114 protein-coding genes, 2 tRNA genes and 1 riboswitch (1 of these 117 running past the window's edge) are annotated in these 109313 nt (G+C 68.2%); of the genes, 65 read left to right on the top strand and 51 right to left on the bottom strand.

Annotation, left to right across the window (positions count from 1 at the left end; genetic code table 11):
* Together FHR19_RS12070 and FHR19_RS17865 are read left to right on the top strand one after the other, a co-directional pair.
* Positions 1-409, top strand: partial view of a GGDEF domain-containing protein gene (locus FHR19_RS12070; RefSeq protein ID WP_184028671.1) — the final stretch only. 653 nt of this gene lie to the left of the window's left edge; 409 of the gene's 1062 nt are visible here — the last part of the coding sequence; its start codon lies beyond the left edge, outside the window; it ends in the stop codon at positions 407-409.
* 272 nt (positions 410-681) lie between these two features.
* The gene (locus FHR19_RS17865; protein ID WP_281375692.1) at positions 682-810 is read left to right on the top strand and encodes a hypothetical protein; all 129 of its coding nucleotides are present in this window, start codon (positions 682-684) and stop codon (positions 808-810) included.
* A gap of 12 nt (positions 811-822) precedes the next feature.
* Here the strand turns inward: FHR19_RS17865 and FHR19_RS12065 are convergent, their stop codons facing one another.
* A complete protein-coding gene (locus tag FHR19_RS12065) occupies positions 823-1254 on the bottom strand; it encodes a CoA-binding protein (protein ID WP_184028669.1) in 432 nt (143 codons plus the stop codon).
* Between the two features lie 4 nt (positions 1255-1258).
* Positions 1259-2203, bottom strand: coding sequence for an Mrp/NBP35 family ATP-binding protein (locus FHR19_RS12060; RefSeq protein ID WP_184028666.1), 945 nt, complete (start codon positions 2201-2203; stop codon positions 1259-1261).
* A gap of 71 nt (positions 2204-2274) precedes the next feature.
* Here FHR19_RS12060 and hflK point away from each other — a divergent pair, with 71 nt between their 5' ends.
* The 4 genes from hflK to FHR19_RS12040 all read left to right on the top strand — a co-directional run bounded on the left by hflK (position 2275) and on the right by FHR19_RS12040 (position 7681).
* Positions 2275-3426: a protease modulator HflK gene (gene hflK, locus FHR19_RS12055; protein WP_184028663.1), complete on the top strand. Its 1152-nt coding sequence runs from the start codon at positions 2275-2277 to the stop codon at positions 3424-3426.
* Positions 3426-4307 (top strand): protease modulator HflC, encoded by an 882-nt coding sequence (gene hflC, locus FHR19_RS12050; RefSeq protein WP_184028660.1) that lies wholly within the window; start codon positions 3426-3428, stop codon positions 4305-4307. Before hflK ends, hflC begins: the two co-directional genes overlap by 1 nt.
* Before the next feature lie 122 nt (positions 4308-4429).
* Complete coding sequence (locus FHR19_RS12045) at positions 4430-5956, top strand: trypsin-like peptidase domain-containing protein (protein WP_184028657.1); 1527 nt, start codon at positions 4430-4432, stop codon at positions 5954-5956.
* A gap of 60 nt (positions 5957-6016) precedes the next feature.
* Positions 6017-7681 carry a helicase HerA-like domain-containing protein gene (locus FHR19_RS12040; RefSeq protein WP_184028655.1) on the top strand — a complete coding sequence of 555 codons (1665 nt, stop codon included), beginning with the start codon at positions 6017-6019 and terminating at the stop codon, positions 7679-7681.
* Positions 7682-7918: 237 nt separating this feature from the next.
* Here the strand turns inward: FHR19_RS12040 and FHR19_RS12035 are convergent, their stop codons facing one another.
* The 8 genes from FHR19_RS12035 to FHR19_RS12000 all read right to left on the bottom strand — a co-directional run bounded on the left by FHR19_RS12035 (position 7919) and on the right by FHR19_RS12000 (position 15675).
* On the bottom strand, positions 7919-8470 hold the full coding sequence (locus FHR19_RS12035; RefSeq protein WP_184029003.1) for a hypothetical protein: 552 nt from the start codon (positions 8468-8470) through the stop codon (positions 7919-7921).
* A 65-nt stretch (positions 8471-8535) separates the two neighbouring features.
* Entirely contained in the window at positions 8536-9531 is a 996-nt protein-coding gene (locus FHR19_RS12030) for a type II secretion system F family protein (RefSeq protein WP_184028653.1), read from the bottom strand.
* Position 9532: 1 nt separating this feature from the next.
* Positions 9533-10498 carry a type II secretion system F family protein gene (locus FHR19_RS12025; protein ID WP_184028651.1) on the bottom strand — a complete coding sequence of 322 codons (966 nt, stop codon included), beginning with the start codon at positions 10496-10498 and terminating at the stop codon, positions 9533-9535.
* Between the two features lie 64 nt (positions 10499-10562).
* The gene (locus FHR19_RS12020) at positions 10563-11843 is read right to left on the bottom strand and encodes a CpaE/TadZ family protein (RefSeq protein WP_184028649.1); all 1281 of its coding nucleotides are present in this window, start codon (positions 11841-11843) and stop codon (positions 10563-10565) included.
* Between the two features lies 1 nt (position 11844).
* A complete protein-coding gene (locus FHR19_RS12015) occupies positions 11845-12480 on the bottom strand; it encodes a CpaD family pilus assembly lipoprotein (protein ID WP_246359478.1) in 636 nt (211 codons plus the stop codon).
* A gap of 11 nt (positions 12481-12491) precedes the next feature.
* A complete protein-coding gene (locus FHR19_RS12010) occupies positions 12492-14105 on the bottom strand; it encodes a type II and III secretion system protein family protein (RefSeq protein ID WP_184028981.1) in 1614 nt (537 codons plus the stop codon).
* 17 nt (positions 14106-14122) lie between these two features.
* Complete coding sequence (cpaB, locus tag FHR19_RS12005; protein WP_184028645.1) at positions 14123-15172, bottom strand: Flp pilus assembly protein CpaB; 1050 nt, start codon at positions 15170-15172, stop codon at positions 14123-14125.
* Positions 15173-15222: 50 nt separating this feature from the next.
* Complete coding sequence (locus FHR19_RS12000) at positions 15223-15675, bottom strand: A24 family peptidase (RefSeq protein ID WP_343053252.1); 453 nt, start codon at positions 15673-15675, stop codon at positions 15223-15225.
* Between the two features lie 66 nt (positions 15676-15741).
* Here FHR19_RS12000 and FHR19_RS11995 point away from each other — a divergent pair, with 66 nt between their 5' ends.
* Genes FHR19_RS11995 through FHR19_RS11975 form a run of 5 tightly spaced genes read left to right on the top strand, consistent with a single transcriptional unit; the run spans position 15742 to position 19672 of the window.
* Positions 15742-16683, top strand: a complete 942-nt coding sequence (locus FHR19_RS11995) for an alpha/beta fold hydrolase (protein ID WP_184028641.1) — start codon at positions 15742-15744, stop codon at positions 16681-16683.
* Positions 16683-17789, top strand: coding sequence for an FAD-dependent oxidoreductase (locus FHR19_RS11990; RefSeq protein ID WP_184028979.1), 1107 nt, complete (start codon positions 16683-16685; stop codon positions 17787-17789). Before FHR19_RS11995 ends, FHR19_RS11990 begins: the two co-directional genes overlap by 1 nt.
* A 50-nt stretch (positions 17790-17839) precedes the next feature.
* On the top strand, positions 17840-18016 hold the full coding sequence (locus FHR19_RS11985) for a YegP family protein (protein WP_184028638.1): 177 nt from the start codon (positions 17840-17842) through the stop codon (positions 18014-18016).
* A gap of 40 nt (positions 18017-18056) precedes the next feature.
* On the top strand, positions 18057-18305 hold the full coding sequence (locus FHR19_RS11980) for a DUF6356 family protein (RefSeq protein ID WP_184028635.1): 249 nt from the start codon (positions 18057-18059) through the stop codon (positions 18303-18305).
* Between the two features lie 8 nt (positions 18306-18313).
* Positions 18314-19672 carry an FAD/NAD(P)-binding protein gene (locus FHR19_RS11975; protein ID WP_184028633.1) on the top strand — a complete coding sequence of 453 codons (1359 nt, stop codon included), beginning with the start codon at positions 18314-18316 and terminating at the stop codon, positions 19670-19672.
* Here FHR19_RS11975 and rnhA read toward each other — a convergent pair.
* The 3 genes from rnhA to ispH are packed head-to-tail and all read right to left on the bottom strand — an operon-like array spanning position 19669 to position 22090.
* Complete coding sequence (gene rnhA / locus FHR19_RS11970) at positions 19669-20118, bottom strand: ribonuclease HI (RefSeq protein WP_184028631.1); 450 nt, start codon at positions 20116-20118, stop codon at positions 19669-19671. The two genes, FHR19_RS11975 and rnhA, sit on opposite strands and share 4 nt — an antisense overlap.
* A complete protein-coding gene (gene thrB / locus FHR19_RS11965) occupies positions 20115-21080 on the bottom strand; it encodes a homoserine kinase (RefSeq protein ID WP_184028629.1) in 966 nt (321 codons plus the stop codon). The genes rnhA and thrB overlap by 4 nt, the downstream gene beginning before the upstream one ends.
* A gap of 56 nt (positions 21081-21136) precedes the next feature.
* Complete coding sequence (gene ispH / locus FHR19_RS11960; protein WP_184028627.1) at positions 21137-22090, bottom strand: 4-hydroxy-3-methylbut-2-enyl diphosphate reductase; 954 nt, start codon at positions 22088-22090, stop codon at positions 21137-21139.
* 117 nt (positions 22091-22207) lie between these two features.
* Between ispH and FHR19_RS11955 the strand changes: the two genes are divergently transcribed.
* Positions 22208-22855, top strand: coding sequence for a hypothetical protein (locus FHR19_RS11955; protein WP_184028624.1), 648 nt, complete (start codon positions 22208-22210; stop codon positions 22853-22855).
* Positions 22856-22914: 59 nt separating this feature from the next.
* Here the strand turns inward: FHR19_RS11955 and FHR19_RS11950 are convergent, their stop codons facing one another.
* The 5 genes from FHR19_RS11950 to sdhC form a co-directional block, all read right to left on the bottom strand.
* Positions 22915-23565: an ATP-dependent Clp protease proteolytic subunit gene (locus FHR19_RS11950; RefSeq protein WP_184028622.1), complete on the bottom strand. Its 651-nt coding sequence runs from the start codon at positions 23563-23565 to the stop codon at positions 22915-22917.
* 347 nt (positions 23566-23912) lie between these two features.
* Positions 23913-26225, bottom strand: a complete 2313-nt coding sequence (locus tag FHR19_RS11945; RefSeq protein ID WP_425505967.1) for a TonB-dependent receptor — start codon at positions 26223-26225, stop codon at positions 23913-23915.
* A 215-nt stretch (positions 26226-26440) separates the two neighbouring features.
* Entirely contained in the window at positions 26441-28243 is a 1803-nt protein-coding gene (gene sdhA, locus FHR19_RS11940; protein WP_184028618.1) for a succinate dehydrogenase flavoprotein subunit, read from the bottom strand.
* The gene (gene sdhD / locus FHR19_RS11935) at positions 28243-28626 is read right to left on the bottom strand and encodes a succinate dehydrogenase, hydrophobic membrane anchor protein (protein WP_184028616.1); all 384 of its coding nucleotides are present in this window, start codon (positions 28624-28626) and stop codon (positions 28243-28245) included. Before sdhD ends, sdhA begins: the two co-directional genes overlap by 1 nt.
* Position 28627: 1 nt before the next feature.
* A complete protein-coding gene (gene sdhC, locus FHR19_RS11930; RefSeq protein ID WP_184028614.1) occupies positions 28628-29041 on the bottom strand; it encodes a succinate dehydrogenase, cytochrome b556 subunit in 414 nt (137 codons plus the stop codon).
* A gap of 186 nt (positions 29042-29227) precedes the next feature.
* Here sdhC and FHR19_RS11925 point away from each other — a divergent pair, with 186 nt between their 5' ends.
* Positions 29228-30586 (top strand): methyl-accepting chemotaxis protein, encoded by a 1359-nt coding sequence (locus FHR19_RS11925; RefSeq protein WP_184028611.1) that lies wholly within the window; start codon positions 29228-29230, stop codon positions 30584-30586.
* Here the strand turns inward: FHR19_RS11925 and FHR19_RS11920 are convergent, their stop codons facing one another.
* Positions 30587-31651: a DUF3667 domain-containing protein gene (locus FHR19_RS11920; RefSeq protein ID WP_184028609.1), complete on the bottom strand. Its 1065-nt coding sequence runs from the start codon at positions 31649-31651 to the stop codon at positions 30587-30589.
* Positions 31652-31762: 111 nt separating this feature from the next.
* Here FHR19_RS11920 and FHR19_RS11915 point away from each other — a divergent pair, with 111 nt between their 5' ends.
* From FHR19_RS11915 to FHR19_RS11875, 9 genes are all read left to right on the top strand, one after another.
* On the top strand, positions 31763-33022 hold the full coding sequence (locus FHR19_RS11915; RefSeq protein WP_184028607.1) for a glutamate-5-semialdehyde dehydrogenase: 1260 nt from the start codon (positions 31763-31765) through the stop codon (positions 33020-33022).
* Positions 33019-33651: a nicotinate-nucleotide adenylyltransferase gene (locus tag FHR19_RS11910; RefSeq protein WP_246359477.1), complete on the top strand. Its 633-nt coding sequence runs from the start codon at positions 33019-33021 to the stop codon at positions 33649-33651. Before FHR19_RS11915 ends, FHR19_RS11910 begins: the two co-directional genes overlap by 4 nt.
* A gap of 8 nt (positions 33652-33659) precedes the next feature.
* A complete protein-coding gene (gene rsfS, locus FHR19_RS11905; RefSeq protein ID WP_184028603.1) occupies positions 33660-34061 on the top strand; it encodes a ribosome silencing factor in 402 nt (133 codons plus the stop codon).
* Positions 34062-34070: 9 nt separating this feature from the next.
* Positions 34071-34493: a 23S rRNA (pseudouridine(1915)-N(3))-methyltransferase RlmH gene (locus FHR19_RS11900; protein WP_184028600.1), complete on the top strand. Its 423-nt coding sequence runs from the start codon at positions 34071-34073 to the stop codon at positions 34491-34493.
* Complete coding sequence (locus FHR19_RS11895; RefSeq protein WP_184028598.1) at positions 34490-35635, top strand: murein hydrolase activator EnvC family protein; 1146 nt, start codon at positions 34490-34492, stop codon at positions 35633-35635. The genes FHR19_RS11900 and FHR19_RS11895 overlap by 4 nt, the downstream gene beginning before the upstream one ends.
* Before the next feature lie 76 nt (positions 35636-35711).
* The gene (locus FHR19_RS11890) at positions 35712-37058 is read left to right on the top strand and encodes a S41 family peptidase (RefSeq protein WP_184028596.1); all 1347 of its coding nucleotides are present in this window, start codon (positions 35712-35714) and stop codon (positions 37056-37058) included.
* A gap of 4 nt (positions 37059-37062) precedes the next feature.
* Positions 37063-37539, top strand: a complete 477-nt coding sequence (locus tag FHR19_RS11885; protein ID WP_184028594.1) for a disulfide bond formation protein B — start codon at positions 37063-37065, stop codon at positions 37537-37539.
* 5 nt (positions 37540-37544) lie between these two features.
* A complete protein-coding gene (locus FHR19_RS11880; protein WP_184028977.1) occupies positions 37545-38078 on the top strand; it encodes a demethoxyubiquinone hydroxylase family protein in 534 nt (177 codons plus the stop codon).
* Between the two features lie 57 nt (positions 38079-38135).
* Positions 38136-38537, top strand: coding sequence for a hypothetical protein (locus FHR19_RS11875; protein WP_184028592.1), 402 nt, complete (start codon positions 38136-38138; stop codon positions 38535-38537).
* 3 nt (positions 38538-38540) lie between these two features.
* Here the strand turns inward: FHR19_RS11875 and FHR19_RS11870 are convergent, their stop codons facing one another.
* Positions 38541-38837, bottom strand: coding sequence for a hypothetical protein (locus FHR19_RS11870; RefSeq protein ID WP_184028590.1), 297 nt, complete (start codon positions 38835-38837; stop codon positions 38541-38543).
* A 98-nt stretch (positions 38838-38935) separates the two neighbouring features.
* On the opposite strand from FHR19_RS11870, the gene FHR19_RS11865 reads away from it, so the two are divergent.
* The 4 genes from FHR19_RS11865 to FHR19_RS11850 all read left to right on the top strand — a co-directional run bounded on the left by FHR19_RS11865 (position 38936) and on the right by FHR19_RS11850 (position 43574).
* Positions 38936-40381: a hypothetical protein gene (locus tag FHR19_RS11865; protein WP_184028588.1), complete on the top strand. Its 1446-nt coding sequence runs from the start codon at positions 38936-38938 to the stop codon at positions 40379-40381.
* On the top strand, positions 40359-41606 hold the full coding sequence (locus FHR19_RS11860; RefSeq protein WP_184028586.1) for a putative DNA modification/repair radical SAM protein: 1248 nt from the start codon (positions 40359-40361) through the stop codon (positions 41604-41606). Before FHR19_RS11865 ends, FHR19_RS11860 begins: the two co-directional genes overlap by 23 nt.
* 72 nt (positions 41607-41678) lie before the next feature.
* On the top strand, positions 41679-42155 hold the full coding sequence (locus FHR19_RS11855) for a hemerythrin domain-containing protein (protein ID WP_184028974.1): 477 nt from the start codon (positions 41679-41681) through the stop codon (positions 42153-42155).
* Positions 42156-42164: 9 nt separating this feature from the next.
* Positions 42165-43574 carry a UdgX family uracil-DNA binding protein gene (locus FHR19_RS11850; RefSeq protein ID WP_221228497.1) on the top strand — a complete coding sequence of 470 codons (1410 nt, stop codon included), beginning with the start codon at positions 42165-42167 and terminating at the stop codon, positions 43572-43574.
* Here FHR19_RS11850 and speD read toward each other — a convergent pair.
* The 10 genes from speD to FHR19_RS11800 all read right to left on the bottom strand — a co-directional run bounded on the left by speD (position 43571) and on the right by FHR19_RS11800 (position 53230).
* Positions 43571-43939, bottom strand: coding sequence for an adenosylmethionine decarboxylase (gene speD / locus FHR19_RS11845; RefSeq protein ID WP_184028584.1), 369 nt, complete (start codon positions 43937-43939; stop codon positions 43571-43573). The genes FHR19_RS11850 and speD overlap by 4 nt on opposite strands.
* Positions 43936-45540, bottom strand: a complete 1605-nt coding sequence (locus FHR19_RS11840) for an FAD-dependent oxidoreductase (protein ID WP_184028581.1) — start codon at positions 45538-45540, stop codon at positions 43936-43938. The genes speD and FHR19_RS11840 overlap by 4 nt, the downstream gene beginning before the upstream one ends.
* On the bottom strand, positions 45530-47059 hold the full coding sequence (locus FHR19_RS11835) for a polyamine aminopropyltransferase (protein WP_184028578.1): 1530 nt from the start codon (positions 47057-47059) through the stop codon (positions 45530-45532). Before FHR19_RS11835 ends, FHR19_RS11840 begins: the two co-directional genes overlap by 11 nt.
* Positions 47052-47264, bottom strand: coding sequence for a DUF350 domain-containing protein (locus tag FHR19_RS11830; RefSeq protein ID WP_184028576.1), 213 nt, complete (start codon positions 47262-47264; stop codon positions 47052-47054). Before FHR19_RS11830 ends, FHR19_RS11835 begins: the two co-directional genes overlap by 8 nt.
* A gap of 11 nt (positions 47265-47275) precedes the next feature.
* Entirely contained in the window at positions 47276-47437 is a 162-nt protein-coding gene (locus FHR19_RS11825) for a hypothetical protein (protein WP_184028574.1), read from the bottom strand.
* Entirely contained in the window at positions 47437-48777 is a 1341-nt protein-coding gene (locus FHR19_RS11820) for a DUF4178 domain-containing protein (protein ID WP_184028572.1), read from the bottom strand. Before FHR19_RS11820 ends, FHR19_RS11825 begins: the two co-directional genes overlap by 1 nt.
* Entirely contained in the window at positions 48770-49438 is a 669-nt protein-coding gene (locus FHR19_RS11815) for a DUF4178 domain-containing protein (RefSeq protein ID WP_184028570.1), read from the bottom strand. Before FHR19_RS11815 ends, FHR19_RS11820 begins: the two co-directional genes overlap by 8 nt.
* A gap of 145 nt (positions 49439-49583) precedes the next feature.
* Positions 49584-50579 carry an SPFH domain-containing protein gene (locus FHR19_RS11810; RefSeq protein ID WP_184028568.1) on the bottom strand — a complete coding sequence of 332 codons (996 nt, stop codon included), beginning with the start codon at positions 50577-50579 and terminating at the stop codon, positions 49584-49586.
* Between the two features lie 73 nt (positions 50580-50652).
* Positions 50653-52116, bottom strand: a complete 1464-nt coding sequence (locus tag FHR19_RS11805; RefSeq protein ID WP_184028566.1) for an MFS transporter — start codon at positions 52114-52116, stop codon at positions 50653-50655.
* Positions 52117-52183: 67 nt separating this feature from the next.
* Positions 52184-53230, bottom strand: coding sequence for a substrate-binding domain-containing protein (locus tag FHR19_RS11800; protein WP_184028564.1), 1047 nt, complete (start codon positions 53228-53230; stop codon positions 52184-52186).
* 280 nt (positions 53231-53510) lie between these two features.
* Here FHR19_RS11800 and FHR19_RS11795 point away from each other — a divergent pair, with 280 nt between their 5' ends.
* From FHR19_RS11795 to FHR19_RS11775, 5 genes are all read left to right on the top strand, one after another.
* A complete protein-coding gene (locus FHR19_RS11795) occupies positions 53511-56210 on the top strand; it encodes a TonB-dependent receptor (protein WP_246359476.1) in 2700 nt (899 codons plus the stop codon).
* A 122-nt stretch (positions 56211-56332) separates the two neighbouring features.
* Entirely contained in the window at positions 56333-58156 is a 1824-nt protein-coding gene (locus tag FHR19_RS11790) for an alpha-amylase family glycosyl hydrolase (protein WP_184028562.1), read from the top strand.
* Positions 58153-59769: an alpha-amylase family glycosyl hydrolase gene (locus FHR19_RS11785; protein ID WP_184028560.1), complete on the top strand. Its 1617-nt coding sequence runs from the start codon at positions 58153-58155 to the stop codon at positions 59767-59769. Before FHR19_RS11790 ends, FHR19_RS11785 begins: the two co-directional genes overlap by 4 nt.
* Positions 59766-60686, top strand: a complete 921-nt coding sequence (locus tag FHR19_RS11780) for an alpha/beta hydrolase (protein ID WP_184028558.1) — start codon at positions 59766-59768, stop codon at positions 60684-60686. Before FHR19_RS11785 ends, FHR19_RS11780 begins: the two co-directional genes overlap by 4 nt.
* A 39-nt stretch (positions 60687-60725) precedes the next feature.
* Complete coding sequence (locus FHR19_RS11775; RefSeq protein WP_184028555.1) at positions 60726-61523, top strand: aldo/keto reductase; 798 nt, start codon at positions 60726-60728, stop codon at positions 61521-61523.
* Positions 61524-61614: 91 nt separating this feature from the next.
* Here the strand turns inward: FHR19_RS11775 and FHR19_RS11770 are convergent, their stop codons facing one another.
* A complete protein-coding gene (locus FHR19_RS11770; RefSeq protein ID WP_184028553.1) occupies positions 61615-62241 on the bottom strand; it encodes a DNA-3-methyladenine glycosylase family protein in 627 nt (208 codons plus the stop codon).
* 64 nt (positions 62242-62305) lie between these two features.
* Here FHR19_RS11770 and FHR19_RS11765 point away from each other — a divergent pair, with 64 nt between their 5' ends.
* Positions 62306-62623, top strand: a complete 318-nt coding sequence (locus tag FHR19_RS11765) for a 2Fe-2S iron-sulfur cluster-binding protein (RefSeq protein ID WP_184028551.1) — start codon at positions 62306-62308, stop codon at positions 62621-62623.
* An 18-nt stretch (positions 62624-62641) separates the two neighbouring features.
* On the opposite strand, the gene FHR19_RS11760 is transcribed toward FHR19_RS11765, so the two are convergent.
* The 3 genes from FHR19_RS11760 to FHR19_RS11750 are packed head-to-tail and all read right to left on the bottom strand — an operon-like array spanning position 62642 to position 65689.
* Positions 62642-63322, bottom strand: a complete 681-nt coding sequence (locus FHR19_RS11760) for a hypothetical protein (RefSeq protein ID WP_184028549.1) — start codon at positions 63320-63322, stop codon at positions 62642-62644.
* Positions 63323-63327: 5 nt separating this feature from the next.
* A complete protein-coding gene (rlmB, locus tag FHR19_RS11755) occupies positions 63328-64080 on the bottom strand; it encodes a 23S rRNA (guanosine(2251)-2'-O)-methyltransferase RlmB (protein WP_184028546.1) in 753 nt (250 codons plus the stop codon).
* A 7-nt stretch (positions 64081-64087) separates the two neighbouring features.
* Positions 64088-65689, bottom strand: a complete 1602-nt coding sequence (locus FHR19_RS11750; RefSeq protein ID WP_184028544.1) for a M20/M25/M40 family metallo-hydrolase — start codon at positions 65687-65689, stop codon at positions 64088-64090.
* A 127-nt stretch (positions 65690-65816) separates the two neighbouring features.
* Here FHR19_RS11750 and FHR19_RS11745 point away from each other — a divergent pair.
* The 5 genes from FHR19_RS11745 to phbB all read left to right on the top strand — a co-directional run bounded on the left by FHR19_RS11745 (position 65817) and on the right by phbB (position 70524).
* Positions 65817-65902 (top strand) — tRNA-Tyr (locus tag FHR19_RS11745).
* A gap of 25 nt (positions 65903-65927) precedes the next feature.
* Positions 65928-66455 carry a GNAT family N-acetyltransferase gene (locus FHR19_RS11740; RefSeq protein WP_184028541.1) on the top strand — a complete coding sequence of 176 codons (528 nt, stop codon included), beginning with the start codon at positions 65928-65930 and terminating at the stop codon, positions 66453-66455.
* Between the two features lie 58 nt (positions 66456-66513).
* A complete protein-coding gene (locus FHR19_RS11735) occupies positions 66514-68733 on the top strand; it encodes a molybdopterin cofactor-binding domain-containing protein (RefSeq protein WP_184028539.1) in 2220 nt (739 codons plus the stop codon).
* Positions 68733-69740, top strand: a complete 1008-nt coding sequence (hemH, locus tag FHR19_RS11730; protein ID WP_184028537.1) for a ferrochelatase — start codon at positions 68733-68735, stop codon at positions 69738-69740. The genes FHR19_RS11735 and hemH overlap by 1 nt, the downstream gene beginning before the upstream one ends.
* A gap of 61 nt (positions 69741-69801) precedes the next feature.
* Positions 69802-70524: an acetoacetyl-CoA reductase gene (phbB, locus tag FHR19_RS11725; protein WP_184028535.1), complete on the top strand. Its 723-nt coding sequence runs from the start codon at positions 69802-69804 to the stop codon at positions 70522-70524.
* A gap of 234 nt (positions 70525-70758) precedes the next feature.
* Here phbB and FHR19_RS11720 read toward each other — a convergent pair whose 3' ends face one another.
* Positions 70759-71160, bottom strand: a complete 402-nt coding sequence (locus tag FHR19_RS11720) for a glycine zipper 2TM domain-containing protein (protein ID WP_184028533.1) — start codon at positions 71158-71160, stop codon at positions 70759-70761.
* A gap of 182 nt (positions 71161-71342) precedes the next feature.
* On the opposite strand from FHR19_RS11720, the gene FHR19_RS11715 reads away from it, so the two are divergent.
* The gene (locus FHR19_RS11715) at positions 71343-72326 is read left to right on the top strand and encodes an esterase-like activity of phytase family protein (RefSeq protein ID WP_184028531.1); all 984 of its coding nucleotides are present in this window, start codon (positions 71343-71345) and stop codon (positions 72324-72326) included.
* A gap of 75 nt (positions 72327-72401) precedes the next feature.
* Here FHR19_RS11715 and rpmB read toward each other — a convergent pair whose 3' ends face one another.
* Positions 72402-72695 carry a 50S ribosomal protein L28 gene (gene rpmB, locus FHR19_RS11710; protein WP_184028965.1) on the bottom strand — a complete coding sequence of 98 codons (294 nt, stop codon included), beginning with the start codon at positions 72693-72695 and terminating at the stop codon, positions 72402-72404.
* Positions 72696-72879: 184 nt separating this feature from the next.
* Between rpmB and FHR19_RS11705 the strand changes: the two genes are divergently transcribed.
* Entirely contained in the window at positions 72880-73095 is a 216-nt protein-coding gene (locus tag FHR19_RS11705; RefSeq protein WP_184028529.1) for a hypothetical protein, read from the top strand.
* A gap of 25 nt (positions 73096-73120) precedes the next feature.
* On the top strand, positions 73121-73549 hold the full coding sequence (locus FHR19_RS11700; RefSeq protein ID WP_184028962.1) for a nucleoside deaminase: 429 nt from the start codon (positions 73121-73123) through the stop codon (positions 73547-73549).
* A 138-nt stretch (positions 73550-73687) separates the two neighbouring features.
* Here the strand turns inward: FHR19_RS11700 and FHR19_RS11695 are convergent, their stop codons facing one another.
* Positions 73688-74368 (bottom strand): YiaD family glycine zipper/OmpA-like lipoprotein, encoded by a 681-nt coding sequence (locus tag FHR19_RS11695; RefSeq protein WP_184028527.1) that lies wholly within the window; start codon positions 74366-74368, stop codon positions 73688-73690.
* A gap of 148 nt (positions 74369-74516) precedes the next feature.
* Between FHR19_RS11695 and FHR19_RS11690 the strand changes: the two genes are divergently transcribed.
* On the top strand, positions 74517-75818 hold the full coding sequence (locus FHR19_RS11690) for a hemolysin family protein (protein ID WP_184028525.1): 1302 nt from the start codon (positions 74517-74519) through the stop codon (positions 75816-75818).
* A 47-nt stretch (positions 75819-75865) separates the two neighbouring features.
* Here the strand turns inward: FHR19_RS11690 and thpR are convergent, their stop codons facing one another.
* Entirely contained in the window at positions 75866-76402 is a 537-nt protein-coding gene (thpR, locus tag FHR19_RS11685; RefSeq protein WP_184028959.1) for an RNA 2',3'-cyclic phosphodiesterase, read from the bottom strand.
* A 161-nt stretch (positions 76403-76563) separates the two neighbouring features.
* Between thpR and FHR19_RS11680 the strand changes: the two genes are divergently transcribed.
* On the top strand, positions 76564-77295 hold the full coding sequence (locus FHR19_RS11680; RefSeq protein ID WP_184028523.1) for a Bax inhibitor-1/YccA family protein: 732 nt from the start codon (positions 76564-76566) through the stop codon (positions 77293-77295).
* 110 nt (positions 77296-77405) lie between these two features.
* Positions 77406-77654, top strand: coding sequence for a hypothetical protein (locus FHR19_RS11675; RefSeq protein WP_184028521.1), 249 nt, complete (start codon positions 77406-77408; stop codon positions 77652-77654).
* Between the two features lie 14 nt (positions 77655-77668).
* Here FHR19_RS11675 and FHR19_RS11670 read toward each other — a convergent pair whose 3' ends face one another.
* Entirely contained in the window at positions 77669-79717 is a 2049-nt protein-coding gene (locus tag FHR19_RS11670) for an EAL domain-containing protein (RefSeq protein WP_343053249.1), read from the bottom strand.
* Positions 79718-79804: 87 nt separating this feature from the next.
* Here FHR19_RS11670 and FHR19_RS11665 point away from each other — a divergent pair, with 87 nt between their 5' ends.
* The 5 genes from FHR19_RS11665 to rplT all read left to right on the top strand — a co-directional run bounded on the left by FHR19_RS11665 (position 79805) and on the right by rplT (position 83814).
* Entirely contained in the window at positions 79805-81328 is a 1524-nt protein-coding gene (locus tag FHR19_RS11665; RefSeq protein WP_184028517.1) for a fumarate hydratase, read from the top strand.
* Between the two features lie 67 nt (positions 81329-81395).
* Positions 81396-82247 carry an SDR family oxidoreductase gene (locus FHR19_RS11660; protein WP_184028515.1) on the top strand — a complete coding sequence of 284 codons (852 nt, stop codon included), beginning with the start codon at positions 81396-81398 and terminating at the stop codon, positions 82245-82247.
* A gap of 44 nt (positions 82248-82291) precedes the next feature.
* Entirely contained in the window at positions 82292-83110 is an 819-nt protein-coding gene (locus FHR19_RS11655; protein WP_184028512.1) for an inositol monophosphatase family protein, read from the top strand.
* Between the two features lie 120 nt (positions 83111-83230).
* The gene (rpmI, locus tag FHR19_RS11650) at positions 83231-83434 is read left to right on the top strand and encodes a 50S ribosomal protein L35 (RefSeq protein ID WP_184028509.1); all 204 of its coding nucleotides are present in this window, start codon (positions 83231-83233) and stop codon (positions 83432-83434) included.
* Positions 83435-83448: 14 nt separating this feature from the next.
* Complete coding sequence (gene rplT / locus FHR19_RS11645) at positions 83449-83814, top strand: 50S ribosomal protein L20 (RefSeq protein WP_184028506.1); 366 nt, start codon at positions 83449-83451, stop codon at positions 83812-83814.
* A 72-nt stretch (positions 83815-83886) separates the two neighbouring features.
* On the opposite strand, the gene FHR19_RS11640 is transcribed toward rplT, so the two are convergent.
* A complete protein-coding gene (locus tag FHR19_RS11640; RefSeq protein WP_184028502.1) occupies positions 83887-84312 on the bottom strand; it encodes a glycine zipper 2TM domain-containing protein in 426 nt (141 codons plus the stop codon).
* A 140-nt stretch (positions 84313-84452) separates the two neighbouring features.
* On the opposite strand from FHR19_RS11640, the gene FHR19_RS11635 reads away from it, so the two are divergent.
* The gene (locus FHR19_RS11635; RefSeq protein WP_246359475.1) at positions 84453-85160 is read left to right on the top strand and encodes a queuosine precursor transporter; all 708 of its coding nucleotides are present in this window, start codon (positions 84453-84455) and stop codon (positions 85158-85160) included.
* On the opposite strand, the gene purQ is transcribed toward FHR19_RS11635, so the two are convergent.
* The 4 genes from purQ to FHR19_RS11615 form a co-directional block, all read right to left on the bottom strand.
* Positions 85157-85822: a phosphoribosylformylglycinamidine synthase subunit PurQ gene (gene purQ / locus FHR19_RS11630; RefSeq protein ID WP_184028499.1), complete on the bottom strand. Its 666-nt coding sequence runs from the start codon at positions 85820-85822 to the stop codon at positions 85157-85159. The two genes, FHR19_RS11635 and purQ, sit on opposite strands and share 4 nt — an antisense overlap.
* Positions 85819-86052: a phosphoribosylformylglycinamidine synthase subunit PurS gene (gene purS, locus FHR19_RS11625; RefSeq protein ID WP_184028496.1), complete on the bottom strand. Its 234-nt coding sequence runs from the start codon at positions 86050-86052 to the stop codon at positions 85819-85821. The genes purQ and purS overlap by 4 nt, the downstream gene beginning before the upstream one ends.
* A gap of 69 nt (positions 86053-86121) precedes the next feature.
* On the bottom strand, positions 86122-87507 hold the full coding sequence (locus tag FHR19_RS11620; RefSeq protein WP_184028492.1) for a surface lipoprotein assembly modifier: 1386 nt from the start codon (positions 87505-87507) through the stop codon (positions 86122-86124).
* Between the two features lie 23 nt (positions 87508-87530).
* Complete coding sequence (locus FHR19_RS11615) at positions 87531-88766, bottom strand: transferrin-binding protein-like solute binding protein (RefSeq protein WP_184028489.1); 1236 nt, start codon at positions 88764-88766, stop codon at positions 87531-87533.
* 152 nt (positions 88767-88918) lie between these two features.
* On the opposite strand from FHR19_RS11615, the gene FHR19_RS11610 reads away from it, so the two are divergent.
* The 7 genes from FHR19_RS11610 to modA all read left to right on the top strand — a co-directional run bounded on the left by FHR19_RS11610 (position 88919) and on the right by modA (position 94337).
* Positions 88919-89794, top strand: coding sequence for a dienelactone hydrolase family protein (locus FHR19_RS11610; RefSeq protein WP_184028486.1), 876 nt, complete (start codon positions 88919-88921; stop codon positions 89792-89794).
* A gap of 45 nt (positions 89795-89839) precedes the next feature.
* Positions 89840-90478, top strand: coding sequence for a glutathione S-transferase family protein (locus FHR19_RS11605; protein WP_184028483.1), 639 nt, complete (start codon positions 89840-89842; stop codon positions 90476-90478).
* 85 nt (positions 90479-90563) lie between these two features.
* A tRNA-Pro gene (locus tag FHR19_RS11600) sits at positions 90564-90640 on the top strand.
* Between the two features lie 153 nt (positions 90641-90793).
* Complete coding sequence (locus tag FHR19_RS11595; protein ID WP_184028481.1) at positions 90794-91183, top strand: hypothetical protein; 390 nt, start codon at positions 90794-90796, stop codon at positions 91181-91183.
* A 64-nt stretch (positions 91184-91247) separates the two neighbouring features.
* Complete coding sequence (gene lepA / locus FHR19_RS11590; protein ID WP_184028478.1) at positions 91248-93059, top strand: translation elongation factor 4; 1812 nt, start codon at positions 91248-91250, stop codon at positions 93057-93059.
* A gap of 88 nt (positions 93060-93147) precedes the next feature.
* Positions 93148-93564 carry a phasin family protein gene (locus tag FHR19_RS11585; RefSeq protein ID WP_246359474.1) on the top strand — a complete coding sequence of 139 codons (417 nt, stop codon included), beginning with the start codon at positions 93148-93150 and terminating at the stop codon, positions 93562-93564.
* Positions 93561-94337, top strand: coding sequence for a molybdate ABC transporter substrate-binding protein (modA, locus tag FHR19_RS11580; RefSeq protein ID WP_184028475.1), 777 nt, complete (start codon positions 93561-93563; stop codon positions 94335-94337). Before FHR19_RS11585 ends, modA begins: the two co-directional genes overlap by 4 nt.
* On the opposite strand, the gene FHR19_RS11575 is transcribed toward modA, so the two are convergent.
* The 3 genes from FHR19_RS11575 to FHR19_RS11565 are packed head-to-tail and all read right to left on the bottom strand — an operon-like array spanning position 94334 to position 97808.
* Positions 94334-95803: a hypothetical protein gene (locus FHR19_RS11575; RefSeq protein ID WP_184028473.1), complete on the bottom strand. Its 1470-nt coding sequence runs from the start codon at positions 95801-95803 to the stop codon at positions 94334-94336. The two genes, modA and FHR19_RS11575, sit on opposite strands and share 4 nt — an antisense overlap.
* A 1-nt stretch (position 95804) precedes the next feature.
* Positions 95805-96995 carry an aspartyl protease family protein gene (locus tag FHR19_RS11570; protein WP_184028470.1) on the bottom strand — a complete coding sequence of 397 codons (1191 nt, stop codon included), beginning with the start codon at positions 96993-96995 and terminating at the stop codon, positions 95805-95807.
* 48 nt (positions 96996-97043) lie between these two features.
* A complete protein-coding gene (locus tag FHR19_RS11565; RefSeq protein ID WP_184028467.1) occupies positions 97044-97808 on the bottom strand; it encodes an IclR family transcriptional regulator in 765 nt (254 codons plus the stop codon).
* Positions 97809-97984: 176 nt separating this feature from the next.
* Positions 97985-98077, top strand: a riboswitch (glycine riboswitch).
* A gap of 172 nt (positions 98078-98249) precedes the next feature.
* Here FHR19_RS11565 and gcvT point away from each other — a divergent pair.
* From gcvT to gcvPB, 4 genes are read left to right on the top strand one after another with little or no spacing between them, the layout of a single operon-like run.
* On the top strand, positions 98250-99431 hold the full coding sequence (gcvT, locus tag FHR19_RS11560; RefSeq protein WP_184028464.1) for a glycine cleavage system aminomethyltransferase GcvT: 1182 nt from the start codon (positions 98250-98252) through the stop codon (positions 99429-99431).
* Complete coding sequence (gene gcvH / locus FHR19_RS11555) at positions 99428-99799, top strand: glycine cleavage system protein GcvH (protein WP_184028461.1); 372 nt, start codon at positions 99428-99430, stop codon at positions 99797-99799. The genes gcvT and gcvH overlap by 4 nt, the downstream gene beginning before the upstream one ends.
* A 41-nt stretch (positions 99800-99840) precedes the next feature.
* Positions 99841-101199 (top strand): aminomethyl-transferring glycine dehydrogenase subunit GcvPA, encoded by a 1359-nt coding sequence (gcvPA, locus tag FHR19_RS11550; protein WP_184028459.1) that lies wholly within the window; start codon positions 99841-99843, stop codon positions 101197-101199.
* On the top strand, positions 101196-102770 hold the full coding sequence (gene gcvPB, locus FHR19_RS11545) for an aminomethyl-transferring glycine dehydrogenase subunit GcvPB (protein WP_184028456.1): 1575 nt from the start codon (positions 101196-101198) through the stop codon (positions 102768-102770). The genes gcvPA and gcvPB overlap by 4 nt, the downstream gene beginning before the upstream one ends.
* Positions 102771-102812: 42 nt before the next feature.
* On the opposite strand, the gene wrbA is transcribed toward gcvPB, so the two are convergent.
* Both wrbA and FHR19_RS11535 read right to left on the bottom strand, forming a co-directional pair.
* Complete coding sequence (wrbA, locus tag FHR19_RS11540; protein WP_184028452.1) at positions 102813-103415, bottom strand: NAD(P)H:quinone oxidoreductase; 603 nt, start codon at positions 103413-103415, stop codon at positions 102813-102815.
* 99 nt (positions 103416-103514) lie between these two features.
* On the bottom strand, positions 103515-104213 hold the full coding sequence (locus FHR19_RS11535; RefSeq protein ID WP_184028450.1) for a pirin family protein: 699 nt from the start codon (positions 104211-104213) through the stop codon (positions 103515-103517).
* A 125-nt stretch (positions 104214-104338) separates the two neighbouring features.
* On the opposite strand from FHR19_RS11535, the gene arfB reads away from it, so the two are divergent.
* Entirely contained in the window at positions 104339-104764 is a 426-nt protein-coding gene (gene arfB / locus FHR19_RS11530; RefSeq protein WP_184028447.1) for an alternative ribosome rescue aminoacyl-tRNA hydrolase ArfB, read from the top strand.
* A 292-nt stretch (positions 104765-105056) separates the two neighbouring features.
* Here the strand turns inward: arfB and FHR19_RS11525 are convergent, their stop codons facing one another.
* Both FHR19_RS11525 and purF read right to left on the bottom strand, forming a co-directional pair.
* On the bottom strand, positions 105057-105767 hold the full coding sequence (locus FHR19_RS11525; protein ID WP_184028444.1) for an SDR family NAD(P)-dependent oxidoreductase: 711 nt from the start codon (positions 105765-105767) through the stop codon (positions 105057-105059).
* A 19-nt stretch (positions 105768-105786) separates the two neighbouring features.
* Positions 105787-107244 carry an amidophosphoribosyltransferase gene (purF, locus tag FHR19_RS11520; protein WP_184028441.1) on the bottom strand — a complete coding sequence of 486 codons (1458 nt, stop codon included), beginning with the start codon at positions 107242-107244 and terminating at the stop codon, positions 105787-105789.
* Positions 107245-107380: 136 nt separating this feature from the next.
* On the opposite strand from purF, the gene FHR19_RS11515 reads away from it, so the two are divergent.
* From FHR19_RS11515 to FHR19_RS11500, 4 genes are read left to right on the top strand one after another with little or no spacing between them, the layout of a single operon-like run.
* A complete protein-coding gene (locus FHR19_RS11515; RefSeq protein WP_184028438.1) occupies positions 107381-107641 on the top strand; it encodes a DUF7218 family protein in 261 nt (86 codons plus the stop codon).
* Between the two features lie 43 nt (positions 107642-107684).
* Positions 107685-108416: a hypothetical protein gene (locus FHR19_RS11510; protein WP_184028435.1), complete on the top strand. Its 732-nt coding sequence runs from the start codon at positions 107685-107687 to the stop codon at positions 108414-108416.
* Positions 108417-108457: 41 nt separating this feature from the next.
* The gene (gene hisI, locus FHR19_RS11505; protein ID WP_184028432.1) at positions 108458-108820 is read left to right on the top strand and encodes a phosphoribosyl-AMP cyclohydrolase; all 363 of its coding nucleotides are present in this window, start codon (positions 108458-108460) and stop codon (positions 108818-108820) included.
* Positions 108798-109298, top strand: coding sequence for a hypothetical protein (locus FHR19_RS11500; protein ID WP_184028429.1), 501 nt, complete (start codon positions 108798-108800; stop codon positions 109296-109298). Before hisI ends, FHR19_RS11500 begins: the two co-directional genes overlap by 23 nt.
* The last annotated feature ends 15 nt before the right edge of the window (positions 109299-109313 follow it).

Genomic DNA, 109313 nt, shown 5'->3' with positions numbered 1-109313 from the left:
TCCGTGCGTCGCGGTCTGCGACGTCGACCATTTCAAGGCGGTCAACGACCGCTTCGGCCATGCGGTGGGCGACCGGGTGCTGCGCGCAATCGCCGCGACGCTGGCGGAGGCATGCCAGGGCCATTTCGTCGCGCGCTATGGCGGCGAAGAGTTCGCCGTCCTGTTCGACGGCAGCATCGCACAGGCGGTGGCGACGATCGATGAGGCGCGGCAGGGCATCTCGCGCAAGCGGCTGCGCGTCCGGGAAAGCGACGAGATCATCGGCGTCGTGACCTTTTCGACCGGGATCAGCGCCGCGGCGAGCGCCGAACGGCTGGAGCAGGTGTTCGAGCGTGCCGATGCGCTGCTCTATGCCGCAAAGGCCGCTGGCCGCGACTGCATCTTTTCGGATGGCGATATCCACGACTGATTGGCGCCTTGCGCCAACTGGATCTGCGCAAACAACCAATTCGGCAAAACTGAAAATTGAAAAGCCCGGTTTTCCGTGCTTTTTGCGAGTTGGCACGCCCCCTGCAAACACCCTTGGCATCGGCGCCGGATCGTCCGGCAGACCGAAGATCAGGGAGTTTTCACCATGGCGCTTCGTCTTTCCTCGCTTCAGAACTCGGTCGTCTCGCTCGTCGGCGCGTTCTTCTTCACAGCGGTGCTGGTCGCGGCTTCCTCGCCCGCCGTCCATTTCGCGTGATCGCCGGCAGCCGCACCGGCAAGCGACCGGATGCGATGATCGAAAGCCTCAGGATCGGCGCCATGTCCTTTTTCGCGACGGCGCTGATCCTCTTCCTCGGTGCCGGGACCGGCCTGATCGGCTGACCCGGCGCCGCCTTATCCGGCGACCGGCGCGATGTTCAGCCGCCGGAGCTCGATCGCGGGACAGCGATCCATCACGACCTTGAGGCCCGCCGCCTCGGCCCGCGCCGCCGCGGCCTCGTTCACGACGCCGAGCTGCATCCAGACCGCCTTGGCGCCCGCCGCGATCGCCTGATCGACGACCTCGCCCGCGGCCTCGGACCGGCGGAAGATATCGACGATATCGATCGGATCGCCGAGCTGAGCCAGCTCGCGGAACACGAACTCGCCGTGCACATGCTCGCCGGTGATCGCCGGATTGACCGGGATTACGCGGTAGCCGTGCTTCTGAAGCGTCGCCATCACCCCGTAGCTCGGGCGGTCGGGCCGGTCGCTCGCTCCCACCATCGCGATCGTGCGCGCGTCCTCGAGCAGCGCGCGGATGTCGTCGTCGGCGGTGAGCGGCATGAGGCTATCCCTGGCTGTCGATCCAGTCGGCCACGCGGGCCGCGATCCCCTCGAACGCCGCGCGCTGGCCCACGTTCCCCGCGTCCGACGCCTCGCGGATCGCCATGGCGAGCGGCACGCGGCCGAGGAACGGGATGCCCATCGCCGCCGCCGCCGCCTCCGCCCCGCCCGTGCCGAATGGGTCGGACACCTCGCCGCAATGCGGACAGGCATAGCCGGCCATGTTCTCGACCAGGCCAATCACGGGGACGCCGGTCTGGCGGAACAGGTCGATTGCGCGGCGCGCGTCGATCAGCGCGAGGTCCTGCGGGGTCGAGACGATGACGACGCCGGCCGGCTTGTGCTTCTGGATCATCGTCAACTGCACGTCGCCGGTGCCCGGCGGCATGTCGACGACGATCGTGTCGGTGCCCGCCCAGTCGCCCTCGATCAACTGGTTGAGCGCATTGGTCGCCATCGGTCCGCGCCAGGCCAGCGCCTTATCCGGCCCGACGAGCTGGCCCACCGACAGCAGCGGCACGCCCGCCGCGGTGGGCACGGGCAGGAGCTTGTTGTCGCGCGCTTCGGGCTTCACGCCCTCGACCCCCAGCAGGCGGGGCTGCGATGGGCCGTAGATATCGGCATCGACCATGCCGACACGCCGCCCCGTCGCCGCGAGCGCAGCGGCGAGGTTGGTGGAGACCGTCGACTTGCCGACGCCGCCCTTGCCGCTGGCGACCGCGATCAGGCGGCGCGTGGTGCGCTGGCTGGTCTGCGCGACGCGGACCGCGTCGATCCCCGGCACGGTGCGGGCGGCGGTCTCGATCTCGGCGGACAGCGTCTCGCGCGCGGGCTCCGACAGGCCGCTGACGTCGAGGATGATGCTGGCGCGGGCGCCGTCTACGCGCACCACGGCGCGGCCGGCCGCGAGAGGGGCGAGCAGGGCGTCGAGTTGTTCCTTGGGGTCCATGCGCGCCCATCTAGGGAATACGCCCTTTCGCGCCACTGTTAATCGGCGCGCGGCCCCTTATAAAGATCAGCATGACAGGATGGATGGGCTGGATGGGCCGCGGCCGCGTACTTCGAAACGACAATCCCAAGGGCCCGTGGGGCAGTGGTGGCGGCGGCTCCGGCAGCGGGGGCGGAAATGGCGGCGGCGATGGCGGCCCGCGCAACCCCTGGGCGTTCCCGCCCGAAGGCCGCCGGCCCAAGCCCAATGCGACGTCGCTCGACGAATTCCTGAAGCGTGCGCGTGGCGGCGGCGGGGGCGGCGGCTTTCCCGGCGGCGGCAATTTCCGCATTCCCGGCGGCCAGAATGTCTGGCTGATCGCGGTCGGGCTGCTGGTGCTGCTCTGGATCGCCTTCACCTCGTTCCATTCGATCGCGCCCAACGAGAAGGGCGTGGTGTCAGTGTTCGGCCGCTATTCGACGACGCTCAATCCGGGTATCCAGGTGACGCTGCCTGCGCCGATCGCGACGGTGCAGAAGGTTGACGTGCAGGAGGCCCGGCCCGAGGACTTCCCGCAGGGCTCGACCGAGAATCTGATGCTGACCGAGGATCAGAACATCGTCGACCTCGCCTATTCGGTGCGCTGGAACATTCAGAACGCCGAGGATTACGCGTTTCAGCTCGCCAACCCGCGCGACACGGTGCGCGCGGTGGCCGAAAGCTCGATGCGCGCCGCGGTCGCCAGCGCGACGCTCAACCAGGCGATCGGCGCCGGCCGCACCAATATTGAGGCGGACGTGCAGCAGCGGATGCAGACGATCCTCGACGAATATAATTCGGGCGTCCGCGTGCTCGGCGTCGCGATCAAGCAGGCAGTCGCCCCGCAACAGGTGGACGAGGATTTCAAGGCGGTGAGCGCGTCGCAGCAGCAGGCGCAGGCCAACATCAACCAGGCACGCGCCTATGCCCAACAGATCGTCGCACGCGCGCAGGGTGAGGCCGCGTCCTTCGACAAGATCTACGAACAGTATCGCCAGGCGCCCGAAGTGACGCGCCGCCGACTCTATTATGAGACGATGGAGGCTGTCCTCGCCAAGTCCAACAAGACGATCGTGGAGGCACCGGGCGTGACCCCGTACCTGCCGCTGCCCGAAGCGTCCGGGCGCAAGCGCGAGCCGACGCCCCCCGCGGCGCAGGAACCCGCCCAGCCGCAGACGCCCGTCGCCACGCAGGGAGCCCAGTGATGAACGCCCGCCTGTTCCGTAATCCGATGGCGATCGGCATCTTCCTGCTGGCGCTCGTCGTCATTCTTGCCAACACCTTCGCGATCGTTCCGGAAACCAAGCAGGCGGTGATCCTGCGTTTCCAGAAGCCGATCTCGCTCATCAACCAGTACCAACCGCGCGAGCAGTTCGGGCGGACGGGCGCAGGCATCATCGCCAAGATCCCGTTCCTCGACCGCATGGTCTGGATCGACAAGCGCGTGCTCGACATCGAGCTCGACAACCAGCCGGTGCTGTCGACCGATCAGCTGCGGCTCGAGGTCGATGCCTTTGCGCGGTTCCGCGTCGTCAACCCGCTTCAGGCGGTGATCTCGACCGGCTCGACCGCGAATACCGAGGAACGGGTGGCGAGCCAGCTTCAGCCGCTGCTCTCGTCGGCGCTGCGCAACGAGCTTGGCAAGCGCCAGTTCGCGACGCTGCTCAGCCCCGAGCGCGGGCAGGTGATGGACAATATCCAGGTCGCGCTCGACCGCGTCGCGCGCCAGTACGGCGCCGAGATCGTCGATGTGCGCATTCGCAAGGCCGATCTGCCGACCGGCAGCCCGCTCGAATCGGCGCTGCGCCGGATGGCGACCGCCCGCCGTCAGGAAGCGCTGACGATCGAGGCGCAGGGCCTGAAAGAGGCGCAGATCATCCGCGCCAATGCCGATGCAGAGGCCGCGCGCGTCTATGCCGCCAGCTTCGGCAAGGACGCCGAGTTCTACGACTTCTACCGCGCGATGCAGTCCTATCGCTACAGCTTCGGCGCGGACGGGGATGGCGAGCGCGGCGGCACGTCGATCATCCTGTCGCCGCAGAACGACTATCTTCGCGCTTTCACGCGCGGCGGCCGGGGAAACTAAGGGCGGAACCAAAGCGGGTTGGGATGAGTCAGGCAAACTGACCGTCCGTTCATATTCAAATGCAGTTCAGCATCGGTTTGCGAAAACACTTGTAAACCACAGTCTGGAAGGAACCTGATTTCGTGCGTTACGCCTACGCGATCACCAGTGCGCTCCTCCTCGGCGGCGCCGCCGCCACCCTCGCCGTCCAGCCGTCGGCCATTTCCGCGCAGACCGCGCAGAACGAGCCGGGCGCGATCAACGCCGCCGCCCCGCGCGCCGGCGCGCCGATGAGCTTTGCCGACATGGTGGCGAAGCTTCAGCCCGCGGTCGTCAACATCTCCACGACGCAGCGCGTGACGGTGCCGTCGAACCCGTTCGCGGGCACGCCGTTCGAGCAGTTCTTCGGCCAGCAGGGCGGCGGTGGCCGTCCGCGCACGCAGGAGGGGCAGTCGCTCGGCTCGGGCTTCCTCATCTCGGCCGACGGCTATGTCGTCACCAACAACCACGTCATTTCGGCCGGCTCGCCGAACGCAACGGTCGAATCGGTCAAGGTGACGCTGGCCGACCGGCGCGAGTTCACGGCCAAGGTGGTGGGCCGCGATCCGACCTCGGACCTAGCCGTCCTCAAGATCGAGGGGGCGACCTTCCCCTATGTCCGTTTCGGCAATTCGGGCGCGGCTCGTGTCGGCGACTGGGTGGTCGCGATCGGCAATCCGTTCGGCCTTGGCGGGTCGGTGACGGCGGGCATCATCTCGTCGGTCAACCGCGTGACCGGGGGCGGCGCGTTCGACCGCTTCATCCAGACCGATGCCTCGATCAATCGGGGTAACTCGGGCGGCCCGCTGTTCGACATGCAGGGCAACGTCATCGGCATCAATTCGCAGATCCTGTCGCCCACCGGCGGCAATGTCGGCATCGGCTTCGCGATCCCGGCCGAGCAGGCCAAGCCGATCGTCGACACGCTGATGAAGGGCCGTGCGCCGCAGCGCGGCTATCTGGGCGTCCAAATCCAGCCGATCGACGACGATCTTGCCGCGGGCCTCGGTATCGATCGGAACAAGGGCGAGCTGATCGCCGGGGTCTCGCCCGGGCAGGCCGCCGAGAAGGCGGGCATCCGTCAAGGTGACGTCATCGTCAAGGTGAACAACCGCGACGTCGATCCCGACAACTCGCTCAGCTACCTCGTCGCGAACGCGGCGCCGGGCACGCGCATCCCGATCGAGCTGATCCGCGACGGTCGCCGTGTCAGCGTCACCGCGACCGTGGGCACTCGCCCGTCGGACGAGGAACTGGCCGGCTTCCAGATGGACGACCAGAACCAGACGCCGAGCGACAATCCGGGTCCGACAGTCCCCTCGGGCGCGGCGACGCTCGGCCTGACCGTCCAGCCGCTGACGCCGCAGATCGCCCGGTCGATCGGCGTCGACGCCACGGTTCGCGGCCTCGTCATCGCGGCGGTCGATCCGTCGAGCGATGCGGCGACCAAGGGCCTTCAGCGCGGCGATGTCATCACCGCGGTCGGGGGGCAGCCGGTGCTGACCGCAGCCGACTTCCAGCGTCAGGTAGCGGCCGCCCGGGCCGCCCGTCGCCCGTCGGTCGTGATCCAGATGCAGCGCCGCGGTGTCGCTCGCTATCTTGCGCTGTCGCTGACCGCGAACAACAACTGATCTGCTGACTAGTCCGCCATTTCCGCCTATCCCTGTGCCAAACGGTCAGGAGTGGCAGGAATGGCGGATGTCGGCGGTTCGATCTTCATCGGTTCGGGGCCGGGCGGCGCCGACCGCCAAGCGCTCGTCCTCAAGCGCGCCAACCGCCACGGCCTGATCGCCGGCGCGACCGGCACCGGCAAGACGGTGACGCTGCAAGGGCTGGTCGAGGGGTTCTCCGACGCCGGCGTCCCCGTCTTCGTCGCCGACGTGAAGGGCGATCTGTCCGGCCTCGCCATGGCTGGTTCTCCCCAGGCCAAGACCCATGCCGTCTTCGCCGAACGCGCGGCGGAGGTCGGCGATACGGGCTGGTCGTATCGCGAGTGTCCCGTGCAGTTCTGGGACCTGTTCAGCGAGCAGGGGCATCCGATCCGCACCACCGTCAGCGAGATGGGGCCGCTGCTGCTCGCCCGTCTGATGGGGCTGAACGACACGCAGGAGGGCGTGCTCTCGATCGCGTTCCATCTGGCGGACGAAGAGGGGCTGCTGCTCCTCGATCTCGACGACCTCCAGGCGATGCTCGCCGAATGCGCGAACCGGGCGGACGAGATTTCGACCACCTACGGCAATGTCAGCAAGGCCAGCGTTGGCGCTATCCAGCGCCAGCTGCTCCAGCTACGCGGGCAGGGGGGCGAGCATTTCTTCGGCGAACCGGCGCTCGACATCGCCGATTTCATGACCCTCGACGATAGCGGCCGCGGCATGGTCAACATCCTCGCCGCCGACAAGCTGATGGCCAGCCCGCGGCTCTATGCCAGCTTCCTGCTGTGGCTGCTGTCCGAACTGTTCGAGACGCTGCCCGAAGTGGGCGATCCCGACAAACCCAAACTCGTATTTTTCTTCGACGAGGCGCATCTGCTGTTCGACGACGCCCCGCCGGCCTTGCTCGAAAAGGTCGAGCAGGTGGTGCGGCTGATCCGGTCGAAGGGCGTCGGCGTCTATTTCGTCACGCAGAATCCGATCGACATTCCCGAGACCGTGGCGGGGCAGCTCGGCAACCGTGTCCAGCACGCGCTGCGTGCCTTCACGCCGCGCGACGAGAAGGCGGTGCGATCTGCGGCGGAGACGTTTCGCGCCAACCCCGATGTCGACGTGGCGACCGTCATCACCGAGCTCAAGGTGGGCGAGGCGCTGGTCTCGCTGCTCCAGCCCGATGGCGCGCCGTCGCCGGTGTCGCGCACGCTCATCAAGCCGCCGCGCAGCCGTGTCGGGCCGGTAACGCCGGTCGAGCGCGGGGTGCTGGTCCAGACCGATGCCGTCGGCACGAAATACGACACGCGCATCGACCGGGAATCCGCCGAGGAACTGCTCGCGGCCAAGGCGGGCGAAGCGGCGGCGGCCGCGCAGCAGGCAAAGTCCGCGGCCGACGACGAAAAGGCCAAGGCTGCCGAGGCGAAGGAAGCCGCGCGGTTTGCCAAGGAGAACGAGCGGGCACGCTTGGCCGCGCAGCGCGAGGCGGATCGCGCCACGCGGGAGGCCGAAAAGGCCCAGCGGGCCGCGGAGCGCGAGGCGGCGAACTCGCCGTGGAATAAGGCGGTTACGTCGGCCACGCGATCGGCCTCTTCCGCGGTGGGGCGCACCGTCGCGAACGAGGTAACCAAGGCGGTGTTCGGATCCAGCCGCGGCGGCGGCGGGATCGGCGCCAAGCTGCTTCGCGGCGTGCTCGGGGGCTTGTTCAAGGGATAGGTGAGAAGAAGAAGCGGGATCCCGGGTCGGGCCCGGGATGACGTGGTGGGTTGGGAGACGTTACCCTCGCCCGCTTGGTCACCCCGGACTTGATCCGGGGTCCCGCTTCTTCCTGCTTTCGTCACCCGAGCGAAGGCTGGGGCCGCTGTCAGTTAAAGCGAAGCACTGCAACCCTGGCTATTCCAGCCTTCGCTGAGATGACGGGCGGGCGTTGGGTGGACACAGCGACCCTGCAATTCACGCCCAGCGACGAGAATGTTCGTCGTCATGCCCCTCGCGGAGCATCGCCGCCTGCTCGCGCCACTGCTGCTGCGCGATGCGACCGCGCCCGAAGCCCAGGCGATCCTCGAGCGCGGCCTCGTCAGCCGGCTTGAGCGCCTCGATCGCCGCATAGGTCTTGATGCCCTCGGCCCGCAGCGCCTGTTCGGTCGGCTCGTCAATGCCGTGGATGCGCGACAGGTTGTCGCGGCCCCAGCCGAAGAAACCGCCGCCGCGCGAGGTCGAGCTGCTGGCGGCGGTCGCGGCCGCCGCGGTGCCGACCGCCGCGGTCGTGGCGGGCGCGGTGCCGCGGTGACGCAGCGCCTCGTCCCGCTCCCGCTCCCGCTCCAGCTCCTTGATCCGCGCGTCGCGCGTCGTCAGGCCCTCGCGCGTCGTCTTGAACTCGGCTTCCTGCGTCCGGTAGCGCTCCTTCCACTTCTTGCCGCCGGGATGGCTGGCGAGACCGAACAGCCAGCCGGCGACGAGGCACAGCGCGAGCACCGCGAACTGGGTGGGGGTGGAAAACAGCATCAAATCGCCTCCTGTTACGGGGGCAGAACGGCGCGGCCCGCGCGCCGTTCCCTGAAATGTCGATGCTATCCCTTGAGCAGCGCGTCGTTGATGTCGCAGGCCGCAGGGCCGAGGATGACGACGAACAAAGTCGGCAGGATGAACAGGATCAGCGGCACCGTCATGATCGCCGGCAGGCGAGCGGCCTTTTCCTCGGCGCGCATCATCCGCTCGTTGCGGAACTCGGCCGAAAGCACGCGCAGCGCCGAGGCGAGGGGGGTGCCGTATTTCTCAGTCTGGATCATCGTCGTGACGACGCCCTTCACTGCATCGAGGTCGACGCGCGTGGCGAGGTTCTCGAACGCCTGGCGCCGGTCGGTGAGGAACCCCAATTCGATCGCGGTGAGCGAGAATTCCTCGCCGAGTTCGGGATAGGCCCGGCCGAGCTCGCGCGCGACGCGGTGGAAGGCGGCATCGACGGTCAGGCCCGCTTCGGCACAGATGACGAGCAGGTCGAGCGCGTCGGGCAGGCCCTTGCGGATCGCATCCGACCGCTTCTTGATCTTGTTCTGAAGGTAGAGGTCGGGCGCCTTGTACGCGCCGATGAACGTCATCGCGACGAGGCCATAGGCCTTGAGCGGCGACCAGTCGGCGAACCCGTCGGTGCCGTAGACCCAGTAGAGCATCGGCCCGCCGAGTACGATCGGCATGACCAGCCGGCCGAAGATGACCGCGACGGCCCAGTCCTTCGACCGGATGCCCGCCTGGAGAAGCTTGCGCTGCGCGACCTTGAGCTGCTCGTCCTGAAGCACCTTCAGCGACGAAAGGAAGTCGCGCATCTTGTCGGCCGTGTCGTTCTTCTGCACGAGCTTCGCGCGCCGCTTGCTGGTCGAGGCGGTGATGCCCGCCTTGAGCTGTTCGCGCCGGTCGTTCAGCGCCTTGACGCGCTTGGCCATCGGATCGCGGATGCTGACCGCGGCATAGATCGCCATGATCGTCGCCAGCGCCGCGACTGCCGACAGCAGCGTAGCGATCAGGTAGACGTCGAAGCCGAGGAGCATGGGGCCGTTTGCGGTTGGCATATCAGATCTCGAAATCAATCATCTTGGCCATGATGAATGCGCCGATGCCCATCCACACCATGCCGCCCAGACCCGCGACGATCAGCCGCTCGTCAATGAAGAAGCGCTGCATGTAGTTGCCGTTGATGAACCAGATCAGCCCGAAGACGATGAAGGGCAGCGACCCGACGATATACGCCGACGCCTTGGACTCCGACGACATCGCCTTGATCTTCAGCTTCATCTGCCCGCGCTTGCGCAGCACGTCGGCCAGGTTGGCGAGCGTTTCGGCAAGGTTGCCGCCCGTCTCGCGCTGGATCGCGATGGTGATGACGAAGAACTGGAACTCGGGCGTGCCGAGCCGCTCGGCCGTCTCCTGGAGCGCGGCGTCGAGCGTGCGGCCGATCTTCATCTTGTCGCTGACCGCGCGGAACTCCTCGCCCACCGGACCGGGCACTTCCTGACCCACGACGCCCATCGTCTCGGTAATCGGCAGGCCCGAGCGCAGGCCGCGGACCAGCAGTTCGATCGCGTCGGGGAACTTGGCGGTGAACTTGGCGATCCGGCGCTTGATCGTCTTGCCGACGACGAAATGGGGCACGAACGCGCCGACGAAGACGCCGAAGCACAGCGCTAGGATGAAGGGAAAACCCTTGAGCCACGCGCCCAGCGTCACCACCGCGAACAGGCCGGCACTGGCAAGGCCGTATTGGCTCACCGTCCAGTTCTTGCCCGTCATGGCGAGCCGCTTCGCAAGCTGGGCCGGATTGGGCAGGACGCGCGTGAACGCCCGGTCCATGCGCGTCGCCTTGGCGGTGGCGATGCGGCGCATCTGCGCCTCCATCACCCCGTCCAGACCGCTATGGCGTTCGCGAAGTTGGGCAAGGCGGCGGTTGCTCGCCTTGGCGGTCGAGGGACCGGCAAAGGCAAATGCGACCATGCCGAGCATGAGCACCATGCCCATCACCAGCATCAAAACCGGCATCATCTCGGGGCCGATGGTCGCCTCCCATCCGTCATGCGGCGCCCCGAACGGTCGGGGCGGCGCGGTTTCACTTCTTCGCCCTGATCGGCAGCTTCGCGGTCAGCTTCGACATGAGCGAGCCGCCCGAAGAGGCCTTCTTGGCCTTCACCGGCGCATCGCCGTCGGCGGCGGCATCGCCGATCGCCAGCAGCGTACGCGACAGGTCGCCCAGCGGTGCCACGGTCTTCGATCCCTTGCCGGTTTCGGCGATCGGCTTGCCGAGCTTGGCGGCCTGCGCACACAGCTTCTGGTCGTAGCCGATGACAAAATCGACCTTGCGCTCGATCGAGCTTTCGAAGTCCTTGCGCGTGATCTCGAGGCTGGCGGCCGGGGGCACCCGGTTGGCGACGAGAATGACCTGCACGTGCGGGGCGTTCGACTTGAACCACGACAAGAGCCGGATCGCGTCGCGCGCGGCGGCAAGCGTGAACTCGGTCGCGATCACCACTGCCTGGATCTCGCTCAGGAGATGCGGAAACTGGACCAGCATTGCGCGGGGCAGGTCGACGACGGTGCATTCGAACGCCGACCGCAGCTCTTCCTGAAGCTGATAGAAGGCGCTGCCGTCGGTCATCACCGGCGAATGGATCGGCGCCTCGGCCGACAGCACGGCCAGCTTCTCGGACGCGCGGACCATCGCGCGTTCGATGAACAGCCCGTCGATACGGCTGGGATTCTCGATCGCGTCGGTCAGGCCGCGGCCAGGCTCCAGATCGAGCGCCAGCGCGCCGGTGCCAAAATGCACATCAAGGTCGAGCAGCGCGGTCGACCGGCCACCCTTGTCGCTCATCAGCCATGCCAGCGATGTGGCGAGCGTGGAGGCTCCGACGCCGCCGCGCGTGCCGACGATCGCAACGGCGCAATGCGCCCGCTCGACCGTTGCTTCGCTCGGCTTGGGCGCGTTAAGCGCGGCGTGCGCCTGTGCGAAGGTTTCGCGCAGGCTGTCGGGATTGAGCGGCTTCAGCAGGTAGTCGTGGATGCCGCTGGCGACGAGGTCGCGATAGAGGCGCACGTCGTTGACCTGACCACAGGCGATGACGATCGTGCCCGGCTCGCAGACCTCGGCCAGCGCGTTGATGTCGTTCAGCGGGTCGCCGCTTTCGGACAGGTCGACGAACAGGATGATCGGGCTGGCCGACACCGACAGCGTCTGGACGGCGTTGCGAAGCCCGCCCTTGTTGACCTTTTCGGCGGCCCAGCCCTGTTCACTGGCCACCTGGCGCATCGTCTCGGCCGAGTTCTCGTCACAGACGAAGGCAACGAACGGCTCGCGCGTACCGGCGCGGGCGGGGTTCCAGGGTGCGTTCATGTCACTGCGCTCCCGTCTGGCTGGTGCGGGCGGCCTGAAGCTGGCCCTCCACCGCGGTCTTGCGGTCGCGCAGTGCCTGTACCGGCTTGGTCGCGGTCAGCGGATCGACCAGCGCGCTGCCGTTGCGGCCGCGGATCAGATCCTCCGGCTGGGCGACCATCGCGGCCAGGTTGCTGTTCACGCCGCAGCCGAAATCGGATGAGGTGTGCGCGCCGAAGTTGGGCTGGTAGGTGCGCGTGTGATCGGGGCAGCCGGGCACCGCGGCGCTGGTGCGCGTCACCACGACGCGGACCGTGCCGGGCGCCAGCGCGCCGGGGGTGACGGGCGCGCCCTCGGTCAGAATCAGGTTCTGGCGGCCGGCGACGGCGGCGACATCCTCGCGCACGCGGCCATCGGGATTGCCGCCGTCGTCGATCGCGATCCGGTCGCCATAGCCGGCGCCGAGCGCGCCGAGCCAGCCGGCCAGCCGCTCGCGCTCGCCCGGCGCCAGGCCGTCACCGCCCACGCCCATGTCGAGTGCATAGTCGGCTCGGCTGACGACCGGCTGGTGAACCGAATCGAGGCCCCGGTTCTTCGTGCCCGAGCATCCGCCAAGCGCCGTAGCGGCGATCAGGATGGCGGCGGTGGAAAGGCGCATGGGTCGCATCCTCAATTGCTGAAGCCGGGGGCGGCGGCGCCCTTGGCCTTCTTGTCCGTGGTCCGGCGGACCGGCTGGATCGGCGCGGCGGCGGTGGGCGCCGGGCTGGCGATCCCGACCGAGGGCGCAGCCGCCGGGGCCGGTGCCATCGACGGCTTCACCCGCCGGTCGCCGCCCGAGGTCACGCTTTCGAGCTGGCCGAGCAGCACCCGCTCGACATCGCTCGGCGTCTTGTAGCCGTCGGTGGGCAGCGCGATCGTGTTGGCATCGACCGGCTTCACCAGATACGGCGTCACGACGATGACGAGCTCGGTTTCCTGACGACGAAAGCCGTTGGAGCGGAACAGCGCGCCGAGGACGGGCAGATCGCCGAGGCCTGGGGCCTTTTCGATCTGGTTGTCATGGTCGTTGCGCAGCAGGCCGGCGATCATGAAGCTCTGGCCGGAGCCGAGCTCGATCGTCGTCTCCGCGCGCCGCGTGGTGAGCGCCGGGATCTGCGTACCCTGGACGACGACCGCGCCCGCGGCCGACAGCTGCGACACCTCCGGCCGGACGCGCAGCGAGATGCGGCCGTCGGCCAGCACCGTGGGCGTGTAGGCGAGGCTGACGCCGTACTGCTTGTACTGGACGTTGGTCGCGCCGAGCCCGCTCTGCGTCACCAGCGGCACTTCGCCGCCGACGAGGAACGAGGCCGTCTCGCCCGACAGCGCGGTCAGGTTGGGCTGCGCCAGCGTCGTGACCTGGCCGATCGTCTCGCCGAGATCGATCGCGCCGAGGATGTCGACGCCCGCCAGCTTGCCCGCGAGGCCGAGGGCGGTCTGCGCGCTGCCCTTCAAACCCGTGAAGTCGTACGAACTGCCGGTCCCCGGCAGCACGAACTGGCCGCGGCGCGTATCGAACGGCAGTTGGAGTGTGCCCGCTGGAAAGCCATATAGCGATGAGGCGTCAAGCCGCGGGAAGTTCGACACGTCAGCGCTTCCGATCTTGCCAAAATCTCGGCCGGAAGCGACGTTGAACTGGAAGCCGCCCGTCGTGTCGCGGGTCTTCAGGTTCGCGCCGATATTCTTGAGGAAGCTGCGGCTCACCTCAGCAATCTTGACCTGAAGATTGACCTGAAGCGGCGTGGCGGTGCGTAGGCGCGAGACGACCTTGGTCTTCTCGCCCACGAACGCCTGCGCCAGCCGCTCCGCCTCCGCCGCGTCGGCGGGATTGGCGACGGTACCGGTCAGCAGCATCAGGCCGTTCATCGGTGTCGTCGTGATGTTGGCATCGGGCATCGCCGTGCGCAGCATCATCCCGATCTGGTCGATATTGTCGCCGACGCGCAGGTTCGACGAATAGGCGACCTTGCCCCCCTTGGTCACTGCATAGACCGTCGTCTCGCCCGGCGCCTTGCCGAACACCCAAAACTGGGTGGGCGAGCGCACGGTCACGTCGGCGATGCCGTCGGCGGCGACGAACACGTCGCTGATCGGCTCGCGCACCGTCACCAGGCGGCCGCGGCCGGTGGCGAGCTGGAGCGTGCCCTCCGGCGCGCTGACGCTCTGCGCGGCGGCGGGCGCGGCGCCCGCGGCGAGCGCGAGCGGCGCGGTCGCGAGGCAGAGCGCGGACAGCACCCGCTTCATTGGCTTGGTGGCGATGGTCACTTCTTCCCCCCAACTTCGACCGCGGTCACAGCCGTGCCGCGCGAAACCCTGACCACCGGACCTGTCACGACCGGGGCCGGTGCCCCCGGAAAGCTGCCGCCCGTGGCGGCGATCTGCGGCGCGGGGCCGGCATTGATGCCGCCGGTGCTGGCGCTGCGGCCGGGCACGGTGGCGCGCTGGAAGCGCGACACGTCGGCACCGGTGGAATAGGTTGCCTTGCCCTCGATGGGGCGGGCGGCGACGCGGGCGAGCATCGCCTTTTCGGCGTTCGGGTCATTGCCCTCGGGCACGTTGACCTCGCCCGATGCGATCGCTTCCTCGAGGTCGGAAGCGTTGTCGGCGATCGAGCGCAGCGACAGCGAGAGCGAGCCGACCTGCTGCGCGACCGAGATCTTCTCGGCGATGCGCGGCGTCACTTCGAGCGTGACGGTCGAATAGGTGTTGACGACGGTGTTGCCCTTGTCGTCGGTCTGCTTGTCGGCGCGCTGGTCGGTGGCGAGCACGCGCAGGTTGCGCAGCACCGTCTCCGAGGCCTTGAGCGGCGGTCCGTCGCCGCCACCCGTCACCGACTGGGTGAGGATGAGGTCGACGCGGTCACCCGGAAAGACGAAGCCCGCGACCGCCGACTGGGCGTTCACCGGCACCGTCACGGCGCGCATGCCGGCGCCGAGCGCGGCGGCCAGGAAGCCTCGATCGCCGGGCTTCACCAGATTGCCCTGCGTCACCGGCTGGCCGGCGGGCACTTGGAAGCGGACGACCGTACCCATCACCATCTTCGGGTCGAACTTCTGCCCCTCGACGAAATAGGCGTTCTCGATCAGCTCTTCGGGCCAGGGCTGGAACTTGACCATGTCCGGGCTGATGATCGTGCCGACCGGCAGCGCCTTGGTCGCGACCATCACCTTCGGGCCGGTCGGGACCGGCGGGGCGGGCTGGGCGGTGGCGGTGGGCGCCGGCGTACCCATGAACAGGCTACGCGCCATGACAGCGGTGATCGCCGCGACGATGAGCGCTCCCACCAGCAGAATGATCTTCCGTGCATCCATGACGCGATTGGCCTTTCCGATTCGGGCCCGGTTTCCTGGAAGCTAACCAGTCACCGAAAATGGTTAAGGAGTGGTTCGTGAAAGGTGAGCAGCGCCGAACAGGCAATCGCCACACCATAAGGAACTTGCGGTGCCGCAGGATCGCGGCGCCATTTGCGCTCGATCAGAAGAAGCGCCGCAATGACGCCGCCGATGACCGACATGAGGATCAGCATCGAGATCATCGGCGCCAGCGGCACCCACAATGCCAGCGCCCCGATCAACTTGACGTCGCCGCCGCCGATCAGGTTGAGCACCCACAATCCGACGAAGATCGCGAAGATCGCCGCGGCGATGCCGAACTGGATCGCCATGTCGGGCCAGGGCGTCATGCCCGTCGCCCACCACCAGACCGGCGCGAGCAGCGCGATCGCGCCGTTCTTCCAGTTGGCGATCTCGCGCCGGCGCACGTCCTCAATGCCCGCTGCGACGAGCAGGCACAGCAGCGCCGCCGGCAATATCAAGGCAAAGCCTACCCCCATGAGCGACAGGCCTAGACGACATGGCTTGCCAAATCGTAACCATCGCGGATGGCAGGACAGTTGAGTTTGCGCCGCGCCTATCCGGCGGGCGCCGTCATCGGCGAGTGGCGCGCGGCCGATGGCTGGGTCCATCGCCGCTTCGACTGGCCGGCGGCGGGCGCGGCCCGCGGGTCGATCCTGTTCCAGGGCGGGCGCGGCGACGTGTTCGAGAAATATCTCGAGGCGTTCCATCACTGGCACGCCCGCGGCTGGAACGTCACCAGCTTCGACTGGCGGGGGCAGGGCGGGTCGGGGCGCTGCGGCCCGCATCCGCATTGCGGGCATGTCGAGCGGTTCGGGCTGTTCCATGCGGATTTGCGCGCCTTCTGGAGCGAGTGGCGCACGGCGACGCCGGGGCCGCACGTCCTGATCGGCCACTCGATGGGCGGGTTCCTGGCGCTGCGCAGTCTGGTCGACGACGCGGTCGATCCGGCGGCGGCGGTGCTGGTGGCGCCGATGCTGGGGCTGAAGGGCGCGATTCCGTCCCGGCTGGCCGAGCGGCTGGCGCGGCTGATGCGTGGCCTTGGCGATCCAGCGCGCCCGGCATGGAAGGGGAACGAGCGGCCGGCGACGACGGAGACGCGCGAGAGTCTGCTGACGCACGATCCCGACCGCTATGCCGACGAGATCTTCTGGCAGCAGGCGGACCCCAGGCTGATGACCGGTCCGCCGAGCTGGGCGTGGGTCGCCGACGCTTTTGCCGAGACGCGGATGCTGCGCGAGGATGCGCGCGTCGCGACGATGCAGGTGCCGGTGCTGGGCCTGATCGCCGAGGCCGACGGGCTGGTGGATGCGAAGGCGGCAAAGGCGCTGATCGCGCGCCTACCCGAGGCCCGCACCCTTGCCTTCGGGCGCGAGGCGGCGCACGAGCTGCTGCGCGAGGCCGATCCGGTGCGCGACCGTGCACTGGCGGCAATCGACGGTTTCCTCGACGAAAAGGCCCCTCGTTGATTTCAGCCTACGACATTGCGGTGGTCGGCGGCGGCATCGCCGGCGCGAGCTTGGCGGCTGAAGCGGCGGCACATGCCCGCGTCCTGCTGCTCGAGGCGGAGGACCAGCCGGGCTATCACGCCACCGGCCGGTCGGCGGCGTTCTGGTCGGAGACCTATGGCGGGCCGGGCGTCCAGCCGCTGACCACGGCCTCGGGCCCAATCCTGACCGACCCGCCTGAGGAGTTGGGCGGCGAAAGCTTCCTCAAGCCCCGCGGCGAATTGTTCATCGGGCGGGAGGGCGACACCGCGGCGCTCGACGCCTTTATTGCCGAGTTCGCCGATACGGGCGTCGCGCTCGAGCGGGTCGACCCGCATGCCATGCTGCCGGGGTTACGGCCCGACTGGGTGCAGGCGGTCTATGAGCCGACCTGCATGGACATCGATGTGGGCCGGCTGCACGGCGCGTATCTGGCGCTGGCCCGGCGGCGCGGGGTAACGATCGTCACGGGTGCCGTGCTGGAGGCGGCGGCGCGTGAGGGTGGCGGCTGGGCGCTCCATACGCGTGCGGGTCAGTTCGCGGCGGGGGTTCTCGTCGATGCGGGCGGTGCGTGGGCGGATCGCGTGGCCGAGGCGGCGGGGGTGGCCGCGATCGGTATCGCGCCGCTGCGCCGGACAATGGTGCAGCTTCGCACCGATCCCGGCATGGCCGCCGACCTGCCGCTGGTGCGTGACGGTGCCGACCGCTTCTACTTCAAGCCAGAGGCGGGCGGGCGGGTCTGGCTGTCGCCGCATGACGAAGTGCCCGACGAGCCGCGCGACGTGGCGCCCGAGGAGCTGGATGTGGCCGTCGCGATCGATCGGTTCGAGGGAGCAGTCGACTGGCGGGTCGAGGCCGTCGAGCGGCGCTGGGCAGGGTTGAGAAGCTTCGCGCCCGACCGGCTGCCCGTCTATGGCTTCGATCCCGCGGCACAGGGGTTCTTCTGGTTCGCGGGGCAGGGCGGCTTCGGCATCCAGACCGCACCCGCCGCCGCGTCGCTCGCCGCGTCGCTGCTGACCGGCACGGCGACCCCCGACTGGCTCTCCGACGTCGATCCGGTCCGCTACGCCCCCGACCGCTTCCGTTGACCGCGCGGCCGCGCTAGACTGTGCAGCGCTTCAATCCTGCGGAGGATAAGATGGCGCACAAGTTCGTGATCGAGCGGAACAAGGCCGGCGAGTATGTCGCCAAGTTCAAGCACAACAGCGAGACGATCTTCTGGACCGAGGGCTATTCGTCGAAGGCGAGCGCGCGCAACGCCATTGCTTCCGTCCTCAAGAACGGCCCGGATGCGCCGGTCGAAGAGCCCGAGTGAAGGGTGGCGGTCGTCCCCGTGCGGCGATAGGGTCGCAATCATGATCGACCGCCTCTTCCTTCGTCATCCCACATCGGTGGGCGAAAGCTATTTCGAGCATATGGGCGTCGCTTTCCGTTTCGGCGGACGGCTGCTCGCGGCGGGCGGGGCGGCGGTGCTCCACGGACTCGTCCCCGCGCTTTGCGAGCGGACCGCGAGCAAGGCGGTCAAGTCGCTTCACGCCGAACTCGCCGCGCGTCAGCCCGCGCCGGCACGCGAAACCGCCTGGCTGCCCGAATACGAAATCTGAGCGGGTTCATGTCGGGTCGGGAGCATGTGCTCGTCGTCGGCGGCGGCTTTTCGGGGACGCTGCTCGCCATCAATCTGCTGCGCCACGACGGCCCGCGCGTGACGCTGGTCGAGCGGCGCGCCAACCAGGTCGCGCGCGGTGTCGCCTATTCGGCGGCGGACGACAGCCACCTGCTGAACGTACGCGCATCGAACATGAGCGCGCTGCCCGACGATCCCGACCACTTCGTCCGCTGGCTGGCGACCGAGGGGGAGGGCGGGCCGTCGTCGTTCGTGCGGCGGACGACCTATGGCCGCTACCTCAACGCGTTGCTGGCCGAGGCGTGCGCGGGGGCGGGCGACCGGCTGGTGGTCGAGACGGGCGACGTGTCGGGGGTCGAGGCGAACGGCGCGGTTCGCGCGGTGATCGACGGTGCCGAGCGAACCTTCGACCGGGCGGTGCTCGCGGTCGGCAACCTGCCGCCGCACGCGCCGCCGGGGATCGATGCCGATGCCTTGCCGCGCGACCTTTATTGCGACGATCCCTGGGCGGCGGATATCGGCGACGGGCTGGGCGCGGACGACGCGGTGCTGCTGCTCGGCACTGGCCTCACCGCGATCGACGCCGCGCTGCTGCTCGACCGGCAGGGGTTTCGCGGGCGGATCGTCGCGATGTCGCGACGCGGCCTCGTCCCCCGCGCGCATGTCGAGGGGCAGGCCAAGGCGCCGCCCGCCGATGAGAAGCCCGCGCGGACGCTTCCGGCCCTTGTCCACGCGGTGCGCGAGCAGGTGGCGGCGGCGGGCGAGTGGCGCGCCGCGGTCGATGCGCTGCGGCCGGTGACCCAGCTCATGTGGTCGGGCGCCGACCTTGCCACGCGGCAGCGTTTCCTGCGGCACCTGCGGCCCTTCTGGGACGTGCATCGCCACCGCCTCGCGCCATCGATCGCCGCGCGGATCGATGCGATGGTGGGCGAAGGGCGGCTGAGCTTTCAGGCGGGCAAGCTCGCCGCGATTCGGCCCGAGGGTGACTGCGCCTCGGTCGAGTGGCGGCCACGCGGGGCCGACGCGCCGACCACCGCGCGCTTCCGCCGGATCGTCAATTGCACCGGGCCGCAGGGCGACCTGAAGCGCGCCGCCGATCCGTTGCTGCGCCAGTTGATGGCGGCGGGTGCGATCCGGCCCGATGCGGCGCGGCTCGGCATCGACGTGGCGGCGGACACGCGCGTGATCGGCGCGGACGGGCGAGCGGCCGACCGCCTTTACGCCATCGGCCCGATGACGCGCGGGGCGTGGTGGGAAGTCGTCGCCGTGCCCGACATCCGCGTGCAGGCCTGGAACCTCGCCCGCACGCTCGCCAACGCGCACTGGGTAGGCGGCGAGGGGCTCTAGCGTTTCGCCACAGCCAGCGCGGCGTCGCTGGCGAGCTTGTCGGCGCGTTCGTTGTCGGGATGGCCGGCATGACCCTTCACCCACTTCCATTCGACGCGGTGCGGCTCGGCGGCGGCGATCAGTGCCTGCCACAGTTCGGCATTCTTGACGGGCTTCCTGTCCGCGGTCTTCCAGCCGTTCTTCAGCCAGCCACGCACCCATTTGGTCAGGCCGTCCATGACGTAGCGGCTGTCGGTCGACAGCGTCACCCGGCACGGCTTCTTGAGCGCATTCAGCCCCTGGATCGCCGCCATCAGCTCCATGCGGTTGTTGGTGGTCAGCGGCTCGCCGCCCGACAACTCCTTCTCACGGGCGCCGTGGCGGATGAGCGCGCCCCAGCCGCCGGGGCCGGGATTGCCCTTGCACGCGCCGTCGGTGGCGATCTCGACATGGGGGAGTTCAGTCATGACAGGCTTTCGAGGCGGGCGGCGAGCGCCGGCTTGTAGACGCGCAGCCGCCGCCAGAAGGCGAGCGGATCCTTGCGCGTCACCAGCGCGTCGACGGGGGTATTGAGCCAGTCCCACGCGCGCGACAGGGTGAAGCGGATGCACGCGCCGGCAGCGAGGTCGTCGAACGCGGCGCGCTCCTCGTCGGACAGGGGATAGTGCCTCGTATAGCCCTCGATCAGCGCATCGCCGACTGCCGCGTCGTAATCGCGGCCGGTCGCATCGAAGCTCCACGCGGCGTGCATCACGGCCAGGTCGTAGAGCCGCAGGTCGGTGCAGGCGAAGTAGAAGTCGATCAGCCCCGTCACCCGGTCGCCGAGCATCAGCACATTGTCGGGGAACAGGTCGGCATGGATCGCGCAGGTGTCGAGCTGTGCAGGCCAAGTCGCCATCAGGTCGCCGAGCGCGAAGGCGATGTCGGCGTGCAGCCCCGGCGCGATCTGGTTCAGGCTGTCACCGCAGCGGTCGAGCAGCGGCTGCCACGTGGCGATGCCCATCGAGTTTTCGCGAAACCCGTCGAAGTCGGCGACCGCGCGGTGCATCGCCCCCATCGCCTTGCCCGCCGCCAGCGCCTGTGCCGGGGTCGGGTGCGACAGCGACACGCCCGGCAGGAAGCGGATCAGGCAGGCGGGGCGGCCGGCAAGCTCGTGGATCGCATTGCCGTTGCGGTCCTTGATCGCGGGCGGGACGGGCAGGCCCTTGGCCGCCAGATGATCGAGCAGCGACAGGAAATAGGGCAGGTCGCCCGCCGACACGCGCTTTTCGTAGAGCGTCAGGATGAAGCGGTCCTGCGTCGTCTCGACGAGGTAGTTCGAGTTCTCGACGCCCTCGGCGATGCCCTTTGCGGACACGAGTTCGCCCACGCCGAAGCGCGCGAGGAAGTCGGCCAGAAGCTCGGCGGAAACCTGGGTATAGACGGCCATCGGCGATCCGTTCGCGTGCGGGTGGACCGCCCTAGGACAGCGTCAGGCGCGCGCGGTCAAGCCGCTTCCAGCCCGCGCGGCAGCTTGAAGGCGATCGTCTCACGCGTCGTCTCGACCTCCCGCTCCACCACGTCGTAGCGCTCGGCGATGCGATCGACGACCTCGCGCACCAGCACTTCGGGCGCCGAGGCGCCGGCGGTGATGCCGAGTGCGCCGATCCCCTCGAACCAGGCGAAGTCGAGCTCGTCGGCGCGCTGGATGAGTTTGGCGGCGGTCCCCTCACGCTCGGCGACTTCGACCAGCCGCAGCGAGTTGGACGAATTCGGCGCGCCGATGACGAGCATCAGGTCGACGCTGCTGGCGATCGCCTTGACCGCGGTCTGGCGGTTGGTGGTGGCGTAGCAGATGTCGTCGGCGTGCGGCGCGACGATGTTGGGGAAGCGTGCACGCAGCGCCGACAGGACCGCGGCGGTGTCCTCGACCGATAGCGTGGTCTGGGTCAGGAAGGCGAGGTTCTCGGGGTCGGGCACGTCGAGCGCGGCGACCTGGTCCGCCGACTCGACCAGCGTCATGTTCCCCTCGGGCACCTGGCCGAAGGTGCCGATGACTTCCGGGTGGCCGGCATGGCCGATGAAGATGATGTGGCGCCCCGCCGCGACCAGCCGTTCGGCCTGGCGATGCACCTTGGAAACAAGCGGGCAGGTGGCGTCGAGATAGGAGAGACCGCGCTCCGCCGCCTTGGCCGGCACTGCCTTCGGCACGCCGTGCGCGGAAAAGACGACGGGCACGTCGTCGGGCACCTGGTCCAGTTCCTCGACGAAGATCGCGCCCTGCGCCTTCAGCGTGTCGACGACGTATTTGTTGTGGACGATCTCGTGCCGGACATAGACGGGCGCCCCGTAGCGCTCGATCGCCAGTTCGACGATGCGGATCGCGCGGTCGACCCCGGCGCAGAAACCGCGCGGGGCGGCGATGAGCAGGTCGAGCGTCGGCTTTCGGGCATCGGTCATGGCACCAGCCTCTACGCGATTGCTTGCTTGTCCGAAAGGCGGTTCCTATGGCAATCCCCGAGACGGCGGGCCGGGTTGCGGCCCGTTCGCGTATGAAGATGGGAAGGGTTCGCCCCAATGAAGATCGTCCGGCTTGCCGCTCCGCTCGCTGTCGCCGCCGCGCTTGCCGGCTGCTCGCGCAATGGCGAGATCAGCGTCGAGGGGGGCGTCGGCATCCAGGCGACGCGCACCGCCTGTCCGATCGTCGGCGTGCCCGCCAATACCGGCGACATCACGCTGTTCGACCCGCCCGCCAGCCGCGATGCCGCGGCGATCGACGTGGTCGCCAACATCACCAACCTGCGCTCGCAGTGCAGCGAGAGCGGCGATGACGTCATCACGACGGTCACCTTCGACGTTCAGGCGCGGCGTAACCGGGCCGATGCGGCGCGGTCGGTCACGCTCCCCTATTTCATCGCGATCGTACGCGGCGGCACCGCCGTCACCGCCAAGCGCGTCGCCGACGTGACGATCAACTTCCCCGCCGGGCAGCTTCGCGGCCAGGTACAGGCGACCGCGACCAGCGTGATCGCCAAGAGCGCCGCCACCCTGCCGCAGGAAGTGCGTGACCAGTTGACCAAGAAGCGCAAGGCTGGCGAGGAAGACGCCGCGGTCGATCCGCTGACCGCACCGGGCGTGCGCGCCGCCGTCGCCCGTGCGACGTTCGAGGCACTGGTCGGCTTCCAGCTGACCGACGATCAGCTGCGGTACAACACGACGCGGTAAGGCAGATCTTTCGTCATCCCGGATCAGGTCCGGGTGAAGAAACATTCTGGATCGTCCGTTCAGACCACGTCGAGGACGAGGCCCTTTTCCTTGGCCTCATCGGCCTCGATGTACCAATTCTCGGGCGCGCGGCGAACGAGTTCGTCGAAATCGACGCGGCTGCCCGCGACGATCCGGCGAAATCCTTCTTCCTCGATCGCGATCGAATGTTCGATCTCGTGCAGCGTCGCCTTTAGCACCGCGATGCAGGTCTTGAGCGGGCCGCTCACTTCCACCGTCTTGTTCATGATCCGCTCGTGCAGCATCAGACGGGTGCCGCGCGTCAGGAAGCGCTTGTCGACGGGGAAGGCGGACATGAACGTCGCGCCCGCCGAATAGACCGCGACCTTGCCCAGGAACAGAAGCTCGCGCCCCTCCGCCTCGTGTAGCAGGCGCACTTCGTCGCCCATCAGCCGCGCGACTTCGGGATCGCCGCCCAGCGTCGAGATCGCGATGACGATCGCGCCCTCGCGCGGGGCGTTCGCCAGTTGGTCGCAGAAGCTGGCATACATCGCATGATCGACCGGCCCGGCCAGCTTGATGTGCGGGTTGGCGAGCAGCGGATACTGGCTTATCGCACCCTTGGCGGCGGGTCGCGCCTGGCCGGTTGGCGAATTGGCGCGCGCGGCCTCCAGAACGTCTTGATCAATCGAGCGGGTCGGGTCGGACATGGGCTGAGGCCTTTGCTGGATATCGGCGGACGCACGGAAGGGGCTTCGGCGGCGGGAGCCGGGCTTTCGCCTGACCGGCCGGAACAGCGCGCCCAGCACGATCGCAGCGCCCGCAGCCCCCAGGGCCGCGAACGCCGCATACGCCAGCGCATCACCGATCCCCGCATCCACGTTCCACGAATGCGGGGAGGGTGAGCTTGGTTCCTTGGGAAGTTAATTGGAAATCGGCGCGGCCGATTTCGGCGGTGCCGGCCCGCTCCCCCGCCCGGCCGCCCATCAGCATATCTCGTGGGCGGTCGGGTGGGGGAGCGGGCCGGCACCGCTCAAGATGCGCGCTTAGCGCATCTTCAGAAACGCCCGGCGAGCGAGACGCCGATGACGCGCGGTTCGTTGACGACCGCGGCCAGGTAGTTCTCGATCACGCCCTTCAGGTTCTTCTCGTTGGTGATGTTGCGCGCGAAGACCGAGAACTCGAGCGTATCGCCCGACAGCGCATAGCCCGCGCGCAGCCCACCCTCGAAATTGCCGTTCGAGGTGAACTCGTCGGTGCGATAGAGTACGAAGCTCGTATAGCCCTGCACGTTCCAGTCGGTCGCCACGAAGAAGCGGTCGCCGCCATCCATCGGAATGTCGTAGCGTGCGGCAAGGTTCAGGTTCCATCGCGGCGCGTTGGGCAGCGGGTTACCGTCGATCTGGGCGAACGTGTTGCCGTTCCGGCGGATCGTCGGGTCATAGACGTTGCAGACCACCTGACCGTTGAGCGCGCACACCTGCGCATAGACGCGGCCGTCCTTGATATCGCTGTGCAGCGCGCTGAAGCCGGCAGTCAGCGACAGGTTGCGCACGGGCCGGGCGTCGAGCTCGACCTCGACGCCGTACGCCTTGGCCTTGTCGGCGTTGAAGAGGACGCCGTTGCCGTCCGAATCATTGCCGTTCAGCTGGATGTCGCTGACGGTGTAGTAGAAGCCGGTGGCGTTGAGGCGCAGGCGGTTGTCGAGCAGGCTCGACTTCGCGCCCGCTTCCCACGACACGATCGTCTCCGAATTGGCGGTGGTGAAGTCCGAGTTGAACACCGCGGAGCGCCCCTGAATCGTCGGCCCGCGGAAGCCGCGCGCGACGCGGGCATAGAGGCTGACCTCGTCGTCCAGGCGATAGAGCGCGGACAGATCCCAGCTCGGCTCGGTCGCGTCGAGTTCGACGTCGGTGCGGCCGCGATAGGTGACGACGTTCGCCGCCGTGTTCGCGGTCTTCAGAAGGCGCGTGCGCTTCTTGTCCTCGGTGATGCGGCCGCCCGCGGTGATCGTCAGCGCGTCGGTCAGGTCGTAGCTCGCCTGGCCGAACGCCGCCCAGCTTGTGTTGACGTTGCGCAGGCGCACCCAGTTGTTGGGATTGCGCGCCGCGGTCGTGACGAAGAAGCCGCGCTGGTAGAAGTCGGTGGTGTCGCGGCTATCGAAATAGAGGCCGCCAACCTGCCACTTGAACCGGCCGCTGTCGTCGGCGAGGCGTACTTCCTGCGTCCACTGGTCGAGGTCGCGCAGATTGCCCTGGCTCTGGCCGAAGCCGTTGCGCACGCCGTTGACGGGATAGTCCGACGCCGCGCCGCCATCGGTGTCGCCGCGGCTGTAGCCCGACGCGCTCTCATAGGCGGTGATCGAGGTCAGCGTCACGCCGCCGAAGTCGAAGCTGGCGTTGAACGAGCCGCCATAGGTCTCGTACGCCTGCGGGTTGTTCATCGCCTCGTCGTAGCGGACCTCGTCGCGGACGACGCCCGACACGTCGTTCGACCCGCGCTTGAGCGCCGCGCGGCGGAACAGCGTCGAGGTGCCGTTGTAATTGCGGTAGTGACCCGAGAGGAGGAAGCGCGTCGCCTCCGTCGGGGTCGCTAGAAGCTGGAGGCGGACGTTGCGGTCGTCGAAACCGCCCATCGCCTTCTTGAGCGGACGGGGCGTGCCGTCGTCGCTCGGACCGGCATAGGTGTTGTCGACCCAGTCCTCGCGGTGCTGGACCAGCGCCGAGAAGCGTGCCGACAGCTTGTCGCCAGCGATCGGGCCGCCGATGCCGACATCGGCATTGACCGTGCCGTACTCACCGACCGACACCTGGCCGCGGCCCGAAAAGACGTTGGAGGGCTCGATCGTGTCGAACTTGATGATGCCGGCGGTCGTGTTGCGGCCGAACAGCGAGCCCTGCGGCCCGCGCAGCACCTCGACCTGACCGACGTCGAACACCGGGTTCGACTTCAGCACGACATGCTCGAGCACCACGTCGTCCTGGACGATCGAGACCGGCTGCGACGCGCCGAGATAGAAATCGATGTTGCCGAGCCCGCGGATGTAGAAGCGCGGGAAGATGCGGCCGGTGGTCGTTTCGGCATAGAGGCCGGGAACGCGGCCCGACAGCGCCAGAATGTCCTCGCCCGCCTGCTGGAACTCGCGCAGTTGGCTGCCTGCAACCACGCCGACCGAGATCGGCACGTCGCGCAGGTTCGCGGTGCGACGCTCGGCGGTGACGGTGATTTCTTCGAGCGCCGAATCGTCGGCCTGGGCGGCGGGGGCGGCAGGGCTGGTGTCCTGCGCCTGTGCGGCGGTGGCGGCGACGGTCAGCGCGAGGCACCCGCAGGCGGAACGGAGCGCCGTGCGGCGCGCAATCGAAAGCTTCACGGAAGTTTGCCCTTTATGAAGGACGGCGGACCCCTCCGTCCGCCGCTTCGGACCCGTGCGCATGTGCCCGCGCCTCAGGCCCGCGCGGCGCATTGACCTCGAATCAAGTCAGCATCGTGACAGCCGCGTCGCGTCCGATCGCCCTTTGGGATCAAAGAAAAACCCGCCCGGACGCGGGGTCCGGGCGGGTTCGTCATGCTTACCGGAAAAGGGGTTTAGTACACCCGCTTCTTCGGCTTGATATACTCAACCTCGTCGGTGAGCGTGTAGTCGTGCACCGGGCGGTAGTCGAGCTTGCAGGTCCCGCCCTTGCCGCCCCAACCGTCGAAGGTCGCGATGGTGTGCTTCATCCAGTTCGCGTCGTCGCGATCGGGGAAATCCTCGTGCATGTGGGCGCCGCGCGATTCCTTGCGGTTTTCCGCGCCGCGCACCGTCACGACGGCCTGACCGATCAGGTTGTCGAGCTCGAGCGTCTCGACCAGATCGGTGTTCCAGATCAGCGAACGGTCGGTCACGCCGATATCGTTCATCCCCTGATAGATGGCATCGAGCTTCTCGACGCCTTCCTTCAGGAGCGCGCTGTCGCGGAAGACGGCGGCGTTCTTCTGCATCGTCTTCTGCATCTCCGCGCGGATCTGCGCGGTCGGCGTGCCGCCCTTGGCATGGCGGAAATGGTCGAGGCGGCTGAGCGCCATCTCCTCCGACCCCTTGGGCAGCGCGTTGTGCGCGGCGTTGGGCTTCAGCAGTTCCTTCAGGCGAAGGCCCGTCGCGCGGCCGAACACGACGAGGTCGATCAGGCTGTTCGAACCGAGACGGTTGGCGCCGTGGACCGACACGCACGCCGCCTCGCCCACGGCGAACAGGCCGGGGACGACGGCGTCGGGATTGCCGTCGCGAAGGTGGACGACCTCGCCATGATAGTTCGTCGGAATGCCGCCCATGTTGTAGTGGACCGTCGGCACCACGGGCAGAGGCTTGCGGGTCAGGTCGACGCCGGCGAAGATCTTGCCCGTCTCGGTGATGCCGGGCAGCCGCTCGGCCAGCACCTTGGGGTCGATATGGTCGAGGTGGAGGAAGATGTGATCCTTCTCCTTGCCGACGCCGCGACCCTCACGAATCTCCATCGCCATCGATCGCGACACGACGTCGCGGCTGGCGAGATCCTTGGCCGAGGGGGCGTAGCGCTCCATGAAGCGCTCGCCCTCGGAATTGGTCAGGTAGCCGCCTTCGCCCCGCGCACCCTCGGTGATGAGGACGCCCGCGCCGTATATGCCGGTCGGGTGGAACTGCACGAACTCCATGTCCTGGAGCGGCAGGCCGGCGCGCAGCACCATGCCGTTGCCGTCGCCGGTGCAGCTATGGGCCGAGGTCGCCGACTGATAGACGCGGCCGCCGCCGCCGGTCGCCAGCACCACGGCATGCGCGCGGAAGCGGTGGATCGAGCCGTCCTCCATGCACAAGGCGATCACGCCGCGGCAGGCGCCGTCCTCCATGATGAGGTCGAGCGCGAAATATTCGATGAAGAAGTCGGCGTCGTACTTCAGGCTCTGCTGATAGAGCGCGTGGAGCATCGCGTGGCCGGTACGGTCGGCGGCGGCGCAGGTGCGCTGCACCGGCGGGCCTTCGCCCATGTTCTGCATGTGGCCGCCGAAGGGGCGCTGATAGATGGTGCCGTCGTCGTTGCGGCTGAACGGCACGCCGGCGTGCTCCAGCTCGTAGACCGCGGCCGGAGCCTCGCGCACCATGTATTCGATCGCGTCTTGATCGCCGAGCCAGTCGGAACCCTTGACGGTATCGTACATGTGCCACGACCAGTGATCGGGCGAGTTGTTGCCGAGGCTGGCGGCGATGCCGCCCTGGGCCGCCACGGTGTGGCTGCGCGTCGGAAACACCTTGGTAATGCAGGCGGTCTTGAGGCCCGCTTCGGCCGCACCCATCGTGGCGCGCAGGCCCGAGCCGCCCGCGCCGACGACGATCGCGTCATAGCTGTGGTCGATGATCTTGTAGGCGTCGCTCATCAGGAAACCGCTCCCGCCGCAAAGGCGAGCTTGAGGATCGAGAAGATCGCCGTGGCCCCGGCCGCGACGACGAAGAGATTGAGGAGGACCAGCAGCACGACGCGCGATTCGGCGTGGCTGTAATCCTCGATCACGACCTGCAGGCCGAGCTTGAAGTGCATGAACACGCTGACGATCAGCAGCGCCATCGGCACCGCCGCCCAGGGGCTCGACAGCCAGGACTGGATCGTCGCGTAGTCATAGCCCGGCAGCATCGCGATCGAGGCGATGAACCAGAGCATGAGGAGCAAGTTGCTGCCCGCGGTCAGGCGGTGCGTCCACCAGTGGTGCGCGCCTTCCTTGGCGGAGCCGAGACCGCGGACGCGGCCGATGCTGGTACGCATGTTACTTCCCCACGGTCAGAAACGCCCAGAAGGCGAGGGTGGCGAGGATCGAGAAGGCGAAGGTCGCCTGCGCGCCCATCTTGTTCCGCTTCAGCTCATAGCCCGCGCCGGTGTCGAGCACGAGATGACGGACGCCCGAGGCCATGTGCTGGAAGAAGCTGAGCGTCAGGCCGATGCCGAGGACATAGCCGACGATGTTGAGGCCGCCGTCGGCGGTGGTGAACAGCCCCCGGAACACGCCGTAAGCCTCTTCGCCCGCCGCGGCGCTGGCGAGCCAGGCGACGAGCAGGATCGAGCCCACCGTGGCCATGCCGCTGCCGGTCACGCGATGCGCGATGGAGACCGTCATGTGCGGCCCCCATTTCCAGATCGACAGATGCGGGGAGAGCGGCCGGTTCACGGGTTTTGATGCCACGAGGTCTGTTCCTTTCGAAGGCGCTAATGGCCCCCGTTCTTCGCAGATGCAAGATCGGCCCTTGGTCCGTGACCCGATCCCGGTCCGTGGCTAACCGCCTCTTAACGGATGGCTGGCTAAACCAATGGACAGGTGCGGGCGAGGGGGCCTGTTGCCATATAGATAGTCACAAGGGCCGACGACGCCATGCAGAACAAGGATTTGCCCGAGCCGGGTTCGATCGCCCGCCAGGTCGAGATCGGCGGACGGCTCCGCGTCTTCGACTTCGACGGCGGCATGATCGACGGCGCGCGCCGCGTCTGGACCCTGATCGAGGGCGATATCCGCGCGGTGGCGGAGGCCTATTGGCGGCACTGGATCCGCTGCTTCTCCGACACGCGCACATGGGCGCCGTACGAAACCGAGAAGATGATCGACGTGGGCGTCACCTTCCTACGCAATCGCTTCCTCGACACCGCGGGCCATGCCTGGATCGAATCGATCGAGCGGTCGGTGGCGGCGGCCTATGCCGCCGACGTGCCGCCGATGGCGCTATTGTCGATGATCAACGCCAGCGACCGCGTGGCGCTCGACATCCTGCTGAAGCGCGTGCCACAGGGCGATCCCGAGCTTGCCGCGCTGATCGACACGCTGATGCGACTGTCGGCGCTGGAAACCGACCTGACCGTGGCGATCTATGCCGAGCACGTCGCCTTCGGCAATGACCGCCAGCGCGAGAAGCTGGCGGGCGAGTTCCGCGACAAGATCGTCTCGAGCGTCGAGCGCGCGAGCCACGAGGGCTCGGCGCTGCGCGGACAGGCGCAAGCGGCGTCGGGCTCGGCACGCGGGATGCTGGGCAAGGCGAGCGAAGTCGCTGCCGCCGCCGAACAGTCGGCCGTCGCGATGCGCGAGGCGGCCCAGACCGCCGCGGGCCTGATCCGCGCGATCGAGGATGCGCGGGCGGAGGTCGAGGCCGCGGCCGAGATCGCGACGCGCGCCAGCGCGCAGGCGGGCGCGGCAGTCGAAACCTCCGGCACCCTGTCCGATCATGCCAAGTCGATCGAATCGATCCTGGGTCTCATCCGCGAGATCGCCGGGCAGACCAACCTGCTCGCGCTCAATGCGACGATCGAGGCGGCGCGCGCCGGGGACGCGGGCCGCGGCTTCGCCGTCGTCGCGCAGGAAGTAAAGAGCCTCGCCAACCAGACCGCGCGCGCGACCGACGACATCGCCGCCAAGATCGCCGCGATCCAGTCGGCGACGCGGCTGACCGTCGACACCTCCGCCTCGATCCGCACGACGGTGGACGAGGTTCAGGATTCGGCCAACCGCATCCGCCGGGCGATGGAGGCACAGGCACAGACCGTGACCGCGATCACCGCCGCGGTCGACGAAACCGCGCTCGCCGCCGATTCGATGTCGAACACCATCGCCGCGATCCGCGAGGATACCGAGGCGGTGGCCAGCGGCATCGACGCGGTGGGGCAGGGCGTGGTGGCGTTCGAGGGCGACCTCGACACGCTCAAGACCAGCGCGACCGACTTCGTCCAGCGAGTCGCGGCGTAATTAGCCGACCAGGCCGAGCCCCAGCACGAGCATCAGGAACAGCGTGGCGATGATCTGAACGAAGACGATCATCACCGCGGTGCGCGCCAGCGCCGAGACGCGGCCGAGGCGATAGGCGCCGCGCAGCTGGCGATAGATGTGGAAGGGCGGGATCGCGAAGCCCGCAAGGGCCAGCAGCTGCATCGGCACCCCGAACGCGCTCATGATCGTCAGGACGATGAAAAGCAGCGACATGAAGGCGAGCGAATAGGTGACGAACACCGCATGGTCATAGGCGCGATACTGGCGCTTCCACGCGAACATGATCCACACGAACGGCACCGACAGCGGGATCAGTAGCCACGAGAATTTGTAGCTGTTCGCCTGTAGCTTGTAGAGTGCAAGGCCGGGGTTCTTCGATGCCTTCTCGATCCCGTGATCGAGGCGTGTCCAGCCGGTCTTGACGCCCGACAGCCCCTCTTCCTGCGGTTTGAAGACCGGCTGCGCCTCGGCAATGACGCGAAGCTCGCGGTCGATTTCGGCGAGGCGCGTCTGGGCCTTCGCCTTGCTCGCGGCATTGCCGGTTGGGTCGTTCAGTCGCTTGAGCTGCACCTCGCGCGTCGACGCGAGTTCCTTCTTGGCTTCCTCCATGCCGGAGGCGACCTTGCCCGTCGCGTTTCCGACATCGGCGGGCGGCGAGATGCCGAGGATCGAGAGCACGGCGAACAGCGTGAAGACCGAGAACAGGAACATCGCCATCGGCGACACGAACTTCGCGCGCTCGCCCTCGATATAACGGCGGGTGAGCTCGCCCGGGCGGCGGATCAGCATCGGCAGCGTCGACCACATCCGCCCCTCGAAATGCAGGACGCCGTGGAGCAGGTCGTGCCAGATCGCGCCAACGGAGCGGTGGAGATGCGCCGCCTGACCGCAGACATGGCAATGCTCGCCCACCAGCGTCGTCCCGCAATTCAGGCAGGCGCCATGGCCCTCGTGCTCTGCATGACTGCTTCCATGGTGATCGACCGCGCGCGCCATCAGCGCGCCCGTGGCGAGATCGCCGAGCCCCTCGATTTCCCCCGACATGGGCGCGGTGTATCGCGAAGCTATGACGGATGCGAGCGGCTTTCGCGAAGCTTTCGCCGGTGCGAGCGCAACTTCGTTGCACCGCGGCGTCGGTTGCGCGACAGGACGCGCATGACCGACCGCGACTGGCAGCAATGGATGATCGCCACCGGCACGCGCGCCCGCGCCGCTGCACGGGCTCTCGCGCGCTCGCCGACGGAGACGAAGCGGGCGGGGTTGCTGGCGGCGGCGATGGCGATTCGCGGCGCGGCGGATGTGATCCTAGCGGCCAATGCGGATGACCTCGCGCGGGCGGAGGCGGCAGGGCTGTCGGGCGCGATGCTCGACCGCCTGCGGCTCGATCCCGCCCGGCTCGAGGGTGTCGCGGCGGGGGTCGAGGCGGTGGCGGGGCTCGATGATCCGGTGGGGTCGGTGATCGACCGGCGCGAGCGGCCCAACGGGCTGGCGCTGACCCGTGTGCGGGTACCGGTGGGCGTGCTCGGGATCATCTTCGAGAGCCGGCCGAACGTCACCGCCGATGCCGGCGCGCTGGCGGTGATGGCGGGCAACGCGGCGATCCTGCGCGGCGGGTCGGAGGCGATCGGCACAAACCGCGCGATGCACGCGGCGCTGGCGACGGGCCTTGGCGAGGCGGGGTTGCCCGCCGATTCGGTGCAACTGGTCGAGACGACCGACCGGGCGGCGGTGGGCGCGATGCTGGGTGCGGCGGGGCTGATCGATCTCATCATCCCGCGAGGCGGCAAGAGCCTCGTCGCGCGGGTGCAGGCGGAGGCGCGGGTGCCGGTGCTCGCGCATCTCGACGGGCTCAACCATACCTATATCCACGCCGCCGCCGATCCGGCCAAGGCCGAGGCGCTGGCGGTCAATGCCAAGCTGCGCCGCACCGGCGTTTGCGGCGCGACCGAGACGCTGCTGATCGACCGCGCCTTTCCCGAGCCTGCCCGGATCGTCGCGGCGCTTGCGGACAAGGGCTGCGAGGTGCGCGGCGACGCGCAAGTGCAGGCGCTCGATCGCCGCGTCGTCGCGGTCGAGGAGACGGACTGGGACACAGAATATCTCGACGCGGTGCTGAGCGTCGGGTTCGTGGGCGGCCTCGACGCCGCGATTGCGCATGTCGAGCGGCACGGCTCCCACCACACCGACGCGATCGTGACCGAGGATGCGGCAGCGGCCGAACGCTTCCTCGCCGAGGTCGACTCGGCGATCGTCATGTGGAACGCCTCCACCCAGTTTGCCGATGGCGGCGAGTTCGGGCTGGGCGCCGAGATCGGCATCGCCACCGGCCGGCTCCATGCTCGCGGCCCCGTCGCGCTGGAGGGGCTGACGACCTACAAATGGCAGGTCCGCGGCACCGGCCAGACCCGGCCATGACCGCGCGGCGCATCGGCCTGATGGGCGGGTCGTTCAACCCGGCGCATGGCGGGCACCGTTATGTCGCGATGCAGGCGCTGCGTGCGCTCGATCTGGACGAGGTGTGGTGGCTGGTCTCGCCCGGCAATCCGCTGAAGGAAGCCGCTGGCGACATGGCCCCTTATGCGGCGCGGGTCGCCTCGGCCAAGGCGGTGGCGCGGCACGCGCCGATCCGGGTGTCGACGGTCGAGGCGAAGCTCGGCACGCGCTACACCGTCGACCTCCTCGAAAAAATGCCGCGGCTCTATCCCAAGAAACGGTTCGTCTGGATCATGGGGGCCGACAATCTGGGCGGGTTCCACCGTTGGAAGCGATGGCGCGATATCGCGCGCGCGGTGCCGATTGCGGTTGTCGCGCGTCCGGGCTATGACGGCGATGCCCTCGCAAGTCCCGCGATGGGTTGGCTGCGGCGCGCTGTGCGGCCCGCAGGCCAGGCAAGACGATGGGACGAGTGGAGATTGCCCGGCCTCGTGCTGCTGCGCTTCCGCCCCGACCGACGTTCGGCGACCGGCATCCGTGCCGCCGATCCTGCCTGGCACCGCCGTTACCCGAAAGGCCGGCGTTCCCCATCTTCTTCCGCACGCGCCTAGGAGCAGCATTGTCCCAGACCCGTCCCGTTTCGTCCACGCCCGACGCCGATCCGGCAGAGGCGCTGCATGCCCTCGTCCTGGCATCGCTGGACGACGATCAGGCGCTTGAGACGGTTTCGATCCCGCTCACCGGCAAGTCGAGCATCGCCGATTACATGGTGATCTCGTCGGGTCGTTCGACGCGTCAGGTCGCCTCGATGGCGCAGAAACTGGCCGAGCGGATCAAGCGCGAGCGCGGCGTGATCGCCAAGGTCGAGGGGCTGACCAATGCCGACTGGGTGCTGATCGATGCCGGCGACGTCATCGTCCACCTGTTCCGGCCTGAGGTGCGCAGCTTCTACAATCTCGAGCGGATGTGGGCGTTCGGCGATGCGCCGACGCCGCCCCCGGCGCCGCCCGAAGAAGACTGACGGCAACGCTTGCTCCTCCACGTCGTCGCGCGCGGGCGGATTGGCCGCGGGCCTGAGGCCGAACTGGTCGACCGCTATCTGAAGCGCGTCGGCTGGCCGGTGCGCGTGACCGAATTGCCCGACAACGGCGGCAAGGTTCCCGCGATCGAGCCGGGGACGCGGATCGTGCTGCTCGACGAGAAGGGCGACCAGCCTGCCAGCATGGCCTTTGCCCAGAAGCTCGGCCGCTGGCGCGACGAAGGCGTGCGCGAGGTGCGCTTCATGCTGGGTGCCGCCGACGGTTTCGGCGATGCCGAGAGGGCGCAGGCCGATTGGCTGATCGCGTTCGGGCGGATGACATGGCCGCACCTGATGGCGCGGGCGATGCTGGCCGAGCAATTGTGGCGCGCGACGAGCATCCTTTCCGGCCACCCCTATCACCGCGAGGGATGAGGCGCGCGCTCGCCCTGGCCGCGCTGCCCGCGCTGTTGCTGCCGATGGCGACGGGCGCGCAGCAGGCGGGTGCCGATCAACGCGCCGCCCTGACCCGCGCCAACCGGGCGTCGCGCGCGGCCGAGGCGCGAGCCGAAGCGCTGGAGCGACATGCCGCCGCGGCAAAGGGAGAGGCCGAACGCGCGCGGCGCGAGCAGGCCGCGGTCGCCGCCCGTGCCGAAGCGGCCGAGGCGGACATCGCCGCCGCCCGCGCGCGCATCGTCCTTGTTGATCGGGCGCTCGCCGCGCAGCGTCGCCGCCTCGACACGCAGCGGGCGCCGACGATGCGGCTGGTCGCCGCGCTCCAATCACTCGCGCGCCGGCCCGCATCGCTCGCGCTGCTCCAGCCGGGGTCGACCCGCGACGCGGTGCATGTCCGCGCGCTGCTCGCCGGGATCGTGCCCGTGGTGAAGGCGCGCAGCGCGGCGGTGCAGGGCGAGATCGAGCGCACCCGCCGCCTGCGCCGCGGGGCCCAGCTGGCTGCCGCCAGGCTGCGCGACGGGCGGGCGCGGCTGGAAAGCGAACGGCAGAAACTGCTCGAACTCGAAAGCGCCAGCCGGCTGCGCTCGCGCCAGCTTGCGCGCGGGGCGCTGGTCGAATCGGACCGCGCGCTCGCGCTGGGCGAGGAGGCGCGAGATATCGTCGACCAGCTTGCCGTCGCCGATGCGGCGGAAACGACGCGGGCGCGCCTGTTGAAGCTCGGTGAGCCGCTGCCGCGCCCGGACACAGCCGCCGAAGACGCCGGGAGCGCGCCGGCCTATCGCCTCCCCGTCCGCGGGCGCATCGCCACGGGGCTGGGCGAGATCAGCGACAGCGGGGTGCGCTCGCGCGGGCTGACGATCGAGACGGCGGCGGGGGCGCCGGTCGTCGCGCCCGCGCCGGGCCGGGTGATGTTCGCCCGCCGCTTCGGCGGGTACGGCACCGTCGTAATCCTCGACCATGGTGAGGGGTGGACAACGTTGCTCTCGGGCCTCGACGGCGCGCAGGTCGCGCGCGGGGCGATGGTGGGGGCGGGGATGCCGCTCGGCCGCGCCGGGCCGCGCATCACGGTCGAATTGCGCCGCCGCGGCCAGCCGTTCGACCTGGTCGGGCTGCTCCGATAAACTTCTCAGTTCGGCTTTAAGGGCACGCAACTTGCCGCTATCTCTGCCCCCAGAGTTCGAAAAGGAATTGCGTTCCATGGCCCGCCCGCTGCTTCAGGCTTTCGCCGCAACCGCTGCCATCGCGATGGTGCCGCTGGCAACGGGGGCGATGGCCCAGGTCGACAGCAACAGCTATCGCGAGCTCGACCTGTTTATGGACGTCTACAACCGCGTGAAGTCCGAATATGTCGACAAGGTCGACGACAAGACGCTGGTGAAGGGGGCGATCCAGGGGATGCTCGCGGCGCTCGATCCGCACAGCTCGTACGTCGATGCGCTCGATTTCGAGAATATGCGCATCCAGACCGAGGGCAATTACGGCGGCCTCGGCCTCACGGTCACGCAAGAGGACGGCGCGGTCAAGGTGATCGCGCCGAACGAGGATTCGCCCGCCGCGCGCGCCGGGATCAAGGCCGGCGATTATATCACCCACATCAACGGCAAGCTCATCTTCGGCGAGGCGCTGGACGAGGCGATCGAGGGGATGCGCGGCCAGCCGGGGACCAAGGTGACGCTGACCGTCGTCCGCCCTGGCCGCGACAAGCCGATGGAACTCACCATGGCGCGCGAGGTGATCGTGCAGAAGCCGGTGAAGTGGGAGGTCAAGAGCGGCGTCGGCATCATTAACATCAACACCTTTTCCGCCTCCACCGGCGCCGACACGCGCGCCGCGATCATGGCGATCGACAAGTCGCTGGGGCACAAGCCCACCGGCTACATCGTCGACTTGCGCTCGAACGGCGGCGGATTGCTGACGCAGGCGATCGAGGTGTCCGACGCCTTCCTCGAGCGCGGCGAGATCGTGTCGCAGCGCGGGCGCGAGAAGGCGGACATCGAGCGTTACTACGCCCGCGCGGGCGATCTGGCGGGCGGGCTGCCGATCATCGTGCTAGTCGACGCGGGCACCGCCTCAGCCAGCGAGATCGTCGCGGGTGCGCTACAGGATCATCACCGCGCTATCGTCATGGGCGAGCGGACGTTCGGCAAGGGATCGGTGCAGACGCTGCTTCAGCTCGGGCCATCGAACGCGCTTCGCCTGACGACGGCGCGCTACTTCACCCCATCGGGCCGGTCGGTGCAGGAAGGGGGGATCGAGCCCGATCTGTCCGTGCCGCAGCTGACCGACGAGGATTACAAGTCGCGGCCGGTCTTCCGCGAGGCGGACCTGCGCCGCCACCTCATCAACGAGGCAAAGGTCGACAACAAGGTGCTGGAGGAGGACGCCAAGACCGACCCGCGCTTCGCCGCCACCGCCGAACAGTTGAAGAAGCAGGGCGTCGAGGATTTCCAGCTCGACTATGCGGTCAAGACGATCGCGCGGCTTGGGACGCCGGCACAGGTGGCGGCGGCGACGACGCCGGCGAAGGCCGCGGCGAAGCGCTGAGCCGATGCCCCGTTCGCTTGTCCAGGCGCGGCTGCTCGCGCTCGTCCTGCCCGCCGCGCTGCTCGCCGGGGCGTGGGGATCGCAACTGATCGGCGGGCTCTATCCGTGCGAGATGTGTCATTGGCAGCGTTGGCCGCATTACGCGGCGCTCGTCCCCGCGCTGCTGGCGTTCGTGATCCCCGGCACCGCGGCGAAGCGCGCGATGGTGGTGCTGGCGGCGCTGGCGATCGCGGCCAGCGGGGCGATCGGGGTGTTTCACGCGGGCGTCGAATATCACTGGTGGGAGGGGATCACCGCCTGCACTGCGCCGGCCCCGCGCGGCGGCGACCTGCTCGCCGACATCCTGTCGCGGCCGCTTATTCGCTGCGACGTGCCGCAATGGACGTTGGGGGGTATTTCGCTGGCGGGTTTTAACGCCATCTTCTCGCTGACGGGTGCCGCGATCATTCTGGCACTCGCGTTCAAGAGGCGGAGCCTATGACGGACATGGCATGGCGACCGGGCGACCGGCGCGAGAGGATCCGGTCGATGATCCGGGTCGATCAGGCGGGCGAATATGGTGCGACGCGCATCTATGCCGGCCAACTCGCGATCCTCGGCGATCAGGGCCCGCACGCGGCCGAGATCGCCGGCATGGCGCAGCAGGAAGCGCGCCACCGCGAATATTTCGACCGGTTGATCGCCGAGCGCGGCGTGCGCCCGACGCTGCTCCAACCGTTCTGGAACGTGGCCGGCTTTGCGCTTGGCGCCGTGACTGCGGCGATCGGGCCGGAGGCGGCGATGGCCTGCACCGCGGCGGTCGAGACCGAGATCGACAAGCATTATGCCGACCAGCTTGCCGAGCTGGGCGAGGATGACCCCGACCTCGCCGCGCATATCCGCCAGTTTCAGGCCGAGGAGCTGGAGCATAAGGAAGCCGCGCTCGCCGCCGGGGCGGAGCAGGCGCCCGCCTATCCGCTGATGAGCGCCGTGATCCGCGCCGGCTGCCGCGCCGCCATCGCCATTTCGAAGCGCATCTGATACGTCCCACCGGGCACCGTTCGCAGCGCCGGGCGTTCTTCCGGCAGGAGATAGTTCATGACGTTCAAATCGATCGCCATTTTCGCTGCTGCCGCCACGATCGGTGCCGCCTCGGTCCCTGCGCCCGCCGCGGCGCAGACGCAGAACGGCGTCCTCTACATCTACGGCAACGACAAATGCCCGACCAACGCCGACGGCGAGGAAATCGTCGTCTGCGTGCGCAAGAGCGAGGCCGAGCGTTTCCGCATCCCGCAGGAGCTTCGCGAGCTTGAGGTGACGCCGCAGAACCAGGCATGGGCCACGCGCGTCGATGGCACGCTGAATGCGGGGCAGTCGGGGATCGGCAGCTGTTCGGCGGTCGGCATCGGCGGCGCGACCGGCTGCTTCGGTCAGGCGGCGGCGATCAACAAGGCGGAGCGCAAGCAGCGCAAGGAAGCGCAGAACGTCCTTGGCGACTGACGCCTAGCGCGACAGGCGCCGCCGGTTGGCGGCGACCTTACGCCGATAATGCTGCACCGTCTTTTGTGAGGCGGCGAGCGGGGTAGAGCCCATGCCGCCGGTCAGATAGCGCATCTGAAGCTCGGTGATCGCGGCGATCTTCTCGCTCACCATCCGCACGACCTCCTTGTCCGACCCCGGCGCCTGCCAGGCGAGCCCGTTGAGGCGGGTGGCGATGACGATCGAGGCTTCGACCCCGAGCAGCCAGGTCTGATACCCGAGGATGGCCCAATCGGCATAGGCGTTCGTGCGCGTCGACATCGGCTTGCTCCTGCGCTGTCGGTCGTTCCCTAGCAGACTGTGCTGCACCGCACCAACGCTGGTTGCGGATCAATGCGCTTTTCCGCTAGCCAGCACGAATGCCCCGGCCGTCGATCCTGCTGTTCGCGCTGGTCTGGCTGTCGGCGGCGTGGTTCGGATCGTGGCACTGGAACCCCAACAGCGCAGTCCGGCTGTTCGCCGCGATCGGGATCGTCGAGCGGCACGACGCCGCGATCGACCGGTTCGAAGCGCTGACGATCGACAAGGCGCGGTTCGGCGCGCATTTCTATCTCGACAAGCCGCCGGGCATGACGCTCATGGCGATGCCCGTCGTCGCGCTCACCGACGCCGCGACCGGCGACAGCGCCGAGGACAAGGTGCTGGCGACGACCGACCCTGTATTCGACCGCTATATGAAGCTGCGCCAATGGCTAGCGGCGGCGGCAATCAACGCGACGTTGCTGGCGTTGGCGGCGGTCGCGCTGATGGATATCGGGCGACGGGTGACGGGATCGGCCGGGGCGGGGGCGTTCGGCGCGCTCGCCTTTGCGCTCGGCACGCCGCTTTGGGGCTGGGCGACGACGCTGTTTGGACATTGCGCGGTTGCCTCGCTGCTGGTGATAGCGGTGCGGCTGGTTCTGAAGGGGACGGGCGACGACCGCAGCCGCGCCGACGCGCCGCTGGCGGGGCTGGCGCTCGGCTGGGCGCTGGTGATCGAGCATAGCGCGCTGCTCTTCGCCCTGCCGGTCGGCATCTTCGCGCTTTGGCGCTTGCGTGCGGCTCCGCGGATCGAGGCGGCACGCGCGGCGGGCGGCGCGGTGCTTGCCGGCACGGCGGCGATGATCCCGCTGCTTGCCTATAATCTGTTCGCGTTCGGCACGCCGTTCCGGCTGGGTTACGAGGGCGTGGTCGGTTGGGAGGGGATGCAGCAGGGGCTGTTCGGCCTGACCTATCCGCACGTCGCGGTGCTGGGTGAGGTGCTGGCCGGCACGCATCGTGGGATGCTCTGGGTCGCGCCCGTTCTGCTGGCGGCGTTGCCGGGGCTGTGGCTGTTGTGGCGGCGCGGCTGGCGCGATCTGGCGGTGCTGGCAGCGGTCGGGGCAGCGGCGGCGTTCCTCTACAATGCGTCTTATGTCTACTGGGACGGCGGCAATTCGACGGGACCGCGCCACGCGATGCCCGCGGTCGCGTTCCTGTCGCTCGCGCTGCCGGGCGTCTGGGCGGCGGCGGGGCTAGCGGGGCGCGCCGCGTTGTCGGCGCTGCTCGCCGGGAGCGTCGCGATCAACCTGACGATCGCCGCGGCCGAGATTACCGCGCCTTGGAGCGCCGACAACGCACTAGTCGACGGCGTATGGCGCGAACGGTTCTGGCCGGGCTATCTGCGGACCGTGCCGAACGAATTCTTCGGCTGGACACCGTGGCAGGGGCTAGCGATGTGGGCTGTCGCCGCGGCGGCGCTGTTCGCCGCGCTCATGTTTGCGCTCTCTCGACAGCCGCAGTCCGCGAACATATATCGAACGGATGGCGCAGCTCGACGTTCGTGAAAAGCTCGGGATTCTGGCGGATGCGGCCAAGTATGATGCCTCCTGCGCGTCGTCGGGCACGACCAAGCGCAATTCGGCCGGGGGCAAGGGGATCGGATCGACCGAGGGAATGGGCATCTGCCACGCCTATGCCCCCGACGGTCGGTGCATCAGCCTGCTCAAGATCCTGCTGACCAATAGCTGCATCTTCGACTGTCATTATTGCATCAACCGCAAGTCCTCGAACGTCCGCCGCGCGCGCTTTACCGCGCAGGAGGTCGTCGCGCTCACGATGAGCTTTTACAAGCGCAACTATATCGAGGGGCTGTTCCTGTCGTCGGGCATCATCCGCTCGCCCGACTATACGATGGAGCAGATCGTCGAGGTCGCGCGGTCGCTGCGCGAGGATCATCAGTTCCGCGGCTACATCCACCTGAAGACGATCCCCGACGCCGATCCGGAGCTGGTCCGGCTGGCGGGGCTGCATGCGGATCGCGTGTCGATCAACGTCGAGCTGCCCACCGTTCCCGGCCTGACCCGCCTCGCGCCCGAGAAGTCGGCGACCCGCATCGAGGGGGCGATGCGCGACATGAAGACCGCGATCGTCGACACCGCCGACGCGCGCAAACGCTATCGCTCGGCCCCGCGGTTTGCGCCCGCGGGCCAATCGACACAGATGATCGTCGGTGCCGATGCCGCGACCGACCGCGATATCGTGACCAAGGCGGCGACGCTCTACGACCGGTTCAGCCTTCGCCGCGTCTATTATTCCGCGTTCAGCCCGATCCCGGAGGCGAGCGCGGTGCTGCCGCTCCAGCGCCCGCCGCTGATGCGCGAGCATCGGTTGTACCAGTCGGACTGGCTGATGCGTTTCTACGACTATGCGCCCGGCGAAGTGGCGGCGGCGGCCGATCCGGCGACGGGGATGATGCCGCTCGACATCGATCCCAAGCTCGCCTGGGCGCTCAAGTTTCGTGAGCGGTTCCCGGTCGATGTGAACCGCGCGGCGCGCGAGGATCTGCTGCGCGTGCCGGGGCTGGGGGTGAAGGCGGTCAACTCGATCCTCAAGGCGCGCAAGTGGCGGCGCCTGTCGCTCGACGATGTGGCGCGGTTGACGGTGTCGGTCGCGAAGGTGCGACCGTTCATTGTGGCAGAGGGGTGGCGCCCGGTGCTGCTGACCGATCGCGCCGACCTGAAACCGCTGGTCGCGCCGAAGCGCGAGCAGCTGGAGCTGTTCGCCGCTTGATAGCGGTTCGCAGGTGAAACGTGGGGCCGCGCGGCGGGTTGGATGCCCGAACCCCCGATCGAGGAAATCCCCATGGCCGACGCGAAGATCTTCGAAGACCTGAAGAAGGACCACGACCTTCACCGCAAGCTGTTGAAGCAGATTGACGCCGCCGATGAGGGTGAGCGCGCCAACCTGTTCGAGCAGTTCCGCGTCGAGGTGACGGCCCACGCCGCCGCCGAGGAAGAGTCGCTCTATGCGACGATGCTCGCCAAGCCCGATCTGCGCGACGAGGCCCGCCATTCGGTGTCGGAGCACAAGGAAATCGACGACTTCTTCGAAGAGATGGCCGAACTCGACGCGGCTACGTCCGAGTGGAAGTCGAAGTTCGACGAGATGCGCCACCGCTACGAGCATCACATCGACGAGGAAGAGGAAGAGATGTTTCCCGAGGCCGCCAAGGACCTCGACGATGCGGAGGTGGCAAAGCTCGCCAAGGTGTTCGAGGCGCGCAAGCCCAAGGAACTGGAACTCGCCGAGGCGAGTGAGCCCGGCGACAATCGCGAGTAAGCTTAGCCCATGGGCATCCGTGTCGCGCGTCTCGACGCCCCTGACGATTTCGAGGGGTGGCGGGACGCGGCGCGGGTGCTCGCGACCGAGCGGGTGCCGCCAGATCGGGTGATCTGGCAAGTGGCGGGACATGCAGCGGACCTGTTCGCAGAGGAGCCGCCCGCACTCGACCCGCCGGCGCCCGCACCGCCGCCGGCTTTTCGCGTGCCAAAGGCGTTCGTCGATCTGGCGCACAGCGTCGTGCTGCACAGCGATCCCGAACGGTTCGCGCGCCTCTACGCGATGCTCGTCCGGCTGATCGACCAGCCGCGGCTGATCGACGACCGCGCCGACCCGGCCGGCCGCCGGCTCGATGAAATGGCCAAGGCGGTGCGGCGCGACATTCACAAGATGCGCGCGTTCCTGCGTTTTCGCGAGGTGGCGGACGAGGATGGCGAGCGCTTCGTGGCGTGGTTCGAGCCCGAGCACCACATCGTCCGCGCCAACGCGGCGTTCTTCGTCAACCGCTTCAACACGATGCGCTGGTCGATCCTGTCGCCCGAGGTGTCGCTCCACTGGGACACGCAGACTTTGCAGGAGGGGCCGGGAGCGGTGAAGGCCGATGCGCCCGACGTCGACCCGATCGAGGCGGTGTGGAAGACCTATTATGCGTCGATCTTCAATCCCGCGCGGCTGAAGGTCGGGGCGATGCTGCGCGAGATGCCGCGCAAATACTGGAAGAACATGCCCGAGACCGCGCTGGTCGGCGAGCTGATCGCGGGCGCGCGGGCGCGGGAGACGGCGATGATCGAAACGGCACGGGCGGCGACACCCGGCGGCAATGTCGAGGGCGCGTGGGCGGCGCTGCGCGAGGAGGCGATGGGCTGCACTCGCTGTCACCTATACCAACCCGCGACGCAGACCGTGTTCGGGGAGGGGCCGCTCGATGCCCGGCTGATGTTCGTCGGCGAGCAACCGGGGGATCAGGAGGATCTGGCCGGCCGCCCCTTTGTCGGCCCGGCGGGGCAGGTGTTCGACCGCGCGATGGGCGAAGCGGGGATCGACCGCGACACCGTCTACGTCACCAACGCGGTCAAGCACTTCAAGTTCGAGCCGCGCGGCAAGCGGCGCATCCATGCCAAGCCCGATGCAGGCGAGATCGACGCGTGCCGCTGGTGGGTGGAGCAGGAGCGGATGCTGCTGACGCCGAAGCTGACCGTGGCGCTCGGCGCGACGGCGGCGCGGTCGCTGACCGGCAAGACGGTGACGATCTCGCGCGAGCGCGGGCGACCGATCGCGCTGGCGGACGGCGGGGAGGGGTGGATCACGGTGCATCCGAGCTTCCTCCTGCGCCTGCCCGACAAGGTGCAGGCGGAAGAGGAATATGCGCGGTTTGTCGAGGATTTGCGCGCCGCGGCGGCGTATGCCGGTAAGGCCTAGGCCGGCACTACCCCATACCCCCGCGCGATCCGATGCTCGTGCCGCACCTCGGCTCCCAGCACCGCGACCAGCGTCGCCAGCGCGGCATCGGGATCGCATCGCCGTCCGCAGACGAAGATATCCACCGCGGCATAGCCGTGCTCGGGCCATGAATGGATCGAGATGTGCGATTCGGCGAGCAGGGCGACGCCGGTGATCCCCTGACCCGGCCCGAAGGCGTGGAGGCGCATATCCAGCAGCGTCGCACGCGCCGCCGCCGCCGCCTCGCGCAGCGCGCGTTCGATCAATGCCGCATCGTCGAGGCCCCGGCCGCCGGTCAGGTCGGCGATCAGGTGGACCCCGTCATAGGGGGGCGGGGGCGTCATATCAGCGTCTCATGCGCGTGGCCGAGCGTCGTCATCGCCGCCTCCGCTGCCTGGGTGCCGTGGAAATGCGCTTCCTCGAACAACGAAAGCCCGGACAGATCGCTATGCCCCAGGAACAGCGGCGGTTCGACGCGGTGGCGGGGAGCGGCACCCCAGACATAGCCGGGCGTCGGTCGGATCATCGCGTGGCCCCAGCGCCACAGCGCGATCTCGCCGATGTCGAGGTCGGGATGCATGGCGAGAAGGTCGTCGCGGACGATCCGCTTCCACTCGTCGGCGGGCCGCTCGAGCATCAGGCGGCGGGCGCTGGCCGGCGCCATCGTCGAGAGCGGCAAGTACCAGGTCAAGACCGTCGCGCCCGCTAGGGCCGACGCGTCCTGATGCGTGGCGACGACGTAGCCGAGCGATTCGCTGGTGGTCGAGACATTGTCCCAAGCGAGCGGCACGCCCGTCCCGCGCGGCGGCTGCGCCACCGTGACGTTGGCGACGATCCAGGGGGCGTAGGTGCAGGGTTTCGCGTCGATTTCCGGCACCAGCCGTGCGGTGACGAACAGCGGCATGGCGAGGATCGCGGCGTGGGCGTGGGTACGGACGGTCTCGCCGCGCGCCACATCGAAGCTGTCGATCGCCACGCCGCTGTCGGTTCGTGAGACTGCATGGACGATGCGGCCGGGGCGGACGCGATCGCCCAGGCGCTTCGCCATCAAGCCGGCAAGGTGCCCGTTGCCGCCGGGCCAGGTCAGCACGTTATCGGCTACGTCGGGTGCGGCGAACCCGCGGCGCCCCGCCCAGTAATGCACCCCCGCCCAGGCGGAGACATGCTCCGGCTCGGTCCCGTAATCGTCGCGCATCGAATAGCGGACATGCGCACGCAAAACGGGCGAGGTGAGGCCGCGCGCGTCGAGCCAGCCGGCGAACGTCTGTCGGTCGAGCGCGCGCCAGGCCGGATCGGCCGAACTATAGGCAGTCGGCGTTGCGAACGCAGGTCGGCCGTCGCTGCCGATCGCAGCCCGTGCGCGCGCCATCTCTGCGTCGAAAGCGGCGAGATCGGCCTTGTCCTTCGCGGTCAGGCCGGTTCGCGGGACCAGCCCCTCCTGCCAGCGCCCGCGCCAAAGCAGGCGCTCCTGAAGATCGGCGCAAAGCTGCATCGGGTCGTAGACCGGCACGCCGTTCGCCTCACCGACGATCATGCCCATCCGCCGGAGCATGCGGCGCAGCGCCGTCGCCTCGCGATTGGGGATCGGCAGATAGTGGGCGCCGAGCGGATAGGCGCTCACCGCGTTACGGCCGCTGCGCGCATTGCCGCCGGCGTCGTCCTCCAGTTCGAGCAGCGCGAAGTCGTCGAACCCGGCTTCGGCCAGCGTCCACCCCGCCGACAATCCCGAAATTCCGCCGCCGGCGATGACGAGACCCACATGCTCCTCGCGCGACGGCGCCGGAAACCTGCCCTGCCGCAGCCGATGGCCGCGCGCCAGATCGGCACCGGCAAGCGGCCCGGGCGGCAGCGGCGGCTCGCGGAACGCCAGCGCCGCGCCGCCCCCCGCCAGTGCCGCCGCCCCCGCGCCGAGGCCGAGCAGCGCAGCCCGCCGGTCAGCTTTCATAGCGGCTCCACGCGGCGTCGAAGACGCGGACCAGCGCCTGGTTGTCCAGCCGGTTCACCTCGACCCGTCGGCGGGCCATGTCGGGGGGGAAGTCGAACAGCGGCGGCTCGCTGGCGGCGGTGACGAACCGGCCGGGCGTCAGGCGGGCGTGAGCGGGGATCGGGCCCAGCGCAGCGAGTGTGTAGCCCCATTCGCCGAAACTCGGCACATAGGCGTGATAGCCCTTGGTCGCGAACCCCACCGCCTCCAGCGTGGTCGAGATCGTCCAGTAAGCTTCGGGCGCGACCAGCGGGGAGGTCGATTGCACGACCATCATGCCGGTAGGCGCGAGCAGACGGCGCACCTGCGCGTAGAAGGCGTCGGTGTAGAGCTTGCCCACCGAATAATCGACGGGATCGGGGAAATCGACGATGATCGCGTCGTATTGCCCCTTCGCCTCCCGCGCCCATCGGAACGCGTCGGCGTTGACGACGGTCATGCGCGGATCGGACAGCGAGCCGCGATTGAGTTCGGCCAGCGCGGGGGTGTCGCGGAACAGCGCGGTCATTTCCGGGTCGAGATCGACGAGCGTCACGCGGCGGACGGCGGGGTCGCGGAACACCTCACGTGCTGCCAGCCCGTCGCCGCCGCCGAGGATCAGCACGTTTGCGGGGTTGGCGACGCGGCCGAGCACGGGCTTCACCAGCGCCTCGTGATAGCGATATTCGTCGCGCGACGAGAATTGCAGGTTGCCGTTGAGATAGAGGCGCAGGTCATCGTCCTTTCGCGTCAGGACGATGCGCTGGTAGCGGCTCGACCGCGCATAGACGACGGGCTCGCCATAGCCTGCCTGCTCGCCGAATCGCTGGAGCTTGTCGGAGGCGGCGAAACCGGCCGCGAGCAGCAGCAGGATCACGATCGCAGCGGCGACCTCCCCCTTCATCCGGCGTCCGCGCGGGAGCGCGAGCAGGAGGGCGAGCGCGACGCCCGCATTGGCGATGCCGAATGCGAAGCCCGTACGGATCATGCCGAGATGCGGCATCAGCACGAGCGGGAACAGCAGCGAGGCGGCGAGCGCGCCGACATAATCGAAGGTGAGGACGCTCGACACCGTCTCGCGGAAGTCGAAATCCTTGAGGATGCGGATGAGCAGCGGGATTTCGAGCCCGACGAGAAACCCGATCGCCAGGACGATGCCGTAGAGCGCGATGCGGAAATGCTCGACCAGCGGGAAGAGCATGAACAGGAGCGCCGCCGAACAGCCGCCGATGATCGCGATCAGCAATTCGGTGCGCACGAACAGCCGCAACTCGCCGCGCTTCACATAGCGCGAGCACCACGAGCCGATGCCCATCGCGAACAGATAGGTGCCGATGACGGTCGAGAACTGGGTGACGCTGTCGCCGAGCAGGTAGCTGGCGATCGTCGAGGCGAGCAGTTCATAGACCAGCCCGCAGGTCGCGACGACGAACGCCGAGACGAGAAGCGCCCCCGCCGGTGCCGTGACCTTTGGCCGCGCGGCGGGGTCGGCTTCAGCCATGGATGGCGGCGGCGACGATGATCGCGAGGCCCAGCGCCATCGCGCCCGCGACGATCGCGACGCCGATGTTCCGCTGGTCGTGAATCTCCGCCCAGAGCTTGCCCGGCGTCAACAGGTCGAGGATGAAGAAACCGACGAGAAACACGAAGATGCCGACGCCGGCATAGAGAAGCGTGTTGAGCAGGGTGGCGAGCGAGGTGACCATCCGAAATCCCCTTATTTGTGGTTGGGTCCGCCGACGAAGATGACGCCGCCGCCGCTGCCGCGCGGGCCTTGGCGCCCATCCGCGAACGGCGACCAGGCATAGGTGTTGGCGACCATGAACAGCCCAACAATGGCAAGGCACCACAGGCCGTAGAGAAAGATCGAGGTCCGCATCAGCCGTCATCCCCTCCCGACGCGAAGTCGCTCTCGCCGCGGCGCGCGCCCTCGAACCGAGCATGGATCAGGAACCCGGCACCGAGCGGCAGCACGATCAGGATCAGCATGAGGACGAAAACGCCGCCGCCCGCGCCGCCGCGGCTACGGACGCTGATGTTCACCTGCGGCTGCACGGCATCACGGCGCCAGTCGGGCGTCTGCTCGCCTGCGCCGGGATCCCAGAAGTTGCCCGATGACTTGTTCGGATCGACCCAGTTGTTGCCTTTGTAGTCGATGACGAGATCGTAGGTGCCGGCGGGCAGCGCGGCGAAATCGGCGCCGGCGGTCTGGTCGCCCTCGCTCCAGTCGCCGTCCGAATCGCGGCCGGTGTAGCGCTCCGCCGCCTTCGACGCGGTGTAGCTCGCCTGGTTCTTGCGGTCGACGAGCGTGTAGTCGAGGTCGACCCAGCCGTTCGACAGCGCGGGCACGTCGGCCGAGACGCGTACCCGTTGATAGGGACGGGTAAGTTCGATCGGGCCGACCGTCGCCTGCTGGTCGCGGCCGTCGGCGGCGATCGCGATCGATCCGTTCCAGAGCGAGCGCCCGCCGCCGGTGATCGACGCGCCGACCAGCAGGGCGAGGAAAGCGAGGATGGCGATGACGATGCCGCCCTTGACGAAGGGCAGCGCGGGCGAAGGCTGGTGCGGCAGCGGGGGCCAGGGCTTCCCGCCGGCCGCCACGCCGAAGGCGGCGGCGATCGTCGCGGCGGGCACCCAGCGCGAGCGCGACCAGTTCACCTCCTTGCCGTCCGCCTCGCGCGACAGCATCGCGCCCGGCCTTACCCAATCGTCGGTGCGGACGGTGTCGCCGCGCTTCACCCGCCAGTAGAATTCGCCGACCACGTCGGTCACCCGCGCGGTGCCGTCGGCGAAGAAGGGCTTGTAGCTTTCGCCATCGACCTTGAGCCCGCCCCAGCTTCCCTCGGGCGTCCGGGTCAGTTGCTCGCCGAAGCTCCAGCCGCCGCGCTGCTCGATCAGCCAGCGATAGCCGTGATAGGGATTGAAGAGGAGGAACTCCTCCCACGGATAGCCGCTGTCGTCGCGCGCCATCCAGCCGACCACTTCCCACTCGGTCCCGTCCAGCGTGCCGCGCGTGCCGAGCGGGATGGCGAGCCGCGACGCCTTTTCGTTGTAGCGCGTGACCAGCCGCACTTCGGGCTGGGACACGTCGAGGATGCTCGCGCAATACTCGCATGCGACCGTGACGGAATAGCCGGCTGCGCGCAGCGTGACGGTGCCGCCGCAATTGGGGCAGGACAGCGCCTTCGCGGCGGGCTGGGCGACGGCAGCGTCAGCCATAGCGCGGCATCGTCCATCCCTCGATCGCGCGCAGGTTGTTGGCCGACAGCTCGGCCAGCGTCACATAGCGGCCGTCATAGAACCATGCCTCGTCCCCCTCGCGCTGGAGGCTGGCGGCGCGGCCCGATGCGGCCTTGAGATCGACGGAGTAGATCGTCCAGCCGGGCAGGGCGGTGAAGGGCAGCTCGCCCTCGGCGGCGATACACGACACCTGGCGCGCGTCGGCGATCGCCAGTTCCTCGCCGTCGATCTCAGCCTTGCGGCCGGGCAGCGCGGGCGCGCCGCGGGCGATGCGGTCGAGTTCGGCGGAGCGGACCTCGGCCAGCGGTCGCTCGAACGTCATCATGAAATCGCCCATCGCCTCGCCCAGCCAGCCATGCGCACCGCCCTCGAACAGGCACAGCCACTCGTTCCACGATCCGTCGTCCCACGACCAGCGGACGCGCCCGATCACCTCGAACGCGCGCCCGTCGAACCGTCCGCGCGTGCCGATCTGGATCGGCGACACGTCGAACGGCAGTGCCGCCCCCTGACCGGCGATGCCGACGCCCGCGTCGCTTCGGACCAGCATCGAGCGGCAATGGTCGCAGACGCGATTGGGCAGCGCCGGCGATCGGAAGGTCACGGGCGCGCCGCAATTGGGGCAGGGTAGGGTCAGCATTGAGGGGCGACCTGCTCCCCTCCCCGACAAGGGAGGGGCTGGGGGTGGGTGGGGTTGCTTGTGGCGATGCGCTCGTGGCAGGCGACCGGTTTCTTCGTCGGCCGACCCACCCCCGACCCCTCCCTTGGCAGGGAGGGGAGAACGCCTACCGAATCCGGCCCAGCAACTCCGCCTTCTTCGCGTCGAAGTCCGCCTGCGTGATCGCGCCGATCGTCAGCAGCTTGTGCAGCTTTTCGATCTGGCCGTACGGATCGTCGCCGCCGCCAGCGGGCGCGCTCGCCTGACCGCCGCCGCCAAGGCCCGACGCCATCGCCTGACCCAGCGCCATGCCCGCACCCGCGCCGACGCCAAGGCCCGCGACGCCGCCTTCGGCGCTCGCCGCCTTTTCGATCGCGTCGGCGCTCTGGAACTTCACGAAGCGGTCGAGGTCGCCAACGACGCGCATCGACGATGCCTTGTCGAGGTACTTCTGCACCTCGTCGGGCAGCGACAGGCTCTCGACGAAGAAGGTCTGGCAGGAGAGGCCCCACTGGGTGAAGGCGGGCTGCACCATCTCGCGCAGGCGATCGGACATCGCGGCCTGATCCGCGGCCATGTCGACGAAGCCGAACTCGCTGCGGCCGAGCGAGGTGGCAAGCTGCGTCGCGATGGCGGAGCGCAGCTGCGTCTCGACATCGCCGACGCGGAGGTGATCGAGCGTGCCCATCAGCTTGGCCTGGAACACCGGCGGCTGCTCGATGCGGAAGCTGTAACTGCCGAACGCGCGGATGCGCAGCGGCCCGAACTCCTTGTCGCGCACGGTGACGGGCTGCGACGTGCCCCATTTGAGGCCGACCTGTTCCTTCTGCGTGAAGAACAGGACGTCGGCCTTGAACGGCGACTGGAAACCCTTGTCCCAATTCTGGAGCGCGGTGAGGAGCGGCAGGTTCGAGGTATTGAGCGTATGCTGGCCCGGCCCGAAGGCGTCGGCCATCTGCCCCTCGTTATAGAAGAACGCGACCTGACCCTCGCGCACCGTCAGCGCGGCGCCGTTCTGGATCTCGCGATCCTCCATCGGATAGCGGATGGCGAGGTCGCCGGGCTCCTCCACCCAGTCGATGACGTCGACGAACTGCTTCTTCAGAAAATCGAGAATGCCCATGGGATCCCTCCGGTGATACCCCGAGTGTAATGCCGAACCACCACACTTGAAAGCGAAACCGGAGGGGAAAGCGTCAGGCTTCTTTCACGCGCAGCATCGCGGCGGCGGCCAGCACCATCACGCCCGCGCCGATCGCCATCGTCCAGACCGGCTGGCCGGGGAAGAAGGCGTTGATGACCGCGCCCATGACGGTGGCGACGATCAGCTGCGGCACGACGATGAAGATGTTGAACAGCCCCATGTAGATCCCGTATTTCCGCGGATCGAGGGCCCCCGCCAGGATCGCGTAGGGCATCGTCAGGATCGACGCCCAGGCGATGCCGACGAACACCATCGCCACGAGGAGCAGCTGCGCGTCGCGGGTGAAGAGGATCGTCGCGAACCCCGCCGCGCCGCACAGCAGGCCGAAGACATGCGTCTTCACCTTGCCGATCCGGCCCGCCAGCCACGGCAGCAGGAACGCGCCGATCGCGGCGACGCCGTTATAGCTGGCGAAAAGGACGCCGACCCAATCCGCACCCTCGTTGTACGCGGCGCTCGTCGGATCGGTCGAGCCGAAGACGACCTGCGTCACGACCGGGGTGGTGTAGATCCAGAGGATGAACAGCGCCGACCAGGCGAAGAACTGGACGAGGGCGAGGCGGCGCATCGTCGGCGGCATCTGCGCGAGGTCGGAGTTGATGAGCACCAGCGCGCCGCGATTGCCCCCCGCCGCCATCGACCGCGCGGCGATGCGGGCAAGCCCGAACGCGATCAGCGCGCCGCCGAGGACGTAGACCGCCTTGTCGAGCGCCAACGCATAGACGGCGACGACGACCGCGACCCCCGCCAGAGCCCAGAGTGGGCCGTTGGCCGGGGCGACGATGCGCCCCTCATGCTCGGGCGTCGCGGGGGTGTCCCCGAACCGCGCCATGTCCTCGGGCGAATATTCGCGCACCGTGAGCACGGTCCACAGCACCGCGATCAAGATCGCCGCCGCGCCGATGTAGAAAGCATAACGGACCGAAGGCGGGATGACGCCGGCGGGCGCGGTGTTGGCGACGCCCGCCATGTTGAGCAGCTCGGGCGCCAGCGAGCCGACGACCGCGCCCGCGCCGATGAACGCGGTCTGGAAGGCATAGCCCGCGGTCTGCTGCTCGGTGCCCAGCATGTCGCCGACGAACGCGCGGAACGGCTCCATCGAGATGTTGAGCGAGGCGTCGAGCAGCCACAGCATGATCGCCGCGGTGAGGAGCGCCCCGGCATGTGGCATCCCGAACAGCGCCAGCGCGGCGAGGACTGCGCCGCCGAAGAAGAACGGCCGGCGGCGGCCGAAGCGGCTCCAGGTGCGGTCCGAATAATGACCGATGATCGGCTGGACGAGCAGGCCCGTGACCGGCCCGGCGATCCAGAGGAAGGCGAGCTGATCGATCTCGCCACCCAGCGACTGGAAGATGCGGCTGACATTGGCGTTCTGAAGCGCGAACGCGATCTGGATCCCGAAAAAGCCGAACGAGATGTTCCAGAGACCCGCCATGCTCTGGCGCGGCTTGTTCATGTATCCTCCCCGTGGACGCTGGCCGCCCTGTCGGCGTCACCCTTATGAAGCGGGGGCGCGGGGCGCTTCACGTATTCGTATGCGCGCCGCAGCTTGCCCGGACGATCAGCCGGACGGGCAGGGGGCCGGCAGGGGGTTCGCGCCCGGTGATGCGATCGAGGATGGTGCCGACCAACGCCTCGCCCGCGGCCTTCGCATCCTGCTGCACCGTGGTGAGCGGGGGCGAGGCCTGCTGCGCGGCGGGAATATCGTCGAAGCCCACGACCGACACCGCGCGCGGAACGGCATAGCCGCGCCGTTCTAGTGCTTGCATCGCGCCGATGGCGATCAGGTCGCTGGCCGCGACGATGCCGTCGAAGGCGACGCCGCGCGCGAACAGTTCGCCGATCGCATCCGCGCCCGCCTGCTCGAGCGTGATCGCATCCACCTGTAGCGCCGGGTCCGCGCTCATCCCCGCCGCGGCGAGCGCGTCGAGATAGCCGAGATAGCGGTCGCGAAACTCGGGATAATGGTCGTCGCCCGCGCCCAAAAATGCGATGCGGCGGCGCCCATGGCCGATCAGATGCTCGGTCGCGAGCCGCCCGCCGGCGCGATTGTCGCAGCCGATCGTCGCGCCGCCGTCGCCGGGCTCGGGCGAGCCCCAGCGCACATAATGGGTCCCCTGCGCCCGCAATTGCTCGAGGCGCGGGCGATACGCCTCGTAATCGCCATAGCCGAGCAGGATGATGCCGTCGGCCTTGCGGCTGTCCTCATACGCCTTGTGCCAGTCGCCCGACAGCTGCTGGAACGAGATGAGGAGGTCGTAGCCCGCATTCGCCGTGTGCCGGGTGATCCAGCCGAGCATCGACAGGAAGAACGGGTTGATGAGGCTGGCGTCGGCGGTCGGATCCTCGAAGAACAGGAGCGCCAGAGTGTGCGACTGCTGGCTGCGCAGCGACGAGGCGTTCTTGTCGACGGCATAGCCCAGTTCGCGGGCGATCGCCTCGATCCGGGCGCGCGTCTCAGCACTGACCGAGGTCGAGCCGCGCAGCGCCCGGCTAACGGTCGGCTGAGACACGCCCGCGCGGTAGGCGATATCGAAGGATGTCGGGCGCTGCGACGCCGGGCGGCTCACGATCGGCTTTCCTCGTTCCCTGATGGCGGGTCTGCGCTCGCCCGGCTGCCGACGCTAAACCAAGCGATAGGAGCGGTAAAGCACGCCGCCGCCGGGCACAGTGGCAATCGGGCAACAGCCGCGATGCATGACGGTTGCATGACATACGTATGCCTTCTGTTCGACCGCACCCGCCCGACGATAATGGCCGTGTCGTGAAGGGGTAGGCGGCGTCGTCGCCATACCCGTTTTTCGGGAACCGAGCCTGCGGTCACAAGCAGGATTGCGACAGGGGAGAGACATGAAGGCATCCATTTCGATTCGGGCCGCGCTGCTGGGCGCCACCGCGCTGACCTTTGCGGCGACCGCCGTGCCCGCCATGGCGCAGGACGCCGGCGACACCACCAATCCCGCTGCGCAGCAGGACGCGCCAGCCGACGACATCGTCGTGACCGGCTTCCGCGCCAGCCTCGAAAGCGCGGTCAACGCCAAGAAGTCGCGCGACCAGGTCGTCGAATCGGTGTCGGCCGAGGATATCGCCCGCCTGCCCGACGCCTCGATCGCGGAATCGATCGCGCGCCTGCCGGGCCTGACGTCGCAGCGTATCTCGGGCCGCTCGTCGGGCGTCTCGATCCGCGGCTTCGCCCCCGATTTCTCGTCGACGCTGCTGAACGGCCGCGAGCAAACCTCGACCGGCGACAACCGCGCGGTCGAGTACGACCAGTATCCGTCGGAAGTCATCAACCAAGTACTGGTCTACAAGACCGCGCAAGCCACGCTGATCGGCCAGGGCCTGTCGGGTACCGTCGACCTGAAGACGATCCGCCCGCTCGAATATGGCAAGCGTACGATCGCCGTCGGCGGCCGCGGCGTCTATACCGACCTCGGCAAGCTGAACGCCGGATCGAAGGAATATGGCTACCGCGTATTCGGCACCTATGTCGATCAGTTCGCGAACGACACGATCGGCATCGCGCTGTCGGCCAACTATCTCGACGAACCGTACCAGATTCAGGAATTCAACGCCTGGGGCTATGCCGGTACCACCGTTCCCGGCACGCCGGGCGAGGTGGGCGTGATCGGCGGGTCGAAGTCGTACGTCACCTCGACCAACCTCAAGCGCCTCGGCCTTCAGGGCACGCTGCAGTACAAGCCCGCGCCGAACTACACGATCACGGTCGACGGCTTCTACTCGGACTTCGACGACCCGCAGATCAAGCGCGGCATTGAGCTGCCGCTGTTCTGGGGTAACGCGACGCTGACCAACCCGCGCGTCGAGAACGGGCTCGTGACCTCGGGCACCTTCACCGGCGTCGAGGGCGTGATTCGGAACGACTCGTTCCAGCGCAAGGCCAAGCTCTATTCGTTCGGCATGAACCACCGCTACGAGGGCGACGACGGCTGGAACGCGTTCATCGACGTCAGCTATTCGAAGACCGACCGCAGCGAGACGATCATCGAGAGCTATGCCGGCACCGGCTATGGCCAGAATGTCGGCGCACGCGACACGATCGGCTTCACGACCGGCAGCACAGGCACCGTCTTCTCGCCGACGCTCAACTATTCGGACCCCAACCTCATCAAGCTGACCGACCCGCAGGGCTGGGGCGGCTCGAACATCCAGGCAGGCTATTTCAACGACCGCGTCGTCAAGGACGAGATCCAGCAGTATCGCGGCGAAGTCGAAAAGGAGATGGACGGCTTCCTCCGCTCGATCCAGTTCGGCCTCAACTATACCCGCCGCGAGAAGTCGCTGACCCCGAACGAGGCGCTGTTGCAGCTCTCGGGCGGGCTGCGCGAGCGCGTCATTCCGCAGGAATATCTGCTGGGTGCGACCAACCTGTCCTATCTCGGCCTCGGCCCGATGGTCAGCTACGACCCGGCCGCGCTGCTGGCGGGCGGCATCTATCAGCTGACGCCGAACACCAGCCTCGACGTGCCGGCCAAGGCGTTCCGCATCAACGAAGACGTGATGAGCGCCTATCTCCAGGCGAACATCGACCACGAGATCGGCGCGTCGGTGCTGACCGGCAATTTCGGCGTCCAGTTCGTGTCGACCGAGCAAAAGTCGTCGGGCCTCGTCGCCGCGGGCGGCGTGCTCCAGCCGGCGCTGGCGGGCGACGACTATATCGACGTGCTGCCGGTGCTGAACCTGTCGCTGCGTCTGCCGAGCGACTTCGTGTTCCGTATCGGCGCCGCGCGCCAGATGCAGCGTGCGCGTCTCGACGACATGCGCATCGCGATCGGTTACGGTCTCAATACGTCGCTCGGCATCTATCAGGGTAGCGGCGGCAATCCGTACCTGCGCCCGATCCGTTCGAACTCGTTCGACGCGACGATCGAGAAGTATTTCGGCACCAAGGGCTACATCGCGCTTCAGGGGTTCTACAAGGATCTCAAGAGCTTCGTGTACAATCTCGAGGTGCCGTTCGACTATAGCCCGTACCCGAAGCCCACCGGCCTCCAGCCCGCGACGAACCTGGGCCTCCTGACTCAGCCGATCAACGGCCAGGGCGGCAACATCTATGGTGCCGAGCTCGCCGCGACGCTGCCGCTGGGTGAGGTCGTGCGCTTCCTCGACGGTTTCGGTGTGACCGGCGGCGTCAGCTATACCGAGACCGAGATCCAGCCGACGCCGGGCGCCCCGGCCGAGGACATTCCGGGCTATTCGAAGTGGGTCGCCAACGGCACTGCGTACTTCGAGAAGTGGGGCTTCAACCTGCGCGGGTCGGTCCGCTATCGCTCGACCTTCGTCGGCGAATTGTCGGGCTTCGGCGGCAATCGCCAGCGTCGCCGCGCGCTCGACGAGACGATCTTCGACGCGCAGGTCGGCTACGACTTCCAGCCGGGGTCGGCACTCGAGGGTGTGTCGCTGTTCGTTCAGGGCCAGAACCTGACCGACGAGCGGTTCGCGACGGTCGATCCGCGCGACGACCGGGCGATCATCGACTATCAGACGTACGGCCGCCGGTTCCTGGCGGGTGCGACGCTGCGGTTCTGAGTTAAAGGGGGCGCGTGGACCTGTATCGGTTTCGGCCGGTACGGGTCCCCCGCTCGCTTCCGACAAGATTTTACGGCGACCCCCGTGGTCCTGCGGGGCACGGGCCAGCTAGAGGTGCCCGTATGAAGCGACTGATCGCCGCCCTTTCGCTTGGCGCCGCCGCGCTGCCCGCTTCGGCCCAGCAGGCGCCGCTGCCGCTGCGCGAGCGGCTGCCCGCCGAAGAAGTCATCTATTTTGTCCTGCCCGATCGGTTCGAGAATGGCGATCCAGGCAACGATCGCGGCGGCATCGCCGGCGACCGGCTGAGAAACGGCTTCGATCCGGCCAGCAAAGGCTTCTTTCAGGGCGGCGACCTGAAAGGCGTGATGAAGCGCCTCGACTATGTCGAGGCGCTGGGCGCGACGGCGATCTGGCTGACGCCGGTGTTCAAGAACAAGGCGGTACAGGGCGGGCCGGGCACCGAGTCCGCAGGCTATCATGGCTATTGGGTGACCGACTTCACGACGGTCGATCCGCATCTTGGCACCGATGCCGATTTCAAGGCGCTGGTGGACGCGGCGCATGCCCGCGGCCTCAAGGTCTATATGGACATCATCGCCAACCACACTGCCGACGTGATCTATTTCGCCGAGTGCGAGGGGAAGGACGAGTGCGCTTATCGCAGCCGCGCCGACTATCCCTATTCGCGGCGCGGAGGGGTGAAGGGCCGGGCGATCAACGGCGGCTTTGCCGGCGATCAGGTGCTGACCGCGGACAATTTCGCGAAGCTCACCGACCCCAATTTCGCCTATACGGTAAAGGTGAAGCCCGAGGAGCGGACCATAAAGGTTCCCGCCTGGCTCAACGACCCGATCTATTACCACAATCGCGGCAACTCGACCTTTTCGAACGAGAGCGCGACGATGGGAGACTTCGTCGGCCTCGACGACCTGATGACCGAGAACCCGCGCGTGGTTTCGGGCATGATCGAGGTGTTCGGCGGCTGGATCGACCGCTTCGGCATCGACGGCTATCGCATCGACACCGCGCGTCATGTGAACCCCGAGTTCTGGGCGGCGTTCGTGCCGGCGATGCAGGCGCGGGCGAAGGCGAGGGGCATCCCGAACTTCCACATCTTCGGCGAGGCCGCGTGGTCGGAGCTGGAGATCGGCCTGCTCCAGCGGCACACCGTCGTCGACAAGCTGCCTGCGGTGCTCGATTTCGCATTCGCGACCGCGGTCCAGCAGGTGGTGGCGGAGGGGAAGCCGACGGCCGCGCTCAACAAGCTGTTCATGGGCGATGCCATGTACGCAGGCGGCGAGCCGACCGCGCTGCAACTGCCGACCTTCATCGGCAATCACGATCAGGGCCGGTTCGGCATGTTCGTGATGAAGGCGAACCCGAATGCCGGCGACGCCGAACTGCTCGCGCGCACCCGGCTGGGGCATGAGATGCTGCTGACGCTGCGCGGCGTCCCGACCATCTATTATGGCGACGAACAGGGTTTTGCGGGGAAGGGAAACGATCAGGCCGCACGCCAGTCGATGTTCGCGAGCAAAACGCCCGATTATCTGAGCGACAAGCTGATCGGCACGACCGCCACGCACGGTCAGGCGCATTTCGGCACCGACCACCCGCTGTTCCGCACGATCGCGACGCTGGCGAAGCTGCGCCGTGCGACCCCGGCACTATCGCACGGGCGGCAGGTGACGCGCGCGTATCTGGACGACAAGCCCGGTCTGTTCGCGGTGAGCCGCTTCGATCCTGCCAGCAATGGCGAAGTACTGGTCGCCTTCAACAGCTCCGCCCAGCCGATCGAGGCGAATGTCGAGGTCGAGGCGCGCTCGCAGCGCTTCCGTCCGCTCTACGGCAAGGGCTGTCCCGCCGCGGCCAGCGCGCCGGGCAGCGTACGGGTGACGATCGCGCCGTTCTCCACCGTCGTCTGCGCGGCTGAGGTGGCGCGATGAGCACGGCACCGCTGCCCCTGACCGAGACCGATCCCGCCCCCTGGTGGAAGGGTGCGGTGATCTATCAGATCTATCCGCGCAGCTTCGCCGACGCGAACGGCGACGGGGTGGGCGACCTGCCCGGCATCACGCAGCGGCTCGGTCATATCGCGGACCTGGGCGTCGATGCGATCTGGATCTCGCCCTTCTTCACCTCGCCGATGCGCGACTTCGGCTATGACATCGCCGATTTCTGCGGGGTCGATCCGGTGTTCGGTACGATCGAGGATTTCGACGCGCTGGTGGCGCGTGCGCACGATCTCGGTCTCAGGGTCATGATCGATCAGGTCTATTCGCACGCGTCGGACCAGCACCCCTGGTTCGCCGAGAGCCGGTCGAGCCGTGACAACCCCAAGGCGGACTGGTTCGTCTGGGCCGATCCCAAGCCCGACGGCTCGCCGCCCTCGAACTGGCAATCGGTGTTCGGCGGCCCGGCGTGGCAGTGGGATGCGCGGCGCGGGCAATATTATCTGCACAACTTCCTCGTCGAGCAGCCTGACCTCAATCTCCACAATCCGGAAGTGCAGGAAGCGATCCTCGGCGTTGCTCGCTTCTGGCTGGAGCGGGGGGTCGACGGGTTCCGGCTCGATGCGTTGAACTTCGCGATGCATGATCCGCAACTGCGCGACAATCCGCCGTTGCCGCCGTCGAACCGTGCCCGCTCGCGCCCGTTCGATTTTCAGGACAAGATCCACAATCAGAGCCACCCGAACATCCCGGCGTTCATCGAGCGGCTGGCTGGCGAGATGCGGTCGTACGGCGCCGTCTTCTCGATGGCCGAGGTCGGCGGCGATCATTGGGCGCGCGAGATGGCGCTCTATACCGAGGGGAACCGCCGGCTCGACAGCGCCTATGGCTTCAACTTCCTCTATGCCGACAAGTTAACGCCGGGCCTCGTCGTCGATGCGCTGTCGGTGTGGCCCGATGCGGCCGATCGCGGCTGGCCGAGCTGGGCGTTCGAGAATCACGACGCGCCGCGCGCGATCTCGCGCTGGACGACGCCCGAACATGCCGCCGGGTTCGCGCGGATGAAGATGCTGCTGCTGCTGTCGCTGCGCGGCAACGCCATCCTCTATCAGGGCGAGGAACTGGGGCTGACGCAGGTCGACATTCCGTTCGAGAAGCTGGTCGACCCCGAGGCAATCGCAAACTGGCCGATGACGCTGTCGCGCGACGGCGTGCGCACGCCGATGCCATGGGCGGCGGGTGTGCCCGACCGCGCGTTCGGATCGGCCGAGCCCTGGCTGCCGCACGGCCCGGATCACGAGGCGCTGGCGGTGGACCTCCAGACCGGCGATCCGCGCTCGCTGCTCAACTGGACGCGCCGCCTGATCGCGCTGCGCCATGACGAACCGAGCCTGGCGCACGGATCGATCGAGGTCCGCGTGGCCGAGGGCGATCTGCTGGTGTTCGAGCGGCATTCGAGCGACGGCGCGCCGCTGCTGTGCGCCTTCAACTTCGGGACCGGGGCGGTCACCGCGACGCTGCCGCCGCATCGCATCCTCGCCTCGACGGGCGAGATCGACGGGGGCACGCTGGGCGCGCACGCCGCGCTCGTGGCCAGGCTGGGATGACGACACGGCGCGAGGCGATCGGGCTGATCGCGGGCGCCGCGATGCTCGGTGCGGCGCGGCCCGCCGATGCGCCGGTCCTCGACGACCTCCGGTTCGAGGCGGCGGGCATCGGGCCACTGCGCGTGAGCGTGTGGACGCCGCCGGGCTATGCGCGGGGGCGGGGGCGCCATCCGGTGCTCTACCTGCACGACGGGCAGAATCTGTTCGACCCGGCGCTCAGCGGCTATGGCAAGGTCTGGCACGTCGATCGCGCGATTGAGCGGCTGAAGCTGGGCCCGCGCGCGCCGATCGTCGTCGGGATATGGAACCCCGGTGCCGCGCGCTTCCGCACCTATGTGCCGCAGCCGATCGTCGATCGCCTGCCGGCGGCCGCGACCGCGGGGCTGGAGAACCGCATCGGCGGGCGGGTGCAGTCGGCGGCGTATCTCGATTTCCTGACCGGCCCGCTCAAGGTGGCGATCGACGCCAAGTACCGGACGCGCACCGGGCCCGCCGATACCGTCGTCATGGGGTCGAGCATGGGCGGCCTCATCTCGCTCTACGCGCTGGTGCGCCACCCGACGGTGTTCGGCGCGGCCGGCTGCGTGTCGAGCCACTGGCCGCTGTTCATTCCCGAGGGTGAGGGCGACGCCCCCTATCGCGCGGAGGTCATCCGCGCCTGGACCGGCTGGCTGGGCGAGGCGCTGGGCAAGCCGGCCGGGCGGCGGATCTGGTTCGATCACGGCACCGCGACGCTCGACCGGCTCTATGCCCCCTATCAGGCGGCGGTGGATGCCGCGCTGCCGCGGTTCGGCTGGCGCAAGGGGCGCGATTTCACGACGCGGCTCTATCCCGGCGCGCCGCACGAGGAGAATGCCTGGGCCACACGGCTGACCGATCCACTGGGCTGGCTCTACGGGCAACCAAGCCGGGGTTGAGACATTGGACGGGGGACTTCAGCGACTGGAGATTCCCCCATGCTCGACCTCAACGACGGCAACCGCATTCCCGCGCTCGGCTTTGGCACCTGGCAAATTCCCGACGCGCATGCCGGGCTGATCGTCCGCAAGGCGACCGATATCGGCTACAAGCTGATCGACACCGCCGCGATCTATCAGAACGAGCGCGGGGTGGGCGAGGGGCTGGCGAGCGTCGAGGATGTGTTCCTGACGACGAAGCTGTGGAACGACCGGCACGAGGATGCCGAAGCGGCGCTGGACGAGAGCCTGGCGCTGCTCGGCCGCGGCCATGTCGACCTCTATCTGATCCATTGGCCGGTCGCGGGCAGCGAGGCGTATCTGACCGCGTGGGAAGCGATGATCCGCCTGCGAGAAGCGGGCAAGACCCGGTCGATCGGCGTGTCGAACTTCCTGCCCGAGCAGATCGACCGGCTGATCGAGGCGACGGGCGTGACCCCGGTGCTCAACCAGATCGAACTGCACCCCCGCTTTCAGCAAACGGAGGCGCGGGCGTTCCATTCGGACAAGGGCATCGTCACCCAAAGCTGGAGCCCGCTGGGGCGCGGCGGACTGCTGTCCGATCCGGTCATCACCGGCATCGCGGACAAGCGTGGTGCGACCGCGGCACAGGTGGTGCTGGCGTGGCACCTCGCGCTCGGCCTGTCGGTGATCCCCAAGGCGTCGGACGAGGCGCATGCGCGTGACAATTTCGGTGCGACCGGTGTGACGCTGGATGAGGAGGACATGGCCGCGATCGCCCGGCTGGACGATGCGGACGGCCGGACCGGGCCGGACCCGCGGTCGTTCGGAGGTTGAGGTGGCGTGCTCCCGCGAAAGCGGGAGCCCAGAGCCGCAAGCGCGGTCTTTGGTAACTCTGTGCTCCCGCTTTTGCGGGAGCGCGTCGGCGTCAAATGACGCCCATGTCGCTGCGATAATGGTGCCAGGTGAAGATCGCCGCCGCGCCGCGATGCGGGCGCCAGGCCTCGGCGATCTCGCGCGTCAGTGCCTCGCTCGGGCGGTCGGGCAAGCCCATCAGCCGCCCGACCTCGATCTGGACGGCCAGGTCGCCGGCCGGCCAGATATCGGGCCGCCCCTCGGCGAACAGCAGGTAGATTTCGGCCGACCAGCGACCGATGCCCTTCACCTTGACCAGCTCGGCGATCGCCGCCTCGTCGTCCGCGGGCAGGTTCGCCAGATCGAGTTCGCCGCTCTCGACCAGTCCGGCAAGGCTGCGCGCATAGCCGAGCTTCTGCCGCGACAGACCGGCACCACGCAGCGTCTCGTCGCTCGCGGCGATCCACGCGGCAGTGTCGGTCGCGTCGCCGCCCAGCGCTTCTTCCAGTCTCCGCCAGACTGCATCGGCAGACTGATAGCTCACCTGTTGGCCGACGATCGTGCGGAGCAGCGTCGCCACGCCGCGGTCGCGGATGCGCGGTTCGGGATAGCCGACGCGGGCGACCGCGGCGGCGATCGCCGGCTCGCGTGCCGAAAGGGCGTCCAGCGCCTCGCGCAGCTGGTCGGCGCTCAAACCCATGGTTTTGGTCCCTTGAAAACCGGCCGCTCACACGGCAAGTCGCGCCGGTTCGCAGGAGAAGATGATGCCGCAGCTTACCGTCGTGACCCGCCAGGGTGAAGAGCGTACCGTCGAGGGTGAGGTCGGCCTGTCGGTGATGGAAGTCATCCGCGACAACGGCTTCGATGAGCTGCTGGCGCTGTGTGGCGGCTGCTGCTCGTGCGCGACGTGCCACGTCCATGTCGATCCCGCCTTTGCCGACAAGCTGCCGGCGATGAGTCAGGACGAGGATGACTTGCTCGACAGCAGCTCGACCCGCGACGCGACCTCGCGCCTGTCGTGCCAGATCCAGTTCTCCAGCGCGCTCGACGGGCTGAAGGTGCGGATCGCCGAGGAGGACTGATCCCCCGCGCGCCGTCTCTCAACCGAGCGGCGCGACCTTCAGCACGGCCATCGGCGGGTCCTTGCTGAGCGGCGTCACTTTCCAGGTGATCGTCCGCTTCGGCCCCGCCGGCTTCGCGCCGTCCTCGTTGTTCTGGCTGACGATCTCGGCATCGGTGGTGAGGGTGAAGATGCCTTCGCGCCGGTCGCCGACCTTGTCCGCGCCCGGCACCCGCGCATCGCTCGTCTTGCCGAAGGCAGGCGCCTTGATCCGCACCCCGTCGGTCCCGCGCAGCTCGACGGTCAGGAACGGAAAGACGAGCTCGGCATCGGCGTTGTAGGGCCAGATGAATGCGTGGGCCAGCCGGCCGCTGATCGCGTAGTCGATCTGAAACAGGCCATCGCCCTTATACTCGACACTGCGATAGCCCGCCTCCTTGCGCAGCGCATCGGCGAGCGCACGGAACGTGGCGTCCTTCGAGGTCGGGGCCTTGTCCGTCTGCCAGGCGACGCCCTTCGGCTTTTCGGGCGCCGTATCGGTGTCCTTCAGCCCCTTGGCGAACTCGTCCTCCAGGTCGATCGCGACGATCTCGCCGCGATAGCGATAGGTGAAGCTGCGATCGGCGGCGATGTCGAGGCTGGCGTCGAACCGCCCGGGCACGACGATGCAGCCCATCAGGAGGAGCGGCGCGAGGAGCGCCAGAAGGAGCCCCCGCGCCATCCGCGTCAGCCCCGCGCGGAGGCGACCGCGTAGAGCGCGATCGCGGCGGCGTTGGAGACGTTGAGGCTCTCGACGCGCGGGCTGATCGGCAGCTTGGCGAGGATGTCGCAATGCGCCTCCGTATTCTGGCGCATCCCTTCGCCCTCGGCGCCCAGAACGAGCGCTGCCTTGTTCGCGCCGACCAGCGCGTCGGCGAGCAACGTGTCGGTATGCCCGGTCAGGCCGACGCGCCAGAAGCCGGCCTCTGCGATCTCCTCAAGCGCGCGGGACAGATTGACGACGCGCACCCACGGCACGACCTCGAGCGCACCCGACGCCGCCTTGGCCAGCGCGCCGCTTTCCGGGGGCGCGTGGCGGTCCTGCGTGACGATCGCCAGCGCGTCGAACGCCGCGGCCGAGCGGAGCACCGCGCCGACATTGTGCGGATCGGTCACCTGATCGAGCACGACGATCGGCCGGCGATCGTCGGTGCCGCGCTCCAGCACCTCGCCGAGCCACAGGTCGTCGAGCGGATCGACCTCGATCACCAGCCCCTGATGCGGCGCGTCGCCGGGCACCAGCCGGCCGAGATCGGCGGCGTCGGCATAGGTGATCGGCAGGACCGGTGGCAGGTCGAGATGTGCCAGCGCCTCTCGCGTCCCCCAGAGCTTGCGCACCTGGCGGTCGGGATTGGCGAGGGCGGCGAGGACGGCGTGCTTGCCCCAGAAACGGGGGCGGTTGCCGGTGGCTTGGGAGGGGCGGTGTCCGCGGCGGGCCATGATGAACTTACTCGGCGTTAGGGTCGGGGGTCTGGAACGGATCGGTCGGCAGCGGCGCCTGCGGGATTGGGTTGCGCGGCAGCGGGGCGTCCGCATTCGCCGCCTTCACCAGCATCCAGGCGAGCACCATCGCGCCCTGGCGCATGTCGGTCGCCTTCAGATGGTCGAAGGTGTCGGCGCCCGAATGGTGCGTGACGCTCTCATAGTCCAGCGGATCCTGGATGAACTGGAAGGCGGGCAGGCCGACCGCGGCCATGAACTGGTGATCGGTGCCGCCGGTGCGGCCGAACACCACGCTGTCGGCGCCCATCGGCCCGAACGGCGACAGCCACTCTCGAAGGATCGGCACCGCCGCGGCGTTGTTCTCGGCATAGATGCCGCGCAGCTTGCCCGACCCGTTGTCGATGTTGAAATAGGCGGCGAGGTCGCGATAGCCGGGGAGCGGCGTCACCGGAAAACGCTGCGTCTGGCCGTAATAATTCTGGTCGCTGTTCTGCGGCGTGGCGGGCGCCGGGCGACGCGCCAGATACTTTTCGATGTACGAGATGCTGCCGTAGAGCGACTGCTCCTCGCCGGTCCACAGCGCGAAGCGGATCGTCCGCTTGGTGCGGATGCCCGAGGCGCGGATGATGCGCGCGGCTTCCATCACCATCGCCGAACCCGCGGCATTGTCGGTCGCGCCGTCGCCCGCGACCCAGCTGTCGAAATGCGCGCCGGCCATGACATAGCTGCCCGACTTGTCGGTGCCGGGGATGTCGGCGAGGATGTTGTAGGCCTGTCGATCGCTGTCGTCGAACTTAACGTCGCTGACGATCTCCAGCGTCGGCGCCTGACCCATCGCGGCCAGGCGGGTGAGGCGGCGATAATCCTCCGCCGCGATCTCGACGCCGGGTGTCTGCGCGCCGGTGCGATGCTGATAGCCCTCGCCATGCAACAGCTTATCGTCGCGATAGCTGATCCGCGCGAGCGCAACCGCGCCCTCGGCCTTGAGGAACGCGTCGAGATCCTCCTCGAACGTCATCCTGGCCATGTTGCGGGCGTTCTTCGCCGGGTCCCAGGTGGGTTCCTTGAAGGTGTCGAGCTTGGCGATGTCCTCGCCCGACAGACGCTTGAACGGTGCCTCGGTCGCGTCGTCGACCTTGCCGGGGGCGGAGACGAGGACGATCTTGCCGGCGAGCTTGCCGCGCCACGCGGCGAAATGCTCCTTCTTCGTCATCGGCGCGACGACGATCGGGGCGGTGGCGCTGACCGGCGGGGTCCAGGCGATCGGGATCGCGGTGAGTTGTACGGCGCGCGGCGTCATCATCCGCACGCTCGACCGCTCGATCGACCAGCCGCGGCCGAAGTCGAACCCGTCCTTGCGTACGTTGGTAAGGCCCATGCGCTTGAACTCGGCCACCGCCCAATCCTCCGCCTTGCGCATCGCGGGCGAGTTGGTGAGGCGGGGGCCGAGCACGTCGGTCATCTGCTGCGCCAGCACCATCACCTGGCTGCGATTCGTCCCCTCGTCGACGATGCGCGCGAATTCGGGCGCGGGCGGGGGCGTCGTCTGCGCGGCAAGCGGCGCGGAGACGAGGGCGGTCGCGGCAAGCAGGTGAATCAGGCGCATTGGTTTCCCCCCGAGGATCGGTTTGGTTTCGCGCGTTGCTATTGCGCCCGGATCATTCGCGCAACGGCGTTGACAAGCCGATCGCAGCGCGGCTAGGGGGCGCCCTCACTTCACGAAGTGACACCCCGGAAGGGTGGCCGAGTGGTTAAAGGCAGCAGACTGTAAATCTGCCCGTGCAAGCGTACGCTGGTTCGAATCCAGCCCCTTCCACCATCCGCCTGCGGCGCGGGAAATCGACATGACGGCAGACCGATTTCGAACCGCGACCCCCGCCGACATTCCCGCGCTTCATGCGCTGATCGAGAGCGCCTATCGCGGCGACTCGGCGCGCGCGGGCTGGACGCACGAGGCCGATCTGCTCGGCGGGCAGCGCACCGACGCCGACGCGCTCGCCGAGATGATTGCCGACCCGCAGCAGCGCATCCTGATCGCCGGTGACGACGCGCCCACCGGCTGCGTCGCGATCACGGCCAAGCCGCCGGCGACCGCCTATCTCGGCATGCTGACCGTGAAGCCCGACCTTCAGGGTGCGGGGCTCGGCCGCAAGCTCATTGCGGCGGCGGAGGAGGCGGCGCGGGCGATCTTTGCCGCCGACACGATGGAGATGACCGTCATCCGCCAGCGGCCCGAGCTCATCGCCTGGTACGAGCGGCGCGGTTATGCGCAGACCGGCGAGCGGCGGCCCTTCCCGCATGGCGACGCGCGATTCGGCGTGCCGACCGACCCCGCGCTCGAGTTCGTGGTGCTCGAAAAGCCGCTTCGGTAACGTCGCTGGCGCGGGCGGGCGCAACCGGGTAGGGCGACGCCATGGCGGGGGCTTCGACATGAGCGGCGTGACGCGGCGGCGGCTGCTGGCGGGCGGCGGCGTGGGCCTTGGCCTGATCGTCGCCTGGGGCCTGTGGCCGCGCCAGTTTCCGACCCCCGCGCCGGTGCGCGACGACGAACATGGCTTCGGCGCGTGGATCCGCATATCCGAGGACGGCCGCCTGATCGTCGCGGTGCCCGTCGCCGAGCATGGGCAGGGCGTCTTCACCGTATTGGCACAGGTCGTCGCCGACGAACTCGGCGCAGACTGGCGCACCGTCGGCGTCGAGCCGGCGGGGATCGGTGTCGCCAACGCTAATCCGCTCGCTGCGGCCGAAGTGTTCGGCGGGGTCGATGCCCGGCTGCCGGTCGTGCCCGCCTCACAGGCGGCGCACGGCGCGCGGCAGATGCTGACCGGCGGCGCCAGTTCGCTCCGGCAGTTCGAGGTCCCGCTGCGCGAGGCGGCGGCGGCGGCGCGCACGATGCTGGTCGAGGTGGCGGCGAGCCGGTGGGGCATCGACGCCACCCAGTGCGCGACGCGCGAGGGGTTCGTCGTGTCGGGCGATCGCAAGCTGCGCTTCGGCGAGCTGGCGGCAGACGCAGCAGGGCGGACACCGCCCAAGCGCCCCGTCCTGCGCAGCGACGAGGACAACCGCCTGTCGGGGACCAGCGTCACCCGGCTCGACACGCCCGCCAAGCTCGACGGGAGCGCCAATTTCGCCGGCGACGTGCGGTTGCCGGGGATGCTCTATGCCGCGATCCGGCAGGGGCCGTTGGGCGACACGCGCCTGATCGCCGCCGACCGTGCCGCTGCCGACGCGGTGCCGGGGGCGGTGAAGATTGTCACCACCGACCGCTGGATCGCCGCGCTCGCCACCGACAGCTTCGCCGCGCGCCGAGCGCTCGACGCGGCGCGCCCTCGGTTCGAGACGCGCGACCCAGTCAGCGACGACAGCATTGCGGCGGCGCTCGATTCCGCGCTGGCGGGTGAGGGGGCACGGGTGGCGGCGGCCGGCGATCTCGATGCCGCGTTGTCGGGGCGGCGACTGTTCCGGTCACACTATGCGGTCGCGCCGAGCATCCATGCCTCTCTAGAATTGCCGGCGGCGACCGCGCAGTTCGAGGACGGGCGGCTGCGCCTGTGGATCGGTACGCTCGCGCCCGGCGCAGTGCGTGCGGCGGCGGCGCGGACGCTCGGCATCGGCGAGGATGCGGTCAGCGTCATTCCGATGCAGCTCGGCGGCTCGTTCGGTGCGGGGCTCGACACGCTGGTGGCCGAGCAGGCCGCATGGCTTGCCGCGCAGGCGGGCAGGCCGGTGCAACTGTCGTACAGCCGGGCGGAGGATATCGCCCGCGACCGTTTCCGCGCGCCGGCAAAGGCGGCGATGACCGCGCGGATGGAGCGCGACGGGCGGGTCATGGCGTGGCACGCGCGCATCGCCGCTCCCGCGACGGGCCGCGAGCTGGCGAGCCGGGTGATGGCGGGGGAGCGCATCGCCAACCTGTCGCTGGCGCTGCCCGGTCGCGGCGGCGACGCGGCAGCGGTGGCGGGGGCGGAGCCGCCCTATGCGATCCCCAACTGGGCGGTCGATCATCATGTCGCCGAGGTCGGCACCGCGAGCGGCTATCTACACGGCGGCGCGCACGGCTACACCGCCTTCTTCGCCGAGAGTTTCATCGACGAACTCGCCCGCCGGGCCGAGTTCGACGCAAGTTATTTCCGCATCCGCATGCTGGGACAGCAGCCGCGGCTCGCCAACTGCCTCAACACCGTCGCCTCCATCGGCGGATGGCAGGGCGGGATCGCGGGGAGCGGCCAGGGGATCGCCGCACACGCGTTTCGCGGCTCGTTCATCGCCGTGCTGGCGGAGGCGAGCGTGGAGGGCGGGCGGGTGCGCTGCGCACGCCTCGTCGCCGCGGTCGATTGCGGGCGCGTGGTCCATCCCGATATCGTGTTGCAGCGGCTGGAGGGCGGGCTGGTCTTCGGATTGGCCCAGGCGCTGGGCTGCGCGACGCGGTACAAGGCAGGGGTTGCGGCGGCGCGGACGCTTACCGATTTGCGCTTGCCGATGATCGACGACCTGCCCGATATCACCGTGGAGCTGATCCGCAGCGAAGCCGAACCCGGCGGCGTGTCCGACCTGTCCGTGCCGCCCGTCGCGCCCGCCATCGCCAATGCCGTTGCGGCGGCGACGGGGCAGCGGCTGCGCCGGCTTCCTCTCGATCCGGCGAACCCCTGATGCAGCTTCCCCCCGACCATCCGCCGATCGTGCCGCCCCGCGTCGGCGTGCTGCTGACCAATCTCGGCACGCCTGACGGCTCCGACGTGGGGTCGGTGCGCCGCTATCTCGCCGAGTTTCTGTCGGATCGCCGGGTGGTCGAGATCCCGCCGATCCTGTGGCAGCCGATCCTCCGCGGCGTCGTGCTGACGACCCGGCCGAAGAAATCGGCGCACGCCTATCAACAGGTGTGGACGAAGGACGGCTCGCCGCTCGCCGCGATCACGCGCGAGCAGACCGAGGCGCTGAAGGGCGCGTTCGGGCCGGGCGTGCTGGTCGACTATGCGATGCGCTACGGCCAGCCGGCGATCGCCGACCGGCTTCAGGCGATGAAGGATGCCGGCTGCGACCGCATCCTGATCGCGCCGCTCTACCCGCAATATTGCGCCGCGACGACGGCGACCGCGAACGACAAGGCGTTCGCGCACCTCGCCAAGATGCGCTGGCAGCCGGCGATCCGCACGCTGCCGCCCTATCACGACGACGCGCACTACATCGGCGCGCTCAAAGAAAGCGTCGAGGCCGGAATTGCCGCGCTCGATTTCGAGCCGGAGGTCGTCGTCGCCAGCTTTCACGGGATGCCGCAGCGGACGCTGATGCTCGGCGACCCCTATCACTGCCAGTGCCAGAAGACCGCGCGGCTGCTGGGCGAAGCAATGGGACGCGAACTGATCGTCACGTTCCAGTCACGATTCGGCCCGGCCAAGTGGCTGGGGCCGGCGACCGACGAAGTGCTGATGGAGCTCGGCAAGAACGGTACGCGCCGGTTGGCGATCTTCGCGCCTGGCTTCTCCGCCGACTGTCTCGAAACGCTGGAGGAACTGGCGATCCGCGGCAAGGAGGAGTTCGAGGGGGCGGGCGGCACGCACTTCGCCTATCTCCCATGCCTCAATGCGTCCGAAACCGGCATACGAATGCTGCAAAGCATCATCTCGCGCGAACTTGCCGGGTGGATTTCCCAAGGCTAGGCCTCTTTCCAAATCCGTAGCGGCCGATGGTCGGCCAAGCGGAGCGTAAGGAGAGAGAGCCATGGCACGTGTCGCGATCGTCACCGGGGGTACGCGCGGGATCGGCGAGGCGATCAGCCTTGCGCTCAAGGAAGCGGGCATCACCGTCGCCGCCAACTATGCCGGCAATGACGAGCGCGCCAAGGCGTTCAGCGACCGCACCGGCATTGCCGCGTACAAGTGGGACGTCGCCGACTACGACGCGTGCCAGGAAGGCGTCGCAAAGGTCGCAGCCGAGCTCGGCCCCGTCGATATCGTCGTCAACAATGCCGGCATCACCCGCGATGGCACGCTCCTGAAAATGACCTACCAGATGTGGAAGGAGGTCATGGACACCAACCTTGGCGGTTGCTTCAACATGGCCAAGGCGGCGTTTCCGGGCATGCGCGACCGCAAATGGGGCCGGATCGTGAACATCGGCTCGATCAACGGCCAAGCGGGCCAGTACGGCCAGGTGAACTACGCCGCCGCCAAGTCGGGCATCCATGGCTTTACCAAGGCGCTGGCGCAGGAAGGTGCGCGGTTCGGCGTGACGGTCAACGCGATCGCACCGGGCTATATCGACACCGACATGGTCGCTGCGGTCCCCGCCGACGTGCTGGAAAAGATCGTCGCCAAGGTGCCCGTCGGCCGCCTGGGTCAGGCGCAGGAAATCGCGCGCGGCGTGGCGTTCCTGTGCGCCGAGGATGCCGGCTTCGTCACCGGCTCGACGCTGAGCATCAATGGCGGGCAACACATGTACTGACGGGCGAAGGCGCGGGCAGTGCCCGTGTCGGTGCGCCGCCCGAAGGGCTGGCGCATCGCCCGGCACGGCTGGCGGGCCTTGCAGGCCCGACCGACAGCGGCGGCTTCGCCGTCGCCGCTGGCTTTCAAGAACCCCAAACAGCAGAAGGCCGGCTCCCGAAGGAACCGGCCTCCCTCCCTCGATACGCTACGCGAGGGACCCTCTCAGCTACGCTACTGGAGAGAGCGTAGAGCGTTAGCGGCGGCAGTAGTTCGGACGGTCCGACCGATCGATCGCGCGGCCGGCGAGTGCGCCGACGCCGCCGCCGAGGATCGTGCCGAGCGTCCGGTCGCCGCGGCCCGCAATCTGGTTGCCGAGCAGACCGCCCGCGATCGCGCCGACGATCGTGCCGCCATCGCCGTCATTGCAACGCTCACGCGCCCGGTTGCGATAATAGCGGCGGTCATTGCCGTAGTAGCTGCGGTCGCGATAGCCGCGGTCATAGCCCCGATCGCCGTAATAGCCGCGGTCGCGATAGCGCTGACCGTAATAGTCCTGGCCGTAATAGCCCTGCGCGGCGGCCGGGGCGGTCGGGACGACGAGCGCGGTGGTGCCCATCGTCAGCGCGGCGGCTGCAAGCGTGATCTGCTTGAACATGAACTTTCTCCTCGTACCCTGTTCAATCGAAACTCGAAGCGGCGACGGGCGAATCAGTTTCCGCCACCGTTGATTGGCTTATGGGTGATTCGCATTGAGCCGACGCTGAATGCCGCTGTTAGCCGCCGTTCAGCTAATCGCATGGTTGAGCCTGATGAGCGCGCCCTCTAGGGCCGGGGACGATGCGTATCCCGCTGTCGGTCCTTCTCTGCCTGATCTTCGTTCAGGATTATTCGGGCGATGCGCGATTGCCGCTGCCGCTGGCGCCGCCGCTCGCCAATACGGTCCGAGGCGAGCGGGTCGACCTGTATCCCGGCAATCCCGCCCGCCGCCGGATCGGGGCGCTCACCTTCCTCGATGGCATCATCCTGAAGGAGACCGGGCGGGGTATCGGCGGCTACTCGGCGCTCGTGGTCGCCGGCACCCGCATCACGACGATCAGCGACGGCGGCACCGTGCTCGCCTTCGACTGGCTAGGTGGCGAGCGGTTGGCGAACGTGCGCTACGCCTCGCTGACGGACGGGCCGGGGCGGGGGTGGTCGAAGCTCGACCGCGATACCGAATCGCTGGCCCGCGATCCGGCGACGGGGACGATGTGGGTCGGCTATGAACGCGCCAACGCGATTTGGCGGTATACGCCCGACCTGTCGCACGCGACCGGCCATGTCGCGCCGTCGGCGATGTCGAGATGGGAGGATAATGGCGGTCCCGAAAGCCTCGTCAAGCTGGCCGACGGCCGCTTCCTGACGATCGCGGAGACGCCGGCGGACGCCGGCCCGGGGCTGCGGCACGGGATCGTCTTTTCTGGCGATCCGGTGGTGCGCGGCACGCGGCAGTTCGCGTTCAGCTATCGTCCGCCTGCGGGCACGCATCCCTCGGATGCGACCGAGCTACCCGACGGGCGCATCCTCGTCCTCAATCGCGGGGTCGCGCTGCCGCACGGCTTGTACAATATCCTGACGGTGATCGATCGAGATGCGATCCGCCCGGGTGCGGTGGTCTCCGGGCGGGAGGTCGCGCGGCTGGAGGCACCCGCGATCCACGACAATTTCGAGGGGATCGCGGCGACACAGGATCGCGGGCACACGATCCTGTGGCTCATCAGCGACGACAACCAGTTCTTCCTTCAGCGCACGCTGCTGCTGAAGTTCCAGCTTGACGGCTGAAGCGCGCAGATACGCGAAAAGGCGCCGGTCCGATCAGGACGGCGCCCTTTGGCATTTCCGAACCGCGAACGCGGATCAGGCGGCGGTGCCCGCCAGCTTCTTGGCGACTTCGCGCTTCAGGCGACGCGCGCGCAGCGACAGCTCGGTATCGCTGGTCTTGGTCAGCCAGTTGTCGAGCCCGCCGACATGCTCGACCGAACGCAGGCCGTGCGTCGAAACGCGCAGGCGAACGCCCTTGTCCAGCGCCTCGGAGATCAGCGTGACGTTCTGCAGGTTGGGCAGGAACGTGCGCTTGGTCTTGTTGTTGGCGTGCGACACGTTGTGTCCCACCTGCCGGCCCTTGCCGGTCAGCTCGCAAATGCGCGACATGATGACAATCCTGAGTTTCGACGGACCCGGGTACAGCCCCGGAAAGGCCGCGCCAGTAACCGCTAAGGGCGGCGGCGTCAACCGCTCGCGCGACCTTCGGCCCTCGTAAAGGCCGCGCGCAACCGCAGGCAATGCGCGGCGTTGTTGCGACGACGTTTCGATTTTTAGATAGGAAGCCTTGGCCATGCGCACCATCCTCGTCGCCCTCGGGCTCGCCGCCCTCATCCTTGCCGGTCTGATGGTGACGGGCATGGTCAGCATCGACCAGACGCGCCCCGCTGTCGTCCAGGCGCCCAAGTTCAAGGCCGATGTCGGCAAGGTCGAACTCGGCACCACCAACAAGACGGTCGAGGTGCCGACGCTCCAGGTCGAAAAGGCAGACGGTGCCAAGCAGCAGTAACGACGCCTTTCCCCTGCCGCCCGCGATGCGCGCCGCGCTCGATGCGGCGGCGGCGGCGGGGCAGGCGGGGGAGGTGCCCGTCGGCGCGGTGGTGACGCTGGGCGAGCGGATCGTCGCGACGGGTGCCAATGCGCCGCGCGGGCTTTCCGACCCGACCGCGCATGCCGAGATCGTCGCGATCCGCGCGGCGGCACTTGCGCTCGGCCGCGACCGACTTGAAGATTGCGATCTGTGGGTAACGCTGGAGCCGTGCGCGATGTGCGCGGGGGCGATCGCGCATGCGCGGATCAGGCGGCTCTATTACGGGGCAGAAGACGTGAAGGGCGGGGCGGTGGCGCACGGCCCGCGCTTCTTCGGCCAGCCGACCTGTCATCACCGGCCCGAAGTCTATGCCGGCATCGGCGAGGGAGAGGCGGCGGCGCTGCTGCGCGCCTTCTTCGTCGAGCGGCGATAGGGCAGGCAAGGTGGAGAAGTAGAGGAAGAAGCGGGATCCCGGATCAAGTCCGGGATGACGAGGTGAGAAGGCGGTCCTTTCCAATTGCAGTCACCCCGGCCTTGAGCCGGGGTCCCGCTTCTTTCCTCTACACGCCCGTCACCCCCGAACGTCGTCCTCGGTGATCGGCACCAGCTTGATCTCGACGCGGCGGTTCTGCGCGCGGCCCTCTTCGGTCTCGTTCGAGGCGATCGGCTCACTCTCGCCGAAGCCGCGGGTAGCGAGGCGGGCGGACTGGACGCCGCGGGTGGTCAGATAGCTCGCGACCGCGCCGGCGCGGCGCTCTGACAGCGTCTGGTTATAGGCGTCGGAGCCCACCGAATCGGTGTGGCCATATACGTCGACATAGGTCTGCTCGTAGCGGCGCAGCGTGTCGGCGACCTGATCCAGCGTCGAGCGGAATTCGGGCCGGACGGTGCTGCTGTCGAAGTCGAAGGTGATGCCCGACGGCATGTCGAGCACGAGTTCGTCGCCGCGGCGGACGACCTCGACTCCGGTGCCGGCGGTCCGCTCGCGCAGTTCGCGCTCCTGGCGGTCCATGTACGCACCGATGCCCGCGCCCGCGAGCGCGCCGATGCCGGCGCCGACGATCTTTTCGGTTCGGTCGCGGCGACCGCCGACGATATCGCCGAGCAGATAGCCGCCGAACGCGCCGCCCAGGCCGCCGATCGCGGCCTTCGAGATGCGCTGCTCGCCGGTGACGGGATCGGTGACGCAGGCGCTGGTGACGCCGAGCGATGCAATGACGGTGACGAGGCCGAGACGCTGACCGAGACGCATAGAGTTCCTCCTGTTTGGGTCCGGGATGGTGGCGGCAACCGCCATGCCAGCCAGTTGTTCCGGCTGCGCACTGAACCGGCGCTGACCGCGAGCAACACTTTGTTGGTTGTCAGCCCCGCCCGAACGGCTATTGGCTTGAGCAGCACCGATGGACCCGCTCCCGCCCTTTCCCTGGATCGATGTCGTCATCATCGTCGTGCTGTTCGCACTCAACGGCGTCTTTGCGATGAGCGAACTGGCGCTCGTCTCCTCCCGCCGCGCGCGGCTGGAGGCGATGGCGAAGGGGCGCAATCGCGGCGCGATCGCGGCGCTTTCCCTGTCCGAGGATCCGGGCAAGTTCCTGTCGACGGTGCAGATCGGCATCACGCTGATCGGCATCCTGACCGGCGCCTATTCCGGCGCCAGCCTGGGCGCGCCGACCGCCGCCCGGCTGCAACTGATCGGCGTGCCGGCGGACATCGCCGACACCGCGGGCTTCGCGCTGGTCATTTTCATCACCACCTTCCTGTCGCTGATCGTCGGGGAGCTGGTGCCCAAGCAGTTCGCGCTGCGCTCGCCGGAGATGATCTCGTCGTGGATCGCGATCCCGATGCGACTGCTCGCGACCGTCTGCGCGCCGTTCGTGTGGCTGCTCGATTCGACCACGGGCCTCGTTTTCAAGCTGCTGGGCCTCAGTCGGGAGGCCGAGAATCGCGTGACGGCGGAGGAACTGCACCTGATCGCAACCGAAGCGGCGAAGTCGGGCGTGATCGAGGAGCATGAGCGCTCGATCATCTCTGGTGTGGTGCGCCTTGCCGATCGCCCAGTGCGAGAGATCATGACGCCGCGCACCGAAGTCGACTGGCTCGACCTGTCGCTGCCCGAGGCGGCGGTGCGTGAGACGCTGCTCCATACCGCGCATACCCGGCTGCCGGTGGCGGAGGGGTCGATCGATGCGGTGGTTGGCGTCGTCCAGGCGCGCGATGTCGTGGCGGCACTGATCGCGGGCCAGGCCATCGACCTGCACGCGCTCGCAAAGCAGGCGCCGGTGCTGCCCGATCAGGTCGATGCGATGGACGCGCTCGCGCTCCTGCGCGGGGCGGAGGTGCCGATGGGCTTCGTCCATGACGAATACGGGCATTTCGAGGGGATCGTGACGCCCGCCAACCTGCTCGCCGCGATCGCCGGCGACGCGCGCGGGCGCGACGATCCTTCCGACGAGCGGGTGGTGACGCGCGAGGACGGCTCGCTGCTCGTCTCGGGCCAGATGCCCGCCGACGCGCTGGCCGAGTGGATCGGCATCGAACTGCCCGAGGATCGCGATTACGCGACCGTCGCGGGCCTGGCGCTTGCGGTGCTCAAGCACCTGCCGACCGAGGGCGAGCATTTCACTGAGCAGGGCTGGCGGTTCGAGATCGTCGATATGGACGGGCGCAAGATCGACAAGCTGCTCGTCGACAAGGCGGGTTAGCCGCGCTCGTACGCTGGCCTCCGCCGGGGTGCGAATGGTTGTTGGGACTATCCCGCCAGTGGATAGCGTTCGACCGCCTCATAACTCGCGCCGCCATGCCCGAGATGGCTCTCGAACAGCATGAAATGGCCAAGGGTGAACGGCTGGCTCGCCAGTCCCGCATGGTCGGCGAGCCAGCGGTCGGCAGCGCCGGCGCCGCCGCCCATCCGCGCCAGCGTCACGTGCGGCAGGTAGGCGCGCCGCTCGGGCACCAGTCCTGCGCGCACCAGCGCCTGATCGACCTTCTTGTGCAGCGCCGTCACCGCGTCGTGCGGGCGGACCCCGGCCCAGAGTGCGTTCGTCCGCCCGCGACTGTCGAAGCGGCCGACGCCGTCGATGCGCAGCTCGATCGGAGCCGCATGAATTGATGCCAGCGCGTGCGCCGCATCCTCCGCCGTGCGCCGGTCAAGCTCGCCGACGAACCGCAATGTAAGATGCAATTGCTCGTCCGACTGCCAGCGGGCGCCGGGCACGCCGCCCATCGTGTCGATCAGCAATTCGCGGATGGCGGGGGGCGGACGGAGGCCGACGAACAGGCGGTGCATGAGGTTCAACGTGCGCGTGCCGGCCCGCGTCCGCAACTGCCCCGCGAAAGAGTGTAACGAAACATGTCTGGCGCTCGGTACGGCACCGGTTTTGCTTGAAAGGGAACGGCCGCCCCACGATATTCGCTCTATCCGGCATCAGCCGGGCAAAGGAGTTCAAGATGGCAAACTGGTCGGATCCCCGGACCGCTTCGTCCGCCCCCTACGCCGCGCGCGCGGGGTCGCGCGACGCTGCGTACGACGCGGGGCTGCGGTCCTATATGCTTTCGGTCTACAACTACATGGCTTCGGGCGTGCTGCTGACGGGTATCGTCGCGCTGCTCTTCGCCAATTCGGGCATGGCGGCGGCGGTGCTCGGCACGCCGCTGCGCTGGGTCATCGCGCTCGCGCCGCTCGGCTTCGTGATGGTCATGAGCTTCGGCATGAACAAGCTCTCGACCGGCACGCTGAATGCGCTGTTCTTCGCGTTCGCGGCGGTCATGGGCCTGTCGATGTCGTCGATCTTCTTCGTCTACACCGGCGCGTCGATCGCGATCACCTTCTTCGCGACGACGGTCGCGTTCCTGTCGCTCAGCCTTTACGGCTACACGACGAAGCGCAACCTGTCGGGTCTCGGCACCTTTCTCATCATGGGGCTGGTCGGCCTGATCGTCGCGTCGCTCGCCAACCTCTGGTTCCAGTCGCCGGTGATGAGCCTGGTCATCAGCGCGATCGGCGTGCTGCTGTTCGCTGGTCTGACGGCTTACGACACGCAGCGGATCAAGAGCATGTACGACTGGGTCGCGGGCACCGACATGATGGGCAAGGTTGTCATCATGGGCGCGCTGTCGCTCTATCTCGACTTCGTCAACATGTTCCAGTTCCTGCTGTCGTTCATGGGCAGCCGCGACTGATCCGACAAACCTGACCCAAGCGAGGGGCTCGGCGGGAAACCGCCGGGCCCTTTTGCTTTTGCGGAACAGGCGGCGCGCGGCGCTCGTTCATCTCGCGAAGGAGAGTGGACATGGCCGACCCCGAACATAACGGCATCAGCGATCAAGCGATCGACAGCCTGTCGGTGGCGCCGCCCGATCCCAAGGGCGACGGCGATCAGCCCGCGGCGGGCAGCAGCGGCGATCCGAAGCAGGACGAAGCGGTCGATATCGGATCAGAGGATTCGATGGACGCGTCTGACCCGCCCTCGACCTCGGCACCGGGTGCGAACCGCGACGCCGATCAGGCGGGTGAGATCAGCCGGCAGCAGGACGCCTGAACCGGCACGGCCGGTCAGCCCGCGCGGCGTGCGCGGGCGGCCGGCTGTTGCAGGCGTTCGAGGTTGAAGGGCTGGTCGAACTGTAGGCCGGCCTGCTCGCCCTGCGCCCAGCGCAACTCGGCTGTGATGAGGTCGCCTTCGATCAGTTCGAGCTTCACCGTCGATCCGACCATCGCGGCCGGGAACTCGATCCCGTCGATCATCGCGCCGGAGGCCGAGACGTTGCGAATTCGCACCTCGCCCGACTGACCGCCCACCAGCATCCGCGCCCAGCGTAGCGTGCGAAGGCGCGGTGCGCGACTGACCCGCACGCCCGATGGCGAAGCCTTGCCCTCCGCTGCCATTTCCGCCGCCGCCTCCGCGGGCATCGGCCGGCCATAGACATAGCCCTGGATATGGCTGCACCCCAGGCCGGCTATCAGGCCGATCTCGTCCTGGATCTCGACGCCCTCGGCGGTCGTCTCCATGCCCAGCGTCGTGGCGAGCGTCACGATCGCCTGGATGATCGCGGCGTTGCGATTGCCAGTGACGGCGGCGCCGCGAACGAAGCTCTGGTCGATCTTGATCTTGTCGAACGGCGCCTTGCGCAGATAGCCGAGCGACGAATAGCCGGTTCCGAAATCGTCGAGCGCCAGCCGCACGCCCAGCCGCTTCAGCGACGAGAACATCGCGTCCGACGACGCGCTTTCGTTCAGGAACACGCCCTCGGTGATCTCAAGCTCCAGCCGGTGCGCGGGCAGGCCGCTGTTGGCGAGGGCGGAGGCGACGATCGTCGGCAACTGGCTGTTGGCGAACTGGATCGGGCTGACGTTGACCGCCACGCGCACGTCGCCCGGCCAGCCGGCGGCATCGGCGGCGGCGGTGCGTAGCACCCACTCGCCGATCGATTCGATAAGGCCGCTTTCCTCGGCGATCGGAATGAACTCGCCGGGCGAGACGGCGCCGCGGATCGGGTGTTCCCAGCGGACCAGCGCCTCAAACCCGACGACGCTGGCATCGCGCGTGGCGACGACCGGTTGATAGACGACATGGAACTCGCCGCGGGCGAGCGCGCCGCGCAGGTCGTCCTCCAGCGCCTTTCGGTGGCGCGCACCCTCTAGCATGTCCTCGTGATAGAAACGGTGCGTGCCGCGCCCGTCGGCCTTGGCGGCATAGAGGGCGAGGTCGGCGCTGCGGATCAGCGTTTCCGAATCGCTGCCGTTCTCGGGCGCGACCGCGACGCCGATCGAGCAGCCGATCGTGATGTTTGAACCGGCCAGATAATATGGCTGCGATAGCGTCGTGATGATCGTGCGCGAGAGTTCAGAGAGTGCCTCCTGGCTTGGCGCCTCGGGCAGGATGATCTGAAACTCGTCGCCGCCCAGTCGCCCGACCAGGCCATGGTCGGCGGTGCAGCGCTGAAGCCGCTGGGCGACCTGCTTGAGCAGCGCGTCGCCGACCGGATGGCCTAGCGTGTCGTTCACCGCCTTGAAGCGGTCGAGGTCGAGGAGCAGCAGCGCGACGCTGCGCCACCCGCGCCGCGAATTGACCAGCGTCTGGTCGAGCGACAGCTTCATCCGCTGCCGGTTGGCAAGGCCGGTCAGTCCGTCGAACAGCGCAAGCCGCGTGATCTCCGCCTCCGCCCGCCGCTTTTCAGTGAGGTCGCTGCCGGTGCCGGTAAAGCCCTGGAACTGGCCGAACTCGTCAAAGCGCGGGCGGCCCGACACCGTCCAGTGCCGCATCGCCTCGCCGCTGCCGGTTTCCAGCGAATAATCCGAAAACGACGTGCGCGAGGAGAAGTGAAAGGCGAGAGTGCGTTCGGTGTCGCTCGCATCACCTGACAGGCGGAACAGCTCGGTAAAGGTTGCGCCGGTGTCGGCCAGGCCGAGCAACTGGGCGACCTTCTCGGACAGATAGCTGAGCTGACCGTTGCGATCGGTTTCCCAGAACCAGCCGGCGCTATGCTGCTCCGCCTCACGCACCAGGCGCAGGGCGACCTGCCCCTGCGTCGGCACGGCGGCCGCGGGCGGTCCCTCATTCGTGCGAAGGCGATCACGAAACTTGCCGAACGATCCGATGACCACGCCACTCCCCCGTCGATCGCGGATCATGGCGCGGCAACGGTTTCGGAATCGTTGCCGCGGCCGCCTGTGCGCGGCATAGGACCGTGCATGACCGTGACCATCCGCACCGCAGACCTGATCGACAGCGTCGCCGACGCGCTTCAGTTCATCAGCTACTTCCACCCGATGGATTACATCCGCGCGCTGGGCGACGCCTACGAGGCGGAGCAAGGCCCGGCGGCAAAGGATGCGATCACGCAGATCCTGACGAACAGCCGCATGTGCGCAGAGGGGCATCGGCCGATCTGCCAGGACACGGGCATCGTCAACGTGTTCGTCGAATGGGGCATGGACTGCGTGCTCGACGACACTTCTCGCTCGCTCCAGGAAGTGGTCGATGAAGGCGTGCGTCGCGCGTACCTCCATCCGCAGAACAAGCTGCGCGCGTCGGTGCTGGCCGATCCGGCCTTCACCCGCCGAAATACGAAGGACAACACCCCCTCGGTCCTGCACGTCACGATGGTGCCCGGTTCGACCGTCTCGATCGACGTGGCGGCCAAGGGCGGCGGCAGCGAGAACAAGTCGAAGTTCAAGATGATGAACCCGTCGGACTCGATCGTCGACTGGGTGGTCGAGATGCTCCCGCAGATGGGCGCCGGCTGGTGCCCGCCCGGCATGCTCGGCATCGGCATCGGCGGCACGGCGGAGCATTGCATGCTGCTCGCCAAGCAGGCGCTGATGGAGCCGATCGACATGGCGCAGCTCAAGCAGCGCGGGCCGTCGAACGATATCGAGGCGCTGCGCATCGAGATATTCGACCGCGTTAACGCGCTCGGTATCGGTGCACAGGGGCTGGGTGGGCTTTCCACCATCCTCGACGTGAAGATCATGGACGCGCCCTGTCATGCGGCGGGCAAGCCGGTGGGTATGATCCCTAATTGCGCCGCGACGCGTCACGCGCATTTCACGCTCGACGGGTCGGGGCCGGCCTATCTGGAGGCGCCCGACCTTGATGCCTGGCCCAAGGTCGACTGGAAGCCCGATGCGGCGGCGATCCGCGTCGACCTCGACACGCTGACGCCCGCCGACGTGCAGGGGTGGAAGCAGGGCGACCGGCTGCTCCTCAACGGCAAGATGCTGACCGGCCGCGATGCCGCGCACAAGCGGATCAAGGACATGCTCGATGCGGGGCAGGAACTGCCCGTCGAGTTCAAGGGCCGCGTCATCTATTATGTCGGGCCGGTCGATCCTGTAGGCGAGGAAGTGGTCGGCCCCGCCGGTCCCACTACCGCGACGCGGATGGACAAGTTCACGCGGATGATGCTCGACCAGGGCCTGCTCGCGATGGTGGGCAAGGCCGAGCGCGGGCCGGCGGCGACCGATGCGATCCGGGAGGCCAAGTCCGCCTATCTGATGGCGGTCGGCGGCGCGGCCTACCTCGTCGCGCGGGCGATCAAAGGGTCGAAGGTCGTCGGGTTCGAGGACCTCGGCATGGAGGCGATCTACGAGTTCGAGGTGAAGGACTTCCCCGTCACCGTCGCCGTCGATGCCGAGGGCAACAACGTCCACCAGCTTGCCCCGCTGGTCTGGCGCGACAAGATCGCCAAGGAGCGACTGCTCGAAGGCGCCTGAGGCGGGAACGACCCCGCTCGCCAACGGTTCATCGCTGCAACCCCCTGAAAAACCAAGGAGTGCGGCGATGAGCGACGTGATCGAGCGGATTCACGAGGACGGCCTGCCCGGCAGCGAGGCGACCCTCGATCCCCAGCCCGAATGGCAGCCGCGCTATCCCGGCTCCGGCCGACTGGACGGCAAGGTCGCGATCGTCACCGGCGCCGACAGCGGCATCGGCCGTGCGGTCGCCGCGCTCTATGCGCGCGAGGGGGCGGACGTCGCCATCCTCTATCTCGACGAGCATGAGGACGCCGAGAAGACCGCCGAGATCGTTCGCGGCGAGGGCCGCCGCGCGCTGACGATCGCCGGCGACGTGGGCGACAAGGCGTGGTGCGAGGCTGCGGTGGCGAAGGTCGTCGCCGAGTTCGGCAAGCTCGACATCGTCGTCAACAATGCCGGCGAGCAGCACCCCGACCCCGACATCACCAACATCACCGAGGATCAGCTTCGCCGGACGTTCCAGACCAACATCTTCGGCATGTTTTTCATGGTGCAGGCCGCGATGCCGCACCTGAAATCCGGCGCGGCGATCGTCAACTGCACATCGGTGACGATGTACCAGGGCGAGAAGGAGTTGCTCGACTACAGCTCCACCAAGGGCGCGATCACCGCGTTCACGCGCAGCCTGTCGGAAAATCTGATCGGCAAGGGCATTCGCGTGAACGGCGTCGCGCCGGGCCCGATCTGGACGCCGCTCAATCCCTCGGGCGGGGCGACCGAGGAGAAGCTCAAGACCTTCGGCGAGGGGACGCCAATCGGCCGGCCCGGCCAGCCGAACGAGGTGGCGCCGTCGTTCCTGTTCCTCGCCTGCGAGGATTCGAGCTACATGTCGGGTCAGGTGCTCCACCCGAACGGCGGCACGATCGTGAATGGATGACGCTTTGGGCTGACGGGCGGGCATCGAGCCGCTAGGGCAGGGGGATGCCCGTCAGCCAAGCCGATATCGATCTCGCCCACCGCCTCGCCGATGCGGCGGGGCATGTGATCCGCCCCTATTTCCGCGGCGCCTTTGGCCTCGAGACCAAGGGCGATCAGTCGCCCGTCACGCTCGCCGACAAGGAGGCGGAGGCGGCGATGCGGCGGCTGCTCGACGCCGAGCGGTCGGGCGATGGGATCGTCGGGGAGGAATATGGCGAGAAGCCCGGCGTCACCGGGCGGCAATGGGTACTCGATCCGATCGACGGGACGCGCAGCTTTACCGTCGGGCGCGCGATCTTCGGCACGCTGATCGCGCTGATCGAGGACGGCTGGCCGATCCTCGGCATCATCGACCAACCCGTGCAGCGCGAGCGATGGGTCGGCGTTGCGGGGCGCGACACGCTGCTCAACGGCAAGCCCGCTCGCACCCGCGCGTGCCCGGCGGTCGAGGGCGCGATCGTCGCTACCACCAGTCCGCACCTGTTCGCCGATGGCGACGTGCCGCACTTCATGTCGCTGGTCCGCGCGGTGTCGAAGGGCGCGCCGCGGCAGGGACCGGTCTATGGCGGCGACTGCTACAATTACGGCCTGTTGGCGAGCGGCCATCTGGATATCGTCGCCGAGTCCGGGCTCAAGCTCTACGACTTCGCCGCTTTGGTGCCGGTGGTCGAGGGGGCGGGCGGGCGCATGTGCGACTGGAACGGCGACCCGCTGACCGCCGCCAGCGAGGGCCATGTCCTCGCGATCGGCGATCCTGCGCGGACCGAGGAGGTGCTGGAGGCGATCCGCGGCACCGACGATCACGACCACGATCACCCCTGAAGGCTTGCCAAAACCCACGGCGGTCGATAAGCGCCGCCGCTTCCACGATCGGAAAAACGAACGGCCTGGCCAGTGTGGGCTGCCATGGCAGTTCCGGATCGTCGCGATAAGGAGACGAAAATGCCCAAGATGAAGACCAAGAGCGGTGTGAAGAAGCGCTTCAAGTTCACCGCGACGGGCAAGGTGAAGCACGGTGTCGCCGGCAAGCGTCACCGCCTGATCAGCCACAATTCCAAGTACATTCGCCAGAACCGCGGCACCAGCGTGCTGTCGGATTCGGATGCCGGTCACGTGCGCCTCTGGGCGCCGTACGGCCTGAAGTAAGGGAGGGCTGAGACATGGCACGAGTGAAGCGCGGCGTTACGACGCGGGCCAAGCACAAGCGGATTCTGGAACAGGCGAAGGGCTATTATGGCCGTCGCAAGAACACGATCCGTATCGCGCGCCAGGCGGTCGAAAAGGCCGGCCAGTACGCGTATCGCGATCGCAAGGTTAAGAAGCGGACGTTCCGCGGCCTCTGGATCCAGCGTATCAACGCCGGTGTCCGCGCCGAGGGTCTGACCTATTCGCAGTTCATGCATGGGCTGAAGCTCGCCGGCATCGAACTCGACCGGAAGGTCCTGGCCGATATCGCGATGCACGAAGGCGAAGCCTTCTCCGCGATCATCGCACAGGCGAAGAAGGCGCTGCCCAAGGCTGCTTGAGGCTTCGGCGTGAGCTTCGGCTGACGGTTTAGAGAAAGGGCGCCGGTCTTTCGATCGGCGCCCTTTTTCGTGTCAGCGGCAGGTCACGTTGTTGCGGTCGATCGCCTCGCCCGCTGCAGCGCCCGCTGCGCCGCCAAGGAGCGCGCCGAGCAGGCCCGATCCGCCGGGGCTGATCGCGGTGCCGAGCACGCCGCCCGCCAGACCGCCGACGATCAGGCCGGTCGTACCGTCCGAGCGGCGGCAATAATAGCGGCCGTCGCGGCCGGCATAGACGCGGTCGTTACGCGACAGGCGGCGCGGCTGATAGCGCGGATCGTCGCGGTAATAGCGATCGGCTTCGTACCCGCCGTACGATGGGTCGGGCCGGTCATAGTCATAGGCCGAGTATCCGCCCGCGTCCGCGTAGCGCGGCCCGCCGAGGCCATAGTCCGAACAGCCCGCCGTCAGCAGCGCGCCGCCGAGCGCCGCGCCCGAAAGCGCCAGTTTGATCCCACGCATCACCATCTCCTGTTACCGCCCCTGACGGACAAATGCGGCAGGCCGGGCTTTTGTTGCGTTGGCGATTCGCTCGGATCAATTGCGCGCATGGCCCTTCGCCCCGTTGAAGGCGGGGCGGGCGCGTGTCAGAAACCATGCCGATGACCGCCGCCACCGACGCCGCGCAACTGCGCGATCGCCCGTTCCGCTTCTTCGATTTCGTGATGGCGGCATTCGTCGTCGTCCTAGTCCTGTCGAACGTCATCGGTGCGGCGAAGCTGTCGTCGGTCGGCGGCTATGTCTTCGGGGCGGGCATCCTGTTCTTCCCCGTCAGCTACGTCATCGGCGACGTGCTGACCGAGGTGTACGGCTATGCCCGCGCGCGCCGCTGCATCTGGGCGGGGTTCGGCGCGCTCGTCTTCCTCGCGCTGATGAGCTGGGTAGTCGTCAGTTTGCCGCCCGCGCCCGGCTGGGAAGGGCAGGCGTCTTACGAAGCGGTGTTCGGCCAGGTGTGGCGGATCGTCATCGCCTCGATCACCGCCTTCTGGGCGGGCGAGTTCGTCAACAGCTTCGTGCTCGCGCGGATGAAGGTGCTGACGCAAGGCAAGGCGCTTTGGACACGGACGATCGGTTCGACCGTGGTGGGGCAGGCGGTCGACAGCCTGATCTTTTACCCCGTCGCGTTCCTGGGCGTGTGGACCACCGATCAGGTGCTGACGGTGATGGTCACCAACTGGGCGATGAAGGTGGCGTGGGAAGTCATCCTCACCCCCGCCACCTATTGGATCGTAGGCAGCCTGAAGCGAGCCGAGGGCGTCGATGTGTTCGACCGCGGCACCGACTTTACCCCTTTCCGCACAAAGGTCTAGGCGACCGCCTTCACCAGTCCCTCGAACAGGCGGCGGCCGTCGGTGCCGCCATGCGCACTCTCGATCCGGCGTTCCGGGTGCGGCATCATGCCGAGCACGTTGCCGCGATCGTTGAGCAGGCCCGCGATCCCGCGCGCCGAGCCGTTCACGTCCTCGGCATAGCGGAACGCGACGCGGCCCTCGCCCTCGAGCCGGTCGAGCGTGGCGTCGTCGGCGAAGTAATTGCCGTCATGGTGCGCGACGGGAATGCGGATCGTCTCACCCGCGGCATAGCCGCTGGTGAAGATCGACTGGCTGCTTTCGACCGTCAGATCGACGTCGCGGCACACGAAATCGAGCCGCTTGTTGCGCATCAGCGCGCCGGGCAGCAGGCCGATCTCGGTCAGGATCTGGAAGCCGTTGCAGATGCCGATCACTGGCACGCCTCGCTCGGCCTCGGCGACCACGCTCTTCACCACCGCCGACCGCGCCGCGATCGCGCCGCAGCGCAGATAGTCGCCATAGGAGAAGCCGCCGGGCAGCGCGATCAGGTCGGTGCCCGCGGGCAGCTCGCTCTCGCCGTGCCAAACCATCGCGGGTGCGGCGCCGGTCACGGCCTCGATCGCGACGGCGACATCGCGGTCGCAGTTCGATCCAGGGAAGACGATGACCGCCGACCTCATGCGACGGGCTCGACCCGGTAGTTTTCGATGACGGTGTTGGCGAGCAGCTTCTCGCACATCTCGCCGATCGCCGCGTCGCTGGTGCCGTCGGCGACCTCCAGCTCGAAGATCTTGCCCGCGCGCACATCAGCGACGCCGTCGAAGCCGAGCGAGCCCAGCGCGTGCTGGATCGCCTTGCCCTGCGGATCGAGGACGCCGGGCTTGAGGGTCACGATGACGCGGAGTTTCATGGGATCGGCCTGTTCGCTAGGGGCGGGGTCGCCGCCGCTATGGCGCGTTGGCCCTTCGCTCGCAACCCGTCAGAAGTAGCGCGCCAGCGCGAAGGTGAAGCGGCTGCGCTTGTTGTCGTAGATCGTGATCGGCGTCGCGGTGCGCGTGTAGCTGTAGCTCACCTGCGGCGAGAAGCCGAGGAAGCGCAGCTTGCGATAGCCGATCGTCGCACGGCCGACGAGGCGCCAGTCGCGACGCGCATCGGGGGAGAAGAACTCGATCGGCGCATCGAACGCGGCGCGCGACACGGTGCCCGACACCCCGAAATTGACGCCGAGCGGCAATTCGCCGCCCAGGCCGAGCGTCCCGCCGAGCTCGCGGCTCGACCAGGCGGCCTGATTGAGCCAGTCGCGGCGCGCGAACAGTCCGCCCGAGGCCACGAGCGTGCGCGAGATGCCGCGCTCGTAAGTGGCATAGAGCCCGCCCTGCCAGCCGCTGAATCCGTCGTCGAAGCGCGCATCGGTGCGGCGCATGTCGAGCTGAAGCCCGAGGCGTGCGCGCGGCCCCGCCGCGGTCTGTGCGCCCAGCCGGACGCCCGCCTGCCGGGTGAGCAGGTCGCCGCCGAACCAGCGCTGTGACCCGACCGCCTGGAGCGAGACCGCCGCGATCTGGCCGAGGCGCAGCTCCGGACCGACCGCGAGCTGCGCCGAATAATCGTCGTACGCGGCGCCCTTGTAGTTGGTGCCCGCGGTGTCGAGGTCGACGAGCATCGACATCTGCCTGGCGACGGGCAGGCGCAGGCCGGCCGAAAGCGTGCCGGTCTGGCCGGTGCCCGACTTCGCCTTTGCCTCGTCGCTCAGCTGGAGCGGGATCTCGAACTCGCCGAAGCGGCCGATGACGGTGTCGACGCTGGTCGCGTTGTTGATGTTGCTGTCAGGGGCGAGGCCGACCGAGAAGTCGAGCCGCCACGCGCGCTGCTGGCGGATGACGTCGCGGACGGTGCGGATCGTGCGCGCGACTTCGGGCGTCAAGTCGCCCGACTGCTCGGCCATGCGGAACTGGCGATCGGCGGCCTGTCGGTCGCCCATCGCCAGCATCGTCGAGGCCAGCTCGAGCCGGACGCGCGTCTGTGCCGGGTCGTCGGCGAGGATCGCCTTGTACTGCTCCGCCGCGCCGTGCAGGTCGCCTGACTGCTGCGCGACATAGGCCGAAAGGAACCTGGTCTGGAAGTCGAAGCCCGGCGCCTGGCGCAGTGCCGCGATCAGCGGGCGCGCCTCGTCATAGCGCTTGGCGGCGACCAGCTTCTGGACATGGCCGAGCAGCTGCGGCGCGGTCAACTTGACCTCGCACCGGCCGGCGATGCAGCTCGGCGTGCCGGTTTCGGCGGCGGCGGGTGTCACCTCGTCGGCCGAGAGCGCGGGGGCGGCGCTCCCCGCCGCGGACAATGCGGCGAGGAAACCCAGGATCGGGGGCATCGGGGCGGTCCCGGTCCGGCCGCTTACTTCTTCGCGCCGGTAAAGGCGCCGAGGATGTCGACTCGCTGGTCGGGAATGCCGCCGATGATGCGGAAGCCGCCGCCGACATTGACCGCATTGGGTCCATAGAAGCTGCCGTCGATCGAATTGGCGCCGGCGGTCGAGGTGCTGCCGTTGACCTTTGCGAAATCGGGGCGGACCACCGTGCCGTTGGGCTGGGTGAAGGCGGCGGTGACGAAGTTGCCGGTGAAGCCGCCGGTCTTGGTCAGGTCGATCTTGCCCGTACCCTCTGCCTTGAACGTTGAGCCGGAGGCGACGCCGACGAAGCTGTTGTCGATGATCTGCCCGCCATAGTTGGCGGCCGACACCGTGCCGTTCATCAGCACCGACATGGTCGCGGCGGCGAAGTCGAACTTGAGCTCGCTCGTCCCCGTGATCCACTGGAAATAGGTCGGGAAGCGCGCGGTATCGAGCGAGGTGTTCGACACCATCGTTGCCAGCATCCCGCCCGAGAAGGTGGCCTGGCCGGTCAGCGGAATCTGCGTCCGCCCGGTCGATTCGCCGAAGACGAACGCACCGCGCTCGAACACTGATTCGCTGTTTGCCGTATTGGCCAGCGGGTTTCGCGTCGGATTGAAGGCGTTGCGCACATAGCCCGCGAGCGAGACGTACTTCGTCTGCGACCCCGGCCGCTGATAGAAGAAGGTGATCGCATCGACCCGCTCGGTCGAGCTCGATGGGCCGACACCCTCCAGATAGTTGAAGTCAGTGAGGTTGGTCGGCGTGCCCCATTGCGGGTTGGCGACGCCGCCATAGTCGGTGCGGTGCGCCGGGTCCTGGAACCGGTAGTTGTTCAGGCTGACGTTCGCGGCGGTATCGGCCAGCGTCACCGTGAAGATCCCGTCACGCGGATTGTAGCTGATCTCGCCCGAGGGCGCGCGGACGGTCGCGGCGTTGCCCGCATAGAGCCTCGGCCCCTCGACCCCCTCGACCCCGGTTTCGGTCACGTTCAGCGAATGGAGGCCGCCCACCGCTTGGAAACTGGTGGTCGTGCCGACGTCGAGGAAATGCGCGGGCGTCGGGGTCGGCGTCGCGGTACCGCCGGTACCGCCACCGATGCCCCCGCCCGAACCGCCGCCGGTGCCCGTGCCCGTGCCGCCCGTGGGCGGCGCGATGCTGCCCGCGGTCTGCGCGTCGGTACCGCCGCCGCCGCAAGCGGCTAGCGCGAAAAGCGGCAGCGCCGCAAACCACTTACGCATCGAAATCTCCCCTGTCCCCCAAATGGCGGTCACGGATGGGGCGATAACCGGAAAAGGGTTAAGAGCGCCTAAAGGTCGCGGGCATTCCGCCGATGCGGGCGACGCGCTACGCCGGTGACAGCGCGATTCGACTCGCCGGGAGAGATGCAGCCATGACCGATCTTCGCCGACAGGCCATCGATATCTACGACGCCTTTACGCACGAGCATCGCGACCGCCGCCGCATGCTGGCGGAGATGACGGTGCTGGCGGGCAGCGTCGCGGCGGCGGAGACGCTGATCGCGGGCCTCGCCCCCTCCGCGGCAGCCGCGCAGCAGGTCGATCCCGCCGACAAGCGGTTGAAGACGGGGCGCAGTCCGCTGCCGACCGGCGTCGGTGCGCCGCTCGATGCCTATTTCGCGGGCCCCGCGTCGGCCAAGGGTGCGCGCGGTGTGGTCATGGTGATCCACGAGAATCGCGGGCTCAATGCGCATATCGAGGATGTGGCCCGCCGCATCGCGCTGGCGGGGTATATCGCGGTCGCGCCCGATTTCCTGACCCCGGCCGGCGGCACGCCCGCCGATCCGGACCAGGCGCGCGACCTGATCGGCAAGCTCGACCTTGCGCAGACGGTCGCCGCCGCGGCGGGCGCGGTCCGGTCGCTGGGCATGCGCGACGGCAAGCGGATGAAGGTCGGAGTCGTCGGCTTCTGCTGGGGCGGGGCGATGGTGAATCGCGTTGCGGTGGCGGCGGGGCAGGGGCTCGACGCGGCAGTGAGCTATTACGGCCCCGCGCCCGATCCGGCCGAGGCGGGCAAGGTGAGCGCGGCGATGATCCTCCAGCTTGCCGGCAACGACGCCCGCGTCAACGCGACCGCCGAGCCATGGGGCGCGGCGCTGAAGGCGGCGGGCAAGGACGTCGCCGTCTACGAATATCCGGGGGTCGAGCACGCCTTCAACAACGACACCTCCGCCGAGCGGTACAATGCGGCGGCGGCGAAGCTGGCATGGAGCCGCACGCTGGCGCTGTTCGACCGCAAGCTGCGTTGACGCGCCGCGAAGTTCGTGTTCCGTTCTGGTTGAGGGAGATCTGCCATGGCCGCCGAACTGACGCTTTATACCAATCCTATGTCGCGCGGGCAGATCGCCCGCTGGATGGTGCATGAGACTGGGGTGCCGCACGATGTCGTCCTGCTCGACTACGGCACCACGATGAAGGCGGCCGAGTATCGCGCGATCAACCCGATGGGGAAGGTGCCTGCGATCGTTCACCGGCGGCAGGTCGTGACCGAATGCGCGGCGATCTGTGCCTATCTGGCGGACGTAGTGCCCGATCGCGATCTGGCCCCGCCGCCGGCCGACCGAGGCGATTATTATCGCTGGCTGTTCTTCGCCGCCGGGCCGCTCGAACAGGCGATCATCACCCGCGCGCTGGGGATCGAGGTGGCGGCCGAGAAGCGCGCGATGGTCGGCTTCGGCACTTACGACGAGGCGGTAGGGACGCTCGAGGACTGGCTGAAAAGTCATGACTTTGTTGCAGCAGGCCGGTTCACCGCGGCCGATGTCTACGTCGGCTCGCACGTGATGTGGGGACTGCGCTTTGGCTCGCTGCCGACGCTCCCGGCGTTCGAGGCCTATGCCGCGCGCCTCGCCGAGCGGCCCGCGGCGCAGTCGGCAAAGGCGGCGGACGAGGCCCTGATCGCCGAGATGCAGGCGGCGGCAAGCGCATCGTGAAAAGTCGGCGAAGGCCGCTTGCGTCGCCGAAACAGCCTGCTATACGGCGCGCCTCGCCACCGGGGTTCGCCCCGTCGGCGCCGGTCGGGGAATAGCTCAGCCTGGTAGAGCACTGTCTTCGGGAGGCAGGGGCCGGAGGTTCGAATCCTCTTTCCCCGACCAATTTCTTTCCCGCTTCGTCGAGAGGGTCTGGCGCTTCGGCGCCGCCCGCCTCCGAGATTTCCGCTTCGCAACCGTTCGCGCTTGGCGAAAGCGTTTGACTATCAAATCTACATATATAGCTTGATTTGATATACGTGCGTTGGGGGAGGGGGCATGGGACGATTGGCCAAGGTCGGTGCGGTCGTACTCGCGCTGCTTCTTGCGGCGGCGGGATACCGGCTGTTCCTCTACGACGCCTATGTCCCGGCGGGCGAGGCGGGGGTGTTCCGCAACATGTGCTGCGGCACCGTGGCGCTGTCGAACGGCGACCTGCTGCTCAACGATCGAAAGGCGGTCCGCTATGTCGTCGGCCGCGACGAGCGCGGCCCCTACATCCTGCCGCGTTTCTATGTCGGGGCCTTCCCCTATCGGCGGTTCGAGATCGACGGATCGGCACGCGCGGTGAAGCTGCGCCTCGACCGGCTGCCTGCGCCGACGCGCATCACGCTGTATCAGGGCGAGGCGGCGTACGACTTCGCCCGGATCGCGCCGCCGAAGCGGTGATGTCCCACGGGCGAAAAGCCCGCTTTGGCAAGTGCCGCATTCGATGCTATCGGCCGCGCCGACCATGAGCACGCCCCAGTCCAAGATCCGCAATTTTTCGATCATCGCCCATATCGACCATGGCAAGTCGACGCTGGCCGACCGTCTGATCCAGCGCACCGGCGGCCTCGCCGATCGCGAGATGTCCGAGCAGGTGCTCGACAACATGGACATCGAAAAGGAACGCGGCATCACCATCAAGGCGCAGACCGTGCGCCTCGATTGGAAGGGGCCGGACGGCGAGGATTATGTCCTCAACCTCATGGACACGCCGGGCCATGTCGACTTCGCCTATGAGGTGTCGCGCAGCCTGGCGGCGTGCGAGGGCGCGCTGCTGGTCGTCGACGCGGCGCAGGGCGTGGAGGCACAGACGCTCGCAAACGTCTATCAGTCGATCGAGCACGACCATGAGATCGTGCCCGTCATCAACAAGATCGACCTGCCCTCCGCCGAGCCCGAAAAGGTGCGGCACGAGATCGAGGAGATCATCGGCCTCGACGCCTCCAACGCGGTGCTCGCCAGCGCCAAGGCGGGGATCGGGATCGAGGATATTCTCAACGCGGTGTGCGAGCGCATTCCGCCGCCCAAGGGCGATGCGAATGCACCGCTGAAGGCGATGCTCGTCGACAGCTGGTACGACCCGTATCTGGGCGTCGTGATCCTTGTGCGCGTGATGGACGGGACGCTGAAGAAGGGTCAGCAGGTCAAGTTCATGCAGTCGGGGACGACGCATCTGGTCGATCGCGTCGGCTGCTTCCGGCCCAAGATCGAGCAATTGTCGGACCTCGGCCCCGGCGAGATCGGCTTCATCACCGCGCAGATCAAGGAAGTGGCGCAGGCGCGCGTCGGCGACACGCTTACCGACGCCAAGAAGCCTGCGGCCGAACCGCTCGAGGGCTTCAAGGAAGTGCAGCCGGTCGTGTTCTGCGGCCTGTTCCCGACCGACGCCAACGACTTCGAGAAGCTGCGCGAATCGATTAGCAAGCTGCGCCTGAACGACGCCAGCTTCAGCTTCGAGATGGAAACCTCGGCCGCGCTCGGCTTCGGCTTCCGCTGCGGCTTCCTCGGCCTCCTGCACCTCGAGATCATTCAGGAGCGGTTGAGCCGCGAATACGACCTCGACCTCATCACCACCGCGCCGTCGGTCGTCTATCAGATCGAGCTGACGCATGGCGGCGGGCATCTGGAGCTTCACAACCCGGCGGACATGCCCGATCCCAACAAGATCGAGACGATCGCCGAACCGTGGATCGAGGCGACGATCTACGTACCCGACGAATATCTCGGCCCCATCCTGAAGCTGTGCCAGGATCGCCGCGGCATCCAGAAGGACCTGACGTACGTCGGCGGCCGCGCGCAGGTGAAGTATGAGCTGCCGCTCAACGAAGTGGTGTTCGACTTCTACGACCGGCTGAAATCGATCAGCCGCGGCTATGCCAGCTTCGACTATGAGCAGGTCGGCTATCGCGAGGGCGACCTCGTCAAGATGAGCATCCTCGTCAACAACGAGCCCGTCGACGCGCTGTCGATGATCGTCCACCGCTCGACCGCCGAGAGCCGCGGGCGCGGCATGTGCGAGCGGCTGAAGGACCTGATCCCGCGCCACCTGTTCAAGATCCCGATCCAGGCGGCGATCGGCGGCAAGGTCGTGGCGCGAGAGACGATCGCGGCGCTGCGCAAGGACGTGACCGCCAAATGCTATGGCGGCGACATCAGCCGCAAGCGCAAGCTCCTCGACAAGCAGAAGGAAGGCAAGAAGCGGATGCGCGAGTATGGCTCGGTCAGCATCCCGCAGGAAGCTTTCATCGCCGCGCTGCGCATGGGTGACGATAGCTGACCGCTCGTCCCCGACGCTTCTGGAACAAGGGCGTGGTTCGGGCGTCGAACCGGCGAAGCCGAAACGGCACGTACTGGGAGTAACGGTCATGGCGAAGAACCCGAACGAAGCGGTGGATCAGGCCACCGACACGGCCAAGGCCGGCATGGATGCGGCGCAGGACGGCGCGCGCCGCGCCGGCGAGCAGATGCAGGACGGCATGGCCCGCGCGACCGAAGGCATGCAGGCTGCGGGCGAGCGGATGAAGGCGACGGGCGAGGCGATGGCCGATGCCGGATCGCAACTCGGCCTCAAGATGCTCGACCAGGCCGAGACGAACACGCGCGAGGCCTTTCAGGCGATGCGCTCGGCCGCGCAGGCCAACGATCTGTCCGAGGTGATGCGTATCCAGACCGAGTTCTTGCGCGAGCAGAGCAGCCGGTCGGTGGCGCAGGTGCGCGAGATCGGCGAACTGATCGCCGATTTCGGTCGCAACGCGATCGGCCAGATGACGGGCCGCCGTTGAGGCAGCGCTTTTGGGCGGCGCGGCGGCTGTTCGTCGCCGCGCTCGCCTTGTTCCTTGTCCCCGCGCCCGCACTTGCCCAGCGTGGGCCGCTAGTGCTGGCCGCCGCGAGCATGCAGGACGCGCTGGAGGCGGCGGCCGATGCTTACGCGCGGAGGGGACGCCCGCGGCCCGTCCTGTCGTTCGCCGCATCTTCCGCGCTGGCGCGGCAGATTGCGGCGGGGGCGCCGGCCGATCTGTTCGTGTCGGCAGACGAACCATGGATGGACGACTTGGAGAAGCGCGGGTTGCTGGCACGGGGAACACGCGCGACGCTCGCCGGCAATCGCCTCGTGCTCGTTGCGCCTGCGAGCAGCCGGGTGCGCGTCGACCTGCGGCCGGGCGTCGATCTGGCGCGGGCATTGGGCAACGGAAGGCTGGCGATGGCCGACCCGGACGCGGTGCCCGCCGGGCGCTATGGCCAGGCCGCGCTGACGCGGCTAGGTACGTGGCGCGGCGTCGAGGCTCGCGTAGCACGCGCGGAGAATGTGCGCGCGGCGCTGGCACTGGTCGAGCGGCGTGCGTCGCCGCTCGGTATCGTCTATGCCACCGACGCGCGGGCCTCGCGCAGGGTGCGCGTCGTCGGTGTGTTCCCGGCGGCGAGCCATCCGCCGATCCGTTATCCGATCGCGCGGCTTGCCCGGTCGCGGGATGTGGGCAGCGAGCTGTTCCGCCGCTTCCTACTCGGCCGATCTGGGCAATCCATCTTGAAGAAGTTCGGTTTTGCTGCGCGTTAGCGGCGGAAGTTGAGGTCGTTCCTCAAGTAGATCACGGTTCGCCAGCCACTGCGCGGCGTCGTCCAGACCCGGCGATAGTCGCGCCGCATCGCTGCCTTGACCGCGGCGAGGCTGCCGGGGTTCCAGATCGTCAGGTTGCGTGTCGAAGTGACGATCACCGGCGGCCGGCGGCCCATAATCCGGCGGACCTCACCCGCCTCGTCGATGCCGGTCGCGCCCTGTTCGGTCGAATAGGCGAGCAGGTTCGGAAACACATAAGCGGTCGGCAGGCAGGTACCCGACAGCGCGTAGGTGATCGTGTCGCCGATGAAGACATAGGGGCATTGCCCATGCGCGTTGAGGGCGACCAGCCGCGCAGTCTCCCGCGCGCCCGGCGCGTCGTCGGCGACGAACGCCCGCTCGGCAAGGAACAGCAATAGCCCGATGCCGAGCGCCCCAACCGCCGCACGCGGGCGCCGGCCGAACGTCGCGGCGGACAGCAGCGAGAGCGGGGCGATCAGCGGCAGGGCATAGTGGTCGAAGAACGTCCCGATCGCCCCGAAACCGAACAGCGCCGCGATCAGCCAGCCATAGGCAAGCGCCAGCGGGGCGGGTGTCGGCCGCGGCCTGAGCCGCCATCCGAGCAGTGCGCAGGCAATGAGCGGCGATAGCTGCGCGGCGATACCAAGCAGCCGCATTGCCAGCTCGCCCGGCGGATAGGGCGCGCGCAGGAAGATCGAGCTGAAGTTGGCGAACCAGAACGCCTCTGCTGCGGCGGGCCCCATCGTGGCATAGGCGGCATAGGCGATCGCGGTCGGCAACAGCCCCGCCACCGCCCACGCCAGACCGGCGACGATCAGCCCGCCGCGGCGCCCGCCAGCGCGGTGCAGCCACCAGAGATGGGCAAGGCCGACGAACGCTCCCTCCACCGCGGCGGTGTACTTCACCTGAATCGCGACGCCCGCCAGCAGGCAGGCGATCAGCCCCGAGCGCAGGATCGCGGCCCGCCGCTGTGCCGTGGCGAGCGCCGGCAGCGCCAGCGTCCCGAACACCGCGACCGCGACCAGCAGATTGTAGAAGACCGGCGCCTGTCCGCCGCGCCCGCCCAGCATCGGCAGCCAGAGGAGATAGGCGATCCCGGCCAGCAGCGCCCCACTCGGCCGCGCGCCGACGCGCAGGCTGGCGGATCGCACCACCGCGGCGGTGGCGATCGCGGCGGCGGTGGCCATCAACTGATAGGCGAGGATGCCGTCACCCGGAAAGGCGGCGGCGACGGCATAGATCAGGAACAGGCCGACGGGTTTCCGGTCCCAGATATCGATGAACGGCACCGCGCCGTGCCACATCCGCTCGCCGACCAGCAGGTAGAATTGCTCATCGACATGGACGACCGGGTTGCCGAAGTCCCAGACGCGCAGGCCAAGCGCGACGAGCGCGAGCAGGAGAAGCGGGACCGCAGCCCGCAGGCGGACCGGCGTCGCGGGCATGTCAGTAGAAGTTCTTGAGCGTCAGCCGCCGCTCGGTCCCGTCGCACATGCCGAAGCGCAGCACGCGCCCCGGCGCCCCCGCGGACCAGCCGGTATCGACGCTGCCGCCCGTGGGGGGTGGGACCGGCGTGCCGTCGACGGTGCAGATCTGCTCGCGCGCCTTCCATCCCGCGGCGGCGGCGGGACTGCCGCGCATGACGTGAAGCACGCTCAGCCGGCCGCTGTCATAGCCGACCAGCAGGCCGCTGGTCGAGCGGACCGGCGCATCCCTCGCGGTCGCGGTGGGCGAGAGAATCATGTGGCCGGCGCGCGCATCCATGAGCACGCGATAGCGCTGGAACAGGCCGTTGCCGAGCCGCCCGATCGTCCCCGTCTGGTCGGAAAAGCCGCCCTTGGGCTCGATCCGCGTCTCGATCGCGACGGGGCCGACGCTGCCGAAGCGGACCGCAGGGAGGACCGCGAGATCCGTTTCGATCGCGCCGCCCAGGCCGAATGCCACGGCGCTGGTCGTCGCGGCAGGCTTAGCGCGAAGCCCGGCCCAGCCGGTGCGCGACAGCGTGAGCGCAGCGCCGTCGCCGGTATCGACGATCAGCGGCCGGACCTGTCGGCCCGCGATCGTCGCCGCGGTCGAGAAGACGCCCGTGCGCGGCAACCGGGCGAGCGGCGCTCGCGGCCCCGCGAACGGCATCCGCCCGCTCGGCAACAGGCGAAAGCGGCGCGCCGCATAGTCGATGTCGAGCGCGCAGCAGGCGAGCAGGTCGCTGCCGATCAGAATGTCGACGGGCTCGGCGCCGCCCGTGGCGATCGCGGAGAGGTCCACGACCGCAAGCCGCGCGCGCGCCTGCGTCAGGGCACCGAGCGAAAGGCGTTCCACCCGCGTCCAGCCGAGCGGCACGGCACCGCCGATCGCATCCGCCCGCTCGCCGCGGCCGGGTTCGAGCTTCAGGCTCGCACGGTTGGCGAACAGGCGCGAGGCGACGCTCGTGCTGACGCCGGTGTCGAGAATGGCGGTCGCGCGGGCACTGCCGATATCCATCGCGAAGCGGATCTGGTTGCCGGGGGTCAGCTCGAACGGGACCCAGCGCTGTTCGGCATCATGCGCGAGCAGCGGCTCGGCGACGTCAACGGGGACGCCGGGCGCCGCGGAAATGGGCAGGGCGACGAACGCCAGCAGGACGAGGTTCCAACGCACGGCCGCACGCCTAGCGCGCTTCGTCGCAGCATCCTAGCGGATTGGCGCTCAATTCGCCGCGATCAGGTCGGTGATGCGCCGGAGCAACGCCGCCGCCTTTGCCGCGGTCGGCTCGTCATAGCGGACGACGGGGATGGCGAAGCCGAACGCGCCGACCGGCTCGCCGTCGACGACCGCCAGGCGGGCGACACCGTGGATGCCCGGGCTATGCTCCTCGTGCGTGTGGGCGAATCCTGCTTGCCGGATCGCCACGATCTCCGCCCGCAGGCCCGCCTCGTCGCAGATCGTCGTGGGCGTAAAGCGGCTCCGCTCGGTTTCGGAGAGATAGGTGTCGACCTCGGCATCGCTCAGCGCCGCCAACAGCACCTTGCCCGCGGCAAAGCCATGGAGCGGCACACGGCGGCCGACCTCCACCGCGTAACGCAGCGCGTGGTCGCTCGTCTCGGTCACCACCGCCTCGCATTCCCAGCCGCGGCGCACGAAGAAGGAAGCGGTCTCGTTGAGCTGCACCCTGAGCGCGCGGACGAGCGGCGCGGCCCGCTCCGCCAGCGAGAAGCCGGCCCCGCGCGCCTGCAACCGCTCCAGCCGGGGGCCGGGCGAATAGCGTCGCCCCTCCCGCGAAAGATAGCCGCGCTCGACCAGCGTGGTCAGGAGATAGGACAGGCTCGACACCGGGATCAGCAACGCCCCGGCGATCTCCTGCGCGACGAGCGGGCGTCCGTGCGCGACGACGTACTCGAGGATGTCGAGCGTGCGCATCGCCGATTTGACGGTCGCTGTCGTGGCGGCGGCGGGCTGCGGAGAATCGGACATGCCGGGCCTCTATACCGCGATCGCGCCAACGCCGCGCCTGTTCCGATATGCGATGGTTTCGTGCCGACGAAGGGGCTGACTGGCCGGGCCATCAAAAACGGTCATCGCGGCGCTTCCCCGATTGACAGTCCTGCTGCACCGCGACAGGTCTGTTCGTGTCGCGGCCGGGCAACCGGCGGACACGCGCGGGAGAGTGCGGGCCGCAAGGCTCGCCACCGAAGGAGCAACCGCCCCGGAATCTCTCAGGTGCCAAGGACCGCGCGGGTCAGGCGACACTCTGGAAAGCGGCGCCGGTTGTTCCCGGTGCCCACCGAAGGGGTAACCTGGGTCCGCCCGGGGAAAGCTCTCAGGTTCCCGTGACAGAGGGGGCGACGGGTCGATCGGCCGGACAGGACGATCGCGCGCGTCGCGTGACCACCCCCTGTGCCCATGGAACCGCCCATGACCGACGACACGCTGCTCGAAGACGAGCTTGCCCCGCCCGAGACGCTGACGCTGCCGCTCGACGGCTGGCACCGGGCGCAGGGCGCGCGGATGGTCGAGTTCGCGGGCTACCACATGCCGATCCAGTATGAAGGCATCATGGCCGAGCACCAGTGGGTGCGCGAAGCCGCGGGCCTGTTCGATGTCAGCCATATGGGCCAGCTTCGCATCGCCGGGCCGAATGTGGTCGCGGCGCTTGAGGCGCTGTTGCCCGCCGACGTGGCCGGGCTGGGCGAGGGGCGCCAGCGTTACTCGCTGCTGCTCGCCGACGATGGCGGCATCCTCGACGACCTGATGCTGGCACGACTGCCCGCGGGCGACCCGCTCGGCGACGGCGATGCGGGCGAGCCTGCCTTCTATATGGTCGTCAACGGCGCGACCAAGTGGGACGACATGGGCCACCTGCGCGAGCGGCTGGACGATGCGATCACGCTCAACCTGCTCGACGAGCGCGCGCTGCTGGCGCTGCAGGGGCCGAAGGCTGTCGATGTGCTCGATCGGCTGGTGCCCGGCGTGGCCACGCTTGGCTTCATGCAGGCGGGGGCGTTCGACTGGAACGGCAGCTCGCTCTGGATCAGCCGTTCGGGCTATACCGGCGAGGACGGGTTCGAGATTTCGGTGCCCGACACGGCGGTCGAGGCGCTGGCAGCGGCGCTGGTCGCCGAGCCGGAGGTAAAGCCCATCGGCCTCGGCGCGCGCGATTCGCTGCGGCTTGAGGCCGGGTTGCCGCTCTACGGCCACGACCTGACGCCCGAGACGACGCCGGTCGAGGCCGATCTCGGCTTCGCGCTGTCGAAGCGGCGGCGCGAGGAGGGCCGCTTTCCGGGTGCCGAACGTATCCTCGGCGAACATGTAAACGGCAGCGCGATGAAGCGCGTCGGCCTGACCGTCGAGGGGCGCCAGCCGGTGCGCGAGGGTGCGCTAGTCATCGACGAAGGGGGCGCGCCGATCGGCCGCGTCACCTCCGGCGGGTTCGCGCCGAGCGTCGGCGAGCCGATCGCCATGGCCTTCGTTCCCGCCGCGCTCGCTGCGCCGGGTACCGCGATCCATCTTCTCCAGCGGGGTAAGCCGCACGCCGCCACCGTCGTGCCCATGCCCTTCGTCCCCCACCGCTATGTACGCAAGGGAGCGCCCAAGTGACCCGTTACTTCACCAATGAACATGAATGGATTGACGTCGATGGCGACACCGCGACGGTCGGCATCACCGACTATGCGCAGGGCCAGCTCGGCGACATCGTCTTCGTCGAAGTGCCCGAGGAAGGGCGCGAGGTGTCGAAGGGCGGCGAGGCCGCCGTGGTCGAGAGCGTCAAGGCGGCGAGCGACGTCTACGCCCCCGTCACCGGCACCGTTACCGAGGGCAATGCGGCGCTGACCGACGACCCCTCGCTGGTCAACAGCGATCCGGAGAACAGCGGCTGGTTCTTCAAGCTGACCCTCGCCGACAAAGGCGAGCTCGATGGCCTGATGGATGAGGCCGCGTACAAGGACTTCGTCGCAAGTCTCTGATTTTTAGCCGCTCGCCATTAGTGGGCGGGCAGGAGCAAGTGATGCGCTACCTACCCCTGACCGATACCGATCGTTCGGAAATGCTGAACGTCATCGGCGCGTCGTCGATCGATGCGCTTTTCGCCGACGTGCCCGAGGAAGCGCGGCTGACCGGCCCGATCCATGGCCTTCCGCACCATGCCAGCGAACTGGCGGTCGAGCGGCACATGTCGGCCCTTGCGCGCCAGAACACGGTTGCGGGCGAGGTGCCGTTCTTCCTCGGCTGCGGCGCGTATCGGCATCATGTCCCCGCCAGCGTCGATCACCTGATCCAGCGCGGCGAGTTCCTGACCGCCTACACCCCCTATCAGCCGGAGATCGCGCAGGGCACGCTCCAGATGCTGTTCGAGTTCCAGACGCAGGTCGCGCGCCTGCTCGGGACTGACGTCGCCAACGCGTCGATGTACGACGGCTCGACCGCCTGCTGGGAAGCGATCGTGATGGCGCGGCGCGTCACGCGGCGGGCCAAGGCGATCCTGTCGTCGGGCTTGCATCCGCATTACGTGTCGGTCGCCAACACGATGGCGAAGTTTACCGGCGACGACGTACATTCGTCGCTGCCGGACCTGTCGGCGGAGGGCGACATCGACGCGCTGATCGCCGCGATCGACGACGATACCTCGTGCGTCGTCGTCCAGTATCCCGACATTCTCGGCCGCATCGCCGACCTCTCCGACCTTGCCGCCGCGTGCCAGGCGAAAAAGGCGCTTTTGATCGCCGTCGTGACCGAGCCGGTGGCGCTGGGCGCGATCAAGTCGCCGGGCGAGATGGGCGCCGATATCGTGGTGGGTGAGGGGCAGTCGATCGGCGTCGGCCTTCAGTTCGGCGGGCCTTACGTGGGCCTGTTCGGCTGCAAAGAAAAGTACGTCCGCCAGATGCCGGGCCGGCTGTGCGGCGAAACCGTCGATGCCGAGGGCAAGCGCGGCTTCGTCCTGACGCTGTCCACGCGCGAGCAGCATATCCGGCGCGAGAAGGCGACGTCGAACATCTGCACGAACTCGGGCCTCTGCGCGCTCGCCTTTTCGATCCACATGACGCTGCTCGGTGAGAAGGGCCTGCGCGGGCTGGCCGAGGCCAACCACCTCGCCGCCAGCGCCGCCGCCGACCGGCTGGCCAGGGTGCCGGGGGTTGAGCTCGTCACGCCGACCTTCTTCAACGAGTTCACGCTGAAGCTGTCGAAGGAAGCGCGTCCGATCGTCCGCGAACTAGCCGACCGGCGGATCCTGGCCGGTGTGTCGCTCGGCCGCCTCTATCCCGGCGTCGAGGCATTGGAGAAGGGGCTGGTCGTCGCCGTAACCGAAACCGCGACCGCCGAAGATGTCGAAACGCTCGCTACCGCGCTTGAGGAGGTGCTGGCATGAACGCGATCAATCAGAGCGGGTGGAAGCCCGAGATGAACACCGCCGAGGGCGCTGCGCCCGCGACCAGCACCGGCAACCGCGCGCTGATGCTGGAGGAAGCGCTGATCTTCGAGATCGGCACGACCGAGACGACCGGGGTCGACCTGCCCGAGACGCCGAAGGGTGCGAGCCGGCTCGGCTCGCTCGCACGCGCCAAGCCGATCGGCCTGCCCGGCCTGTCGGAGCCCGAGACGGTGCGGCATTACACGCGTCTCAGCCGGCAGAATTATGCGATCGACCTGGGGCTGTTCCCGCTCGGGTCGTGCACGATGAAGCACAACCCGCGCCTCAACGAGCGGATGGCGCGGCTGCCCGGGTTCGCCGACATCCACCCGTTGCAGCCGGTCGATACGGTGCAGGGGGCGCTGGGCGTCATCAACGAGCTGGCGGTGTGGCTGATCGAGCTGACCGGCATGCACGGCGTCGCGATGAGCCCCAAGGCGGGCGCGCATGGCGAGCTGTGCGGCATCCTGTGCATCAAGGCGGCGCTGGAGGCACGGGGCGAGGGGCATCGCAAGGTCGTGCTCGTCCCCGAAAGCGCGCACGGCACCAACCCCGCGACCGCGGCGTTCGCGGGCTTCACGGTCGAAAACATCCCGGCGACCGCCGAGGGCCGCGTGGATACCGAGGCGTTGAAGGCGCGGCTGGGGCCGGACGTCGCCGGGGTGATGATTACCAATCCCAACACCTGCGGCCTCTTCGAACGCGATCTGAAGATCATCTCGGATGCCGTTCATGAAGCGGGCGGCTACGTCTATTGCGACGGCGCCAACTTCAACGCGATTGTCGGCCGGGTGCGGCCCGGCGACCTCGGCGTCGATGCGATGCACATCAACCTGCACAAGACCTTTTCCACCCCGCATGGCGGCGGCGGACCGGGGTCGGGGCCGGTGGTGCTGTCGGAGGCGTTGGCGCCGTTCGGCCCGCTTCCCTTCACCGCGCGCCATGCCGACGGGCACATCCAGCTCGTCGAGGAAGAGACGGTGGGCGAGGATCATCCGCACAGCTTTGGCCGGATGACTGCGTTCCACGGCCAGATGGGCATGTTCACCCGCGCGCTGACCTATATCCTCAGCCACGGCGCGGACGGGCTGGCGCAGGTGGCGGGCGACGCAGTGCTCAACGCCAATTACGTGCTGCGCCGGCTGGAGGGCGTGCTCGACGCGCCGTTCGCCAAGTCGGGGCATTGCATGCACGAGGCGCTGTTCAGCGACGATGGCCTGCCCGCCGGTTTCTCGACGCTCGACATCGCCAAGGGGCTGATCGACGAGGGCTTCCACCCGATGACGGTCTATTTCCCGCTGGTCGTCCACGGCGCGATGCTGGTCGAGCCGACTGAGACCGAGTCGAAGGCCGCGCTCGACCAGTTCATCGGTGCGCTGGGCAGCATCGCCGAGCGGGCCAAGGCGGGCGACGCGAGCCTCAAGGCCGCGCCGCACTACGCCCCGCGCCGCCGCCTCGACGAGACGCTGGCGGCGCGGAAGCCAGTGCTGGTGTGGAAGGAAGCGCCGCTGGCGGCGGCGGCGGAATAAAAAGGAAAAGGGGCGGCTCATCGGAGCCGCCCCTTTTTTCGATTAGCCGAACAGCTTAGCCGCCGTCTCCGCCACGCGCCTGCCCTGATAGCGGGCGCCGTCCAGCTCGACCGCGCTCGGCTGGCGGCTGCCGTCGCCATCGGCGAGTGTCGTGGCACCATAGGGCGAGCCGCCCTTGATCTCGTCCAACCCCATCTGGCCCTGGAAGCCGTAGTCCAGCCCCACCACCGTCATGCCGAAGTGCAGGAGGTTGGTGATGATCGAGAAAAGCGTCGTCTCCTGCCCGCCATGTTGGCTGGCGGTCGAGGTGAAGGCGGCGCCCACCTTGCCGTTCAATGCGCCGCGGAACCACAAGCCGCCCGCCTGGTCGAGGAAGCTGGCAAGCTGGCTCGACACGCGGCCGAAGCGCGTCGGGCTGCCGATAACGATCGCGTCATAGTCGGCGAGCTTCTCGACATTGTCGATCACGGGATGCGTGTGGTCGGACTTGAAGCCCGCGGCCTTGGCGACCTCGGCCGGGGCGGTTTCGGGGACGCGCAGGATATCGACCTCCGCGCCTGCCGAACGGGCGCCCTCGGCGACAGCATCGGCCATCTGCGACAGGTGGCCGTAGGAGGAATAATAGAGGACCAGAACCTTTGCCATCGAACGTCTCCTTGAGAATGGGGGGGAGGAAGGCCGGGGAGGGGGGAAGGCCTTCCTCCCGGAGCGCCCGCCGGGGGGGACGGGCGGGCGCCGAGGGGGTTATTCGCTGTCGACCAGCACCAGCTCGGCCTCTTCGATCGCGCGGATCGTGTAGGTCGTGCCGCCGGCCAGCGCCGCGCCGTCACGGGCGTCGAACCGCTCGCCATTCACCTCGATCGCGCCGGTGGCGGGGACCAGATAGGCGTGGCGGCCTTCGCCCACGACATGCTCGGTGCTCTCGCCGGCCTTCAGCGTCGCGCCCATGACGCGGGCATCGGCGCGGATGGGGAGGGCGTCGGTGTCCTCGGCAAAGCCGCTCGCCAGCGTGACGAACCGGCCCGAGCGTTCGCCCTTGGGAAAGGGCTTGGCGCCCCAGCTCGGCGCGCCGCCCTGACGCTTGGGTTCGATCCAGATCTGGAACAGCGTCGTCGTCTCGGGCTCGAGGTTGTATTCGGCGTGGCGCACGCCGGTGCCCGCCGACATCACCTGGACGTCGCCCGCCTGCGTCCGGCCCTGGTTGCCCATCGAGTCCTGGTGCGTGATCGCACCCTTTCGCACATAGGTGATGATCTCCATGTCGCGGTGCGGGTGCGGGGGAAAGCCGCTGTTGGCGGCGATCTCGTCGTCGTTCCAGACGCGGATCGCGCCCCAGCCCATGCGGGCGGGATCGTAATAGTTGGCGAACGAGAAATGATGCCGCGCGTTGAGCCAGCCATGGTCCGCATGGCCGAGCGAAGCGAAGGGGCGTTTGTCGATCATCGGTCGATCTCCTTGGTTGCGTCGGAGATAGGCAATGTGCTTCGCGTCGAAAATGGAAACGAGGGAAACGGATCGTTTCACCGATCGCGCGTGATCCGATCCGCCGCCTCTGTCAGGAAGATCGAATGGCCCGCATCGTCATCACGCGCGCGATCGCGATCGACAGCGACGAGATCGACGAGCGCTTCACCCGCGCCGGCGGTCCTGGCGGACAGCACGTCAACACGACCGACAGCGCGGTGCAGCTTCGCTTCGACGTAGGTGCCAGCCCCAACCTGCCCGATCGGGTGAAGGCGCGGCTGGCGGTGCTGGCGGGGAGCCGGATGACGCAGGACGGCGTGCTCATCCTGCGCGCCGACGCAGCCCGGTCGCAGGAAATGAACCGGCGCGAGGCGCGCGAGCGGCTGGTTGCACTGATCCGCGAGGCGACGATCGCGCCCAAGGCGCGCCGCCCGACCAAGCCAACGCGCGCATCCCAGACCCGGCGGGTCGATGCCAAGGCGAGGCGCGGCGCGATCAAGAGCGGGCGGGGCAGGGTAAATCCCGACTGACGCACTTGGTGATTGCACAATCTGCAATCGCTTTCGTTCTCTTCGCACTTGCAACATTTCGTGATGCAACGCAAAAAGACCCTGCCTTTCAGGCATCCTCTCCTAAAACTTTTCAGGCCGGTCCCTTCGTGGGGCTGGCCTTTCTTTTTGGTCGATTGACGCTGGCTCCCCGGAAAAGCGGTACCCCGGCGAAGGCCGGGGTCCAGTAGCGCGCGGCGTCGGTCCGCGTGCTGCCATATGGGCTATCCCATCTGGACCCCGGCCTTCGCCGGGGTACGGGCACGGTTGTGCCTCAGCCGACGCGCACGGTATGCAGCGCCTCGAACCCCTCGATCGACAGCGCCAGGATCCGCTCGGCCACTGTCTCGGGCGGCTTAACGCTCGCCGGGTCCTCGCCCGGGTAGGCGCGGGCGCGCATCTTGGTGCGGGTCGCGCCGGGATCGACGATCGCGGTGCGGACTTTGGTAATGTTCTTCATCTCCTCGCCATACGCGGACAACAGCGTCTCGAACGCCGCCTTCGACGCGCCATACGCGCCCCAATAGGCGCGCGGGGTGCGCCCGACGCTGGAGGTGACGCCGATCACCCTCGCACCGTCGCTGCGGCGCAGCAGCGGGTCAAACGAGGCGATGAGTGCGGCCTGTGCGCTGACGTTGAGCGTCAGGACCTTGGCCAGTTCCTTCATGTCGATCGCCGGCACGGCGGCGAGGCTGCCCAGCATCGCGGCGTTGAGGACCATGATGTCCAGCGCCTGCCACCGCTCCGACACCGCGGTCGCCAGCTTCGCCACGCCGTCGGTCTCGGTGAGGTCGAGCGGTGCGATCGTCGCCGATCCGCCCGCGGCATAGATCGCGTCCTCGACCTCCTCCAGCCCGCCGGCGGTGCGCGCGGTCAGCACCACATGCGCCCCCGCGCGGCCGAGTGCGATCGCGGTCGCCGCGCCGATTCCGCGCGATGCGCCGGTGACGAGCGCGAGCTTTCCGGCAAGCGGGCTATCGGTCATCATTCTTCCTTCTGGTTGGTCAGCCGACGCGCTCTTCGAGCATCGAGAATTGCTCGACGGTACCGAGTTCGTCCTGATCGGTCAGGCTGGTCGGATAGTCGCCGGTGAAGCAGGCGTCGCAATGGCTCGGCCGGATGTCGGCGCGCTTGGCCTCGCCCAGCGCCTTGTACAGGCCGTCGATCGACACGAATGCCAGACTGTCGGCGTGGATGAAATCGGTCATGCCGCCCACGTCCATCTTGGCGGCGAGCAGCTTGGCGCGCTCGGGCGTGTCCACGCCGTAGAAGCAGCTGTGCCGCGTCGGCGGCGACGCGATGCGCATGTGCACCTCCGCCGCGCCCGCCTCTCGCATCATCTGCACGATCTTGAGGCTGGTGGTGCCGCGAACGATCGAATCGTCGATCAGGACGACGCGCTTGCCCTGGATCAGCGCGCGGTTGGCGTTGTGCTTGAGCTTGACGCCCAGGTGCCGGACCTTGTCGCCCGGCTGGATGAAGGTGCGCCCGACATAGTGCGAGCGGATGATGCCGAGCTCGAACGGGATGCCCGACTGCTGGGCATAGCCGATCGCGGCGGGGACGCCTGAATCGGGGACGGGGATGACGAGGTCGGCATCGACCGGCGCCTCGATCGCCAGCTGCGCGCCGATGTTCTTGCGAACCGAATAGATCGACTGGTCGTCGACGATCGAATCCGGGCGGCTGAAATAGACATGCTCGAAGATGCACGGGCGCGGCGGCACTGGTTTGAACGGGCGGATCGAGCGGACCTTGCCGTCCTGCACGATCACGAGCTCGCCCGGATCGACCGCGCGTTCGAACTCGGCACCCACCACGTCCAACGCGACGGTTTCGGAGGCGAAGATCACCGTTTCGCCCAGCCGGCCCATCACGAGCGGCCGGATGCCGAGCGGGTCGCGGCAGGCGATCATCCCCTCTGGCGTCATGCAGATCAGCGAATAGGCCCCCTCGATCCGCTTCAGCGCGTCGATGAACTTGTCGAGCAGCGAGCGATAGCTCGACGTGGCGACGAGGTGGATGATGACCTCGGTATCGCTGGTCGACTGGAAGATCGAGCCGGAGCGGACGAGATCGCGCTTCAAGCGGAGCGCGTTCGAGATGTTGCCGTTGTGCGCCACCGCGAAGCCGCCGCTGGCGAGGTCGGCATAGAGCGGCTGGACGTTGCGCAGCGCCGTCTCGCCCGTGGTCGAATAGCGGACATGGCCGGCGGCGACGTTGCCGGGCAGCGCGCGCATGATCTCGTCGCGGTCGAAATTGCCCGCGACATGGCCCATCGCGCGGTGCGTGTGGAATTGCGTCCCATCGAAGGTCGAGATGCCGGCGGCTTCCTGCCCGCGATGCTGGAGCGCGTGAAGGCCGAGCGCGACGAGCGCGGCGGCGCCCTCGGCGCCCGAAACTCCGAAGATTCCGCACTCCTCGCGCAGATGGTCGTCGTCGAACGGGTGAGTGGTCAGCATGCGCCCGGAGCTTTCCCTTGGGGGAGTCGTTGGCGGGCATATAGGGGCGCGCATCGCCTTTGTCGCCCCATTGTCACAAGCGATACCGGGACCCGCCCCGGTTCGCCTGCGTTCTCAAGCCGTAAGGAGACGCGCGATGGCAGCGAAAAAGGCGGCGGACCACGGCAATTCGGTCAAGGACGACAAGGTGTACGAGGATCTGCGCCGCGGCGGTGCCTCGAAAGAGAAGGCCGCGCGCATCGCCAATGCGAAGGCGGCCGGCACGCTCAAGCACCAGTCGACCGAGCTCGAAGATCGCAGCAAGGCCGACCTCTATGCCGAGGCGAAGAAGATCGGCATCGAGGGCCGGTCGTCGATGACCAAGGCCGAGCTGGTCAAGGCGATCCGAAATCATTGATATCCCGCGACCTTCCCGGCACGATGCCGGCCGGAGGTGAGCGATGGCGTGGTTGATGCTGGCACAGGCGATCGTCGCGGCGAGCGGGCCGGTCGCGATCGAAAGCGTCGCACAGGCAAAGGCGATGTCGCCGCAGGCGCTGGCCGACGTGCTGCTCGCACCGGGGCATCCGCCGGTCGATGCCGCCGATGTGGCGCCGCTGACGATGGAAGCGCCCCCGCCGCCCGGCGCACCGCCGCAATTTCGGGTTGTCCTTTTCACGATGCCTGTCGATGCCAGGGAAAACGGTTACTGCGAGCGGATGCGGATCGACGCTGCCGTGATCGACCCCGGCCGCGCAGCGACCGCAAAGGTGTCGGACGTCAGGTTGCTGCATCGGCTCGACGGTCGGTGCGGCGAGACCGGCAAGCTCGAATTCGGCCGATATAATGGAGCCGCCACGATGGCGGTGATCCGCGATCTGGACAGGCTGCGCTTGGCGGCCCGGCCGTCGATCAAAATCGATTTCTATGACGAGATGCCGAACGGCACTGTGGATGTTCGCTATCGGGACGGGCTGAGCGCGCTTCGTGCGGTCCGGCTTGATCGGGTGAGTTGGGCCGGGCCGGCTTCGATGGGCGGCAGCCTCCCGGATGAAAAGCGCTGGAAATGTGCGCGAGCGAATTGCGAGCAGTTCGGCTTTTATGCCGACGGGATATGGAGCGGCGTCGTCACGCGCGAAGCCGGCAGGATAACGAGTGTGGTGCTGGAGCGGGCGATCCCCGCCCCGTTCTGACCGACTTTGCGCAGGGACGGGGTTGGGCTAAGCGTCCACCGATGCCCGACCCCCGCGAAACCGGCCTGACCCTCGACCCGAAATACGACGCTGCTGGCCTCGTCACCGCCGTCGCGACCGATGCTGCGACCGGCGAGGTGCTGATGCTCGCGCATATGAATGCGGAGGCGCTGGCGGCGACGCTGGCGAGCGGGGAGGCGACGTTCTGGTCGCGCAGCCGGGGCAAGCTTTGGAAGAAGGGCGAGACGTCGGGCCATGTGCTGACGGTCCGCGATATCCGCATCGATTGCGATCAGGACGCGTTGTGGCTGATCTGCGAGCCGGCTGGCCCCGCGTGCCACACCGGCGCACGCAGCTGCTTCTATCGCCGCGTAACCGAAAATGGCCTCGAAGCGGTCGATTAGCCTCGTCGCCGCGCTTCTCCTTGCGGGATGCGGACAGGGGGCGCCGAAGGCGGGCAACGCCGTGTCGCTGGAGGTGGCGGCGCGGGCGCGCGGGCTGATCGTCGATCCCGCCGACGCGCCGCTCACCGGCCTCTATGCTCGCGCGAACGATCGGTTGTGTCTGATCGAACAGGGCGGGGCGGCGCGGATCGGCATGGTCAGCGACTATGGCGACGGCCTCGCCTGCGCCGCGACCGGCGTCGCGCGGCGAAGCGGCGAGTCGCTTTCGGTGGAGCTGGGCGCTGCCAACGACTGCGCGTTCGAGGCGCAGTTCGATGGCGAGCGGATCGTCTTTCCCGCCAAGCTGCCCGATAGCTGCAAGCGCTTCTGCGATCCCCGCGCCTCGCTATCCGCCTTCTCGGTCGAGCGGCTGTCGGCGAGCGCATCGGAGGCGTCGGCCCTGCGCGATCCGCGCGGCCGGCTGCTCTGTCCCGGTTGACGTTTACGTCAGGGG

Source organism: Sphingomonas yantingensis (genome assembly GCF_014199325.1).
Taxonomy (GTDB): domain Bacteria; phylum Pseudomonadota; class Alphaproteobacteria; order Sphingomonadales; family Sphingomonadaceae; genus Sphingomonas; species Sphingomonas yantingensis.
This window is presented reverse-complemented; position numbering and strand designations above follow the sequence as displayed.

Bases quoted from the DNA above. Each gene is read 5' to 3' on its own strand.
- FHR19_RS12065 (WP_184028669.1), bottom strand. From the start codon at position 1,254: ATGCCGCTCACCGCCGACGACGACATCCGCGCGCTGCTCGAGGACGCG.
- FHR19_RS12060 (WP_184028666.1), bottom strand. From the start codon at position 2,203: ATGGACCCCAAGGAACAACTCGACGCCCTGCTCGCCCCTCTCGCGGCC.
- hflK (WP_184028663.1), top strand. From the start codon at position 2,275: ATGACAGGATGGATGGGCTGGATGGGCCGCGGCCGCGTACTTCGAAAC.
- hflC (WP_184028660.1), top strand. From the start codon at position 3,426: ATGAACGCCCGCCTGTTCCGTAATCCGATGGCGATCGGCATCTTCCTG.
- FHR19_RS12040 (WP_184028655.1), top strand. From the start codon at position 6,017: ATGGCGGATGTCGGCGGTTCGATCTTCATCGGTTCGGGGCCGGGCGGC.
- FHR19_RS12035 (WP_184029003.1), bottom strand. From the start codon at position 8,470: ATGCTGTTTTCCACCCCCACCCAGTTCGCGGTGCTCGCGCTGTGCCTC.
- FHR19_RS12030 (WP_184028653.1), bottom strand. From the start codon at position 9,531: ATGCCAACCGCAAACGGCCCCATGCTCCTCGGCTTCGACGTCTACCTG.
- FHR19_RS12025 (WP_184028651.1), bottom strand. From the start codon at position 10,498: ATGATGCCGGTTTTGATGCTGGTGATGGGCATGGTGCTCATGCTCGGC.
- FHR19_RS12020 (WP_184028649.1), bottom strand. From the start codon at position 11,843: ATGAACGCACCCTGGAACCCCGCCCGCGCCGGTACGCGCGAGCCGTTC.
- FHR19_RS12015 (WP_246359478.1), bottom strand. From the start codon at position 12,480: ATGCGCCTTTCCACCGCCGCCATCCTGATCGCCGCTACGGCGCTTGGC.
- FHR19_RS12010 (WP_184028981.1), bottom strand. From the start codon at position 14,105: ATGAAGCGGGTGCTGTCCGCGCTCTGCCTCGCGACCGCGCCGCTCGCG.
- cpaB (WP_184028645.1), bottom strand. From the start codon at position 15,172: ATGGATGCACGGAAGATCATTCTGCTGGTGGGAGCGCTCATCGTCGCG.
- FHR19_RS11995 (WP_184028641.1), top strand. From the start codon at position 15,742: ATGGCAGGACAGTTGAGTTTGCGCCGCGCCTATCCGGCGGGCGCCGTC.
- FHR19_RS11985 (WP_184028638.1), top strand. From the start codon at position 17,840: ATGGCGCACAAGTTCGTGATCGAGCGGAACAAGGCCGGCGAGTATGTC.
- FHR19_RS11980 (WP_184028635.1), top strand. From the start codon at position 18,057: ATGATCGACCGCCTCTTCCTTCGTCATCCCACATCGGTGGGCGAAAGC.
- FHR19_RS11975 (WP_184028633.1), top strand. From the start codon at position 18,314: ATGTCGGGTCGGGAGCATGTGCTCGTCGTCGGCGGCGGCTTTTCGGGG.
- rnhA (WP_184028631.1), bottom strand. From the start codon at position 20,118: ATGACTGAACTCCCCCATGTCGAGATCGCCACCGACGGCGCGTGCAAG.
- thrB (WP_184028629.1), bottom strand. From the start codon at position 21,080: ATGGCCGTCTATACCCAGGTTTCCGCCGAGCTTCTGGCCGACTTCCTC.
- ispH (WP_184028627.1), bottom strand. From the start codon at position 22,090: ATGACCGATGCCCGAAAGCCGACGCTCGACCTGCTCATCGCCGCCCCG.
- FHR19_RS11955 (WP_184028624.1), top strand. From the start codon at position 22,208: ATGAAGATCGTCCGGCTTGCCGCTCCGCTCGCTGTCGCCGCCGCGCTT.
- FHR19_RS11950 (WP_184028622.1), bottom strand. From the start codon at position 23,565: ATGTCCGACCCGACCCGCTCGATTGATCAAGACGTTCTGGAGGCCGCG.
- sdhA (WP_184028618.1), bottom strand. From the start codon at position 28,243: ATGAGCGACGCCTACAAGATCATCGACCACAGCTATGACGCGATCGTC.
- sdhD (WP_184028616.1), bottom strand. From the start codon at position 28,626: ATGCGTACCAGCATCGGCCGCGTCCGCGGTCTCGGCTCCGCCAAGGAA.
- FHR19_RS11925 (WP_184028611.1), top strand. From the start codon at position 29,228: ATGCAGAACAAGGATTTGCCCGAGCCGGGTTCGATCGCCCGCCAGGTC.
- FHR19_RS11920 (WP_184028609.1), bottom strand. From the start codon at position 31,651: ATGTCGGGGGAAATCGAGGGGCTCGGCGATCTCGCCACGGGCGCGCTG.
- FHR19_RS11915 (WP_184028607.1), top strand. From the start codon at position 31,763: ATGACCGACCGCGACTGGCAGCAATGGATGATCGCCACCGGCACGCGC.
- FHR19_RS11910 (WP_246359477.1), top strand. From the start codon at position 33,019: ATGACCGCGCGGCGCATCGGCCTGATGGGCGGGTCGTTCAACCCGGCG.
- FHR19_RS11895 (WP_184028598.1), top strand. From the start codon at position 34,490: ATGAGGCGCGCGCTCGCCCTGGCCGCGCTGCCCGCGCTGTTGCTGCCG.
- FHR19_RS11890 (WP_184028596.1), top strand. From the start codon at position 35,712: ATGGCCCGCCCGCTGCTTCAGGCTTTCGCCGCAACCGCTGCCATCGCG.
- FHR19_RS11885 (WP_184028594.1), top strand. From the start codon at position 37,063: ATGCCCCGTTCGCTTGTCCAGGCGCGGCTGCTCGCGCTCGTCCTGCCC.
- FHR19_RS11880 (WP_184028977.1), top strand. From the start codon at position 37,545: ATGGCATGGCGACCGGGCGACCGGCGCGAGAGGATCCGGTCGATGATC.
- FHR19_RS11875 (WP_184028592.1), top strand. From the start codon at position 38,136: ATGACGTTCAAATCGATCGCCATTTTCGCTGCTGCCGCCACGATCGGT.
- FHR19_RS11870 (WP_184028590.1), bottom strand. From the start codon at position 38,837: ATGTCGACGCGCACGAACGCCTATGCCGATTGGGCCATCCTCGGGTAT.
- FHR19_RS11865 (WP_184028588.1), top strand. From the start codon at position 38,936: ATGCCCCGGCCGTCGATCCTGCTGTTCGCGCTGGTCTGGCTGTCGGCG.
- FHR19_RS11860 (WP_184028586.1), top strand. From the start codon at position 40,359: ATGGCGCAGCTCGACGTTCGTGAAAAGCTCGGGATTCTGGCGGATGCG.
- FHR19_RS11855 (WP_184028974.1), top strand. From the start codon at position 41,679: ATGGCCGACGCGAAGATCTTCGAAGACCTGAAGAAGGACCACGACCTT.
- FHR19_RS11850 (WP_221228497.1), top strand. From the start codon at position 42,165: ATGGGCATCCGTGTCGCGCGTCTCGACGCCCCTGACGATTTCGAGGGG.
- speD (WP_184028584.1), bottom strand. From the start codon at position 43,939: ATGACGCCCCCGCCCCCCTATGACGGGGTCCACCTGATCGCCGACCTG.
- FHR19_RS11840 (WP_184028581.1), bottom strand. From the start codon at position 45,540: ATGAAAGCTGACCGGCGGGCTGCGCTGCTCGGCCTCGGCGCGGGGGCG.
- FHR19_RS11835 (WP_184028578.1), bottom strand. From the start codon at position 47,059: ATGGCTGAAGCCGACCCCGCCGCGCGGCCAAAGGTCACGGCACCGGCG.
- FHR19_RS11830 (WP_184028576.1), bottom strand. From the start codon at position 47,264: ATGGTCACCTCGCTCGCCACCCTGCTCAACACGCTTCTCTATGCCGGC.
- FHR19_RS11825 (WP_184028574.1), bottom strand. From the start codon at position 47,437: ATGCGGACCTCGATCTTTCTCTACGGCCTGTGGTGCCTTGCCATTGTT.
- FHR19_RS11820 (WP_184028572.1), bottom strand. From the start codon at position 48,777: ATGGCTGACGCTGCCGTCGCCCAGCCCGCCGCGAAGGCGCTGTCCTGC.
- FHR19_RS11815 (WP_184028570.1), bottom strand. From the start codon at position 49,438: ATGCTGACCCTACCCTGCCCCAATTGCGGCGCGCCCGTGACCTTCCGA.
- FHR19_RS11810 (WP_184028568.1), bottom strand. From the start codon at position 50,579: ATGGGCATTCTCGATTTTCTGAAGAAGCAGTTCGTCGACGTCATCGAC.
- FHR19_RS11805 (WP_184028566.1), bottom strand. From the start codon at position 52,116: ATGAACAAGCCGCGCCAGAGCATGGCGGGTCTCTGGAACATCTCGTTC.
- FHR19_RS11795 (WP_246359476.1), top strand. From the start codon at position 53,511: ATGAAGGCATCCATTTCGATTCGGGCCGCGCTGCTGGGCGCCACCGCG.
- FHR19_RS11790 (WP_184028562.1), top strand. From the start codon at position 56,333: ATGAAGCGACTGATCGCCGCCCTTTCGCTTGGCGCCGCCGCGCTGCCC.
- FHR19_RS11785 (WP_184028560.1), top strand. From the start codon at position 58,153: ATGAGCACGGCACCGCTGCCCCTGACCGAGACCGATCCCGCCCCCTGG.
- FHR19_RS11780 (WP_184028558.1), top strand. From the start codon at position 59,766: ATGACGACACGGCGCGAGGCGATCGGGCTGATCGCGGGCGCCGCGATG.
- FHR19_RS11775 (WP_184028555.1), top strand. From the start codon at position 60,726: ATGCTCGACCTCAACGACGGCAACCGCATTCCCGCGCTCGGCTTTGGC.
- FHR19_RS11770 (WP_184028553.1), bottom strand. From the start codon at position 62,241: ATGGGTTTGAGCGCCGACCAGCTGCGCGAGGCGCTGGACGCCCTTTCG.
- FHR19_RS11765 (WP_184028551.1), top strand. From the start codon at position 62,306: ATGCCGCAGCTTACCGTCGTGACCCGCCAGGGTGAAGAGCGTACCGTC.
- FHR19_RS11760 (WP_184028549.1), bottom strand. From the start codon at position 63,322: ATGGCGCGGGGGCTCCTTCTGGCGCTCCTCGCGCCGCTCCTCCTGATG.
- rlmB (WP_184028546.1), bottom strand. From the start codon at position 64,080: ATGGCCCGCCGCGGACACCGCCCCTCCCAAGCCACCGGCAACCGCCCC.
- FHR19_RS11750 (WP_184028544.1), bottom strand. From the start codon at position 65,689: ATGCGCCTGATTCACCTGCTTGCCGCGACCGCCCTCGTCTCCGCGCCG.
- FHR19_RS11740 (WP_184028541.1), top strand. From the start codon at position 65,928: ATGACGGCAGACCGATTTCGAACCGCGACCCCCGCCGACATTCCCGCG.
- FHR19_RS11735 (WP_184028539.1), top strand. From the start codon at position 66,514: ATGAGCGGCGTGACGCGGCGGCGGCTGCTGGCGGGCGGCGGCGTGGGC.
- hemH (WP_184028537.1), top strand. From the start codon at position 68,733: ATGCAGCTTCCCCCCGACCATCCGCCGATCGTGCCGCCCCGCGTCGGC.
- phbB (WP_184028535.1), top strand. From the start codon at position 69,802: ATGGCACGTGTCGCGATCGTCACCGGGGGTACGCGCGGGATCGGCGAG.
- FHR19_RS11720 (WP_184028533.1), bottom strand. From the start codon at position 71,160: ATGTTCAAGCAGATCACGCTTGCAGCCGCCGCGCTGACGATGGGCACC.
- FHR19_RS11715 (WP_184028531.1), top strand. From the start codon at position 71,343: ATGCGTATCCCGCTGTCGGTCCTTCTCTGCCTGATCTTCGTTCAGGAT.
- rpmB (WP_184028965.1), bottom strand. From the start codon at position 72,695: ATGTCGCGCATTTGCGAGCTGACCGGCAAGGGCCGGCAGGTGGGACAC.
- FHR19_RS11705 (WP_184028529.1), top strand. From the start codon at position 72,880: ATGCGCACCATCCTCGTCGCCCTCGGGCTCGCCGCCCTCATCCTTGCC.
- FHR19_RS11700 (WP_184028962.1), top strand. From the start codon at position 73,121: ATGCGCGCCGCGCTCGATGCGGCGGCGGCGGCGGGGCAGGCGGGGGAG.
- FHR19_RS11695 (WP_184028527.1), bottom strand. From the start codon at position 74,368: ATGCGTCTCGGTCAGCGTCTCGGCCTCGTCACCGTCATTGCATCGCTC.
- FHR19_RS11690 (WP_184028525.1), top strand. From the start codon at position 74,517: ATGGACCCGCTCCCGCCCTTTCCCTGGATCGATGTCGTCATCATCGTC.
- thpR (WP_184028959.1), bottom strand. From the start codon at position 76,402: ATGCACCGCCTGTTCGTCGGCCTCCGTCCGCCCCCCGCCATCCGCGAA.
- FHR19_RS11680 (WP_184028523.1), top strand. From the start codon at position 76,564: ATGGCAAACTGGTCGGATCCCCGGACCGCTTCGTCCGCCCCCTACGCC.
- FHR19_RS11675 (WP_184028521.1), top strand. From the start codon at position 77,406: ATGGCCGACCCCGAACATAACGGCATCAGCGATCAAGCGATCGACAGC.
- FHR19_RS11665 (WP_184028517.1), top strand. From the start codon at position 79,805: ATGACCGTGACCATCCGCACCGCAGACCTGATCGACAGCGTCGCCGAC.
- FHR19_RS11660 (WP_184028515.1), top strand. From the start codon at position 81,396: ATGAGCGACGTGATCGAGCGGATTCACGAGGACGGCCTGCCCGGCAGC.
- FHR19_RS11655 (WP_184028512.1), top strand. From the start codon at position 82,292: ATGCCCGTCAGCCAAGCCGATATCGATCTCGCCCACCGCCTCGCCGAT.
- rpmI (WP_184028509.1), top strand. From the start codon at position 83,231: ATGCCCAAGATGAAGACCAAGAGCGGTGTGAAGAAGCGCTTCAAGTTC.
- rplT (WP_184028506.1), top strand. From the start codon at position 83,449: ATGGCACGAGTGAAGCGCGGCGTTACGACGCGGGCCAAGCACAAGCGG.
- FHR19_RS11640 (WP_184028502.1), bottom strand. From the start codon at position 84,312: ATGCGTGGGATCAAACTGGCGCTTTCGGGCGCGGCGCTCGGCGGCGCG.
- FHR19_RS11635 (WP_246359475.1), top strand. From the start codon at position 84,453: ATGACCGCCGCCACCGACGCCGCGCAACTGCGCGATCGCCCGTTCCGC.
- purQ (WP_184028499.1), bottom strand. From the start codon at position 85,822: ATGAGGTCGGCGGTCATCGTCTTCCCTGGATCGAACTGCGACCGCGAT.
- purS (WP_184028496.1), bottom strand. From the start codon at position 86,052: ATGAAACTCCGCGTCATCGTGACCCTCAAGCCCGGCGTCCTCGATCCG.
- FHR19_RS11620 (WP_184028492.1), bottom strand. From the start codon at position 87,507: ATGCCCCCGATCCTGGGTTTCCTCGCCGCATTGTCCGCGGCGGGGAGC.
- FHR19_RS11615 (WP_184028489.1), bottom strand. From the start codon at position 88,766: ATGCGTAAGTGGTTTGCGGCGCTGCCGCTTTTCGCGCTAGCCGCTTGC.
- FHR19_RS11610 (WP_184028486.1), top strand. From the start codon at position 88,919: ATGACCGATCTTCGCCGACAGGCCATCGATATCTACGACGCCTTTACG.
- FHR19_RS11605 (WP_184028483.1), top strand. From the start codon at position 89,840: ATGGCCGCCGAACTGACGCTTTATACCAATCCTATGTCGCGCGGGCAG.
- FHR19_RS11595 (WP_184028481.1), top strand. From the start codon at position 90,794: ATGGGACGATTGGCCAAGGTCGGTGCGGTCGTACTCGCGCTGCTTCTT.
- lepA (WP_184028478.1), top strand. From the start codon at position 91,248: ATGAGCACGCCCCAGTCCAAGATCCGCAATTTTTCGATCATCGCCCAT.
- FHR19_RS11585 (WP_246359474.1), top strand. From the start codon at position 93,148: ATGGCGAAGAACCCGAACGAAGCGGTGGATCAGGCCACCGACACGGCC.
- FHR19_RS11575 (WP_184028473.1), bottom strand. From the start codon at position 95,803: ATGCCCGCGACGCCGGTCCGCCTGCGGGCTGCGGTCCCGCTTCTCCTG.
- FHR19_RS11565 (WP_184028467.1), bottom strand. From the start codon at position 97,808: ATGTCCGATTCTCCGCAGCCCGCCGCCGCCACGACAGCGACCGTCAAA.
- gcvT (WP_184028464.1), top strand. From the start codon at position 98,250: ATGACCGACGACACGCTGCTCGAAGACGAGCTTGCCCCGCCCGAGACG.
- gcvPA (WP_184028459.1), top strand. From the start codon at position 99,841: ATGCGCTACCTACCCCTGACCGATACCGATCGTTCGGAAATGCTGAAC.
- gcvPB (WP_184028456.1), top strand. From the start codon at position 101,196: ATGAACGCGATCAATCAGAGCGGGTGGAAGCCCGAGATGAACACCGCC.
- wrbA (WP_184028452.1), bottom strand. From the start codon at position 103,415: ATGGCAAAGGTTCTGGTCCTCTATTATTCCTCCTACGGCCACCTGTCG.
- FHR19_RS11535 (WP_184028450.1), bottom strand. From the start codon at position 104,213: ATGATCGACAAACGCCCCTTCGCTTCGCTCGGCCATGCGGACCATGGC.
- arfB (WP_184028447.1), top strand. From the start codon at position 104,339: ATGGCCCGCATCGTCATCACGCGCGCGATCGCGATCGACAGCGACGAG.
- FHR19_RS11525 (WP_184028444.1), bottom strand. From the start codon at position 105,767: ATGACCGATAGCCCGCTTGCCGGAAAGCTCGCGCTCGTCACCGGCGCA.
- purF (WP_184028441.1), bottom strand. From the start codon at position 107,244: ATGCTGACCACTCACCCGTTCGACGACGACCATCTGCGCGAGGAGTGC.
- FHR19_RS11515 (WP_184028438.1), top strand. From the start codon at position 107,381: ATGGCAGCGAAAAAGGCGGCGGACCACGGCAATTCGGTCAAGGACGAC.
- FHR19_RS11510 (WP_184028435.1), top strand. From the start codon at position 107,685: ATGGCGTGGTTGATGCTGGCACAGGCGATCGTCGCGGCGAGCGGGCCG.
- hisI (WP_184028432.1), top strand. From the start codon at position 108,458: ATGCCCGACCCCCGCGAAACCGGCCTGACCCTCGACCCGAAATACGAC.
- FHR19_RS11500 (WP_184028429.1), top strand. From the start codon at position 108,798: ATGGCCTCGAAGCGGTCGATTAGCCTCGTCGCCGCGCTTCTCCTTGCG.